General features: G+C 42.2%; 99 protein-coding genes, 4 tRNA genes and 1 riboswitch (1 of these 104 running past the window's edge). Of the genes, 49 read left to right on the top strand and 54 right to left on the bottom strand.

Going from position 1 to position 115,343, the window contains the following annotated elements; all coding sequences use genetic code 11:
* From thiC to V7K62_RS11720, 7 genes are all read right to left on the bottom strand, one after another.
* On the bottom strand, positions 1 to 1,192 hold the 5' portion of the coding sequence (gene thiC / locus V7K62_RS11745) for a phosphomethylpyrimidine synthase (RefSeq protein WP_334864096.1). The gene continues 182 nt to the left of window position 1, outside the view; 1,192 of the gene's 1,374 nt are visible here — the first part of the coding sequence; its start codon is at positions 1,190 to 1,192; the stop codon falls past the left edge of the window.
* Between the two features lie 7 nt (positions 1,193 to 1,199).
* A riboswitch (TPP riboswitch) is annotated at positions 1,200 to 1,296 on the bottom strand.
* A 134-nt stretch (positions 1,297 to 1,430) separates the two neighbouring features.
* Entirely contained in the window at positions 1,431 to 1,586 is a 156-nt protein-coding gene (locus tag V7K62_RS11740) for a DUF6887 family protein (RefSeq protein ID WP_334864095.1), read from the bottom strand.
* Positions 1,587 to 1,867: 281 nt separating this feature from the next.
* Entirely contained in the window at positions 1,868 to 1,999 is a 132-nt protein-coding gene (locus V7K62_RS31520; protein WP_442937259.1) for a DUF6888 family protein, read from the bottom strand.
* A 149-nt stretch (positions 2,000 to 2,148) separates the two neighbouring features.
* A complete protein-coding gene (locus tag V7K62_RS11735) occupies positions 2,149 to 2,625 on the bottom strand; it encodes a DUF2726 domain-containing protein (protein WP_334864094.1) in 477 nt (158 codons plus the stop codon).
* Positions 2,625 to 3,335, bottom strand: a complete 711-nt coding sequence (locus V7K62_RS11730) for a hypothetical protein (protein WP_334864093.1) — start codon at positions 3,333 to 3,335, stop codon at positions 2,625 to 2,627. The genes V7K62_RS11735 and V7K62_RS11730 overlap by 1 nt, the downstream gene beginning before the upstream one ends.
* A gap of 179 nt (positions 3,336 to 3,514) precedes the next feature.
* Entirely contained in the window at positions 3,515 to 4,018 is a 504-nt protein-coding gene (locus tag V7K62_RS11725) for a GNAT family N-acetyltransferase (RefSeq protein WP_334864092.1), read from the bottom strand.
* A gap of 26 nt (positions 4,019 to 4,044) precedes the next feature.
* Entirely contained in the window at positions 4,045 to 4,338 is a 294-nt protein-coding gene (locus V7K62_RS11720) for a type II toxin-antitoxin system TacA family antitoxin (protein ID WP_334864091.1), read from the bottom strand.
* Between the two features lie 153 nt (positions 4,339 to 4,491).
* Here V7K62_RS11720 and V7K62_RS11715 point away from each other — a divergent pair, with 153 nt between their 5' ends.
* Positions 4,492 to 5,112: an rRNA large subunit pseudouridine synthase E gene (locus tag V7K62_RS11715; RefSeq protein WP_334864090.1), complete on the top strand. Its 621-nt coding sequence runs from the start codon at positions 4,492 to 4,494 to the stop codon at positions 5,110 to 5,112.
* Between the two features lie 135 nt (positions 5,113 to 5,247).
* Here V7K62_RS11715 and V7K62_RS11710 read toward each other — a convergent pair whose 3' ends face one another.
* Positions 5,248 to 5,799: a DUF2231 domain-containing protein gene (locus V7K62_RS11710; protein WP_334864089.1), complete on the bottom strand. Its 552-nt coding sequence runs from the start codon at positions 5,797 to 5,799 to the stop codon at positions 5,248 to 5,250.
* Positions 5,800 to 6,235: 436 nt separating this feature from the next.
* Here V7K62_RS11710 and V7K62_RS11705 point away from each other — a divergent pair, with 436 nt between their 5' ends.
* The 4 genes from V7K62_RS11705 (at position 6,236) to V7K62_RS11690 (ending at position 9,371) form a co-directional block, all read left to right on the top strand.
* Complete coding sequence (locus V7K62_RS11705; RefSeq protein ID WP_334864088.1) at positions 6,236 to 6,802, top strand: HD domain-containing protein; 567 nt, start codon at positions 6,236 to 6,238, stop codon at positions 6,800 to 6,802.
* A 185-nt stretch (positions 6,803 to 6,987) separates the two neighbouring features.
* Positions 6,988 to 7,524, top strand: coding sequence for a hypothetical protein (locus V7K62_RS11700; protein ID WP_334864087.1), 537 nt, complete (start codon positions 6,988 to 6,990; stop codon positions 7,522 to 7,524).
* A 21-nt stretch (positions 7,525 to 7,545) separates the two neighbouring features.
* The gene (locus tag V7K62_RS11695) at positions 7,546 to 8,382 is read left to right on the top strand and encodes a CheR family methyltransferase (RefSeq protein WP_334864126.1); all 837 of its coding nucleotides are present in this window, start codon (positions 7,546 to 7,548) and stop codon (positions 8,380 to 8,382) included.
* A gap of 209 nt (positions 8,383 to 8,591) precedes the next feature.
* Positions 8,592 to 9,371, top strand: a complete 780-nt coding sequence (locus V7K62_RS11690; RefSeq protein WP_334864086.1) for a hypothetical protein — start codon at positions 8,592 to 8,594, stop codon at positions 9,369 to 9,371.
* Between the two features lie 291 nt (positions 9,372 to 9,662).
* Here V7K62_RS11690 and V7K62_RS11685 read toward each other — a convergent pair whose 3' ends face one another.
* Positions 9,663 to 10,403 carry a class I SAM-dependent methyltransferase gene (locus V7K62_RS11685; RefSeq protein ID WP_334864085.1) on the bottom strand — a complete coding sequence of 247 codons (741 nt, stop codon included), beginning with the start codon at positions 10,401 to 10,403 and terminating at the stop codon, positions 9,663 to 9,665.
* 240 nt (positions 10,404 to 10,643) lie between these two features.
* Here V7K62_RS11685 and V7K62_RS11680 point away from each other — a divergent pair, with 240 nt between their 5' ends.
* Positions 10,644 to 12,164, top strand: coding sequence for an ABC transporter permease subunit (locus tag V7K62_RS11680; protein ID WP_334864084.1), 1,521 nt, complete (start codon positions 10,644 to 10,646; stop codon positions 12,162 to 12,164).
* Between the two features lie 3 nt (positions 12,165 to 12,167).
* Here the strand turns inward: V7K62_RS11680 and truB are convergent, their stop codons facing one another.
* On the bottom strand, positions 12,168 to 13,052 hold the full coding sequence (gene truB / locus V7K62_RS11675) for a tRNA pseudouridine(55) synthase TruB (protein ID WP_334864083.1): 885 nt from the start codon (positions 13,050 to 13,052) through the stop codon (positions 12,168 to 12,170).
* A gap of 315 nt (positions 13,053 to 13,367) precedes the next feature.
* Between truB and V7K62_RS11670 the strand changes: the two genes are divergently transcribed.
* Complete coding sequence (locus V7K62_RS11670; protein WP_334864082.1) at positions 13,368 to 13,898, top strand: hypothetical protein; 531 nt, start codon at positions 13,368 to 13,370, stop codon at positions 13,896 to 13,898.
* Positions 13,899 to 13,927: 29 nt separating this feature from the next.
* Here the strand turns inward: V7K62_RS11670 and V7K62_RS11665 are convergent, their stop codons facing one another.
* The 3 genes from V7K62_RS11665 to V7K62_RS11655 all read right to left on the bottom strand — a co-directional run bounded on the left by V7K62_RS11665 (position 13,928) and on the right by V7K62_RS11655 (position 18,737).
* A complete protein-coding gene (locus V7K62_RS11665; RefSeq protein WP_334864081.1) occupies positions 13,928 to 15,646 on the bottom strand; it encodes an ATP-binding protein in 1,719 nt (572 codons plus the stop codon).
* Positions 15,647 to 15,937: 291 nt separating this feature from the next.
* The gene (locus V7K62_RS11660) at positions 15,938 to 16,411 is read right to left on the bottom strand and encodes a response regulator (RefSeq protein WP_334864080.1); all 474 of its coding nucleotides are present in this window, start codon (positions 16,409 to 16,411) and stop codon (positions 15,938 to 15,940) included.
* A gap of 52 nt (positions 16,412 to 16,463) precedes the next feature.
* On the bottom strand, positions 16,464 to 18,737 hold the full coding sequence (locus V7K62_RS11655) for an ATP-binding protein (protein WP_334864078.1): 2,274 nt from the start codon (positions 18,735 to 18,737) through the stop codon (positions 16,464 to 16,466).
* A gap of 239 nt (positions 18,738 to 18,976) precedes the next feature.
* On the opposite strand from V7K62_RS11655, the gene V7K62_RS11650 reads away from it, so the two are divergent.
* Positions 18,977 to 19,168: a type II toxin-antitoxin system PemK/MazF family toxin gene (locus V7K62_RS11650; protein WP_334864125.1), complete on the top strand. Its 192-nt coding sequence runs from the start codon at positions 18,977 to 18,979 to the stop codon at positions 19,166 to 19,168.
* 82 nt (positions 19,169 to 19,250) lie between these two features.
* Here V7K62_RS11650 and V7K62_RS11645 read toward each other — a convergent pair whose 3' ends face one another.
* Positions 19,251 to 20,960, bottom strand: coding sequence for an alpha/beta hydrolase (locus V7K62_RS11645; RefSeq protein WP_334864077.1), 1,710 nt, complete (start codon positions 20,958 to 20,960; stop codon positions 19,251 to 19,253).
* A gap of 509 nt (positions 20,961 to 21,469) precedes the next feature.
* Complete coding sequence (locus V7K62_RS11640) at positions 21,470 to 22,393, bottom strand: DMT family transporter (RefSeq protein ID WP_334864076.1); 924 nt, start codon at positions 22,391 to 22,393, stop codon at positions 21,470 to 21,472.
* Positions 22,394 to 22,682: 289 nt separating this feature from the next.
* Between V7K62_RS11640 and V7K62_RS11635 the strand changes: the two genes are divergently transcribed.
* On the top strand, positions 22,683 to 24,833 hold the full coding sequence (locus V7K62_RS11635; protein WP_334864075.1) for a cytochrome-c peroxidase: 2,151 nt from the start codon (positions 22,683 to 22,685) through the stop codon (positions 24,831 to 24,833).
* A gap of 104 nt (positions 24,834 to 24,937) precedes the next feature.
* On the opposite strand, the gene V7K62_RS11630 is transcribed toward V7K62_RS11635, so the two are convergent.
* Both V7K62_RS11630 and V7K62_RS11625 read right to left on the bottom strand, forming a co-directional pair.
* Positions 24,938 to 26,260, bottom strand: coding sequence for a serine hydrolase (locus tag V7K62_RS11630; protein WP_334864074.1), 1,323 nt, complete (start codon positions 26,258 to 26,260; stop codon positions 24,938 to 24,940).
* A gap of 933 nt (positions 26,261 to 27,193) precedes the next feature.
* Positions 27,194 to 28,372, bottom strand: a complete 1,179-nt coding sequence (locus V7K62_RS11625; protein WP_334864072.1) for a GNAT family N-acetyltransferase — start codon at positions 28,370 to 28,372, stop codon at positions 27,194 to 27,196.
* Positions 28,373 to 28,521: 149 nt separating this feature from the next.
* On the opposite strand from V7K62_RS11625, the gene V7K62_RS11620 reads away from it, so the two are divergent.
* Positions 28,522 to 28,842, top strand: a complete 321-nt coding sequence (locus V7K62_RS11620) for a DMT family transporter (protein ID WP_334864071.1) — start codon at positions 28,522 to 28,524, stop codon at positions 28,840 to 28,842.
* A gap of 228 nt (positions 28,843 to 29,070) precedes the next feature.
* Here V7K62_RS11620 and V7K62_RS11615 read toward each other — a convergent pair whose 3' ends face one another.
* Positions 29,071 to 30,108 carry a FecCD family ABC transporter permease gene (locus V7K62_RS11615; RefSeq protein ID WP_334864070.1) on the bottom strand — a complete coding sequence of 346 codons (1,038 nt, stop codon included), beginning with the start codon at positions 30,106 to 30,108 and terminating at the stop codon, positions 29,071 to 29,073.
* A 295-nt stretch (positions 30,109 to 30,403) separates the two neighbouring features.
* Positions 30,404 to 31,027: a 4Fe-4S single cluster domain-containing protein gene (locus tag V7K62_RS11610; protein ID WP_334864069.1), complete on the bottom strand. Its 624-nt coding sequence runs from the start codon at positions 31,025 to 31,027 to the stop codon at positions 30,404 to 30,406.
* Between the two features lie 200 nt (positions 31,028 to 31,227).
* Between V7K62_RS11610 and V7K62_RS11605 the strand changes: the two genes are divergently transcribed.
* The 4 genes from V7K62_RS11605 (at position 31,228) to V7K62_RS11590 (ending at position 36,813) form a co-directional block, all read left to right on the top strand.
* A complete protein-coding gene (locus V7K62_RS11605) occupies positions 31,228 to 32,421 on the top strand; it encodes an NAD(P)/FAD-dependent oxidoreductase (protein ID WP_334864068.1) in 1,194 nt (397 codons plus the stop codon).
* Between the two features lie 252 nt (positions 32,422 to 32,673).
* Positions 32,674 to 33,321: an HAD-IA family hydrolase gene (locus V7K62_RS11600; protein ID WP_334864067.1), complete on the top strand. Its 648-nt coding sequence runs from the start codon at positions 32,674 to 32,676 to the stop codon at positions 33,319 to 33,321.
* Positions 33,322 to 33,668: 347 nt separating this feature from the next.
* The gene (locus V7K62_RS11595) at positions 33,669 to 35,402 is read left to right on the top strand and encodes an ABC transporter permease (RefSeq protein WP_334864066.1); all 1,734 of its coding nucleotides are present in this window, start codon (positions 33,669 to 33,671) and stop codon (positions 35,400 to 35,402) included.
* 25 nt (positions 35,403 to 35,427) lie between these two features.
* A complete protein-coding gene (locus V7K62_RS11590; RefSeq protein ID WP_334864065.1) occupies positions 35,428 to 36,813 on the top strand; it encodes an ABC transporter ATP-binding protein in 1,386 nt (461 codons plus the stop codon).
* Between the two features lie 277 nt (positions 36,814 to 37,090).
* Here V7K62_RS11590 and V7K62_RS11585 read toward each other — a convergent pair whose 3' ends face one another.
* Positions 37,091 to 39,076 carry a zinc metalloprotease HtpX gene (locus tag V7K62_RS11585; RefSeq protein ID WP_334864064.1) on the bottom strand — a complete coding sequence of 662 codons (1,986 nt, stop codon included), beginning with the start codon at positions 39,074 to 39,076 and terminating at the stop codon, positions 37,091 to 37,093.
* Positions 39,077 to 39,484: 408 nt separating this feature from the next.
* Between V7K62_RS11585 and V7K62_RS11580 the strand changes: the two genes are divergently transcribed.
* On the top strand, positions 39,485 to 40,792 hold the full coding sequence (locus V7K62_RS11580) for a glutamate-5-semialdehyde dehydrogenase (RefSeq protein WP_334864063.1): 1,308 nt from the start codon (positions 39,485 to 39,487) through the stop codon (positions 40,790 to 40,792).
* A 354-nt stretch (positions 40,793 to 41,146) separates the two neighbouring features.
* Here V7K62_RS11580 and V7K62_RS11575 read toward each other — a convergent pair whose 3' ends face one another.
* From V7K62_RS11575 to V7K62_RS11565, 3 genes are read right to left on the bottom strand one after another with little or no spacing between them, the layout of a single operon-like run.
* A complete protein-coding gene (locus tag V7K62_RS11575; RefSeq protein WP_334864062.1) occupies positions 41,147 to 41,482 on the bottom strand; it encodes a XisI protein in 336 nt (111 codons plus the stop codon).
* The gene (locus V7K62_RS11570; RefSeq protein ID WP_292808931.1) at positions 41,470 to 41,886 is read right to left on the bottom strand and encodes an element excision factor XisH family protein; all 417 of its coding nucleotides are present in this window, start codon (positions 41,884 to 41,886) and stop codon (positions 41,470 to 41,472) included. Before V7K62_RS11570 ends, V7K62_RS11575 begins: the two co-directional genes overlap by 13 nt.
* 19 nt (positions 41,887 to 41,905) lie before the next feature.
* A complete protein-coding gene (locus tag V7K62_RS11565; protein ID WP_334864061.1) occupies positions 41,906 to 43,321 on the bottom strand; it encodes an isochorismate synthase in 1,416 nt (471 codons plus the stop codon).
* Positions 43,322 to 43,632: 311 nt separating this feature from the next.
* Between V7K62_RS11565 and menA the strand changes: the two genes are divergently transcribed.
* From menA to V7K62_RS11550, 3 genes are read left to right on the top strand one after another with little or no spacing between them, the layout of a single operon-like run.
* A complete protein-coding gene (menA, locus tag V7K62_RS11560; protein WP_334864060.1) occupies positions 43,633 to 44,529 on the top strand; it encodes a 2-carboxy-1,4-naphthoquinone phytyltransferase in 897 nt (298 codons plus the stop codon).
* Positions 44,530 to 44,542: 13 nt separating this feature from the next.
* Positions 44,543 to 45,511 carry an o-succinylbenzoate synthase gene (locus V7K62_RS11555; protein ID WP_334864059.1) on the top strand — a complete coding sequence of 323 codons (969 nt, stop codon included), beginning with the start codon at positions 44,543 to 44,545 and terminating at the stop codon, positions 45,509 to 45,511.
* Positions 45,496 to 46,881, top strand: a complete 1,386-nt coding sequence (locus V7K62_RS11550) for a 2-succinylbenzoate--CoA ligase (protein ID WP_334864058.1) — start codon at positions 45,496 to 45,498, stop codon at positions 46,879 to 46,881. The genes V7K62_RS11555 and V7K62_RS11550 overlap by 16 nt, the downstream gene beginning before the upstream one ends.
* Here V7K62_RS11550 and V7K62_RS11545 read toward each other — a convergent pair.
* From V7K62_RS11545 to V7K62_RS11530, 4 genes are all read right to left on the bottom strand, one after another.
* Positions 46,874 to 47,320: an acyl-CoA thioesterase gene (locus V7K62_RS11545; RefSeq protein ID WP_334864057.1), complete on the bottom strand. Its 447-nt coding sequence runs from the start codon at positions 47,318 to 47,320 to the stop codon at positions 46,874 to 46,876. The two genes, V7K62_RS11550 and V7K62_RS11545, sit on opposite strands and share 8 nt — an antisense overlap.
* Before the next feature lie 35 nt (positions 47,321 to 47,355).
* Entirely contained in the window at positions 47,356 to 47,814 is a 459-nt protein-coding gene (locus V7K62_RS11540) for a type II toxin-antitoxin system VapC family toxin (protein WP_334864056.1), read from the bottom strand.
* Positions 47,811 to 48,077, bottom strand: a complete 267-nt coding sequence (locus V7K62_RS11535; protein ID WP_334864055.1) for a FitA-like ribbon-helix-helix domain-containing protein — start codon at positions 48,075 to 48,077, stop codon at positions 47,811 to 47,813. The genes V7K62_RS11540 and V7K62_RS11535 overlap by 4 nt, the downstream gene beginning before the upstream one ends.
* Positions 48,078 to 48,235: 158 nt before the next feature.
* Entirely contained in the window at positions 48,236 to 48,676 is a 441-nt protein-coding gene (locus V7K62_RS11530; RefSeq protein ID WP_334864054.1) for a helix-turn-helix domain-containing protein, read from the bottom strand.
* A 473-nt stretch (positions 48,677 to 49,149) separates the two neighbouring features.
* On the opposite strand from V7K62_RS11530, the gene V7K62_RS11525 reads away from it, so the two are divergent.
* Together V7K62_RS11525 and V7K62_RS11520 are read left to right on the top strand one after the other, a co-directional pair.
* A complete protein-coding gene (locus V7K62_RS11525) occupies positions 49,150 to 49,575 on the top strand; it encodes a hypothetical protein (protein WP_334864053.1) in 426 nt (141 codons plus the stop codon).
* A 102-nt stretch (positions 49,576 to 49,677) separates the two neighbouring features.
* The gene (locus V7K62_RS11520) at positions 49,678 to 49,860 is read left to right on the top strand and encodes a hypothetical protein (protein WP_334864127.1); all 183 of its coding nucleotides are present in this window, start codon (positions 49,678 to 49,680) and stop codon (positions 49,858 to 49,860) included.
* Between the two features lie 191 nt (positions 49,861 to 50,051).
* Here the strand turns inward: V7K62_RS11520 and V7K62_RS11515 are convergent.
* A tRNA-Ser gene (locus V7K62_RS11515) sits at positions 50,052 to 50,136 on the bottom strand.
* Positions 50,137 to 50,236: 100 nt separating this feature from the next.
* Positions 50,237 to 51,166 (bottom strand): TIGR04168 family protein, encoded by a 930-nt coding sequence (locus V7K62_RS11510; protein WP_334864052.1) that lies wholly within the window; start codon positions 51,164 to 51,166, stop codon positions 50,237 to 50,239.
* A 149-nt stretch (positions 51,167 to 51,315) separates the two neighbouring features.
* On the opposite strand from V7K62_RS11510, the gene nadA reads away from it, so the two are divergent.
* The 4 genes from nadA to V7K62_RS11490 all read left to right on the top strand — a co-directional run bounded on the left by nadA (position 51,316) and on the right by V7K62_RS11490 (position 54,050).
* Positions 51,316 to 52,290: a quinolinate synthase NadA gene (gene nadA, locus V7K62_RS11505; protein WP_334864051.1), complete on the top strand. Its 975-nt coding sequence runs from the start codon at positions 51,316 to 51,318 to the stop codon at positions 52,288 to 52,290.
* 123 nt (positions 52,291 to 52,413) lie between these two features.
* Positions 52,414 to 52,499, top strand: a tRNA-Tyr gene (locus tag V7K62_RS11500).
* 87 nt (positions 52,500 to 52,586) lie between these two features.
* Positions 52,587 to 52,658, top strand: a tRNA-Thr gene (locus tag V7K62_RS11495).
* 225 nt (positions 52,659 to 52,883) lie between these two features.
* Positions 52,884 to 54,050: a tyrosine-type recombinase/integrase gene (locus V7K62_RS11490; protein WP_334864050.1), complete on the top strand. Its 1,167-nt coding sequence runs from the start codon at positions 52,884 to 52,886 to the stop codon at positions 54,048 to 54,050.
* Positions 54,051 to 54,065: 15 nt separating this feature from the next.
* Here the strand turns inward: V7K62_RS11490 and V7K62_RS11485 are convergent, their stop codons facing one another.
* Entirely contained in the window at positions 54,066 to 54,809 is a 744-nt protein-coding gene (locus tag V7K62_RS11485; protein WP_334864124.1) for a group I intron-associated PD-(D/E)XK endonuclease, read from the bottom strand.
* Positions 54,810 to 54,851: 42 nt separating this feature from the next.
* Positions 54,852 to 54,924, bottom strand: a tRNA-Arg gene (locus V7K62_RS11480).
* Positions 54,925 to 55,282: 358 nt separating this feature from the next.
* On the opposite strand from V7K62_RS11480, the gene V7K62_RS11475 reads away from it, so the two are divergent.
* The 4 genes from V7K62_RS11475 (at position 55,283) to cutA (ending at position 58,296) form a co-directional block, all read left to right on the top strand.
* Positions 55,283 to 55,942, top strand: a complete 660-nt coding sequence (locus V7K62_RS11475) for an Npun_F0813 family protein (RefSeq protein WP_334864049.1) — start codon at positions 55,283 to 55,285, stop codon at positions 55,940 to 55,942.
* A gap of 141 nt (positions 55,943 to 56,083) precedes the next feature.
* The gene (locus tag V7K62_RS11470) at positions 56,084 to 56,935 is read left to right on the top strand and encodes a hypothetical protein (protein ID WP_334864048.1); all 852 of its coding nucleotides are present in this window, start codon (positions 56,084 to 56,086) and stop codon (positions 56,933 to 56,935) included.
* Positions 56,936 to 56,956: 21 nt separating this feature from the next.
* A complete protein-coding gene (locus V7K62_RS11465) occupies positions 56,957 to 57,958 on the top strand; it encodes a transposase (RefSeq protein ID WP_334864047.1) in 1,002 nt (333 codons plus the stop codon).
* Between the two features lie 5 nt (positions 57,959 to 57,963).
* Complete coding sequence (gene cutA, locus V7K62_RS11460) at positions 57,964 to 58,296, top strand: divalent-cation tolerance protein CutA (protein ID WP_334864046.1); 333 nt, start codon at positions 57,964 to 57,966, stop codon at positions 58,294 to 58,296.
* Between the two features lie 218 nt (positions 58,297 to 58,514).
* On the opposite strand, the gene V7K62_RS11455 is transcribed toward cutA, so the two are convergent.
* Positions 58,515 to 59,456 carry an ADP-ribosylglycohydrolase family protein gene (locus V7K62_RS11455; protein WP_334864045.1) on the bottom strand — a complete coding sequence of 314 codons (942 nt, stop codon included), beginning with the start codon at positions 59,454 to 59,456 and terminating at the stop codon, positions 58,515 to 58,517.
* An 87-nt stretch (positions 59,457 to 59,543) separates the two neighbouring features.
* Complete coding sequence (locus tag V7K62_RS11450) at positions 59,544 to 60,485, bottom strand: ADP-ribosylglycohydrolase family protein (RefSeq protein ID WP_334864044.1); 942 nt, start codon at positions 60,483 to 60,485, stop codon at positions 59,544 to 59,546.
* A gap of 394 nt (positions 60,486 to 60,879) precedes the next feature.
* On the opposite strand from V7K62_RS11450, the gene V7K62_RS11445 reads away from it, so the two are divergent.
* From V7K62_RS11445 to V7K62_RS11425, 5 genes are all read left to right on the top strand, one after another.
* Positions 60,880 to 61,419 carry a hypothetical protein gene (locus V7K62_RS11445; RefSeq protein WP_334864043.1) on the top strand — a complete coding sequence of 180 codons (540 nt, stop codon included), beginning with the start codon at positions 60,880 to 60,882 and terminating at the stop codon, positions 61,417 to 61,419.
* Between the two features lie 263 nt (positions 61,420 to 61,682).
* A complete protein-coding gene (sir, locus tag V7K62_RS11440; protein ID WP_334864041.1) occupies positions 61,683 to 63,620 on the top strand; it encodes a sulfite reductase, ferredoxin dependent in 1,938 nt (645 codons plus the stop codon).
* Positions 63,621 to 63,708: 88 nt separating this feature from the next.
* Positions 63,709 to 64,416: a 16S rRNA (uracil(1498)-N(3))-methyltransferase gene (locus V7K62_RS11435; protein ID WP_334864123.1), complete on the top strand. Its 708-nt coding sequence runs from the start codon at positions 63,709 to 63,711 to the stop codon at positions 64,414 to 64,416.
* Positions 64,417 to 64,484: 68 nt separating this feature from the next.
* Positions 64,485 to 65,549, top strand: a complete 1,065-nt coding sequence (locus V7K62_RS11430) for a tetratricopeptide repeat protein (protein WP_334864040.1) — start codon at positions 64,485 to 64,487, stop codon at positions 65,547 to 65,549.
* Positions 65,550 to 65,626: 77 nt separating this feature from the next.
* Positions 65,627 to 67,945: a VIT domain-containing protein gene (locus V7K62_RS11425; RefSeq protein ID WP_334864039.1), complete on the top strand. Its 2,319-nt coding sequence runs from the start codon at positions 65,627 to 65,629 to the stop codon at positions 67,943 to 67,945.
* Between the two features lie 38 nt (positions 67,946 to 67,983).
* Here the strand turns inward: V7K62_RS11425 and V7K62_RS11420 are convergent, their stop codons facing one another.
* Complete coding sequence (locus V7K62_RS11420; RefSeq protein ID WP_334864038.1) at positions 67,984 to 68,550, bottom strand: hypothetical protein; 567 nt, start codon at positions 68,548 to 68,550, stop codon at positions 67,984 to 67,986.
* Between the two features lie 517 nt (positions 68,551 to 69,067).
* Between V7K62_RS11420 and V7K62_RS11415 the strand changes: the two genes are divergently transcribed.
* Positions 69,068 to 69,703, top strand: a complete 636-nt coding sequence (locus V7K62_RS11415) for an esterase/lipase family protein (protein ID WP_334864037.1) — start codon at positions 69,068 to 69,070, stop codon at positions 69,701 to 69,703.
* 49 nt (positions 69,704 to 69,752) lie between these two features.
* On the opposite strand, the gene V7K62_RS11410 is transcribed toward V7K62_RS11415, so the two are convergent.
* Positions 69,753 to 70,184, bottom strand: coding sequence for a VOC family protein (locus V7K62_RS11410; RefSeq protein ID WP_334864036.1), 432 nt, complete (start codon positions 70,182 to 70,184; stop codon positions 69,753 to 69,755).
* Positions 70,185 to 70,711: 527 nt separating this feature from the next.
* Between V7K62_RS11410 and V7K62_RS11405 the strand changes: the two genes are divergently transcribed.
* The 3 genes from V7K62_RS11405 to V7K62_RS11395 all read left to right on the top strand — a co-directional run bounded on the left by V7K62_RS11405 (position 70,712) and on the right by V7K62_RS11395 (position 75,283).
* Complete coding sequence (locus tag V7K62_RS11405; protein ID WP_334864035.1) at positions 70,712 to 71,488, top strand: TIGR00297 family protein; 777 nt, start codon at positions 70,712 to 70,714, stop codon at positions 71,486 to 71,488.
* A gap of 361 nt (positions 71,489 to 71,849) precedes the next feature.
* Positions 71,850 to 72,632: a peptidylprolyl isomerase gene (locus V7K62_RS11400; RefSeq protein ID WP_334864034.1), complete on the top strand. Its 783-nt coding sequence runs from the start codon at positions 71,850 to 71,852 to the stop codon at positions 72,630 to 72,632.
* The gene (locus V7K62_RS11395) at positions 72,581 to 75,283 is read left to right on the top strand and encodes a type I secretion system permease/ATPase (protein ID WP_334864032.1); all 2,703 of its coding nucleotides are present in this window, start codon (positions 72,581 to 72,583) and stop codon (positions 75,281 to 75,283) included. Before V7K62_RS11400 ends, V7K62_RS11395 begins: the two co-directional genes overlap by 52 nt.
* 493 nt (positions 75,284 to 75,776) lie before the next feature.
* On the opposite strand, the gene V7K62_RS11390 is transcribed toward V7K62_RS11395, so the two are convergent.
* Positions 75,777 to 76,550 carry an SDR family oxidoreductase gene (locus tag V7K62_RS11390; protein ID WP_334864031.1) on the bottom strand — a complete coding sequence of 258 codons (774 nt, stop codon included), beginning with the start codon at positions 76,548 to 76,550 and terminating at the stop codon, positions 75,777 to 75,779.
* 793 nt (positions 76,551 to 77,343) lie between these two features.
* On the opposite strand from V7K62_RS11390, the gene V7K62_RS11385 reads away from it, so the two are divergent.
* Complete coding sequence (locus V7K62_RS11385) at positions 77,344 to 78,939, top strand: S8 family peptidase (RefSeq protein ID WP_334864030.1); 1,596 nt, start codon at positions 77,344 to 77,346, stop codon at positions 78,937 to 78,939.
* A 298-nt stretch (positions 78,940 to 79,237) separates the two neighbouring features.
* Here the strand turns inward: V7K62_RS11385 and V7K62_RS11380 are convergent, their stop codons facing one another.
* From V7K62_RS11380 to V7K62_RS11360, 5 genes are all read right to left on the bottom strand, one after another.
* Positions 79,238 to 80,734: an HlyD family efflux transporter periplasmic adaptor subunit gene (locus tag V7K62_RS11380; protein WP_334864029.1), complete on the bottom strand. Its 1,497-nt coding sequence runs from the start codon at positions 80,732 to 80,734 to the stop codon at positions 79,238 to 79,240.
* Between the two features lie 82 nt (positions 80,735 to 80,816).
* Positions 80,817 to 81,692, bottom strand: a complete 876-nt coding sequence (locus tag V7K62_RS11375) for an SDR family oxidoreductase (protein ID WP_334864028.1) — start codon at positions 81,690 to 81,692, stop codon at positions 80,817 to 80,819.
* Positions 81,693 to 82,254: 562 nt separating this feature from the next.
* Positions 82,255 to 83,343 carry a fatty acid desaturase family protein gene (locus V7K62_RS11370; protein ID WP_334864027.1) on the bottom strand — a complete coding sequence of 363 codons (1,089 nt, stop codon included), beginning with the start codon at positions 83,341 to 83,343 and terminating at the stop codon, positions 82,255 to 82,257.
* Positions 83,344 to 83,736: 393 nt separating this feature from the next.
* A complete protein-coding gene (locus V7K62_RS11365; RefSeq protein WP_334864026.1) occupies positions 83,737 to 84,639 on the bottom strand; it encodes a S1 RNA-binding domain-containing protein in 903 nt (300 codons plus the stop codon).
* A gap of 249 nt (positions 84,640 to 84,888) precedes the next feature.
* Positions 84,889 to 85,629 (bottom strand): dienelactone hydrolase family protein, encoded by a 741-nt coding sequence (locus tag V7K62_RS11360; protein ID WP_334864025.1) that lies wholly within the window; start codon positions 85,627 to 85,629, stop codon positions 84,889 to 84,891.
* Between the two features lie 294 nt (positions 85,630 to 85,923).
* Between V7K62_RS11360 and V7K62_RS11355 the strand changes: the two genes are divergently transcribed.
* Entirely contained in the window at positions 85,924 to 86,907 is a 984-nt protein-coding gene (locus V7K62_RS11355) for a GntR family transcriptional regulator (RefSeq protein WP_104905920.1), read from the top strand.
* Positions 86,908 to 87,159: 252 nt separating this feature from the next.
* On the opposite strand, the gene V7K62_RS11350 is transcribed toward V7K62_RS11355, so the two are convergent.
* The 4 genes from V7K62_RS11350 to tig all read right to left on the bottom strand — a co-directional run bounded on the left by V7K62_RS11350 (position 87,160) and on the right by tig (position 92,038).
* Positions 87,160 to 88,080, bottom strand: a complete 921-nt coding sequence (locus V7K62_RS11350; RefSeq protein WP_334864024.1) for an alpha/beta fold hydrolase — start codon at positions 88,078 to 88,080, stop codon at positions 87,160 to 87,162.
* Between the two features lie 104 nt (positions 88,081 to 88,184).
* On the bottom strand, positions 88,185 to 89,525 hold the full coding sequence (clpX, locus tag V7K62_RS11345) for an ATP-dependent protease ATP-binding subunit ClpX (protein ID WP_334864023.1): 1,341 nt from the start codon (positions 89,523 to 89,525) through the stop codon (positions 88,185 to 88,187).
* A gap of 9 nt (positions 89,526 to 89,534) precedes the next feature.
* Complete coding sequence (clpP, locus tag V7K62_RS11340) at positions 89,535 to 90,233, bottom strand: ATP-dependent Clp endopeptidase proteolytic subunit ClpP (protein ID WP_069071412.1); 699 nt, start codon at positions 90,231 to 90,233, stop codon at positions 89,535 to 89,537.
* Between the two features lie 371 nt (positions 90,234 to 90,604).
* Positions 90,605 to 92,038: a trigger factor gene (gene tig / locus V7K62_RS11335; RefSeq protein WP_334864022.1), complete on the bottom strand. Its 1,434-nt coding sequence runs from the start codon at positions 92,036 to 92,038 to the stop codon at positions 90,605 to 90,607.
* A gap of 833 nt (positions 92,039 to 92,871) precedes the next feature.
* Here tig and V7K62_RS11330 point away from each other — a divergent pair.
* The 3 genes from V7K62_RS11330 (at position 92,872) to V7K62_RS11320 (ending at position 96,992) form a co-directional block, all read left to right on the top strand.
* Entirely contained in the window at positions 92,872 to 93,909 is a 1,038-nt protein-coding gene (locus V7K62_RS11330) for an aspartate-semialdehyde dehydrogenase (RefSeq protein ID WP_334864020.1), read from the top strand.
* Between the two features lie 149 nt (positions 93,910 to 94,058).
* Complete coding sequence (dapA, locus tag V7K62_RS11325; RefSeq protein WP_334864019.1) at positions 94,059 to 94,943, top strand: 4-hydroxy-tetrahydrodipicolinate synthase; 885 nt, start codon at positions 94,059 to 94,061, stop codon at positions 94,941 to 94,943.
* Positions 94,944 to 95,219: 276 nt separating this feature from the next.
* Positions 95,220 to 96,992: a ribonuclease J gene (locus tag V7K62_RS11320; protein ID WP_334864018.1), complete on the top strand. Its 1,773-nt coding sequence runs from the start codon at positions 95,220 to 95,222 to the stop codon at positions 96,990 to 96,992.
* Between the two features lie 326 nt (positions 96,993 to 97,318).
* Here the strand turns inward: V7K62_RS11320 and V7K62_RS11315 are convergent, their stop codons facing one another.
* Complete coding sequence (locus tag V7K62_RS11315) at positions 97,319 to 97,945, bottom strand: hypothetical protein (RefSeq protein ID WP_334864016.1); 627 nt, start codon at positions 97,943 to 97,945, stop codon at positions 97,319 to 97,321.
* Between the two features lie 518 nt (positions 97,946 to 98,463).
* Here V7K62_RS11315 and V7K62_RS11310 point away from each other — a divergent pair.
* Positions 98,464 to 98,841 (top strand): Mo-dependent nitrogenase C-terminal domain-containing protein, encoded by a 378-nt coding sequence (locus tag V7K62_RS11310; protein WP_334864015.1) that lies wholly within the window; start codon positions 98,464 to 98,466, stop codon positions 98,839 to 98,841.
* A 115-nt stretch (positions 98,842 to 98,956) separates the two neighbouring features.
* On the opposite strand, the gene V7K62_RS11305 is transcribed toward V7K62_RS11310, so the two are convergent.
* Positions 98,957 to 100,825, bottom strand: coding sequence for a caspase family protein (locus V7K62_RS11305; RefSeq protein ID WP_334864014.1), 1,869 nt, complete (start codon positions 100,823 to 100,825; stop codon positions 98,957 to 98,959).
* 200 nt (positions 100,826 to 101,025) lie between these two features.
* Here V7K62_RS11305 and V7K62_RS11300 point away from each other — a divergent pair, with 200 nt between their 5' ends.
* The 3 genes from V7K62_RS11300 to V7K62_RS11290 all read left to right on the top strand — a co-directional run bounded on the left by V7K62_RS11300 (position 101,026) and on the right by V7K62_RS11290 (position 102,730).
* On the top strand, positions 101,026 to 101,517 hold the full coding sequence (locus V7K62_RS11300; RefSeq protein WP_334864013.1) for a hypothetical protein: 492 nt from the start codon (positions 101,026 to 101,028) through the stop codon (positions 101,515 to 101,517).
* Positions 101,518 to 101,713: 196 nt separating this feature from the next.
* Positions 101,714 to 101,887, top strand: coding sequence for a 50S ribosomal protein L32 (gene rpmF / locus V7K62_RS11295; protein ID WP_012407602.1), 174 nt, complete (start codon positions 101,714 to 101,716; stop codon positions 101,885 to 101,887).
* Between the two features lie 237 nt (positions 101,888 to 102,124).
* Positions 102,125 to 102,730, top strand: a complete 606-nt coding sequence (locus tag V7K62_RS11290) for a sulfite oxidase-like oxidoreductase (RefSeq protein WP_334864012.1) — start codon at positions 102,125 to 102,127, stop codon at positions 102,728 to 102,730.
* A gap of 107 nt (positions 102,731 to 102,837) precedes the next feature.
* On the opposite strand, the gene V7K62_RS11285 is transcribed toward V7K62_RS11290, so the two are convergent.
* The 6 genes from V7K62_RS11285 to V7K62_RS11260 all read right to left on the bottom strand — a co-directional run bounded on the left by V7K62_RS11285 (position 102,838) and on the right by V7K62_RS11260 (position 109,177).
* Positions 102,838 to 104,220: an aldehyde dehydrogenase gene (locus V7K62_RS11285; RefSeq protein WP_334864010.1), complete on the bottom strand. Its 1,383-nt coding sequence runs from the start codon at positions 104,218 to 104,220 to the stop codon at positions 102,838 to 102,840.
* Positions 104,221 to 104,415: 195 nt separating this feature from the next.
* Positions 104,416 to 105,561, bottom strand: a complete 1,146-nt coding sequence (locus V7K62_RS11280) for an ATP-binding response regulator (protein ID WP_334864009.1) — start codon at positions 105,559 to 105,561, stop codon at positions 104,416 to 104,418.
* Positions 105,562 to 105,843: 282 nt separating this feature from the next.
* Positions 105,844 to 107,130 carry a photosystem II assembly protein gene (locus tag V7K62_RS11275; protein WP_334864008.1) on the bottom strand — a complete coding sequence of 429 codons (1,287 nt, stop codon included), beginning with the start codon at positions 107,128 to 107,130 and terminating at the stop codon, positions 105,844 to 105,846.
* On the bottom strand, positions 107,123 to 108,061 hold the full coding sequence (locus tag V7K62_RS11270) for an SPL family radical SAM protein (protein WP_334864007.1): 939 nt from the start codon (positions 108,059 to 108,061) through the stop codon (positions 107,123 to 107,125). Before V7K62_RS11270 ends, V7K62_RS11275 begins: the two co-directional genes overlap by 8 nt.
* Positions 108,062 to 108,127: 66 nt before the next feature.
* The gene (locus V7K62_RS11265; protein WP_334864006.1) at positions 108,128 to 108,907 is read right to left on the bottom strand and encodes a class I SAM-dependent methyltransferase; all 780 of its coding nucleotides are present in this window, start codon (positions 108,905 to 108,907) and stop codon (positions 108,128 to 108,130) included.
* A gap of 6 nt (positions 108,908 to 108,913) precedes the next feature.
* Positions 108,914 to 109,177 (bottom strand): hypothetical protein, encoded by a 264-nt coding sequence (locus V7K62_RS11260; RefSeq protein ID WP_334864005.1) that lies wholly within the window; start codon positions 109,175 to 109,177, stop codon positions 108,914 to 108,916.
* A 358-nt stretch (positions 109,178 to 109,535) separates the two neighbouring features.
* On the opposite strand from V7K62_RS11260, the gene V7K62_RS11255 reads away from it, so the two are divergent.
* Entirely contained in the window at positions 109,536 to 110,780 is a 1,245-nt protein-coding gene (locus V7K62_RS11255) for a serine/threonine-protein kinase (protein ID WP_334864122.1), read from the top strand.
* 314 nt (positions 110,781 to 111,094) lie between these two features.
* On the opposite strand, the gene V7K62_RS11250 is transcribed toward V7K62_RS11255, so the two are convergent.
* Positions 111,095 to 112,015, bottom strand: coding sequence for a Tll0287-like domain-containing protein (locus V7K62_RS11250; protein ID WP_334864004.1), 921 nt, complete (start codon positions 112,013 to 112,015; stop codon positions 111,095 to 111,097).
* A gap of 296 nt (positions 112,016 to 112,311) precedes the next feature.
* On the opposite strand from V7K62_RS11250, the gene V7K62_RS11245 reads away from it, so the two are divergent.
* Together V7K62_RS11245 and V7K62_RS11240 are read left to right on the top strand one after the other, a co-directional pair.
* Positions 112,312 to 114,201: a serine/threonine-protein kinase gene (locus V7K62_RS11245; protein WP_334864003.1), complete on the top strand. Its 1,890-nt coding sequence runs from the start codon at positions 112,312 to 112,314 to the stop codon at positions 114,199 to 114,201.
* Between the two features lie 112 nt (positions 114,202 to 114,313).
* Positions 114,314 to 115,207 (top strand): SDH family Clp fold serine proteinase, encoded by an 894-nt coding sequence (locus V7K62_RS11240; protein ID WP_334864002.1) that lies wholly within the window; start codon positions 114,314 to 114,316, stop codon positions 115,205 to 115,207.
* The last annotated feature ends 136 nt before the right edge of the window (positions 115,208 to 115,343 follow it).

Genomic DNA, 115,343 nt, shown 5'->3' with positions numbered 1-115,343 from the left:
ATAATTCAAACTGACGGTTCCAATCGAAATTGTAACGCGCCTTGGAAAGTTCATCATCTCTATCCCTTGCACCAGGGCGATGTCTAGCAATATCAGCCGCATGAGCCGCTATTTTATAGGCAATCAACCCATTCCTGACATCTTCGGCATTTGGTAGACCCAAATGTTCTTTAGGTGTTACATAGCACAGCATTGCAGTACCGTACCATCCAGCCATTGCAGCACCAATGGCTGAAGTGATGTGGTCATAACCGGGAGCAATATCTGTCACCAATGGCCCCAAAACATAGAAAGGTGCTTCCGAACACTCTTCCATCTGCTTACGCACGTTGAATTCAATTTGATCCATTGGCACGTGTCCAGGCCCTTCCACCATCACCTGTACATCATCTTCCCAGGCTTTGCGAGTTAGCTGTCCGAGGGTTTTCAATTCAGCTAATTGTGCTTCATCTGAGGCATCATGGGTGCAGCCCGGACGTAGGGAATCTCCTAAACTGAAGGAGACATCGTACTTTTTGAAAATCTCAATAATGTCTTGGAAGTGGGTATAAAGTGGGTTTTGTTTGTGGTGATGCAACATCCACCGCGCCAAAATACCGCCACCGCGAGAGACAATACCAGTGAGCCGGTTTCTCACCAAAGGCAAATGCTCAATCAAAATCCCTGCGTGGATAGTTTGATAGTCTACTCCTTGCTGGGCGTGCTTTTCGATGATATGGAGAAAATCATCAGCAGTTAGATTCTCGATTGTGCCGTGGACACTTTCTAAAGCTTGGTAAACGGGTACTGTACCAATGGGAATAGGTGAAGCCTTAATAATAGCGCTGCGAATTTCATCCAAATTACCGCCACCTGTGGATAAGTCCATTAAGGTATCAGCACCATACTTTACCGCCAGATGCAGCTTATCAACTTCTTCCTGAAGATTAGAAGAGTTGGGAGAAGCGCCGATATTAGCATTTACTTTACATTTGGAGGCGATGCCAATAGCCATCGGCTCTAAGTTAGTGTGATTAATATTAGCGGGGATAATCATTCTTCCCCGCGCTACTTCCTCACGAATGAGATCGGCCGGGAGATTTTCCCGTTGGGCGACGTAGTGCATTTCTTCGGTGATAACACCTTGGCGGGCGTAGTGCATTTGAGATACATTAACTTGCCCACGTCGTTTAGCAACCCATTCTGTCCGCATATTGTAATTCCTCAATAAACAGCTTCCCTCCGCTGGTATTACCCAGACTCAGGTGTTAAGGGTGTGATCTCAGCCTGGTTATGTAGGCACCCCTAGCATGGATGTAGTGTACCACCTTGGTTATGTCTGGGAGCAAGGGTGTTAAAAATTTATGCTGTTTTTCGGAGTCTAGCGATGTCTACGACGGGCTGCGCCTACGCTGTTTCTGTTGAATAATGTCTAATATCGCCTTGTGGATTTATTCTGGAGTCATGGATGCGGGATAAGTTGCAGAGGGAGGTTTTGCCGTCAAACGATCCGCAAATGCGTAAAAAGCCTCTTGATCGTCTCGATGTTCATAGACATAGGCGCGTAATTCTGCTTCACTCATAGCATCAAAGTTTGGTTGACTCATAGATATTCCCACTTGCCATCACGATTAATTAAAATTTCTATTTCATTGCCACCTAAGAGGATGTTTGAAAAGTGGTTGGCTGTGATTTTAGGCACTTCTAGATCCCCCCTAACCCCCCTTAAAAAAGGGGGGCAACCTCTCTCAAAGTCGCCCTTCTTTAAGGGAAGCCACTGCGCCCTTGCGGTTTCCCGACTTGTTCGCGCAGCGTCTCCCCTTGGGAGAAGCACGTGGCGGGGATTTAGGGGGATCTCAAAGTATTTGCTACCAAGAAGAGGACTTGTTCATTCATCCTCTAAGATGAATATGTTTCCTGTCCGCTCATCTAGACGAACTATGTAGATAGGCAAGTAAGCTGTGGTCACTGATTGACACAGGTAGACACACTTTAGGGCTTGTGCTGCTGTTGGAAGGATAACCGCTCCTTTGATCTAAAAGCTTATTTATATTTTATGGTAATTTAATCGAGCCAAAGCCATACCATAGTCTGTTAATTTTGCGTAGTTTACAGCCGGAGGCATCGCTGAGATTTATTGATATTGGCGTGCAAACATCTTGTGGTTTATCAAGCTGTAACTCGAACATCAGAAGAAAAAGAGTGTTCGCAATACTTTCTAATTAGGGCTTGGGCATTTTCTCGTCGGTTTCCTGTAAATAAATTGAATATTACTTCTTCATCCTGAGAGTAAAGATGCAAGAATCCAAAGTCTTTAATCCGTGAATAAAGTAAGGGAACCTCTGCAAGAGCGAGTAAAGTTGCTTTTTTGCGATCGCGCTCTCTTGCGTCAGGATAATCATGATATGAAGATTGAAATTCTACCACTAAACAAGGCTCATAGTCATTATTCGTGATTAGAGCGTCTACACTGCTGGAGCTAAATAAAAACTTTTTTAGATCCCAATTAAGGTTGCTATCTAGTTCACAGAATGAGCCTAAGCTTACCTGCGTATGAATTTTATAATTTTTATCTATACAGGTTTGCAAAAATTCCAACATCCTTTGTTCATAAGGATTGACCAGTCTTTTAAGTTTTACAGACATTACTTTTGTTCCATTAGGATTTTTGCGAAGTAACCAATAAATTCTTCTAGAACTTCATTTGAAGTAATACAGACTTGCCACATATAAGGGAAAAGTCTATCTTCACTTAGAATGAGGTAACTACTATTTTCACTTAAGTCTTCAATGCGAAAGCTATTTCTTGGAATAATTTCACTATCAGGAATAATGAAAGAAGGCTCATACTGATCGTATGTGCATTTATTTAAAGCAATTTCGCCTAATGTTTTCTCTTCATGTTGTAATATATCCCAGTATTGGGGAAAAAGTGATGCTAAGAAAATTTCTTTTTTACTAGGTAAAATCCATACTACTCCATATAAACAAAACCCAATTTCTGAAACCGAAATACCTGAATTTTTATCTGTGATAAGTGTCCAATAACCAAGTTTTAGAACTTGTTTCCATAAAATTTTTTGAGGAATAGAAATACAAAGTTCCTCTTTACGTTGAGCTAAAACAAGTTGATAACGTTTAGCTCCTTTTCCAGGATTCTTAAGTCGATATCCTACATATTGGGATGTCCGATTTTCCTCAAACTTGTTATAAAAACCAAGTTTCTCTAGCATACTGGTAGCCAAAGACATTAAATCTTCCCCGCCTTCAATCACCTGGATATTTGTTGAAACCAAACGGGGAACACCGTTTTCTACCTCAAAACGCTGGATGACATCGTATATAATTTTTGACATGAATTAAGCCCCAAAAACCTTGGCTAAGGTTCATGGGAACAGTCTAACGCTTATTCTAAAATAATCCAATAGTCTTAGATAAGATTTTTAGATTTTCTGGGAAGTGCTAATTTTCCCTATAGCTTGATGACTATACTAAAGGCGATCGCACCCCTCACATCCTTCAACCAAAGGCACTATTACAATGGCAGTTCAATACCTAAAGCTGCTTTTGCATCTGCCATTGTTACCATCAGCGTCAACGGGGCGACAGGAGAAGGGGTAAAACCGCACTTTTCGTAGAACTGCTTGGCTTCTTCGGAAATAGCATGAACCAGGATAGCGCGGACGCCGACAATCTTTGCCGCTTGCAATGTGCGAAAAACTGCATCGCGTATCAGAGCATAGCCGATTCCCTTGCCCTGCCATTGCTGATCAACAGCAAGCCGCCCAATTACCATCACCGGAATCGGATCAGGCTTATTGCGGCGGACTTTTCCCGATGCAATGCTACTCAAAACACTGCCGGTTGCCAGACAATAATACGCAATAACTCTTCCTCCAACCAGTACTACATACGTTCGGGAAGCGCCCCCACCTTCGTTTTTCAGCCCGCGCTTTTTCAACCAGTCATCCAATTGAAGGCTACCGGAATGAAAATCTTCTAGGTGATGGGTTGAATTGAGCGGTTGGGGGGCTTGCATTGGCTGATTCTGTTCGCCCGATGCCGTCACTCCCACGGTGCCTTGGTAGTCAGCACTTTGCGAAGGTTTTCATTGCCAGAAGGCGGTGCATCCAGAAGTTCCATAAACTGGTGGAATTTCTCTTCTTCCAGCATAAACAGCCGACGATCCAGCAACACTGTTTCTGCTTCCCGGCACGCTGTTTCCAGCATAAAATCAGAACGGTTCTTGCCCAGCGCCTCAGCAGCACGGTCGATCAGATCCCGTTGCGCTTGCTGCGCCCGGATGTTGATGGTTATATCACGGTTGCGATTAGCTGATTCGGCGAATGGCGGTTGCATCGATCATCTCCTTCACTGCCCTTACCATGACTATACAAGTTTTGTATATACAACGTCAACACAAAATTGCCGATATCAGCATGGCAAGTGAACACTTGTGCTATGAGAAGTGGGGAGTGAGGGAGAATAACATAATGCAATGCCATTCGCTCTATGCCCAATCATTACCGATATATTATTTTCTACAAACCATACAGCGTTCTCAGCCAGTTTACAAAAGACGCCCCCACACATAGCACCCTAAAAGATTATATTGATGTGCCTGATGTCTATCCTGTGGGACGCTTAGACTGGGATAGTGAAGGATTGCTGCTGTTAACGAACGATGGACAATTGCAACATCGCCTCGCTCATCCGCGTTTTGGTCATAAACGCACTTACTGGGTACAGGTAGAGCGAATTCCAGATGCTGATGCGATCAAAAGGTTGCAAACAGGTGTGGAAATTCAAGATTACCGCACTCAACCAGCAGAAGTTAGGCTCCTACCAGAAGAACCACAGCTACCTGAACGCACCCCACCGATTAGGTTTCGCAAAAATGTACCGACAGCTTGGCTGGAAATGACTTTGACAGAGGGAAAAAACCGCCAAGTACGGCGCATGACTGCGGCTGTCGGGTTTCCGACTTTGCGACTGGTCAGGGTCAGCATCGCTCACCTACAATTAGATGACCTACAATTGGGTCAATGGCGCGATCTCACCCCATCTGAACTGCAATTTCTGCCTAATTTCAGTAAATCGAAAAGTTTTCCCCCAAAAGTCAATGTTCCATAATAGGAATTCGACTTTCTACGTTGACTTGCCATTAACTTTGATCTAGAGCAGGTGACGTACCTACACTTCCTGAGTACAGGTCAGATGTAGGACTTCTGCTGATTTAGTTAAATGCCCCGTTTCCCTCTGCCTTCTTTAAGGATATCTTCTGCTACCTGCACCCACTACACCGATTTTGTGGCGATAGGAGAGTTCAGCACCAAACCAACCAGAAAGACTAGTCAATGTACCAACAATCAGGGAGATTAACAGTCCCCAAGGTAGTATTCGGGATTCAGCGTCGCCCAAGCGTAGGAGGAAGTTGACCAGTGATAAAACTAGTATAGAAACGTTAAGTATCAAATGTGCCCAACCAGCTGTGCGCTTGCGGACTCGTTCAATTTTAAAAAAGTCGCTCAGACCGATCGCAGATGCAAGGATGCCTCCAGCTAATCCGAGTCCGATTAACCATAACGAAGCCCTAGCCCAAAAGAAATCACTAGTTAACCAGTAACCGATATCACTTCCCAAGGCGGCGGCTAAAAAGGCTATGGGAAAGATCACACTTAGGGGATGTAGGGGATGTCCGGCGATCGCAACTGTACTAGGTACACCGCTATCAAGATACTCACTGTCGTTACTTTCAATAACTGGTGGAATATTTGGGAAAGGTGTTGAACCTGTTTGCGTTGTTTCTGTAGTTTCCATTATTATTATCCTGAATTTATGAATGTTACATTTTTAAGTTGAAAGAATTTTTTCAACATTAGATTCAGCGTGTAGGATTAGTTTGCCTACTTCTACTTTTAGTTAGTTGACTTAACTAATTTTATGCTGAAATCTAGTGCTACTTTCGCATCACCTGGTAATCGAAAATATGTTCTCCTAATCCAGGATTATCTGACATGATGAAAGTTAACTCCTAGTTTGAATACCACATCCTTGAGTAAATCTAATAAACTAACAGCAGAGTTTTATCTATCTGGCGATGGAATATAGATATAAATATTGTCTATCTAATTTCAAATTTCAATTTTACCTCTGTACCCCTTTGATCCTTTGTTACCTCTGCGCTGGGAGCGATTTGTTATAAAATTGACACAAACCCTTGATTAGGTTAAGTTCTCCTGACTCCTTTTATACAATGCTCTCAGAACGTTTTACCGCAGCCCTTACCTACGCCACCCAATTACACGCCAACCAAGTTCGTAAAGGTTCAGGTGTCCCCTACGTTGCCCATTTATTAGGTGTCGCCAGTATTGCTTTAGAATACGGCGCAAATGAAGATGAAGCGATCGCAGCCCTCTTACACGATGCGATCGAAGATCAAGGTGGCGCCACAACACGAGAAGAAATTCGCCGCCGCTTTGGTGACAATGTAACGGCAATTGTAGATGGTTGTACTGACGCTGATACAACTCCAAAACCCCCTTGGCGACAGCGCAAGGAGGCATACATTGCTCATATTCCTACTGCTTCCCCATCAGTTCTGCTTGTGTCTTCAGCAGATAAACTTTACAACGCCCAGTCTATTCTCAAAGATTATCGCATTTTGGGCGACTCACTTTGGGAACGTTTTCAGGGGCGTAAAGAAGGTACTCTTTGGTATTATCGGGCGCTTGTGGATGCCTTTAAAAAGACTGAAAATACTGTAATCATTGAGGAATTAGAACGGGTGATTTCGCAAATTGAGGTATTAGCATCTAAATAAAAATTTTGATTTACCCAGAAGTAGATAAAAGATTCATAAGAACTAGACCAATAGCCTTTTTACAGACACGATATAGTCATATCTCTCACGAATAAATTTTGGCTTTTAGGTTCTCTCTTTAGATAAAAAATCTTTCTCTCGGTAGATAGGTGTACTTACATTATTATGGCTGCTATGTTACGAATATGACGATAGTAAGACAAAAGACGCTAAATCCAACCGTAAATCCTTCAGTAAGTCCTCCAGAAAACTTGGCAGAAAAGTATATGGAAGCAGAGCGTATGCATGATGTTCTGCTTTTACTGCAAAACTTGATTAACAGTGAAGAAGCCACTGTGAAACTAATTCTGGATTGTCTTTATGATGTTGGTTCAGTCAATCTGATCAATCAAAAGCTTCGCCTAAAACCCTTAAATAGGGTGATGAAATTAATTGCCCGAATGTCCAAACCAGTTTTTAAAACCTTAGCTTTAAATTGGTTTAAAAAGAACTGTCCCCAACTGATTACTAATTGGCTACATACGCAAGTCTCTTTTGAAAATGCCCAAAAGACACCCCAACAAGTAGCTATTGAAGTTGTACAACTAGAACCATATTCTATACCACAGACAGAAAATCTCAGCCAAGAGATTAAAAATCTGCGCTCCCAGGTGAGATGGCTAGCTGGGATTTCAATAATTGCGATCGCTATTTTAGTAGTAAAAGGCACTTGGTTAAACTGAAACTGATGAATGATGAATATTATGCCTCTGCCCAAACCGATCTTGGAGGACATAGAAATACACCTCCTCTTGGAAGGTGTGTATCAGTACTATGGTTATGACTTTCGCGATTATGCTCTTTCCTCACTCAAGCGCCGCATTCAGGGCTTTATGCACTTAGAGGGGTTAGCAAATGTTTCTGCATTGCAAGAGCGGTTACTCCACAACCGTGTCTATTTGGAGCGATTTTTGCTTGCTCTGACGGTGAATGTAACATCAATGTTTCGCGATCCTAGCTTTTATAACACCTTCAGAAATCAAGTTATCCCCTTCTTACAAACTTATCCGTTTATTCGCATTTGGCACGCTGGATGCTCAACTGGCGAAGAAGTCTACTCAATGGCAATTTTACTGCAAGAAGAAGGACTTTATCACCGTTGCCGCATATATGCTACTGATACGAACGAGAAGGTATTACAAAATGCCAAAAGTGGGATTTTCTCCCTGAAACTGATGCAGGAATATACTCAGCTTTATCTAAAAGCAGGGGGCAAGAAGTCTTTTTCAGAATATTATACAGCAGCTTACGATAACGCGATTTTTCGAGCATCCCTCAGAGAAAACGTTGTTTTTGCCCAGCATAATTTAGCAACTGACAGTTCTTTTAATGAGTTTAATGTTATTCTTTGTCGTAATGTCCTCATATATTTCAATCAGATACTTCAAAAGCGGGTACATGAACTGTTTTATAATAGCCTTTGCACCTTTGGCATTTTAGGTTTAGGAAGACAAGAATCTATCAGATTCACCTCTTATGAACAGTACTATGAAGAGTTAATCAAGGGTGAGAAAATATATAAGAAAATAGCAGGTGCTTGAAGAGAATGCTTTGAGTGGAGAACTGAATTATGAATTATGAATTATCCTAAAATAATTAATGCCCAATGCCCAATGTCCGAAAAATTTATGAATAAAATTGCGCTCGTTGTCAAAAGACAGTCTGTCAAACATTTTTTATTGTGTTCAGAAGATAGATTTAGCGATCGCTTAAGGTAAATTACACATTAAAGTCTTAAAGGAGATTGTCGATGCAACTTCTCGAATGTCCTCCTGTTGCAGTCATTGCTGGAGAAAATGCGGTTCATGTTTCTCAACTACCTTCTACATGGCAAGACATTGCTAGAGGAACCACGAGTGTCGGACTTTCCCAACCCCAAAGCTATGTTGAGATGGCACAATTGTTTTTGTATAAATTAGAACATGGTGATGTTGACTTATTTAGCGATCGCCCCCAACTAGCTCACTTGATACCCTCATTTTCCCAGCTATTTGCACAACTGGCATGGGAAACCCTAGAGTTTTTTGGGCAAGACTTTCTCAAACACAGCTATCCGAACTTTGCAGAAATTCTCCGTGATCTGGAGTTAAAAGGGACAGAGTATGCTAATGAAGTAAAAGTAGCTCGCATTGGCATAGATTTGTTCAACGAGTTTGGTTATGAACTACCAGCAAGTTTCTATCATGTGCATCTAGCACCAATTTACCGCGATCATGTTTTTGAAGAACGTGCCTTGCGATTTGATCAGCGCGATATCGAACACAAACGTGCTTGGGATGCCATACTCCATGCAGGTAAGGTGTTTGCTATTCAAATGAAGGTGCAAAGTATTGCTTCTAAATACGGTTTTACTTATCAACACGGCTGTGGTTGTAACTCTCATCTATCTTCCATTGATGTATCTCGTGGGGCGTTTGAATATGAATTGAGTCCCGAAAAGCGTCAGCGATGGATTCGCAGTTTCATCTGGACTGCTTGGTATGAATATGCCTTCTTTGCGATCGTACCTAATACGAGTTATTTGGTTTAACACACCGCGCCCTGATTCGTAATTCGTAATTTTGAGGTTTGAACTCAGGAGAATAAATAATGTTTCTTATTTCCTGATATCATATCTACTTGATTACTTATTAAATCCGAAGAATCCCACACCACAGGCGGGGAGGGGTGCAATGATTCCCGAATCTATCCAGAAAGCCCAAAAATCTCTCTCATCTGCATCTCTGCCCCTCTGCGGTCTTAATGATAAGTATTTTAACCGTACATTATATAACTACTAACTCAGCACGGGCTAAACGCCCCGCTCCGCTAACAGGACTCTTCATTTACTTGCTACCACAATCATTCGGCGGCTATCAAGCGCGAACAATTCACCATCGTAACCATAGCCCTCTACTTCGCTGAAGCCTGTTTGCAACAGCCAATCGCGGATTTCGGGAAAGGTAAAATTGCGAACAAAGTATTGACCACGCCGCACTTGTCCATCACGAATGATAATCCGCTCGGTATGGGTACGATTGGTAAGTGCATCGTAGCGGCTGCGTGCGAGCATATAATTACCCTCACGCTCAGTAATTAACTCAGGCGTAAATTCTTGCAAGATGCGGCTAAAATTTTGAATATCAATTAGCAATTTGCCACCTACTTTTAGAGCGCGATACGCTTCGGTTAAGACCGATCTATTTTCATCGTCATCGAAGTAACCGAAAGCTGTGAAGCAGTTGATGACATAGTTGAAGCGATCGCTAAAGGGTAGAGAACGCATATCGCCTTGAAGGTACTCTACCTTAACCCCGTTGCTAGCCGCATCTTGATTTGCTTTTTCTAAGAAGAAAGCTGTTGCATCAAGTCCAGTCACATCATAGCCACGAGCCGCTAGCTGATTAGCAATCCGTCCATGCCCACAAGCTAAGTCTAAAATACTCATCCCTGCTTTTAAATCTAGCAATCGGCAAATGAGGTCAACTTCGTGTTGAGTACGTTCTGGTGTCAACAACGTTTCATAAAAGTAAAGATAATCTTCCTCGAACACGCTGTTACGATCAAATGTATTTGCAACCATTTTGAATCTGATTTATAAAGTGAATTTTCAATATGGATAGGATGATACTTTTGAAGAGGATTTACTGAAGTCGCGATCGCTAGTTGCCAACCCATCCACAGAAGCCTCTACGGACAACTCTGTGTCCATTGTTCTAGAGAATTTTACTATATATTGCAGCAATTATGCTTGACTGGATTTTTGATTAACGATCGCCAGTCATAGTCTTAGCTTAGGTATTTTTGGAGAAGTCTAAAGAATATGACTCGATTAACTGTTGTTCTTTGGTTACGTCAGCTAGTTTTTGGCTTCAGCTTAAGCTGTCTACTTTTACTTTCAGGTTGTATTACAGATGGTTCCACTGCTGGTAACACACTTACGGTTGCTACAGAACCTACATTTCCGCCTTTCGAGTTTCAATCTGCCAGTGGTGATTTGCAAGGCTTTGACATTGATTTGATGAATGCGATCGCTCAATCTGCTGGCTTGAAAGTTAAATATCAAAATATGCCTTTTGCTGGGATGATTCCAGCATTGCAAGCGCAAACTGTAGATGCCGCAGTTGCAGCAATGACGATTACTGCCGAACGAGCCAAGACAATTTCCTTCTCGCGTCCTTACTTCAAATCAGGGCTAGCGATCGTTACCCGCACAGATAATCAAAACATTACCAATTTCGATCATCTTCAGAACAAAACGATTGGCGTGCAAATTGGGACAACTGGCGCACAGAAGGCTAAAAGTATTCCCGGATCTGAAATTCGCACTTTTAATGATTCACCTTTAACTCTTCAAGCATTAATCAATGGTAATGTCGATGCCGTTCTTAACGATCAGGTGGTGATCTTATATGGCATAAAGAGGGGCAACCTTAACGGACTCAAAGTGGTCAGCACTCTGCTAACAGAAGAATTTTATGGCATTCCTACACCTAAAGGATCGCCCAACTTGCAAGCGATTAACCAAGGTCTAGAAACGGTGCTGAAAAATGGTATTTACGCCAAAATCTACCAAAAGTGGTTTGGTATCCAACCGCCACAACTACCAGAAAAATCACCCATCGAAAACCAGGCTGCCGAAAAAGGCATATCCCAACTATCTACCTCACTAAGCATTATTTTGAAGTCCCTACCCACCTTGCTAAGTGGAGCTTTAGTTACACTTGAACTCACAGCAATCTCAGTCTTGCTGGGTATGATCGGGGGTACACTGATTGGAATTGTTCGCCTTTTCCCCACTCCGCCTTTGCCCTGGATTGCTAGGGCGTATATAGACTTTTTCCGGGGAACGCCGTTGCTGGTGCAGATTTTTATGATTTACTTTGGGTTGCCTGCTTTCGCCCAAAGTTTTGGTTTCACCTTCACTTTAAATCGTTTAGCAGCCGCGGTGATTGCATTGAGTCTCAATAGCGCTGCCTACATTGCTGAAGTTGTCCGGGCAGGTATTCAATCAATTGAGCCTGGACAAGCAGAAGCCTCTCAATCACTGGGTTTAAGCTCAGTGCAAACGATGCGCTATGTCATCTTTCCGCAAGCCCTCCGGCGAATGCTGCCACCTCTGGGCAATGAGTTCATTAGCTTGCTCAAAGACACCAGCTTAGTCGCGATCATCGGGTTTGAAGAGTTGTTCCGCAAAGGACAGCTGATTGTCGCTGACAACTATCGTTCATTTGAGATTTACGCCACTGTCGCCTTGGTTTATTTATTCCTGACTCTGCTTTCTTCTCAAGCCTTTAGTCGCTTGGAGCGATCGCTCAATCCCATTAAGGAAAAGAGCAAATAAGTTTTAAGAAAGCGGTTCAAAAACCATTTGAGGAACTAACACTTCATCTTGTAATTGTCCAACACCCAAAAAGCGAGTCTCTTCTTCATAAACTCGCACTATCCCAGTAACATCAGAATTTAGAGAAACTCGCTGACCCTGACACCATTTTTGAGCAGATATTCTTGGTAAAGTCACAGATAACAAATGTTGTAAAGCGACATCAGGGGCGAGAGGTTGAAATGTCCCGGCTTGCAGTTTAGTTTCTAAGTCGGTCAAAGTGAGACTATCTGTTAAATCGAAACCACTGCTTTGGGTACGGATCAAAGCTGCAAGAGTGCCACCAGTTTCTAAGATTGCACCTAAGTCACGAGCGATCGCTCTAATATATGTACCAGATCCACAGGCGATCGCTACATCCAATTCCGGGAAATCTCCTTCTCTCCAGTCCAAAATTTCTGTATGAAAAATTTCCACTGTCCGCACTGGAACTTCCACTATTTCACCTTTACGTGCTAAGTCGTAGAGACGTTTCCCATCCACTTGAATTGCACTATAATTCGGTGGTATTTGCTCAATCTTGCCTGCAAATTGTGCCAGTGCAGTTTTAACCTCTGCCAAACTCAATCCAGCACAAGCTTGAGAATTAATGATTTCACCTTCTAAATCATCCGTTGTAGTCTGCACACCCAGACGAATCGTAGCCTTGTAAGCTTTGTTTTCTGGCAGATATTGCAATAATCTTGTGGCTTTACCAAGTGCGATCGGTAAGACCCCTGTTGCTGCTGGATCTAAGGTTCCCCCATGTCCTACACGTTTGAGGCGCAACAATTTTCGCACCCGTGCTACGCAGTCGTGGGAAGTCCAGCCAAATGGTTTGTTTAAGTTGAGAAAACCTTGAGATAACACAAAATTAATACTTACAGCTTCTAAATTCTATTAAATACTCATTTAATGCTCAAAGCATTAATATTTAGCAATCAAAGTTTATTTAAGCATTGTTTTATCAGGATCAAGACATTCTCTAAGCACTTTACCGAATAATATACAAAAAGTGCAGATAACACCGAGTATTTTCCGCAAATATCACGATGTCATTTATAACTTTCAACACATAAAACTGTAATAATCAATAAATATCAGAGAAAACTTCATGAAAGTTTTTATTAGAAATGAAAGATTTTACCTGTAGCGCTTTTAGCAAAACAACTATCAATAGTTTTTATGAACATAAATCAAATTAAAAAATCAATCTTCACTACTACATTGCTTTTTTGTTCTATGTTGATTGTGAGTTGTAATAACTCTGGCAATAGTGCTTCTCAACAGAATAAAGTTAATCAAGCAAATACTGCAACAGCTAACCAAGTTAATTCTGAATCTATTTCTGTAAATCAAGTAAAACTAGATAATAACAAAAATAGTAAAAAACCGATTAATTCAGCATCAACTGAAAAAATATCTCTTAAAAACAATCAATCCCAGGTGATTGAAAACGATAACCCAATTGTTGGTACTATCAAAGATATCCAAAACGGAGACTTAAAATGCTACGTTACTGTTGTCGATGAAAATGGAAAATTAGATGAAGGTGTCGGTGCAGTATTTGATGTTTGCGAACCAGAGAAATACGTCAACAAAAAAGTAAAATTGTATTATACTCTAGAGAACGTCAGTGATTGCCAAAGTTCTGAGCCTTGCGGGAAAACAATCAAAGAATGGTTGATTAGCAAGATAGAAATTCAAGATGAATAATTACAAGATGCATTTGAAAATTATATAGTTTAAGTTGATGATGGGGATAGTTGAGCAGTTGGCAATGCCTTCGGTAAGCTGACAGTAACTTGAGTTCCTTGCCCCACTTGACTGGACAAGGTAATATTACCACCATGTAACTCCACACAAGCTTTAGCGATCGCTAGCCCTAAGCCTGTACCAGGGAGCGTATCCACGTTACTTCCGCGACTGAAGGATTGAAACAAATTTTCTTGATCTGCCATCGGGATACCAATTCCCTGATCTTTGATGTAAAAGATTGCTTCTGATTCTTTGCCGATGAGGTGGAATTCTATAGTACCTCCATCTGGAGAGTACTTAATGGCATTGGACATTAAGTTAATAAAAATTTGCTGCAAAAGTCCGCGATCGCCCCAAAATCCCTGATTCTTACCAGTAATTTTCAAAATAAATTCGTGGCGATCGCCTGCTGTTTCTCGCTCCTGTTCTACAAGGTCAGAAAAAAATTGGAGTAAATCGAATAGGATTGGTTTAAATTTGGGTTTTTCCAGTTCCAATTGGTTAACCAGAAGCATATTATCCACGAGTTTGGACATATACCTTGTTTTCTGTTCAATGATTCCCAAGAACCTCTGTTGTTTAGACTCATCCAGTTGGTGGTTATGTTTTACCAAAGTTGATGCAGCAGCCAGAATTGAAGTTAGCGGCGTTCGATACTCATGGGAAACTGTTGCAATTATTTGGGACTTAAATACATTGAGTTGCTTCTCTTTGGCAAGGGCTGCTTGAGTTTGGGCTAACAATTCCGCCTGTTGAATAGCGATCGCTAATTGCACCGACACTTCATTAAGCATTTCCGTATCATTAGTTTGCCAGTGTCGTTCTCCAGAATTATGGTGAGCAATCAATAAACCCCAAAGCTTGGGATTTGGGTTCCCATTGTTGCTCAGATTAATCGGAACCACCAGATTTGCTTTAGTATTAAATTGCTCTTTTAGGCTGACACAATTACACAAGCCAAGCTCATAGATATAAGGGATTGGGTTAGGTGGGGCCCCCTCTGGGGATAAGGGGTAATGGGGATTGGGCATTGGGGATTGGGAAAACTCTTCCCTAGTCATCAGTCCCCAATCGCCAGCCCCAACGCGATCGCACAATGCGACAGTCTGGTATGACTCAACTGATGAGGCAACTATCTTACCATCTGTATCTGGGGCAAACTGATATACCATCACGCGATCGCACTTCAGAAGTTGTTGTACCTCAGCTACAGCTGTATTTAAAATTTGGTCTAGATTAAGAGACTGGCGAATTCGTAAAGCAGTCGTGGCAATTAGGCGCTGTCTCTCCTGAGTTTTCTGGAGTTGGGCTTGCAAGTACGATTGCTTGATGGCGTTGCGGACTGCTAGTTGCAGCACATCCTGTGTCAGGTGTTGCTTGACTAAATAATCTAAAGCACCCCGTTTCATTACTTGCACAGCAACCTCTTCATCGCCACGCCCTGTCAACATAATCACAGGGACAGAAGTCTTAAATATCTCCTGCTGCATCTGATCGAAGAGTTCTAACCCGCTCATATCAGGTAGGCAAAAATCCAGCAGAATCACATCACAGCGTACTTTTCGGCACAAAGTAAGTCCTTCTTCTGCACAGTCTGCCTCTAAAATTTGGTAGGACTGGTGCGGATCTTTCAAAAGATATCGGCGATAGATTTTTCGATCTGCGGCACAATCATCGATGATGAGTAGCGTCCGTGTGTCCAACATAAGGTTATGAGGATCAGGGAGCCATATAGATCCCTTTTATCCAGATTGTGTTTTTATTGCATAATTCTAAAAATAATATAAAATAAGTATGAATAAAATCTCAATTCTTTAGGAATTCTAAAGCAATTCAAGCTGTGGAACGCCGTAGGAAAAACCGGAAGATGGAGAAAACACATCTACCAGAGACAAGCAGACACAGTGACTCAAAGAGGAAAATGTCGCTGTGCCCTCTGAGCCGTCTCTTTTATGATCATTTTGTTCCTACTGCCTCATCCACAGAAAATAAACAGATTAATCCAACACAGGCGGCGTATTGGCTTCAAGCCAGTAGTCCACAAATGCCTGAATCGTCTTTTGTAGTTCCTGAGCATCCATCGGCTTTACCAGATATCCATTTGCGCCCTTTTGGTAGCACAATTCAATATCCTTGGGGTTAGATGATGTGGTAAAAACAACGATGGGGATTCCTTTGAAACTCTTGTCTTGCTTGAGCCGATCTAAAATGTCACGGCCATCAATACCTGGCAAATTCAGATCGAGCAAGATTACAGAGGGTCGTAATGCTACTTTAGAATTGGGTGGGTCTTCGCCTTTAGTGTAGGCATCGTTCCCCAGTTTATAGAGGAACTCTAAAACCTCATCCCCATTCGTACAACGGTGTATGGGATTCTGGACGGACATACGCCGCATCAGACGTTGCAGCATCCGAAAATCTTCATTGCTGTCCTCAACAACGAGCAGCGGTTCATGAAGTTTTTTTGTCATTCGTAGTCTTAAAAGAGCTTAACAAAAATACATATTTAGTCATTATCTTAAACTATTCCAGCGTAAAATAGAACATTGAGCCAACACCTACAGTAGATTTCACCCAAATTTTACCGTTATGAAGCTCAACAATCTTCTTAACAATAGCTAGTCCTGCACCTGCTCCTCCACCGTACTTTTCCTGGGAGTGAAGCCGCTTAAATAATCTAAAGATGGTTTCTAGGTGATGCTGTGGAATTCCAATACCGTTATCGCGTATATAAAAGATTAGGCATGGGGCATGGGGCAATAGTTCATCTTCCCCTGCTTCTTGAGAAAGGTAGCCAATCTCAACCCATTGCTCTGCTTTATCGTTGTATTTGAATGCATTGCCAAGCAGATTACTAAAGACTTCATTAACGAGAACTCGATCGCACAAAACAGTTGGTAAAGGGCGAGGAATGCGAATATCCACAAGTCCAAAATCTTGACGACTAGCACCAAAAACCTCAATCACTTGGTTGAGTAATTCGTTGAGGTTAGTTGTTTGCAAGCGTAGTTGTGCTTGTCCTAGCTGCGAGAGTCGCAGTAGGGCATTAATCAGAGTTTCCATACGTACAGACAAGGAGACTACTGTTTGCAAGCACTCAATTCCGTCATCATCTAATACTTGACTATAGTCTTCTAACAGCACTGTTGAGAAATTATAAATACCCCGCAAAGGTTCCTTGAGGTCATGGGAAGCGGCGTAGGCAAAGGATGCTAGTTCTTGGTTGCTGCGTTCTAATTCCAGGTTGATTTTAGCTAATTCATCCGCTTTCGAGAGTACAATACCAACGATCGCATTTCTCAGAGCGATCGCACTATCAAGTTCACAAGCTTTCCAAGGTAGAGAAGTTAATCTAACCGTTTCTTGCCATTGTTCAAAGGATTTTCGGGGAGATAAGGTCAAGCTACCATCGGCCTGAGCTTGAATGGATTCCTGTGGATTACCTGCCCAGTGTACCGTTTGGAGAACTTCAGGGCGAAACCAAAGGATGTAATAGCGCCGGACTTTAGAAATCCGCAGTAGCAACAAGCCACTGGCAGTATCTTTAAATATCAGCGCCTCTGAGTAAAGCTTCGGCAGAGAATCAGTGGAAAACAGGTTATCACTAACTTGGGTATCCGCCCATTCAATTAGCACCCGAACTTCATGAATATTCGGTGTTGTCCCCACAAGGGTAATTTCATTATCCAGACAAACCGCCGCTCCAGAGGCACTAACAAGATCAAGCAAGCGGATTTCAGGTTTAATTAAGGCATCGATAAAATTGTCTGCTTGGGAAATAGATTCTAGAAACTCAGACTGTAGCGATTTCAGCTTTACCTTATAATCCCATTCCGAGTAACTGATTTTGTGCGCTAACTCTGAAGAGACAATCTGTCCCAAAAATTCGCACATCTTACGGACTTCGTAAGAAATATACTTAGGTGTTTGATGGTGGCAGGATATTAATCCCCAAAGCTTCTGCTCTTGAATCAGTGAAATCACTAAAAGAGCCTTCACTCCCATATTTTGATGATATTCAGTACAACACCAATCAAAACTCCGTAGCAGACAGTAGCTTAAGTCAAGCTGCTGATGCGTTCTTGGATTTTCCGTTGGAACTAGTTTGATCGGTTCGACAGTTAAATCGGGGAGAAATCGGAGAAAGCAGCGCGTGTATAACTCCCTAGCCTGGGCTGGAATGTCTGTAGCGGGATAGTGGAGTCCTAAATAAGGTGATAAATCTTCCCGTTTCACTTCTGCAACAACAGAACCCGCTCCTGACTGGTCAAATTGATAGACCATCACCCGATCAAAACCGATGATTTTTTGGACTTCTTCAGCCACCAAATGCAAAAATTCTCCCAGATTGGATGTGCTTTGCATTTTTGCTATCGCTTCACTCGCCAAAGTATAGAAGCTTAAGAAACTCAGTTCAGATTCCGAGTCCGTCGGTTCTAGCTCCAGAATCACAGCCTCTTCTATACGATGAGCAATAGCATCAAAGTATCGTTCATTATTAAAAGTGTTTATTAATACTTTAAAAGCATTAGCACTGCCAATTTTTTTCACTAAGCACTGCTTGACAATTTCCACTTGCCGAAGGTCAAGTAAATCGCTCAGGGGTTGACCGAGTAAATCTTCTGGCTCTTTGCCCAAATATGCTTGGCTATTCTTGCTAACTTGCAGTATCTCTAGCTGAGTACTGAGTGCCAGTAGAACGCCATGAGCTTGAATAGTGCCAGGTCGGTGAATAGGTTTGCGATCGTAGTTAGTCAGGGCTGTTGCTTGGGCTGTAGTATATTCAGGCTGGCTCATAACTGAACTTATGTAAAGCTGACTTTTACAATAGCGCAATTAAATGTCACATTTCTTTAAAGTATATGCCGAGAAGTAGGAATGCGATCGCATATCATCTGTGCTTGTTACGGTTTTTACCGCAAGTAGACACAAATAATTAGAGATAATTAGAAGATGTTGTAACGTGTGTTGAGGCTTCCGTAACGCACCGAACACCTGAAGCGGAAGTAGTCTATATCTAACTTTTACTTAAGAGACTGGCTGTAAAAAAAAATAAACCTCAAGGGCGTGAGCAGATGCGATATCGCCCTTTTTTAGTTATGTCGCCATTCCAATACAATCGAATGGCTTCCATAGTTCTAATTTGTCCAATTACTAATCAAAAAAAAGGTCTTAACTTTGAACATAATTTTATAAAGATGCAAATAGATTTGTACAAACGTAATTAAATTACACCTGTCGAAAGTCAAATAAAAATCATCACATGCAGCAATGCAACACCAATATCCAACATCCAAAATCCGAAGCTGACTATGGTGTTGGGAACTTTTTTTTTACGGGTTTGGCTGCTTTTATATCCAACAATTGAGCTAATTCGGTTGTATTCAATGACTTGACGAGACTCAACCCAAGCGACTTACTAGAAATGCTTTGAGTGTAGGCGGCGTTCAGGTAGGGCCTGTATTGCGGCCTGACTGCAATGTATGTTTGGAAGAAAGGTAAACTTAAAACATTCATGTAACGACGCGCTTGAGAAGCATCGCCAATCATATCAGCAGGTAATGCTACTTGTTGATTTGCAGGGTTGCCATTGCCAATGGTGGAAAAGTGAGTGCCACCTACAAGCATAACGAGATACTTTTGGGAATTCGCCAACCAGGAGAAAGGTAAAATTTGCTCGGATAAAGCTGGTGCAACTGTATCATCACTACTGCTGACAATCATCACTGGAGTTTTGATTTGACTTAAACCAGCTTTACCGAAAATAGAACTAGTAATGGGATTAACTGCGATCGCAGCTTTCACTCTCTCATCCCGCAGGTTATAATCTTTGCCAGACTTGCTGATGCTCAATTCTAAAGCGCGACACTGGAGCAGTAAAGACATATTCCAGGTTTTTTGCAGTGCTGCTGGTTGACAGTCTTGTTTTAGCTGCTGAAAGTTAATTTTAGCGCCTGCCAGGGCTAAGGCTGTGTAGCCTCCCAAAGATTGACCAAATACTCCGACTTGTTGCAGATTTAACCGACCTTTAAACCGTGAATCAGATTGATTACCTTTTTGCAATTGATTCAGTATATATGTTACATCCAAAGGCCGGTCTTGAAACTCACTTGGTTCTGCTACTTCAATGGCGTGTCCTTTTAGCAGAGAACGCAATTGTTTAGCATCACTACCAGGATGATTGGGAACGACGACGGCAAATCCATAGGAAGCTAGGTGAGTGGCTAAATATTGAAAGTTACTGCTGTCTAAACCCAAGCCGTGAGAAATTACAATTACCGATGCCGGATTCTGAACATTGGGAATGTAAACATCAGTTAATAAAAGCCGATTGCGGGTTGAGTCGAAAAACTTCAGGGTGTATTTTTGCGACTTAAATTTTCCTGGAACCTGCAAATCGGGCAATTGCGATAAATTTGGTTGGGAAATGCTATCAGCTTCTATTTTAGACTTTTGGGAAACGGCTGCGATCGCTCGATGGGTTTGGTTAACAAGTTCCTCTAATTCCGTAGCTATTTCCAAAGTCTCGGCGACATCAAGGCGAATGCTGCTAGTGGGATATTTACGCAACACATTTAAAAGTGTCAAGCCTCCCGATTCACCAGAGGCTGAAATTAGCGCCGAACGCAAAGCACCAAATCCTGGTTCTGGCTGACTGGTTTGAATCACTTGCGCCAACCGATGCAGCAAAAATTCTCCTTGCGGGGTGTAGAGAAGTTGCGAAACTACTACCGGACTAACTTTCACACGATTAAGTAAAATCCGCCGCAATTCTTGAAGCTGTTGTAGAGGCAGATATTGCTGATAGGCTGCCAAATCTTCGTTAATTACACCTGTTTTGGCGTAGTTTTCTAAAGTGGTTACTGAAATGGAAAGCTCTAAAGCTGAATAAGATGCATAAATCCGCTCTGCTGCCAAGACAGAATTACTAATTCCAAATGTTGGCAGCACCATTGAAAGAACCAGCAATAAGGAATTTTTTCTTAGGGTGCTGGCCCAATTACCAAACAAACTATTCATCGCTCAACTGTTTCGGTGGTCTGGTTTTATCAGGTGTTGGCTTTGGTAGTTATTCGGGCGCCCTGCTTGGTTTACTTAAAGTTATTAGCCTCAATTTTATCAAAACAGAATTTAGGGGTCAGAAGTTATAATTACGGGTGGATTATGTATGAATTGCGAATGTAGCTGGCTTCAAATGATCGGTAATGATCGATTTTTAAATTCCTACTAAATCCTAGATTGGGTAATTTTAAAAAAGTAGTGATTCCCAATCCCCTAGTAACTTATTCTGACTCCTGAATTCTGATTTTTGAATTTTTATTCAAGGATTTTTCGGCTATAAAGTCAACAATCGAATACTACAGAGTCACACAGATGGGTAAAGTATCCGGCTGACTCCAGTAGTTTGCCTTCACTATTAAATCATAACAAATAAAAAATAGACTGCCTCAGTATTTATGTTGTAGCTTTGAGTGTGGCACGAATTCAATAGATGAAAAACCCAGTAAAAATCCTGAAAAGTATTACGATTAATCAGCTTTTCCCAGGGCGATCGCTACTGAACCTGTAACTACTAAACCCGCTCCAAATATTGCTATAAGGGTGAAGTGTTCTGGTGGTGTCCAAGCAGGTGCAATAACTGATACAACTGCGACTGATATTAATGTCACAATCGGAGCTAAGGCTAATACTGCACTTACTCGTGAAGCTTCCCAATGTTGTAATGATTCCGAAAAAGCACCGTAAGCGATTAAAGTATTCAAGGCACAAAAAATCAACATTCCTAAATGGAAAGTATCAAGTATAAAAAGTGATTTAACTTTGGCTAGAGGAGTGAATAATAAAGCACAGCCTCCATAAATGATCAACATGATGCTGGTGGAAGGTAACGATTGTAATAACTGCTTTTGTGCCAAAGCATAAATCGCCCAAGCTGTCGCTCCTAGCGCAATTAAAACACTACCTAGTATATATATGCCATGTGCTGTAATTAAATTCGTTAGTTGTTCGTGGAAAAATAAAAGATAACCACAAATCATTACACTAACACCAATCCATTGATATAGCCGATAACGTTCTTTAAAAATTACTAACCCTCCTAAACCTAAGAAAAGGCTAGATAATTGAATGAGAACTTCGGCGTTAGCAGGCGATGTTAATGCTAAACCTTGGGTAAACGAAAAGTAATTAATCCCTAAGAATATTGTCGCGATCGCTAATAATTTCCCAGAAGCAGAGTATAGTTGTTCTAACTTTGGTAATTTACCGCGTATCCCTAAATACACACCAAGCAGTATAAATGATGCCAGAAAGCGAAACCAAATAACGGTATAGACATCAAGTACTTGTAGAGTTACTGTCAGAGCAATAGGTAAAATTCCCCACAATAAAACCGTCAATAGCGATAATCCTAGCCCTAAGCGCCACCGACCAGAACTTTGATGTAATAACATTCAAATATCCTACACAAAGTAGGGCTAATAATAAGTTAAAATATATCTAATTTGCATATCTAAATTTTATCCAACTCTTGTTGAGAAAATATATTAATAGCCTAGTTAATCCAAATTCAATATCAAAATAATTGATTTCCCAGACACAATTTATTTGTAGCCCGAAAAGGGTATTTTTTTTTGTTCACGTAAAATTCGTAAATTGCGTGTTCATTTTACATGAATATTAAATTTCAAACTTGCTGGTAAATGTATACTCTATTTCGGTGTTATTTTTTATAAAACAACTATGGGGATTATACCCATAATCAGCTTAGTAATCTTTACTACTGCTTTATCAAGTTACTTGCTGCTGACCTCAAGAGGTCGATTTTTGCTCAAACCTTTGATGACAAAAATAAAGCGGCAAGAGTGGAGATTCAGATATGGCAAGCCTAACTACTTGAGATCGAGATTTTCAAGAACTATAACAATTGCTGCGATTATTCTGGTAGCAGTAATAGCTGGAAATACTGTATCAGCAGAGGTTACGGGGCCGCCTCCAGTTTCGCTCAAGAGCGTATCGGTTCCAGAACCTGACAATCTTGGGGACTTCGTAAAAGACAAAGTAGCTGCAATCAAGTTAGGAAAGACTCTTTTTTGGGATATGCAGGTTGGGAGCGATGGAAAGACTTCCTGTGCTAGTTGTCACTTCCATGCTGGAGCCGACAATAGATCCAAAAATCAGATTGCTCCTGGGCTTTTGCGGGTCAACGCCGATGGTACAGAGAATCCAGATTCAGTTTTTAATGTCGGCGGGCTACCAAACTATCAGCTAAAACCAGAAGATTTTCCCTTCCACAAGCTGTCAGACCCAAACGATCCTACGACTATTGTATCTGACAGTAACGATGTCAGTTCTTCTCAGGGGATCTTCAATACGAAGTTTGTAGATGTCACACCTGGGAATGCCGAAGACCAAGTTACAAACGAACCAGATCCGGTGTTTAACGTGGGAGGTATCAATGTGCGGCGCGTCGAGCCGCGTAACACGCCAACTGTGATTAATGCCGCATTCAACTTCCGCAACTTCTGGGACGGAAGGGCACAAAACATCTTTAATGGGGTGAATCCCTTCGGTTTAAAAGATCCTAACGCTGCTGTCGTTAAGGCAGCAACCCCAAATAATCTAGAATTTGTGAAAGTCAGCCTGAAGAATTCGTCTTTGGCATCCCAAGCTGTTGGGCCGCCACTCAGTTCTTTTGAGTCGTCCGCAGATGGTCGCACTTTTCAAGAAATTGGTGATAAGTTCGGACGAATTGATAGAAGATCCCTCAGCGTTGGTAAGGGTAAAAAGCTCCTCCGAAAACTTGGGAAAAAGTTATTACCTCTTAGACCGCTAGGTAAACAGCTTGTGCATCCACAAGACAGCGTTTTAGGTCAAGATAGTAGATCGCCTAAACTTGGAATTAAAGATAGAACCTACACTCAGATGATTCAAGATGCCTTTAAGTCGGAGTGGTGGAATTCTAATCGACTCATTCAAGTTGACGCTGAAGGTAGACGGACTTTTGTCAAGAAGCCCGATCGCTCCTTGCAGACTAATGAGTACACATTGGTAGAGTACAACTTCTCACTATTCTTTGGGCTGGCAATTCAGTTATACGAGTCTACGCTCATTGCCAGTGATACACCCTACGATCGCTTTTTAGAAGGAAACACCAGCGCCCTAACCGCCCAGCAGCAGCGAGGGAAAGGACTGTTTGAGGGCAAAGCTCTGTGTATTGGTTGCCACAGTGGATTAGAATTAACAGCTGCTTCAGTGAGTAGCGTGGCTAAAAACGGACGAATCAAACGTGCGCCGTTCGGTCCAAGATCCCCTGAAGACAATGGCTTCTTCAATATCGGTGTCAGACCTGCCACAGACGACCCCGGTTTGGGTGGTCATGACGGTTTGCAGGGTAACGGTCAAGGTAATCCGCTTTCAGAGGCACGATTGGCTCAGTTGGGCAAATTTCAGCTTCTCCTGGGCGAAAACCCTCCAACCCTTACTCCACCGTTGAATTCCAGTGAAACTGTGCTGGCAAACGGAGCCTTCAAAGCACCTGGACTTCGGAATGTGGAACTAACTGCCCCCTACTTTCACAATGGAGGTCAGGCGACTCTAGAACAAGTGATTGATTTTTATAATCGGGGTGGTGATTTTGGAGCGCTTCCGCCGCTAAATCTGTCACCAGAAGAAAAACAGGAATTGGTCGCCTTTTTAAAAGGGCTGACTGATGACCGAGTTCGGTATCAGAAAGCGCCCTTTGATCATCCACAATTGTTTATCCCTGATGGACATGTGGGTAACTCTAATTACGTTGTCAATGATGGTACTGGTAAAGCTAGAGATAACACAGTGGAAATTCCTGCTGTTGGTCAGAATGGTGGTAGTAGTACACCAAATTTCCTGAATTAATTCCATTTCACGAAATATCTGATACAGATAGATGTGTAGGGATGTACAAATGTACGTCCCTATTTTTGCGATTTGGTGCAATTACGGTAGTTACGATCGCTTGACTAACGAGTGCGTAGGCGTAGCCCGCCGGAGGCATCGCCAAATTTGGGTTCTATATTGCTAACTTTGCTTTGGTCTAGGTAATTATAAACTCTTCTCGAAACTTCACGGACAAAATCTCCAGCTTTGGGATCGTAGTTTGGTCTTTGCACCAAAACACCTGCTAAATAGCTTTTGCCGTTGGGCATTTGAATAATACCCGCATCACCAATGATAAATCTCAACGTACCAGTTTTGTGAGCGATGGTAGCTCCTTGACCGATACCTGCTGGTAGTAAACTATTCGTTTTGACATGGCGCATAATGCCTAAAACTTGATTGCGGCTAGTTGGGGATAACAAACGATTATTAGAAACTAACGCCGCCAATCTGACCAAATCTTTAGAACTAGTTGTATTTGTGCCAGCGATGTCTGGAAGTAGATTCCGAAGCGCTGTATTTTGCAATCCCCAGCTACGAAAACGTTGGCTAACTTTTGCTGCACCACCCAAGCGATCGAGAACCAGATTTGTGGCGGTATTATCGCTGATTGTCATCATCAAGGTAGCAGTTTCCAGGACACTAAATTTAGTTCCGATGGGTTTGTATTGCATAATTCCAGATTCACCAACCTTTAAATCGCGCCGCATCACTAATTTATCAGTGAGTTTAATTCTACCTGCGTCTATTTCTTGGAAAAGAGCCACTAATAAAGGAAATTTGATTGTACTGGCAGCAGCAAATCTTTTTTCGCCATTAATATCTATATAGTTTCCTGTATCTAAATCTAAGAAAAATATTCCCGAATTCAATGTTTTATAACTTGCTAACAAACTGCGAATCTCAGAAGTGATACCAACCATCTCTTGACCCAGATTCACAACTCCGGCAAATGTCGATGCATCTGTAGATTTGATGGCAATATCTTCTCTGTTTTCTCCCACAATGGGATTACTTTGGCGGTTAAATGAATTGAATTTGAAAATCCAATGAGAACGGGAATCTCCTTTAATTGATATATTTTGAGAAGTAACATCATAACCAGGAGCTAATTCGACGACAAAACGAGTGGTTTGAGAGTCTGGTTTGCCGAGGCGAATTTCTTTCACCGCCTTACCAAAACTTTGTTTGACAGTATCGGAATTAAAATTAGTTCCGGGTAAGTCAATCACCAATCGATTAGGATTATCTAATAAAAAGGCTTTTGGTTCTATTCCCGAAGTGGTAGTTAGGTCTAATTGGTTTTGGCTAGAATCATAGTACCAAGACTGTAATTGTGAGGCTTTCGCTTGTCCTGCAACTAGAAGCAAACTGGTTAAACCAATCGCCAGTAGATGTAATTTCATATTGTGATTGTGGGTGTGCAAGTAAGGAGCAACTAATCAGGTTTACTTAGATTGTTTTCTGATGACTGTGCTGAACTTCCGGAGAAAAAGTCATAAATCCCGTTGAGTTATTTTTTGAGATGAGATTTGGGATTAGATAAGCACAATAAATCATCATTACTTATTAAAAGTAAATTGCTAACAGTTTTATTTGTGGTGTGAGTTGACAACAACAGAAATTGTTAATCTAGCGTCAGGACGAGCGAAGGATTAATTATGTTTCCCACTTATGTTTTGTACAGAGAGAAAGTAAAACTCATTCACTAAAACCCTAATACATATAGATTTCGCGTCGGGGCACGGCATTGCCCATTGGTGTCAACTTAAAGTGAAAGCCAGCCTAGAACCAGCTTTTAGATATTGTCTCGTTGTCTCGTTCCCAGTCGGAGACTGGGAATGCCGTCCTAGAGGCTCCGCCTCCCTTACCTACGGTGTACACACAAGTCAGTCTCTTGACCTGCACCTTTGATGCATTGACCTGCACCTTTGATATCATGTCCGGCTGATTAGTTGTCATTGCGAACGAAGTGTTCGCGGAGCGTCTCCAAGAGTTGCAATCTCCGAACCCTTGTGATTGCTTCGTTCCACTTCGTTGCACTCGCAACGACTATCGTAAGTTATTAAGCGGACATGATATGATATATCGACCTACACCTTTGATGCATCGACCTGCAAAAATTAACCTTCTCTAAGTTACACAACAACTCTAAAAGACTTGTGTGTATACGGTAGGCCTCCCTTGCTGGCGGCAGAGCCGCCAGGAGCAGCATTTCCAGCCAGAGGCTGGAAACGAGGGTTAGGGTGGGATAAAACTGAGGCGAAAAGCCACGTGAGTAAACTATTTCAGACTTGAACTTTAGTTCAACGCAGAGAGAGGTTCCTTGACATCTCAGGTTAAAAAAAATCAGCCATCCAAGGAGAACTACCTGCAAATATTTGCGTAGCTGCTGAAATAGCGGTTTCTGTCCCATGCAGTTTTCCGGCTATTTGCAAATCGTAGGGAGAGAACAAACTTGTATATAGTGGTGCTAGTTCTCGGATATCTAGCTGCAACTCACCCTTTCCACCTTTTGTAACTTCACCGCGTCCATTGGCAACAGAAAGAATGAATTTACCATTGTTTGCATCTAGCAAATTATCTTGAATATCTAAATGCAATTCAGCTTGAATTCCCGATGGATAACCCCGCATTTCCAGCGCCTTGACTACATCTACTACCCGCAGCATCCAACGCATCGTATGTTTGAGCTTGGCAGTTTGCTCTGGTAGCAGCAATGTCAAAGAATCGCTCACAGAACTCCTCCATTGTACCTGGTCAATTTGGGAGCGATGACTGGCAAGAAAAGACCAGAATGATTGTGCAGCTGCCGCCGTGAGAATTACCCAATCTTTGATTCGCAGGATTGCGCCATCCTCTGCTGAATGTTGACTGAAGAGGATGTAGCCTTGGGGTTTCTCTTTAGTACCAATAAAATATGTGTACAATGTTTCCTTCTTATCTGGTTGGATTAAGCGCTCCCAGATTGCGGGATGTCGGTCTAAATATCCATGCGTTTGTCTCGCTTGCTGCTGATATAGTTGATGAAATACTTGATGATTGATACTCACTATTGATTGCAAAGGTAGGGGTTGCTCCCGCACTTGAATACTTTTAGTAGCAACTTCCCAATTACACCAGCTACCCCCTTGCTCATACCCGACTTTTCGATACAAAGTTTGCACAGCTGGATAAAGAGCAGAGAGTGGTATACCTCTAGCATAAAGTTCTTTGAGGGTGTGTTCCATGAGAGCGATCGCAGCTCCCGAACCGCGATACTCTGGAGCAATGCCCACTGCGGCGATTCCTGTCATTGGTACACGCTCACCACCCCACCACTGACCCATATCCAGAGTTGCCAATCCACCAACTAACTGTTCTGAAGAGCGAATAATGCGGAAATTTTCTACCCCAACCAGGTTGATATAAGCTTCCTCGCTAAGAAGTGCGCTGATAAAACACTGCTCCAAGATAGTCCCAAGCTGCTTAATATCCTGTGGATGGGCAAGAGTGCTGTATTCAAATTGAGCCGTCATCTCTCATACCATTAGTAAGACAAAACCACAATCATCCTACAGCAGGCCTTGTCCCAATGCTTCACTAATCTCATAGCCGTAAAGCCCCGGAATCAGGCTAAACTATACTACTGCACGTTTGGTTTTAACTGTCGGAACACTTGTATCGTATGTCAACAAGTTGGATTTACCTTATATTAGCAATCCTCTTTGAGGTTTCAGGCACAACTTGCATGAAATTATCGGAGGGATTTACCAAAATAGTTCCTTCAGTATTAATATTTGTCTTCTATGGATTTTGTTTTACTTTTTTGACCTTGGCTCTCAAGAGACTTGAAGTGAGTGTGGCTTATTCTGTCTGGGCTGGATTAGGAACTATTCTAATTGCTCTTATTGGTATTATTTGGTTTCGGGAATCTGCCACATTGATCAAACTTGTGTCGATCGCCTTAATAATAATTGGGGTAATTGGCATAAACGCCAGTCAATGAAGAAGAATTCAGGAGTCAGAATCAAAACGCTCTCTGCTAGACGCCCTTGCTAGCTTGCCTTTGGGCGGTAGTACGCAGACTCACTAAGGCGTTCTTATGCTATGTATGGGAATGCCTGATTAGGGCTGCCTCCAGTCAGATATTGAGTCTCTGACTGAATATATGCATTCCCAGGTGGCAGCCTGGGAACGAGGAAATGAGGACTAAAGTCCTGACTCCGAAGTAAGCTCAAAATTTATTAAACCCAGCAGAACGACGATAAAGTAACCAGATAAACAGCGGTGAACCCAGCAAGGCAGTGACGGAACCTACTGGTAGTTCTACTGCTCCTAGTCTAGAGAGTAAATCTGCAAAAGTCAGTAACCATGCTCCGGCAAGGGCGGAAAGTGGTAAAACAAAGCGATGATCTGTGCCAACGATGAGGCGGACACCGTGAGGGACAACAAGACCAACAAATCCAATCAAGCCGCTGATGCTGACTGCACCTGCGGCTAATAGAGTGGCGACACCACCAATTAACAGGCGCGATCGCGTCAACGAAACCCCCAAACTCACAGTCAAATCATCTCCCAAAGCCAGCACATTTACCGATCGCGCCAGCAAGCATCCCCCGATCAATGCAACGATGATATAAGGTGCAGGCGTAGCAATTTCTTGCCAACCCCGTCCATTGAGACTACCAACCAGGAAACTGAGCGCGATTTGAATTTGACCGTCTTCAGCTAAAAGCAGCAATGTACTTTGTACAGCACCCAATAAAGAACTCACCGCCACTCCGCCTAAAATCAACCGCTCAACAGAAATACCCGACCCCACACGACCGAGCAAAATAACGATCGCGGAAGTTACAATAGCTCCCATCCATGCTGCTAAAGGAATTGCGATCGGGAATATTTGCCACACAATCATTAGAATTACAATTAATCCTGCACCCGCTGAAATACCCAAAATAAATGGATCGGCAAGACTATTACGTAACATTCCTTGCAGTAATGCTCCTGACATTCCCAAAGCTGCGCCGACAATGAGAGCCGCCGTAATGCGTGGGAGACGCAAATCCCAGAGAATTGTCTGTTTAACCGGATCGCCTTTGTGGAGAATAGCTTGCCAAAATTCTGACATATTTAAAGGTACTGCTCCTTGAGAAAGCGACAGCGCTAGCGTTACCACCAGTGCTGCGCTAAGGAGTAAAACAGCCCAAAATACGCGGTGTTCAGTAAAAATTGTCTGAAATTGTCTAGTCAAATTCTGGTCTAGTATTTTCATTCACTATAATCCGTCCCAAAGAAAGCTGCATTTAAAAATAGCTTCTCTTCGATGAGGGAGCGGGGTTGTAAAAATTTAACCCTCAGAAGGTGAACGTTGAGCCTCAGAAGGTGGAAGTTGAGCCTCATACCATTTCTGTTTGAAGATACGCCTATAGGACTGATGCAAAACTACAGACTGTAGCGGCAATTGATGAATTGCCGCTACGCGAATAAAGTGCGGCCTCACATAGAATTGGTATCAGAAGCTCAACTTTCAAGTTTTAACTCTCTCCTCTCGCCCTGCGCCCTGGCCCTTACGTCAACTCCAGTCCACCTTGATAGCCAGTGACAATGCGGCCACCATCCTTGAGAATGTGGATTTCTATCTGATCGCTAGCCCAAGTAATCTGGTCTTGGAAAGCTGGGTTTAACACCCGAACCCGTTGATTGCTAGAAGAAACTGGAGAATTGGGAGAATTAATTGCTAGAGATTGTACAAAAGGCCCGTCAATCAGAATATCGAGTTGTTCTAACAATGCTTGGGAACCTGGCGGCGCAGATTGGGACTGTAGCTGCTTAAGAGTGAACCCAGTAAAAGACATTACATTTAAACCAGCAGCTTTTACCTTCTGGGCTAAAGATGCTAGTGCAGTTGCTTGCCAAAATGGTTCTCCACCAGAGAACGTTACACCCGTGTTGCGGGGATTGCTGAGAATATTTTCGGCCAGGGTATCAACAGCAATCAATTGGTTAGCCTCAAAAGACCAGGAGTTAGTATTAAAGCAGCCAGGACACTCACGCAGACAACCTTGTACCCAGATGACTGCACGACAACCAGGGCCATTAACTTCTGATTGATCGACGTAACCCATAATATTGAGATAGCCTGGGGGAATTTCCATGAGTGCTAGCGATGGGTCAGTTGGTTTAATTTCCATCTCTTTAACTCCTTTTAACCGTTAACTGTTAAATATAGCGAATCTCTAGTTATATAACCGTGACAATGGTTATATAACTAGAGATTTAATTCATGATTAATCTCTCAAAAACTTTTGGGGGTTTGGAAAAGTCTGCTTTAACTTACTAGACTGGAAGTTAGTTGCCCAACTAATATTGATTGTTCCATAGCATAGAATAGATGACTGAACAAACTTCTAGAATTTGTATCCTTGGCGGAGGCTTTGGTGGTCTATACACAGCCCTGCGGTTAAGCCAATTACCTTGGGAATCTACGCAAAAACCGGAAATTGTTCTGGTAGATCAAAGCGATCGCTTCCTATTCTCTCCTTTACTTTACGAATTACTCACTGGCGAACTGCAAACCTGGGAAATTGCCCCACCCTTTGAAGAACTTTTACAAGGCACAGGGGTGCGTTTTTATCAAGGGGTTGTATCGGGAATTGACATTGACCAGCAACGGGTAAATATACAAGAAGGGCCGGAAATTCCTTACGATCGATTAGTGCTAGCGCTAGGAGGAGAGACACCGCTAGATTTAGTACCTGGTGCAACAGCCTACGCCTACACATTTCGCACAATCTCTGATGCCTATCGTTTAGAAGAACGCCTACGATTTTTAGAAGAATCGGATGCTGATAAAATTCGGGTAGCGATCGTTGGGGCTGGCTATAGTGGCGTAGAGTTAGCCTGTAAGTTAGCTGACAGACTAGGGGAAAAAGGACGCTTTCGGATAATTGAAATCGCTGACCAAATCTTGCGAACTTCCCCAGAGTTTAATCGGGAAGCAGCAAAAAAAGCAATAGATGCCCGTGGTGTGTTTCTTGATTTAGAAACCAAAGTAGAATCAATTGAGCAAAATAGCATTTCCTTAGAATACAAAAACCAGTTAGATACGATTCCCGTAGATTTGGTAATTTGGACTGTGGGAACTAGAGTCGCGCCCGTAGTTAAATCTCTTTCTCTCAAGCAGAATCAGCGTGGTCAAATCACCACTACATCCAATCTGCAAGTTCTCGATCATCCAGAAATCTTTGCTTTGGGAGATTTAGCAGACTGTCATGATGCTGAAGGACAGCAAGTTCCCGCTACCGCACAAGCGGCTTTTCAACAAGCTGATTATACTGCTTGGAATATCTGGGCAACTCTGACTAATCGCCCTCTCCTTCCCTTCCATTACCAACAGGTAGGAGAAATGATGGCACTAGGAATAGACAACGCCACTCTCACCGGTTTGGGAATTAAACTAGATGGGCCCTTGGCATACGTCGCCCGCCGTGTTGCTTATTTATATAGGCTGCCAACTTTAGACCATCAGCTTAAAGTTGGTTTTAATTGGCTAGTCCGTCCGATCATAGAAACACTTTCTCGGTAACTTCAGGTTGGGCATTGAGCAAAACAGTTCCTCTTTTCCGAGTCCTGAGTAAATGAGATTCCCAACTCAGCACGGGCTAAACCCTAGCTATCGGCTAACAGCACTCCTGAAGGGCGTTGGTAAAGAACCAACACATTTACGATGATTTGCTTGACTTTCGCCAACTTACTTAGTAGATGGTAGACTCTACCCACAGAAGCTCTTTAAATAAGTCAAAATCTAACATTCAACATTCAAAATTTTCAAACTTTGATGGAACAACCGAAAGTTATTTTTTTAGATGCTGTGGGTACACTCTTTGATGTCAAAGGTAGTGTGGGCGAAGTTTATAGTCAGATAGCCCAGGAATTTGGTGTTACAGTTTCAGCCGAAACATTAAATACAGCCTTCATCCAAAGCTTTAAAGCAGCGCCGCCGCCGATATTTCCAGATGCAGAACTGCAAGATATTCCCCAGCGCGAATTTGATTGGTGGCGGATAATTGCTCTGAACACTTTTGAAAGTGCAGGTGTTCTCAAGGAATTTTCTGACTTTTCGGCTTTTTTTAGCGAACTTTACATTCACTTTGGGACTGGCGAACCGTGGTTTGTCTATCCCGATGTCTTACCAGCTTTAATCAACTGGCGGCGATTGGGAGTTACTTTAGGGGTGCTGTCCAATTTCGATTCCCGAATTTACTCAGTATTGCAAAGTTTGGAATTGAGAGAGTTTTTTACCTCCGTCACCATTTCTACGCAGGTACGTGCAGCTAAACCCGATCCTCAAATTTTTGCTATTGCCTTAGACAAACATAAATGTTCCCCAGAGGCGGCATGGCATATTGGCGATAGCATCATAGAAGACTACCACGCAGCTAAAGCAGCTGGACTCAGAGGCGTTTGGATCAACCGTGGGAAATGAGGGTTCTTGACACTCCCCACGCATAAATGCGGGGGATTCCAGCGTCAGGGTGAAGTCCAAATGTCAATTTAATGCATAGAGAACTGGGCAATTTAAACTGTAATATAGCGATCGCAGTAGAGTTGATTGACGAATAGAGTTAATCGAAAAGCTTGGTAAGGCTTCTGGGAATCTTTTCGACCTACTGATTGTTACTCGCACGCTTACCAACACGGAAAGATACCACTTTCAAGGATTTTATGATGGTAATCTGACCAGAGGCTATCTAGATCATTTCCCGTTGTATACGGAGGGCAGTAATGTATTATTAGCTCAAAAAGGTATGCCAGCCCTGTAATTATCGTTAAATGCTCAAGCAAACTTTTCCTTCCCCGGAAGCACTTCGACGGTTCCCTTTTGGTCTGGCTGATATTGCTCTCATTCTTGCTACATTGGTGCTGCTGGCGCTGATTGCGCGTGTTGGTGCTGGAACATTGGTGAGCTTTGTACCACCAGATGTAGTACCGGGTATCAGCCTCGACCCGCGTAATCTACCGTATTACGCTGGGCGCTCAACCCTGCGAATGTTTATTGCCCTGTTTTACTCAACCCTGTTCACCTTAATTTATGGTTACGTTGCCGCCAAAAGCCGCCGCGCTGAAAGAGTTTTGATCCCACTGCTCGATATCTTGCAGTCGGTTCCGGTACTAGGCTTTTTATCGATCACGGTTACAGGTTTCATTGCCCTGTTTCCCGGAAGCCTATTAGGACTGGAAGCAGCATCGATTTTTGCGATTTTCACCAGCCAGGTCTGGAATATGACCTTTTCGTTCTACCACTCACTGAGAACACTGCCACCGGAACTAGATGAGGCAGTAAGGCTCTATCGGTTGTCAGGATGGCAGCGGTTCACCAAACTGGAATTGCCTACGGCGATGATTGGGCTGCTTTGGAATGCAATGATGAGTTTTGGGGGCGGCTGGTTTTTTGTAGCTGCGAGTGAAGCTATCAGCGTGCTGAAGCAGGACTACACACTACCAGGAATTGGCTCTTATGTAGCCGCCGCCGTTGCAGCTCAGAATTTACCTGCCTTGGGTTGGGCGCTATTGACGATCGCTGTGGTAATTGTCTTGGTAAATCAACTATTTTGGCGACCGTTAATCGCCTGGGCAGATAAGTTCCGGTTGGAACAAAGTGCAGCAACACTAGCACCCGAATCCTGGGTCTACGATCTGCTTTTAGCAGCCCGAATTCCTCGTCTGCTAGGGCGGGCGTTAGCTCCTTTAGGTGAAGCTCTCAACCGCATTCTCTCATTGCTAACGCCACCGCGAACTCCCTCTGCTGTGCAGACTGGTGGGCAGGAAATGGGCAATCGCCTCTACAACTTGATCCTGCTGGCTGTAATTGGTGGGCTGTTGGTTGTCGGGTTACACTTCATTTTCACAACTGTGGGACTGGGTGAAGTTTTCAAAACCTTTGGACTGGGATTACTCACTCTACTACGTGTACTGGTATTGCTGGTATTTTCAACTTTAGTTTGGACTCCTATTGGAGTAGCAATTGGGTTTAATCCCCGACTGGCAAGTTTGTTGCAGCCCTTGGTGCAATTCCTGGCCTCGTTTCCAGCAAACTTTATCTTTCCCTTCGCTACGCTCTTTTTTATCCGTTCCCATATCAGCATTGATTGGGGTAGTATTCTGTTGATGTCCTTGGGCGCACAGTGGTACATCCTCTTCAACTCCATTGCTGGAGCGATGAGTATCCCAACGGATTTGCGCGAGATGGCAACCAGCCTCGGTTTGCGTGGTTGGCGGCTATGGCGCAAGTTAATCATTCCCGGCATCTTCTCCGCCTGGGTAACAGGTGGCGTCACTGCCACCGGTGGCGCATGGAACGCCAGCATTGTCTCTGAGGTTGTCGCTTGGGGTCAAACTACCCTGACTGCCAGCGGATTGGGAGCATATATTGCTCACGCAACAGGAGCAGGTGACTGGCCTCGCATTACACTGGGGATTGGAATGATGAGCCTATTCGTTGTTGGGCTTAATAGGGTTTTTTGGCGACGACTATATGAGCTAGCGGAAACCAAGTACCATCTCTAAACCATCGCTCGCTAGAGGAGCAAGCATGACATCTACGCAAGTTACAAATAACGTCCTAATCGCTGTCGAACAGGTCAATAAAAGCTTTCCCCTGCCAGAAGGCAAAGGGGAATTTAAGGTTCTCCGCAACATCAATCTGACGGTAGGTGCAGGTGAAGTAGTAGCGTTGCTGGGGCGCAGTGGGAGTGGCAAAAGTACGTTACTGCGGATTATGGCAGGCTTAATTCCACCAAGTGAAGGCAGGGTGATCAGCAATGGTAAACACCTGCAAGGTGCTAACCCTGGTGTAGCAATGGTATTTCAAAGCTTTGCACTGCTGCCCTGGCTGACAGTACAGGAAAATGTCGAGTTAGGGCTAGACGCCCAGGGTGTTGGTCGGAATGAGCGACGACAACGAGGGCTTAAAGCCATTGACTTGGTGGGCTTGGATGGTTTTGAGAGTGCCTATCCCAAAGAGTTGTCTGGGGGAATGAGGCAGCGGGTTGGCTTTGCCAGGGCATTTGTGCTGGAGCCGCAAGTACTATTTATGGATGAGCCATTCAGCGCATTAGATGTGTTGACGGCTGAGAACCTGCGGGGTGAAATTGATGATTTATGGAATGCTGGCACATTTCCGTCCAAAAGTATTTTGATTGTCACCCACAACATCGAAGAAGCGCTGTTTCTGGCAGATCGGGTAATTATCTTGGGATCAAATCCGGGGCATATTCGCGGTGAGGTGGTGATTGATTTGCCACGGCCTCATGACCGTACCAGTATCCGCTTCAAATCGCTGATCGACTATATCTATACGGTGATGACTAACCCAGAAGTGGAAGTGACTGGGGCAGTTGCAGCAGCCACATCAGTTATAGAAGTATCGCGATCGCCTGGGGCAATCCAAGAATCGCCTTATGCAAAACTCCTGCCTCATGTCAGAGTCGGCGGTATTAGCGGTCTGCTGGAGTTAATTGTAGATCAACCAGAGGGCAAAGATGATATTCCCCGTTTAGCAGAACGAATCCGGCTAACCGTGGATGATCTCCTACCGATGCTTGATGCAACAGTGATGCTGGGCTTTGCTGAGGTTGCACAAGGGGATGTCTTCCTTACCGAGATTGGGCAAGATTTCGCAACCACAACTATTCTCCGCAGTAAAGACCTGTTCCGGCAGCAAGTGTTGTCTAATGTGCCAATTGTAGTCAGCATGGTGCAGACATTGCGGGAAAAACGGAATCGGTCAATGCGAGCGGATTTCTTTATCGATTTACTTAATGAATACTATCCCCATGAAGAAGCCGAGCGGCAATTTGCCACAGCCGTAGATTGGGGGCGTTATGCCGAACTATTTGAGTATGACGCTAGTGAAGATAGACTGTACCTGCCAGAGCTAGCAGCAACGCAAAGTAGTAAATCTGAGTCGATGGAATGAACAGCCAAAGCAGGGGGTTTTTAGCAGACTGACAAAAATTTTCCCTAAATTCGTTGTACAAACAGTACAAATGCTGGCTAATCATAACTTAAATGTTGGCAAAACTAGCGATCGCCTGATAAATTCCCCAGTCATCGTAAAACCTACCACTCCAAAATCTAAAATCCAAAATGATATGAGTTGCATTAAAAAAAAAGGAGGCAGTTACTAACTACCTCCTGACAAATTAAAGCTTGGATGGACTGAGAAATGCTTTGACAGCAGGTTAGAAACTCAGCTATCTGCTGCTCAAAAACATAGTCAAGACCACTCCCAGGATAATCGATCCACTGCCAAGGATGAATGACCAGAAGCGATGGTAACTGTTGACAATGGTGCCATTTTCACTCTGGAGTTGAATCAGATCCATCCAAGGTGCAACACCGCGACGAAACCAACCCACCGCCCCAACTTGTTCACCAATCAAGCTTTGGACTCGCTTCATCCCAAACAGGAAATTGCCGATGGGGCCAAAGCGTGAGGCGTAATGCAGATAAAGCATCCCGCTACGATCCTGAATTTTTAAATCGGAACCAAACTTATAACCAGCGTCGCCACGACCAATGAGTTGACCTTCAAGTTTTGCAGGTTGTCCACGTAAGGGACTGGCGTAAGGGTCTGACATCAGGGTGAGAATATCGGTTTCTGCTGCTTGCTTGTAGTCGGGGAACATCGCCAAGGCTTTGACCAGAATTCCGATTCCTAAGCCAATTAGTGGCGCACCCAATACTAAACCTGTGTTTGGGGAACTTGACCACAGAATCACACCCATTACCAAGCCAATGAAGAAACCAATTGTTTCAGCGCCGTACAGCACAACATCTAAAAAGAAATTGCCGTAAAGCCGACTTTTATTAAGACTTTTACCTTCTCCAATAACTCGCCCCATATCAAACTCAGTCGGTAAACCCAATTGTTCGGCATAGTTGCTTAACGCACGAACTCGTTTACCTGTCAATGGGTGAGTTGAATTTAATTCCATCCACCAGCCCCAAGGGTTAAACATATCCCACAGAAAGACGCGACCAATTTTTTGCGGATCGGATGCAATGCGGTAGGCGGTTCCTGTGGAAGCGGCGGCTTTATGGTCATAGATACCCAAGGCGCGAGTTCCTTCAATTAGACGGCTGGGTTCTTGTGTCCGCGAACCTTCTTCTAATATCCCATAAGCAATCTTCACCAAAGCGCGGGATAATGCATTGGGATTACCTGTACTTTCGGCTGCAAAGTGGTCAGCAAAGTATTCCCTGGTGCGGGAGAGGTACAGCAGTAGATAAGTACCGAAGACATAAAACACGTAGGCAACTAGGGCAGCAGTTTGCATCGCATCTTTGATTTTGCTATCGCCACCACGCCCAAATCTTCTGGCTGTGCTGTAAATCAGGTAACAAATTTGCACTAAGGTAGAAGCTACTGTCATCACTGCAAAGTCCCAATGGACTATGTGACCTAATTCGTGGGCGTAGACGGTAGCAATTTCATCGTCATCCAGGTATGTAAAAAGTCCCTGACTGACGACTAAACGGGCGCTATTCGGCAATGAGCCATAAGTAAAAGCCGTAGGGTTTTGGTCGTTAATGATTCCCAAACGAGGCATTTTCAGCTTTTTCTGCTCACAGATTTGGCGAATAACTTTAGCTGTCTCTGGAGTGAGGGTTTCAACTTCTGCCAACTCTACCCAGCGAGTTTGGTAAAGCCAGCCTTGAGTTAAATCCATAATGAATGGAGATATGAAAAAGGCGGCGATATTAAAAACTAGGGTAATACCAATAGCGATCGCTAACCCTTGGAGTGGATCGTCGCTACCCACAATAAATACTAAGCTCAAACCTAAAGCCAACACCATACCAAACAGCAAGGTCATGGTGACACCAGAAGCTAACGCCAAACTACCACCCACACCCCCCATTGCTAATTTCATCCCAGTGGTAGCGGCGCGACCAGCTTTTTGGCTAGCGTTAGTTGGCGTTTGACGGAAGGATTGACTAGCTTGTTCTGCCCAACTGCGAGCCTGTGGGTTTTCACTGATGATTAACTTTTGACAGAGAATCTTGGCTTTTTCGATTTCGCCTGTGGCTTGATAGGCTTTCATCAGCCACATCTGTGCTGAAAGATAATCTGAGGAATCGTGTTCAAGACAATTGCGGCAGAATTGTTCGAGTAATTCAACCGCTTCTTGATAACGTTTTTCTTTTAAGGCATCTAATGCCGATTGCAATGACATAGGATCTCCCTACTAAAGGAGTGGTATTTGATCTATCAATACTCAATAGCTCCAGCGATCGTCACTGCAATTTCGTAAAAATTTAATTAATGACAGTATAAAATATCTACTTAAGTAAAAGACTAGAGAAATATATATTACTATATCTCTCTAGCCTGGGGAACGCATAAATCATGTTTAAGATTTTCAAATAAAACCTGTAATAATACTTAATATATTTTTAATGCTGTAAACTTAGTACCTCTTTGCCCGTGTTTGATATTTAGAGAATAAATGTTTTAAACCCAGTCTTGCTTCACCCGATCAGAGTAATTATTGATTACCCAAATGGTTCACCCGATTGGAGGAAGACGATTGATGAACATAACCTGAGATTGATAAGATGAAGAAAAGGTAAAGATTTGTGCTATGACTATTCTTGACATTGCTTCTCCCCTAATTACGATCGCCGGACAAACCCGCCAAGCTGCAAGTAAACTAGCGATTCTCTCCACTGAGGCAAAAAATCAGGCACTTGTTGCGATCGCGCAAGCTTTAGAATCAGCTAGAGATGAAATTTTACAAGCAAATGTTGCTGATTGTAAAGCTGCTAGTGCCGAAGGAATTCCCCAACCACTTTATAAGCGCTTGCAGTTAGATGAACATAAATTAAGAGATGCGATCGCTGGGGTACGAGATGTTGGTAAGCTAGCTGATCCTATCGGTAAAGTACAGATTCACCGCGAACTTGATACTGGTTTGATTCTCAAGCGGATTACTTGTCCTTTAGGGGTTTTGGGGATTATTTTTGAAGCCCGGCCAGAGGCGGCGATTCAAATTGTTTCCTTAGCGATAAAATCGGGAAATGGTGTCATCCTCAAAGGTGGAAAGGAAGCGGTACGTTCTTGTGAAGCAATAGTTAAGGCAATTAAGCAGGGATTATCTCAAACTGCTGTTAACCCAGATGCGGTACAGTTACTCACAACTAGAGAAGAAACTTTAGAACTTTTGAAATTAGATAAATATGTAGATTTAATTATTCCTAGAGGTTCTAATTCTTTTGTCCGGTTTGTACAGGAAAATACTCGCATTCCGGTGCTAGGTCATGCTGATGGGATTTGTCATCTTTATATAGATAAAGCTGCCGATATTTATAAAGCAGTTCCGATTACCGTTGATGCTAAAGCGCAATATCCTGCTGTTTGTAATGCAATTGAAACTTTGCTAGTTCACTCGTCGATTGCTACAGAATTTTTACCAAAAGTTGCTGAGGCTTTGCAAGAACGCCATGTAGAATTAAGAGGCGATAAACGCACCTTGAAAATTTTACCTAACATTGCAACTGCAACAGAGATAGACTGGGAAACAGAATACAGCGATTTTATTTTGTCCATTAAGATTGTAGACTCTATAGAAGATGCGATCGCTCATATTAACGAATATGGTTCTCGTCATACTGATGCGATTATTACTGAAGATTCAGCATCTGTGGAAACTTTCTTTGGACTGGTAAATTCAGCCAATATATTCCACAATTGTTCTACCCGATTTGCTGATGGTTTCCGCTATGGTTTCGGCGCAGAAGTAGGGATTAGTACGCAACAAATGCCTCCTCGCGGCCCCGTTGGTTTAGAAGGATTGGTGACATACAAATATCAAATGACTGGCGATGGTCATATCGTTGCTACTTACACTGGGGTAAATGCTAAAGCTTTTACTCATCATGATTTAGTGTAAAATATCCTCAAAATTATATGCTCTAGTAATGCTAGAAATACACCGATTTATCCGGTGTATTTTTTATGTTATAGCGGTTCTCGGTTCAGTGAGGTACAATAACCCCACCCCCAACCCCCTCCCCGCAAGCGATGAGGGGGCTATGATGTACCTCATCTGGTTAGGAAACGCTATAACAGTTTATCTGAGTTGTCAAAAGTTTTAATTAGGCCATGCCATCGGTGATCATTTAAGAAAAACTAATGTTTTAAGTAAAGCCTAAAGTTTTAAGCTGCACCTCAGCAAACTCCTTGTTAGGATCGGAACCGGCCACGATACCAGCATACAATCTCGCGCGATCGCTAGATTTAAAATTTATGTAACAGCAAAATCAGTATACTTTCTTACTTCGGTAGGTTGAAAGGCTAGAACGATACGATCTTTAGGAATGCCAACACTGACGAATTCGTTAGCAATACCATCTTCGGTACCATCTCTTTGAATCCAAATTTTATCGTTGATAATATCAATGTGGATAAGGCATCCATGTACCCGTTGTTTGTTTTCCCAGCCAAGTGTAAGTAGCAGATAATGGTTTGCATTTTCGTCAATAATTAGCTGTCTTTCTAATTCTCCATGAGCGTAGGGAAGTTGGGCATATTCGGCTAATATTTTTTCAATTATTTTGCGATAATTATCTAAGGTATCCATTCTAGAATCACCTCAAGTTCTGAATCGAAAACTAGTAAACAAAGACGCTGATTTTCTATTAATATCTTACCAATTGGTTCTTGGAACAATTCTGAGTATGTTTGTTGACGAATAGCAAGATACAAGCGGCGGTCTGGTTCTAAGCGACTGAGAATATCGTAGTATAAAATATATTGTCCCAGAGCCTTTTCTAAATCGGTTACTGGAGAAGCACCGATAAAGCTTTTAACTTCTACTGCTATTTTATGTCCGCTTTTCTCTGCTGCTATTAGCTTTTGGGCACCTAAATCAATATATAAATCTCTTGCACCCCATCTTAAGATAAATGGATCGTTGGTAATATGCCAACTCTCTTTTTCAAGGGCGTTTCTAACAGAATTGTGATAAATATCTTTAGCTGGCATACAAGATTAGTAATTAACTTTAAACTAATGCTTTGAGTAACGCCTGAAGTTTAAGTTGCACCTCTGCAAACTCTTTGTCAGGATCAGATCCCGCAACGATACCAGCACCAGCATACAATCTCGCGCGATCGCCATCAATTAATGCTGAACGAATTCCCACAATAAACTCGCAGTTTCCCTGAGAATCTATCCAACCCAGAGGCGCAGCATATAAACCTCTCTCAAAGCTTTCATAACGACGAATTTCGGCACAAGCAACATCTCGTGCTGCACCAGCGACGGCTGGCGTAGGATGCAATTGTCCGACAATCTTTAATGGGTGGATGTTAGCAGGAACTCTAGCACTTATTGGTGTCCATAAATGCTGGATGTTAGATAATTGTCGCAAGCGTGGTGCTAATATTTGAGGTAATAAACCTAGCTGGCATAAGCGTTGTGTAATGAAATCAATTACCAGCAAATGTTCGTGCTTTTCTTTTTCACTATTTAGTAAGCGATTGGCATTGGCTGCATCTTCAGCAGGGGTTTTACCTCGTGGTGCAGAACCAGCTAAAGCATCCGTAATTAACTGTTGATTGTTAATACTAATTAATCGTTCTGGACTTGCACCAATAAAGTTTTGTCCTTTGCCATTACTTGTAGAAAAAATATAACAATTAGGATGAATTTGCCTAAGATTATTTAATGATTTAACTAAGTCAAAGTTGTTAGTTGATTTTACATCTAAGATATCTGCTAATACAATTTTGCTTAAGTGACTAGAACGAATTTTTTCCAATACAGATACTACTGAACTTTTAAAATGAGCAGCATTCGTGACAGATTTTTTATATAAGGTTGTAGGGAAATAATCAATATTAGCAGAGTAATTTTCTAAAGATTGGATAAATTCAATTTTATTTTGCACATTCTCCAACAATCTTTCAATATTTACATTTGCATTGATAATTATATTTGTTACTAATATACAACGCTGATTTTTTACAGCTACTTGCCAACGTGGAAGAAAGATGGTAGCAGATGGAAATGGATAATCTACTTGGGCATTTTTATCAAAAAAGCTGAAATAACAAAAAAAGTGAGGACCAGAAAAAGGTTGATTAGCGTTACCAAAATTAATTATATTTGTTAGACAAGATTTGATAAAATATTCTGCTTGACTAAAACGGTCTGCGCCATCAATCTGTAATTTTGCTACCGCATCAATTGCCGCGATCGCTTCTGCTTTACCTCTGTTCTCAAAGTAAAAATTTATTTCATTTGCTTGTGTAAGTTTATCTAATACAAGTAAAGGATCAACTAAATCGATCTCTTGAGAGACACTGACAATTTGCTTGCCATTATTTTGGAGGCACTTTTCTTGGACTGATAACAGAAATTGATATAAATCTTTGCGCTCTACAAACAAGTTGCTACGACATGGTGAAACTGTCATGGATTTAACGATAGTAAATTTTTTTTAAGTTAACTTCCTAAAGTGTAATTAACCGTGGTCGTATTTCTACAGGTAACATATTAAGTTGTCATTTTACCAGCGTAGGATTTGCCTTGATCGTGGTGTTCCTAGACCCTGACAAGCCAGTTCCAGCCTTGGACTGCGACGTGAGGGTGGAGTATTAACAAGACAAGGTTAACCACCCACAGTAAAAGTGGCAGTTATTTTTAGCTCATGAATATCTAGCGTCTCTTTAAATCATAAAATCTCAAGTGTGAGTAATATTCCGGCAATTTAATCAATCACAACTGATGACTACCAAGCAGATTTTACGTCCCAACACTAAGTTATGGATGGCAGCGATTAAACCGCCAATGTACAGCGTTGCCATTATGCCCATTTGGGTAGGAACAGCAGTAGCATTTGCCGAAACTAAAATTTTCAACGGTGTAGTATTTTCTACTTTTGTAACTGCGGCAATCTTAATTCTTGCCTGGGAAAATATCACTAATGATGTCTTTGATTCCGAAACAGGTATTGATCAAAATAAGCACCATTCTTTGGTGAACTTAACAGGCAATAAGCCATTAATATTTTGGATAGGAAATTTGTGTTTAAGTTTGGGGTTGCTGGGCATAGTAGCGATCGCCTTTTGGCAACAAGACCTAACTGTTATCGGTATAATTTTACTGTGCTGCGGTCTAGGCTATATGTACCAAGGACCTCCCTTTCGCTTAGGATATCAGGGTTTAGGCGAGATTCTTTGCTTTTTTGCCTTCGGCCCTTTAGCAGTGGAGGCAGCCTACTACAGCCAAACCCAAACTTGGTCAATAACGAGTTTAGCAGCTTCAGTGATTGTTGGGATTGCCACAACCTTAATTTTATTTTGCTCACACTTTCACCAAGTTAAAGATGACATAGCGGCAGGGAAGCGATCGCCTATCGTCCGTCTAGGAACCCAAAAAGGCGCTCAACTCCTCGTTTGGTTCACTGCTAGCATTTATCCCCTCACCTTGCTGTTTGTGCTGTGGGGAATTTCTCCAGCTTGGACATTGCTGAGTTGGGTAAGTTTACCCTTTGCCTTTAAATTATGCCGCCACGTCCAAGAAAATCACAACCAGCCGGACAAAGTTAGTAACTGTAAATTCATCGCCGTAGCCGTGCATTTCTGGGCTTGCTTGTTGTTTGGATTGGGATTTATGATTTAGTAATTACTAATTGATGCGTTATCAATTTAAATTTCGTCCTTATCAGCGAAGATTTGTGCGATCGCTTACCACAAATCATGGTAATTGGGATATTCGTGAGGGCATTATCCTCCGTCTCACCGATGAATCAGGTAAAGTCGGCTGGGGAGAAATCGCCCCCATTAGCTGGTTTGGTTCCGAAACCCTAGAACAAGCGTTAGATTTTTGTCGCCAACTTCCACGAGAAATCACAGACGAGATGATTTTTTCCATCCCAGATGAGTTACCTGCTTGTCAATTTGGCTTTGAGTCAGCGCCAGAGTGGAGAAGTGAATTCTTTTCAATGCCCCATACCCAATCTTTCAGTGCCTTACTACCATCTGGGGAAGCGGCTTTAAATCAATGGGAAACGTTGTGGCAGCAGGGATATCGCACGTTTAAATGGAAAATTGGTGTGTATGCGATCGCTGATGAACTAAAAATTTTTGAGTCACTGATACACAGCTTACCAGCCTCTACCAAACTGCGATTAGATGCCAACGGTGGACTCAGCTATGAAGAAGCTAACTTATGGCTGTGGACTTGCGACAATTTCAAAGCAAATCCAGAACTAGCCCTAGAAATTGAATTTATCGAACAACCGCTACCTGTTGAGCAATTTCAGGGGATGTTGGAATTGAGTAGGAGTTATGAAACTGCGATCGCTTTAGATGAATCTGTCGCCACACTTAGGCAACTCGCCGCCTGTCATCAACAAGGTTGGCGAGGGATTTTTGTGATCAAGCCTGGGATAGTCGGATCACCATCTCGTCTGAGAAAGTTTTGCCACCAGCATCAAATTGATACTGTATTTTCATCAGTATTTGAAACTGCGATCGCTAGACTTGCAGCACTCCAACTAGCAGCCGAATTATCCCGAAACAACAGAGCAATTGGTTTTGGCATCGACCATTTTTTTGAACAAGAAGATACGTGGCTTCAAAGTTTATGGAACGACCTTTAGACTGTCTTAATAACCTAGCTCAAAATGATTGGCTTATCGGTTACAACAGCCATCAAATTAATCAAATAGCTCAAGAATTGTATTTAGAACTAACACAGTTATCGGCGTGTGGAACACCACCAAAAATTATCTTAGCCGAACGCGAACCAGTACGGTTTCTAGCAAGTTTTATTGCCGCTTGTGCAGCTAATTGTCCAGTCTTTCTTTGTAACCCCGACTGGGGAACACAAGAATGGCAACAAGTCTTTGATTTAGTAAAACCAGATATTATTTGGGGAGAACTTCCCTACACTCCCACTCCCCCACTCCCCCACTCCCCACTCCCTACTCCCTACTCCCCACTCATAATGATTTCCACAGGTGGTTCATCGGGACAAATTAAATTTGCCATCCACACTTGGGAAACTCTCACAGCATCTGTACAAGGATTTATAGAATACTTTCAACTAAAGCGAGTTAATTCCTTTTGTGTATTGCCGCTACATCACGTTAGCGGTTTAATGCAATTTATGCGCTCTTTCACCACAGGAGGTAAACTGGCTATTCTACCATTTAAAGCAGTAGAAACAGGACAATTATTGAATCTTAAACAATCAGAATTTTTCGTATCTTTAGTACCAACGCAGTTACAACGACTCCTAGAAAATCCAGAATTAACTGAATGGTTATCTCAATTTAATACTGTACTTTTGGGAGGTGCGCCAGCGTGGAACGAACTACTAGAAAAAGCCAGATTTCATCGCATTCGGTTAGCACTTACCTATGGCATGACAGAAACCGCCTCTCAAATTGCTACCCTAAAACCAGATGATTTTCTGAGCGGTAAAATTAGCAGTGGTCAAATTCTTCCCCATGCAAAAGTAACTATTCGCAATCAGCAAGGCGAGATTTTAAATTCCAATCAAATAGGAAATATCAACATTCATGCTCAATCTTTAGCCCTTGGCTACTATCCTAAAACTATAAAAAATCAAGCGGATTTCCAAGTAGATGATTTAGGTTTTTTAGACGCTCAAGGTCATTTAAATATTATCGGACGTAACAGCGACAAAATTATTACAGGTGGAGAAAATATTTACCCAGCAGAGATTGAATCAGCTATACAAGCAACTCAAATGGTTGCCGATATTTGTGTCATCGGCATTCCCGATAAACACTGGGGACAAGTATTAACAGCAATTTACATTCCCAAAAAATCAGATACCTCTGCCTTAAAAATCCAAACCCTACTCAAAGACAAACTCAGTAAATTTAAAATTCCAAAATATTGGATTCCCCAGCAAAACTTACCCCGTAACTCCCAAGGTAAAATTAACCGTCAACAGTTACAGCAAATAGCCACAGAATTCCTCCAAAATCCCATCACATAATCTCTCTCGACTTTCTTCTCTTTGCGCCCTCCGCGTCTGGGCGGTTCGTTTCCAACCATTGGACTATCTCTTCAGGTAATTCCTGCTTACTTCTACTACTTGCATCAATACAAACATGGCGAGTAATAGCCTTAGCAACTATCACCTCAACCACTGTAATTTCGTAACTAATTTCAAACTTATCAACACCTATTTTTTCAGGTATTAAACTAATTAGCAACTTGTCCCCTACAAACACAGGGCGCAAAAAATCGACACTAGTATGAACAATAGGAAACGCCACAGATGGATTAGTAAAAAAATCTTTGAGATTAATACTTGATGTTTCTAAAGATTCTTCATAAGCTTCATGACAAATACCCAAAATATTAGCAAAATAAACTACCCCAGCAGCATCAGTATCTTGAAAGCGAACCGTGCGGTTATAAGTAAAAGGCATTTTTGACAATTGAATTACGAATTACGAATTAGTAATTATGTTGACTCCAACGCCGGAACCTCGAAGTCATTAAACGAGGAAACATTGTAAGACGAAGCGGCTAAAGCTTTCACCAGCTTACCGTCGAGAGTCAGCAAAGTAGCACTTACCTGCTGTGAAAGTGCAACATAAGAGCCATCGTAGGCGGAGATTCCATAATTTAATGCGATCGCAACTGCATCCGCCATCAAGTCAGCTGTGGAGACAACACGCAAAGGGAAAGCTTTGAGACTAGCTAAATTCCCTTGAATCAGAGAAACATTGTAACTACCTGCACGAGCATACTTCCATAAAACGTTTGCACACTCAATATAAAATAAGTCAGGTACAAAGATTTCTGTCTGGGGATAGGCAAGGTGAGCAAACAGTTGATTAACCTTGGCTGTTAGCGGATCAGGAATAAATTGCTTAATGGACACACTGGCATCCACGACGCACCTAAGAGGAATTGTCATCTGTCCCGATCTTCTCTAATCATGGCAGTGCTGTCAGGCCATTCGATATCAGTTGGTAGCTGTTCACGGCGAAGACGAATTTCCTCTAGAAGTTTTGGGACATTTTTTCGCTTTTCGTCTTCCGTTTGCTGCGCTTCAGTCTTCAAAGCTTCTTCTAACAGAGTTATAACTTGGGCGTTAATTGAACGGTGCTGAGATGCCGCTAACTCTTGCAGTTTTGCATACAAATCATCGGGTAAATTTCTTACATAAAGGGTAGCCATCACTTTACCTCAAAGTAGAATTGATTATTATGCTAGCACGATGCAAGCATAAGGGGGGAGCGATCGCACGACGCAATGAAAGATCAGTTTTATATCGAAGCAATACTCATAAAATTGGTTTTGACAAAATTATATATATGTGCATCACAGTAGAATACCTAAGACTCAATTGTTTCAGTCTCAGCTTCTATTTCTGAACCAACTGATGTTTTTGTAGAATTTCCTGCAATAGCTTTACGGATTTCGTCTAGCTCTTCTTTAGGAACCCAATCACTAACAGGTGTAACTCTATACTCATCTGTGCGCCCTGTACGCTTAGTTTGGGTAACAAAATTAGCCTTGATTAGGACTTTGATACCCTGTTGAGCCTTGCGTGTACTCATTTTGCAAATCTCTGCTGTTTTTCGGAGACTTGCAAAGCAAACACCTTCAGGTTTGCCTCCAGTTCTGCGAACTATATGAGCGTACAGTCGAAACTCATAAGGGTCTAATCCATACTCATCAAGGAAATTATGGACAAAAGCCACCGAAGAGGGGAGAGAGTTCTCAGCAGCAGGTGATTTAGATTGTTTGGATGAAAGCCCTTCTTTCGTTGACATACTACAATACTGCACCTGGACATAACTAGACGTAAGCTACCCATGCATGAGAAGGATATAGCTCTGTTATATATTATAGTTATTATTTATTGTAATTTTTAAAGGTATTAACTTGCACCCCAGTCAAAAAATAAAAAAGTTGTCATAACACCTGTTGTTAGACTATTCATGACAATATAGTTTATTTGTACTAATCAAAAATTTGTCTTATCCCAGGCACCATTTTCCAGACTTGTATAGTATTATGGGTAAAGTAGGTTGTCTGATCTATTACCTTAGAAAAGAAGCCTTAAAAAAAAATAACCCGGACTACCTGAGCTAGGACACCAGATTCTCTCAGATGTCAAAGCTCTTAGGGTCGCCGAGCTAGTTAATTTATTTCTATATTCTTAGTTTATCATAATCTGAGAATTTGGTGTGTTGGCTGGGTACGACGGGTTCAGTTATCCAATTAAATAATTGAAAAAAACAAAATGCCAAGTATCCACCAGTTTGACGAAGCTGATCGCGGTTTAAACCAAGAAAACTCACACTTTTTTGCTACTGAGGAACCTGTAGAAGAAGAGATAGTTTATCGAGAACATAACGACAGCAGTCTAGTTCTAAGATTCGATTTAGACAGTGAAGACTTGCAGCTTGCTAACAGACTGAAATCGAGCGAAGAAACGCAAATCGAGTACCCAGAACAAAGCAACAATAATAGATTACCAATACTTAAACAAAATTGGTTAGAGCAATGGATGAAGCCGATTCTCCCATTCTTAAAACCAGGAGGTAAAACTGTTGCCTTGATTTTGGCACTGGGTATTGTTTCCATTCCACTTCTGATGATAAGCGGTAGTGTCTGGGTAGCTACCATCCTTGCCGTCGGATGTACAACTGTTGCTATTTTTAAATAGTTCTATCCCATTAACCACCCTGTAAACTTTAGCTTAGGGTGGTTTTTTTTAACAAACAAGGCATTTTTTTAGTCTGATTTGTGATAATGTGCTGGCGATTGCATGACCCGACAACCACACGACCAATTTGCTAAACAATATTTAGAAGAGTTACTTTCCCCTTCTGGAAAGGTAGAAGTAAATCCGGATGTGACAGATGAAGTTCGCCAAGTAGATATCTTGTTTTCTCCTACACCTTGTGGCAACTTACTGAAAAAGGTCAAAAATGCGGTCGAGTTTATTTAGTTACCAATGCTAATGGTAATTGGAGTAGGAATCAAATTAAGTGGAGTGAAGAAGTCATTAATCTTCTGCAAAAATAACCCCCTTGGTTGACTGCTTAAAGCAATCGCCAGATCAAGTTTTGGTAATATCACAGGCAATAAATATTTTGCCTGTGATTTTTACCAGCAACTAGCAGATATTTAGTTATTCAACGGAGAGGGGGAGATTCGAACTCCCGGAGGTTTTAGCCTCATCCGATTTCAAGTCGGACGCAATCGACCACTCTGCCACCTCTCCAGTAAATCTGTCAAACTGGTGTATACCCTACTTTCAGACGCTATTCAGGCGCTTTTGTTGGTTAGCACTAAACTTGACAGATAATACTATACCCTATTATCTACGCAGATTGCACTACTGGATTTGATCGCTCATACAAAATTTCCTCCTTAGCCACCTGGAAGTCATTCCCCACCCAAGTTAGGGAAACTTGCGAAACCACACCCGCCTCTAGGGAGACAATGGAAAAATTACGCAACTTCTCGCCACCATCTTCCACAATCCTGGGGACACTAGCCGCATTCAAGTAAATTGTTCCCTCTGGACTTCTAAAGACAGGTTTGCGCTGCACCTTCTTGGTATGGCGTAAATCTCGGTGCATGTGACCAAATGTCACCAGGGGAATGGTTTTACCAGCAGTCAAGGCTTGAGAAATCGCCTCGCCAAAATCTGGATCGCCAAAGTCGCCGCCAATTGGGTGCCAGTCTTTGCCGCAGGGGTCTTCGGGGCGATCGCCTAACCCACTAGGCCCATTGTGACCCAAAAATATAATCGTCTCGTAAGCGGCACTTTTCACCGCTTTCACGATGCGATCGGCAGATTCTTCCAAACTCGTCACACCGTAACGTTCTTTACAGATTTCCGCGAATTTCCACTCTGGGCCACCCCAGGTAAAGGGACGACCCCCCACTACAGTTAAATTCCAAGCGGGAAAATCCAACTTACCGTAACCGACATGGGACGCGCCTAATAAATCGAGTTGTTCCTGTACCCAGTCTTCCTTAGAGCGGTCATAAGGAGCCTTTTTACGTCCCCATTCGGTGGCGGTGTACCAAGCATCGTGGTTGCCCATTACGGCTGCTTTGGGAATATCGAGAGAGGCGATCGCTCTCACCACTTCCACCGATTCATTGCCAAAATCCCCGACAAACAGCGCTAAGTCAACACCCAGATGCTTGAGTGCAATACCATCTTCCACTTCCCATTGGTCGTGAACATCTCCAATTACAGCAACTTTGAGGTTTATCGATTGAGTTTTCTGACTGGTCATGCCACTTTCCTTGCCGTCTATCTCCAGGATATGAAACTCAGCCCGATTTGGACACAACCCCAAAATATCAACCGTCCACTATTTTTGGTAAAAACTACTATAATTGATTCCACAGGACATAAATTTGCAACTTAAAGCACCCCATAACTGTGTTTACCACTGCACTAGCTCAACGAGAAAAAACCCAACTGGGTGAACTACCACTAGATTTGTTTGCCGCCATTGAGAGTCTCAAAAAAGACCTCAACGCAGTTATCCTGGCACATTATTATCAAGAGCCAGATATTCAGGATATTGCCGACTTTATTGGGGATTCATTACAACTGGCGAAAGCCGCCGAAAAAACCAATGCGGATGTGATCGTCTTTGCTGGTGTTCACTTCATGGCAGAAACAGCAAAGATACTTAATCCCGATAAATTAGTGCTTTTACCAGATTTGAATGCTGGTTGTTCTTTAGCAGACAGTTGTCCACCAGAAGCGTTTGCAGCTTTTAAAGCAGCGCATCCCGATCATCTAGTGGTGTCTTACATCAACTGCTCTGCTGATATTAAGGCGATGAGCGATATTATTTGTACTAGTTCCAACGCTGTCAAAATTGTCCAGCAGATACCAAAGGAACAGCCGATTATTTTTGCCCCAGATCGGAATTTGGGTCGGTATGTCATGGAACAGACTGGACGAGATTTGGTGCTATGGCAAGGTAGCTGTGTTGTCCATGAAACCTTTTCGGAAAAGAAAATTGTCCAGTTAAAAATTGCCCATCCAGAAGCAGAGGCGATCGCACACCCAGAATGTGAAAGTAGTGTATTGCGCCACGCCAGCTTTATTGGCTCCACAGCCGCTTTACTCAAGTATTGTCAAAATAGCCCCACTAAACAATTTATCGTTGCTACGGAGCCGGGAATCATTCACCAAATGCAAAAACTAGCTCCTGACAAGCACTTCATCCCTGCCCCGCCGATGAATAACTGTGCTTGTAACGAATGTCCGTTTATGCGGTTAAACACCCTAGAAAAGCTCTACTGGGCAATGAAAAATCGTACTCCCGAAATTACCATGTCAGAGGATATTCGTCTGGCTGCACTGCGACCAATGCAACGAATGCTTGAAATGAGCCTGTAACTAGTATTTTTTATACGTATGGTAGAGACGCAACTAAACTACGTCTCTACCCATAAGTTATTTTTTCTAAACACTTGCTATTTATAAAACATGGTGCTAATATCATTAATCGTGAGACAAATCGGGTCGGTGTCCGAGTGGTTAATGGAGACGGACTGTAAATCCGTTGGCTAGCGCCTACGCTGGTTCAAATCCAGCCCGGCCCACCACTTACGAAGTTATAGGTTATAATGGCTGGGTAAAGAGCAAAGCTCCCAGCATTGTAACTTACAACTGAAAAATCAAAGTTATATTTTGCCCGTGTGGCTCAGTGGTAGAGCACACCCTTGGTAAGGGTGAGGTCACGAGTTCAATCCTCGTCACGGGCTTTTTAAAATGATAAAATAATCTACGTAAAATCAAGGGTTTCAGCCTTATTAAGAGATTTAGATGTTCAAAAGCTAAGTCTCTTACCTCCACTGGTGGCTATTCTGACTATGATTTTGACTATGATTTGGCTATCAGGACAGAATTTTGGGTATCAGCTTGTTTTTTGGCTATGATTTGGCTATGATTTTGTAGAGTATATTATCTTCATAGCTAAAATTTCGAGCATGAACACTACACAGAAAGCCTCTAAGGGATCAGTAGGCGTTGAATATTTCCAAGAGAGATTACGCCTGAGACTACCAAGGCAAGTATGTGCTAGTAACAAAAGGTATATATCGCTGAATTTAGCTGATACACCAGAAAATCGTCAGCTAGCAGAAGAGAAAGCACATCAGATAGAGTTAGACATTGCATCTGGTAGCTTCGATGAAACACTAGTTAAATACAAGCCACAGAGACATTTATCTATAGTTACTCCTGGCGAACAACAGAAGGTATTAACAATTTCAGACCTATGGGATAGGTACATTGATTACAAACGTCAATCTCTAAAACCTAGAACACTGGATAAATTGGCTGTATTAGAAAAACATATTAAACGCTGTCCATATCAAGATTTGGATGAGGGTATAAAAATCAGACTTGCATTGTTGCAACAAACAACTAACTCACAAGCTAAAGATGTACTCATGTATCTTTCAGCAGCTTGTAAATGGGGAATGAAACATGGTTTAGTAACTTTCAATCCTTTTCAAGGGATGTACAATGAGCTTCCCAAGCATAAGTGGCAGGATAATTCACAACCTAACGCCTTCAGTGAAGAAGAGAAGGAAAAAATAATTCAGGCTTTTAAAAATCACAAACCATCTAAAGGTATAGGCTACAGTCATTACTCATCATTTGTGGAGTTTTTGTTTTTAACAGGATGCCGACCATCAGAAGCTATCGGTTTGCAATGGAAGCATATTACGCCTGATTGTTCTCAAATTACTTTTGAAGGCGCATTAGTTCAAGTAGGAAATGGTGAAAGGGTAAGGGTTAATGGCTCTAAGAACAATAAAAAGCGTGTTTTTAACTGTAACCAACGACTACAAGAATTAATTTTAAAAATCAAACCAGAACATCTTGAGCCGGAATCTTTAATGTTTCCATCACCAGAAGGAGTATCAATACATTACAGAAACTTTTCACGTCGAGCTTGGGATAAAATTGTAGACCCATTAGTAGAACGTCAAACCACACCATATTCGTGTCGTGATACTTTCATATCTGAGCAAATTGCCAAAGGTGTTCCTACTGCCGTAGTTGCAAAATGGTGTGATAATTCGGTAGATGTTATAGAACAAAAATATCTTTATACTAAACTTTTAGAGCAACTTAAACCGCTTTAGTATATTCAATGTTCATCAACTCATATCCTTACTCAAGATATTACCACGAGTTAAATCTTCGTCATCGATTGTTAACTGTCTTTCTACTTTTCCATAAGCTTTCTTCACCCAATACCCTCTAGGTGGCTTTTCTACCCCATAAGCCTTACACCACTTTTCTACAGCCTTATCAGACACGCCAAAATCTCTCCCAATTTGCGCTGTTGGTTTTTCCCAAACTAGTTTTCCTAGTTCTTCTTTTGATGGCCTTTCAACTTTCCTAGTATGAATCCTAGAGTCTGGATTAACCTTTCTGGTTGTTAAATCAACGCCAAACTCCTTGTAAGTTCGCTTAGATGCTGCTTCAGTTAAGTCTGTAAAATCCTCCCACCAATAAAAGGGTGTAGCTGAATTAGGTATCTGGGTAGTTATGTAGCAACCCTTAAAGTTAATTGATGGATAAACAACTTTATCTATATCAGGCAGATAAACAGCATAAAAGTCAAAATCATTTACTTTATACTTTTTCTGATGAGTACCATTCTTATCTACCCAAATAGTTTTATTGACTACTCTATTATCTCCCGCGTATTTAGCTTGTATTTTATAAAATTTATCGTCTTTGTACGCAACGAAATCAAAAGGTAAATGCTCACAAACGACTGGCGTGAAAATCAAGTATCCTTTGAAAGTTAAATCAGCGATCGCTTTCGTAGCAGCAATATCGCCCTTGTTCTTGGTATCATGCAGCAACAACGAACCCTCAAATGTGAAAATCATCATATCACTTCACAGTGCTTGAGGGTTCGTATTAAGTTAAAACGAGCGCGGCAGGGTTCGAACCTGCGACCGATTGCTTAGAAGGCAATTGCTCTATCCACTGAGCTACGCGCCCAAAACAAAATAATGGCTCCTGAAGGAGTCACCTACACTATTATATCGTCTTCACCTACCAAGAAGCAATCAAAAATTGCAGATTTACCACTAGCAAGGCTAAGATGCTAGTCGCTAGTTAGTGCAATCTACACCGAAAACAAAACAGATGGGGTATTGGTTTAGATATATTGTGTTGTCAAGGGGTTATTTGCCCGTTAGCGCTAACGTCCTCTGGGCGGCTACCTTCGGGAAGGATTTGGCGATCGCTAGGCTCATTTCCACAGTATGCTAGGTAATTTCAGCCTTGGCGATGCTGCCAAATGCCATTATATATTCCATATTAAGAGTGCCCCTGTGAGGAGTTATTTGCTAGTGCCATGTTTATTCTCAAACGGCAGGATGTTGAAATATCAAGCATTCAGCACCCAAAAAAGGATCAGCAGGTGCCGATCCTCAATTATCAAGGGCAGACTTTTCGCTTGATTAGTGTCTTCAAAGCTAGTCAAGAGGAAGAAGCTAGAGCCTTATGGAGAGAATTAACGGATAACCGGGGTAAAGCCTGTGTTTTGTTGGAGGAACCGGAACGCTTTAGCGTTTGGGGTAAAATCCGTTTAGAGCAGCTAGATAGTGACACAGGTGGTCATGGCAAAACGGCGATTTTAATCCAAGCCAGTATTTTGCTGTTGCAGGGTGTTTCTATCGACATTGAAGAGTTTTTAGGTGCTAGGCAAGGTGCATTATTTGAAAAAGATATTGCCGAAGTATTACAGCAGAAGCAATTTCCCCAAGCATCCTCCTTAGAAGCGGTTAAATATTTGGTATCTACTAATCCTTTGCCGAGTGCCAAAATACCTGATTGGCAAGAAAATCATGTAGTTATTCTGTTACAAGAACTGCATCGATTAGGAAAAGCTTATTTTGGCAACGCTAATTTTACCAAACAAGTGATTTATAAGCTAGAAGATATGCCAGAAGCCGAGCGATCGCTGTTTATCACTTGGCTAAATCAATCGCCACTGGGTAAACTGTGGCAGTAGCATGGAAATTATTTCACAAAATTCCTGCCACTGGCACTTGCTTTTGGTGTCCGATTGTGTATTGTTTAGCAGACACACTACTAGATATACAGTCATTTAACTCAAAATACTGCCAGAGTGCATCTACATAAGTCTTGCTCTATGAATAACTCTTACGAGAATTCGTTCCTTTCTAAATCAATTTTCACTACTCAGAACATTGTCTTAGCTAATATTGGCTGGGCCGTACTGGCACTGCTATACTTTTTGTTATTTAGTGCCAAAGTTCCCGGAGCCGATGGCATAGAAAGCCGGGCCGAGTGGTATGTGATTGGCACAAATATTTTTGAAGCTTTAGCTTATTTGGCTGCCAGTATCTTATGCTTGAGGAACTGGCTGAGTCCGCAAATCGTCAGTGGCCGGAATGTTTGGCTCTTAATTGGCTTAGGTATGCTTTCCTATTTCGTTGGGGGGATAATTTTTGGCTATACCGAAATAGTTTTAAAAGATGAACCGGATGTGTCTTTAGGGGATATATTTTTTGTACTGACTTATCTATTACTTGGCGCAGGCATGATTTTAGCTGTGGCTTCCAGGCGAATCAACCTGGAAAAATGGCAGTGGCTAATTGTATTAGCAATTGCAGTGTTCGGTAGTTTGTTGGCATGGTGGATTTCTATGCAACAGGAAATACCCTCAGAACTGCTAGTCGCTATTTTGAATTGGTTTTACGTAGTTAGCGACGTGGTTTTGTTAATTATTGCTACTACTCTGCTACTAGCCTTTTGGGGGGGAAGAGTTTCCCAGTCTTGGCGAATGATTGCAGCGGCGGCCTTTTCGCTCTACATTGCAGATATGTGGTTTAAATACGCCCAAGGCCCCAATTATCAAAGTGGGGAGATATTAGAAGTGTTTTGGGTGTTTAGTGGAGTGTTATTTGGCATGGGCGCTGTCTTAGAATATGACGCATCACTAAGACGAACGCGGCGTACCAGCGGACGGAAACGAGCTTAGTAAAGATTTTTGGTATCTACCGTGAGAAAATTAACAGACTCTGACAAGCAAGAAATTCTGAAGTTATATCGAGAGACTGCCGAAACAACCTCAACTTTGGCAGACCGCTATGGTGTGAGTAACTCGACAATTAGTCGTCTGCTCAAAAGCACTTTGCCAGAGGATGAGTATGAATACTTAGTCTCTTTAAAGCGGGCTGCGAGAACTCCTGAAGGAAGGGCACAGGTAAGCTATGAGCAGTTACCGCTGCTGATTCAACCAGAGCCAGAGATAGAAGTTCCACCCAGCGAAAGCCCACCATTGGAAGTGCCAAAGGTTGAGCCACTACCGCGTCGGGTCATTCATGTAGAGCAGGAACTTTACTCAGAGGAAACGGCGGAGTCAATTGCTGCTAGTAGACGAGTGCGGCGACGCCCCTCGGCGTCGGAAAAACCGAAGCTTCGAGTCACAGAGAAATTAGAAACTCCAGAGCCAAAGCCGCCAGAAATAGTCAGCATTCCTATCCCACCGCTAAAGAATGAACATCCAGGAGCAGCTGTCATCGCGCAGATGCTGGGCGAAGATTTGCTAGACGAATCGGAGGATTTGGATGATTTAGAAGATGATGATTTAGAAGATGACGACTTTGAGGAAGAAGACTTTGATGATGATGACCTGGATGAGCAAAGACCCTTAGTCACAAAAAGAAAACCAGGTGAAGCATCAGTTCAAGTTTTACCTCTGTCGGTAGCCAATTTGCCCAAAACTTGCTATTTGGTTATTGACCGTTCCTCGGAATTAATTACCCGACCTCTGAAGGACTTTGGTGACTTGGGGCAAATTCCCAGCCTGGAAACCCAGCAAAGAACTCTGCCGGTGTTTGATAACCATCGCGTCGCCAAGCGTTTTTCTACGAAGCGCGATCGCGTTATTAAAGTTCCTGATAGTAAAATGCTCCATAAGGCTCGGATTCATTTGCAAGCTAAGGGCATCACACGATTGCTAATTGATGGTCAGGTCTATTCCTTGTCTACGACGGTTTAGAAGTCATGGAGACACCTGCTGGCTATGGTGTGGTATTGGTGACAGCTGGCAACATCCAGGAGGCAGAAGCAATTGCAAATGCCCTTGTGGAAGCTAAACTCGCTGCTTGTGTGAGTCTGTTACCAATCCACTCAATTTACATTTGGCAAGGGGAACTGCATAAAGAGCAAGAATGGCAATTACTGATTAAAACTGATTTGGCGCAATTTCCGGCAATGGAGGCCAAAATTAAGGAACTGCATTCCTATGAAGTGCCAGAAATTATTGCTTTACCAATTGTTGCTAGTTCCCAAGCCTACTTGCAGTGGATTTCTCAGCAAGTTAAAAGTAAAGAGTGAAGATTTAGGATTTTCATAAGTCCTCACTCTTTACTCTCAACTACTAACTCTAAGGGATTTCTAAGAAATAAATTAAACGAACCACTCCAGACACAGAGAAGCCAGTGCGCCCTTGCGGTTAAGAGACTTGTTCGCGCAGCGTCTCCGACAGGAGAAGCAACTGGCGCGACACAGAGGAATGAGGAAGAGAGAGTTTTTTGTCAGTTTTTTGGATATTCCTAAGCGTAAACAGCTGCTTCAAAACGAGTTGCCAAGTTAATAATGTCTTGTTTACGAGCAATTTGGTTGAACCATTGTTGAGGAATATTTTCCACCCCATAGTAAATTCCCGCTAACCCACCGGTGACGGCGGCGGTAGTATCGGTATCTCCACCTAAGTTGACAGCTTTCAGTACCGCCTCAGAATAAGACGAGCTATTTAATAAACACCACAGGGACGACTCTAAGGTATCAATCACATAGCCACCAGAATTAATCTCTTCTACTGGTAACTTGGCAATCTCACCACTGAAAATTCTGCCAAAATGCGGCTTCTCTAACAAAAATTCTCGGACAGAATAAATTGTTTGGATGTCTTGTAATGCTTGTAGATAAGCTGTTTCGAGGTCAGCCCCTTCCAAGAGCGCCACTGCAATACTAATATAAATGCCACAGGCCATTTGCGATCGCGCATGAGCATGGGTAATCGCTGAAACATCATGCACCCGCTCTAGTAATTCATCCAGAGTTAAACTTTTGTGACAATAAGCCAGTGGCAATATTCTCATCAAAGAACCATTGCCATTACTATTCTCACTACTACCACCTGCTTTCACGGGTGGAGTTCCTTGTTTCCAGTTCACAATTGCTAAAAATGTGGTGTTACCGATATCAAATACTTCGCCTTGAGCAGTCCAGTAACTTTCGTGATACCAGCGCCAGAAGGAATTAGCAATCGCATCCAGTGAAAATCCCTCACAAAGACATTCTGCCAAACAAAAGGTCAGCGAACTGTCATCTGACCACGTACCAGCAGGAACATCCCAAGTTCCATAACCCAGCATAGACGTGACTGGAGATTTTACTCGTTCAGCGCGGCTGGTGAACTCCACTGGTACACCCAAGGCATCACCAACACATAAACCCATCAAACCAGACAACGTTTTTGCAGCGGTTAGCATTGTTCAACCAGCATGAAACTTTTCTACAACTGATTTTACTTGCAAAAAGCCGCTTATCAAACGCTTGGTATAATTTCTAATTCCAAACTAGCTATAGACAGCCCTTGTAAAACGCTCTGCTAAGTAAATAATGTCTTGTCTACGAGCAATTTGGTTCATCCATTTTTGAGGAATATTTTCCACCCCATAGTAAATTCCCGCTAACCCACCAGTGACGGCGGCGGTAGTATCCGTATCTCCGCCTAAGTTGACAGCCTTCAGTACCGCCTCAGAATAAGACGAGCTATTTAATAAACACCACAGGGACGACTCTAAGGTATCAATCACATAGCCACCAGAATTAATCTCTTCTACTGGTAACTTGGCAATCTCACCACTGAAAATTCTGCCAAAATGCGGCTTCTCTAACAAAAATTCTCGGACAGAATAAATTGTTTGGATGTCTTGTAATGCTTGTAGATAAGCTGTTTCGAGGTCAGCCCCTTCCAAGAGCGCCACTGCAATACTAATATAAATGCCGCAGGCCATTTGCGATCGCGCATGAGCATGGGTAATCGCTGAAACATCATGCACCCGCGCCAGCAATTCACCCAAAGTTAAGCTTCTGTGACAATAAGCCATCGGCAAGATTCTCATCAACGAACCATTGCCATTACTATTTTCAACCTTACCACCCGCCTGATGAGGAACAACTCCCTGTTTCAGGCGCATAATTGCTGTATGGGTAGTTTGACCAATATCAAAGACATCGCCACGGGGAGTCCAGTAAGCCTCCTTGTACCAGCGCCAGAAGGAATTGGCTATAGCATCCAAAGAATACCCCCTACAAAGGCATTCTGCCAAGCAAAAGCTTAACGAACTGTCATCTGACCAAGTTCCTGGTGGTTGATTCCATGTGCCATAACCCTGCATTGTTGTCACTGGAGATTTTACTCGTTCAGCGCGGCTAGTAAACTCCACCGGCACACCCAACGCATCACCGACACATAAACCCATCAAACCAGACAACGTTTTTGCAGCGGTTAGCATTATTCAATCTCCACAAAAATTGCTCAAAATTAACTTTATAGATTCCCTCGATAGCTTGTTGCAACAGATGTTACAGCCTACTTTTTCATCCTCTGTGAAAAGCTCGGCAAAAAATTCTTATTCGGGTATTTTATTTACCATATCCCGACTTAGTTTTAGTTCCAAATATTGTGCCAGTTTTAAAAGCGTCTATTTTTGGAACAAAGAACTCAGATGAGAAGACATTGAATGTAATTATAACAGCTTATTTATTATTCTCAGGGATAATTAACCTGCAAGTATTATGCATTAATAGCAACATTCATTTAATAAAATCTAGAAATTATTTGGAACATTATCAGACGATTTTCGACTGGGAATATACAAGTAAAAAATACAAAATTTGGTAAAAATTATGAAACGCTTACTCAAGTCTTTCATGACAATTTCTGCATTGTCTTCCTTAATAATTGCTCCTCTTGTTCTATCAGCTGGTCAAGCTTCTGCTGAAACCAAAAAGGGTACTGATGCTAGCTATGTTGGTGCTGGCGTTGCAGCTGGCGTTACCAGCGGCGGACAAGGTATCAACGATGATGCCACTTTTGGTGGTAATGTCACCGGCCGCGTCAAGTTGGGAAATACGCCGTTTTCTGCACGCGGTAATGTCCTTTGGAGTGATAAGACAAGTGCCATTATCCCAGAACTTTCTGTGGATGTGCCCATCGCTAATAAAACTAATGCCTATTTAACTGGTGGTTATTCTTTTGTAGAGAAAGATGGCTCACCAACTCCTATAGGTAATCGGGATTCAGTAGTGGTAGGTGCTGGTGTTGAATCGGAAGTTGCTAACAACTTCCTCGTCTACACTAATGCCAAAGTCGGACTTGGTGCCTACCAAAATAGCGATGCTTCTGCTGTTAGCATCAATGGTGGTATTGGCTATCGCTTCAAATAAAAGATTATTGAGTCCTCTGTCGCTCTATACTTTACTTAAGTACTCAGGACGGGCTAAACCATAGCTATCCGCTAACAGCACTCAAAACTCACTACTCTAAAAAGCTGGTTTTGTTAAGTGTTAGATCACTGATAAAGCCGGCTTTTGCCGTGGTAAAATTAAAATATTCCTCATTATTCCGGCCGGATTACCGGGGATCAAGTAGCCGAAGGGTACTGATTCGGCGTCTACTAATGCTTTATTGAGAATACTATACAAGTCTAATGGTTAAATCTGCCCCTTCCCCCATCGCTAGCCGTAAGCCTTCCAAAGTAGAAGGGATCAAGGAAAATAGTAATTTTTTGCGTGAACCTGTAGCAACTGAGATCCTTCAAGACACTACCCATTTTACTGAAAATGCGGTACAGCTTTTGAAGTTTCACGGTTCTTACCAGCAGGATAACCGCGACAACCGCACCAAGGGACAGGAAAAAGATTACCAGTTTATGCTGCGGACAAAAAATCCGGGTGGTTTGGTACCGCCGCAGCTGTATCTGGCTTTAGATAAAATAGCTGATGAGTATGGCAACCACACGTTACGAGCAACTACCCGTCAAGGTTTCCAACTGCACGGTATTTTAAAGAAGAATCTTAAATCAGCAATTGCCACGATTGTCAAGAACCTGGGTTCGACTTTGGGAGCTTGCGGTGATATCAACCGCAACGTGATGGCACCACCAGCCCCTTTTAAGAATCGCCCAGAGTATCAGTATGCTTGGGAGTATGCCCAGAATATTGCTGATTTGTTGTCAGCACAAACGGGTGCTTATTACGAAATTTGGTTAGATGGCGAAAAAGCAATTAGTGCTGTTCGCGCAGCGTCTCGAAGAGAAGAAGACCCAGAGGTGAAGGCAGCACGACAGCGCAACGGGAATGGCACAATCATCCATGACAACGAAGAACCGATTTATGGCACGTACTATATGCCGCGCAAGTTCAAAATTTGCGTGACTGTGCCAGGGGATAATTCGGTAGATTTGTATTCCCAAGACCTGACGTTGGTAGTAATTACCAATAAAAAGAAACAACTGGAAGGATTTAATATTTTTGCTGGTGGTGGTTTAGGTAGAACCCACGGTAAAGAAGAAACTTTCGCTAGGTTAGCAGATCCCATTGGTTATGTGGCGAAGGATGACGTTTACGACATAGTGAAAGCGATTGTTGCTACTCAGAGAGATTATGGCGATCGCACCGATCGTCGTCATGCCAGATTAAAATATCTAATCAACGATTGGGGTGTAGATAAATTCCGTACCCAAGTTGAAGAATATTTCGGTAAACCAGTCGAAGCCTTCAAACCACTACCAGACTTTAAATATCACGACTTCCTCGGCTGGAATGAACAAGGTGATGGCAAGCTATTCTTAGGAATTTCCATTGACAATGGTCGAATCAAGGATGAAGGTTCGTTTCAACTGAAAACCGCCTTGCGGGAAATTGTCGAGCAGTTTAACTTACCCATCCGCCTGACATCCAACCATAACGTGATTTTTTACGATATCGAACCAGATAGCAAAGAAGGCATTCAAGACATTCTCAGCCGTCACGGTGTCGGAGACGACCCTACTAAAATCGAACCTTTAGTGCGGTATGCAATGGCTTGTCCGGCTTTACCCACTTGCGGTTTAGCAATCACGGAATCAGAACGGGCAATACCAGGCATTTTGGAGCGGATTCGCGCTCTGCTAGATAAATTAGGTTTACAAAAAGAGCATTTTGTGGTAAGGATGACAGGATGCCCCAATGGTTGCGCTCGTCCCTACTTAGCAGAATTGGCCTTTGTTGGTAGCGCTCCAGAATCTTACCAATTATGGTTAGGGGGTTCGCCAAATCAGACTCGACTGGCGCAACCTTACACAGAAAAGCTGCACCATAATGACTTGGAAAGCTTCTTAGAGCCGATTTTTGTTTACTTTAAGAAATCTCGGAAATCGAAGGAAAGCTTTGGTGATTTTTGCGATCGCGTTGGTTTTGATGCCATCCGCGAATTTGTTAGCACTTACGAACCCCAAACAGCCAATGGTGCAAACAAATCGCGCCATCGGGTCAATTTGAAAGAAGAGGTTTATAGCAAGTTGAAGGAAGTAGCAGAAAGTCAAGGTAAGCCGATGACTCAGTTGGTAACTGAAGCGCTAGAGGCTTACTTCCAGAATCTTTCGTAAGCTGAATAAATAATTAAACCGTGAATGGACACAGATGGATTTATCTGTGTCCATCTTTGATTTGATATTCTTGAAATTCCAAAATCCCATGTCTCAACTGCAAAGAATTGCGATCGCACCTGACCAACTCCAGCAAGGTCAAATTTTACTCACAAAAGAACAACAGCATTATTTAGGGCGGGTGTTGCGCTTGCGTGAAGGCGATCGCTTTATTGCAATGGATGGTATGGGGAAATGGTGGTTAGCGCAGCTTGCAGGGGGACAAGCCCAGGTTTTAGAACCGCTTTTAGTAGAAACTGAATTACCTGTATCGATTACGCTGATGGTGGCGTTGCCTAAAGGCAATGGATTTGATGAAGTGGTGCGGTGTTGTACAGAGTTGGGAGTAAGTTGTATTGCACCAGTGTTGAGCGATCGCACTTTGCTTTATCCTAGTCCTCAAAAACTCGAACGCTGGCGGCGCATCGCTGCGGAAGCCGCCGAGCAATCAGAGCGCTCATTCGTGCCGACAATTTTAGAACCTGTTGCTTTTAATACTGCTGTCACCGCTAATCAGACAAGTCACCGTTACATTTGTGAGGCTCGTGGAGAGTATCCCCATTTAAACAAAGTGCTGAATAGCATCTCTAAGGAGATTGTCATTGCTACTGGGCCAGAAGGGGGATGGACAACAGCAGAAATTGAGAATGCGAAGTCAGTTGGATTTCAACCTGTTTCCCTTGGTCGCCGCATTCTGAGAGCAGTTACAGCCCCAGTAGTAGCATTATCCTTGATTACCGCAAGTTGTGAAGTATAAATGATTTATAGCTCACGCAAAATAACTTTTGCGTGAGACATCACTCCAGCGTGTATTGAAAGTAAGTGATGATTGAGCAAGTTGCGATCGCTTTTGAGCATAAAGACTATCAAACAGCTGCTAAATTACTCAAACAGCTACAAAAAGAATCGCCCGAAAATCCTTGGGTACAATATTATGTTGGTCGGTTACATGAAGTATCTGAAAAGCGCCAAGATGCAGAAAAAATTTATCGGCAACTGCTGCGAGATACAAGAAGTACCAAAATAGTGACGCTCGCACGTCAAGGTTTACGACGCCTACAAGAAATGGAGCTAGAAGAAAGACAAAGAGCTATTTCCCAAGCAACGGCCCAACCGAATAACACCGAACTTGGCGTACTAGTTTTAGAGCCACTCAGTAACGAACTGAAAACAGAAGCGTCTCGAAAATTCGCCCAGATTATGCAGCTAGACCCCTATACTGCAAGGCTGATACTCCCAAGTCGTGGCTGGAGGTTGTACCGCACTGGCCAAGTAGGAGAACTAAAATTTTATGGCAAACAGCTACAGCAGGCTGGTATTCCTTGCTTTTGGGCAACAATAGTTCAAATTCAGCAAATTCAAGTTTATCAAGTCAAATATTTCCAAGCATCTACCCCACAAGCTACTATTGTTTGTCGTAACCAGGTAAATCAACTAGGTTCTCTCACCTTTGACTGGTCAGAAGTCACAGCAAGAGTAGTGGGACTTTTGCCCATTTTTGAAAAAGTTGTAGATGTTGATGCCCGCCGTAAACTTGAATGGAAAACTCAAACACAAGACTATGCTCAGTTTTGTGATTTACACATACCTGGTAGACGTTGCATTCTCCGATTTTATGATAACGGCTATGAATTCCGGCAAGGTTTAGAAATTATTACCCAAGCTAGCCAAAATACAATCAGAATTAATTGGAATAGTTTATCGAGTTGGATTGACCAGCAACTGCCTCAAGTCAAAATCTGGTCAGATTTCACGTCTTTTGCAGATACAACATTAGATCAAACAGAAATGCTAAGTCATATCAAGTCTCACATTGATTTGTTTCGTAGGGAACAGACTAATTGGGACTCAGCTTTTCATTTATATAGTGGACTGGTGTTTGTTAAATAATTCATATTTAATTTTTGAAAAAATCTCAGCATCTTTAGTCTAGGTTGATATTCCACACAAAGCAAGCTATCAAATCTATGAATACAGTAAGTGCTAAAAACCAACAGCTAGGGGGTTTGTACGTCCAATCCCCTCAAGGAGAACAACTAGTTTTTCCGCTCAAGCATACGGAAGTTATCGCAAAAATTGCAGGTAACTTGTCACGAGTTGAGGTGATCCAAAGCTTTGAAAATCCCTTTACGCAGCCTTTAGAAGCAGTCTATATCTTTCCATTACCTGATGAGGCGGCGGTGGATGACATGGAAATCAAAATAGGCGATCGCATTATCAAAGGGAATATTAAAAAACGTGAAGAAGCGCAACAAATCTATGAAAAAGCAAAACAAGAAGGACGCACCGCCGCACTTCTAGAACAGCAACGAGACAACATTTTTACCCAATCTCTGGCTAACATCAAACCTGGTGAACAAATTGATGTCACAATTCGTTACACCGAAAGTTTAAAATTTGAGGCGGGAAACTACGAATTTGTTTTCCCAATGGTTGTAGGGCCAAGATATATTCCGGGAACGCCAATAGATGGTAGCGGTGACACAGACAGAGTTCCTGATGCTTCTCGCATTACACCGCCTGTAGTGTTGGAGGGAACGCGATCGCGTCACAATATTAATGTCACAGTCGAAATTGATGCAGGTTTGCCAATTTCTGAAGTGCGTTCTCCTTCTCATCAATTAAAAATTGAACACTCAGGTCAAATTGTGCGGATTCAATTAGCCGGAGAAGATACAATTCCCAACAAAGATTTAATTCTCCGCTATCAAGTTTCTGGTAAAGAAACTCAATCCACAGTATTAACCCAAGCCGACGATCGCGGCGGACATTTTGCAATATACCTGATTCCAGCTTTGGAATATTCCACTGATGAGATTGTCCCCAAAGATGTCGTATTTTTGGTGGATACTTCCGGTTCCCAATCTGGCGATCCGTTGCAAAAGTGTCAGGAATTGATGCGGCGATTTATCAATGCGTTGAATCCCAACGATACTTTCACAATTATCGATTTTTCCGATAGAGTCAGACAGTTATCGCCAACACCTCTGCCGAATACATCAGAAAATCGTGCCCAAGCGATCGCTTATATTAATAATTTACGAGCTGATGGCAGTACAGAAATGCTCAGTGGCATTCGTACAGCCATAAATTTCCCCACACCAACCGGAAGATTACGCAGCGTTGTACTCTTAACCGATGGCTATATCGGCAACGAAAATGAGATTTTGGCAGAGGTACAACAGCACCTACAACCAGGAAATCGCCTTTACAGTTTCGGTGCTGGTAGTTCAGTTAACCGTTTTTTACTGAATCGCATCGCCGAAATTGGCCGGGGAATATCCAAAATTATTCGTCATGATGAACCCACAGAAGAAGTTGCCGAAAAGTTTTACAGGCAAATCAACAATCCCGTCCTCACAAATATTCAAATCTCTTGGCATGGTGACACAGAATCGCCTGTGATTTACCCAGCCATAGCGCCTGATTTATTCACCGCACAACCATTAGTTTTATTTGGTCGCAAACAGGATAGAGTCGGCGGTAATCTGCAAATCTCCGGCATTGCTGCGGGCGGTAAACACTACGAAAAAACGTTTAACCTCATATTTGAGGAAACAGGAAATCTTGCTGTAGCGCAGTTATGGGGACGTGCTTGCATCAAAGATTTGATGAATCAAATGGTGAGCTTTGAAACAAAAGCTGGTGTAGAAGCAGTTACAGAAACCGCCTTAACTTATCAACTGCTTTCTCAATACACCGCTTTTGTTGCTGTCAGCGATGACGTGCGAGTTGAACCAGGAAGCGAATACTTGTCTATGCAAGTGCCAGTGGAAATGCCTGAAGCAGTTAGTTACCAAGGAGTGTTTGGCAATGCTCCGGCTGGTGGTTTTGCGCCTCAAATGAAATTATCAAAGTTATCAGCGCCAGCCTCAGAAAACGTTCCAGATTTTCTCCGGCAAAGGCGATCGCCACAATCTCCAGTAGCCAAAGAAGTCGAGATATCTTTGAGCTTTGATTCCGAGTCGATGCAAGAAGGTGAAATATTAGACGCAGCCATCAACCATCAGTTAGAGGTGATCAGCGCTACTGGCTTGGATGAAACAGAAATTGCTGACTTAACCCAACACCTTCAACAACTAAACTTTCCTTCCGGCTTCAATGGTGAAATCGTCTTTGAGTTCACCGTCAACAAAGGTCGGGTAGAACGGGTAGTTTTGGATGAGGAAACCTCAACCCTAAAAGATGCAGTTGTAGTGGAGAAAATTAAGCGATCGCTCCTACTTTGGAGAGTTCCCCCATCTACAACTGGCAAAGTTATCTTAACCTTGCATCTTCAGGCTTAACTTGTAGAGACCGTAAATTTACGGTCTCTACAAATTAATTAATTCTTAGGGGTTTTAATCTGACGTGCCATATCTAGATAAGCACTCATATTCGCTCCTGGACGGCGACGACCATTAGAGCTAGTAGTCGAAGGAGCAAGATATTTTGGCGCAAAGGTTGTTTCAGTTGGCTGCTCTTTGAGTACTTTGGCTGCTGCGGCTTTTGCATTTTTGCCCGGTTCAACTCTAAGACCCTCAGCAGTCTGGACTAGTTGAACGTCGGCTGGTTTGGGATTTTTACCTGATTTTTCCTTAGCCTTAGCCTTAGCAGCAGCGGTTTTTGTTCCATTCAACGAATCTGATTTAGATGGAGTTGGTGCTTCTGATGTAATTGTCTGTGCTACTTTCTTAGCATTCGATGCAACTGTCGATGTAACTGTCTCTGCTACTTTCTTCGCGTTCGATGCTACCTCTTTAGCAGCATCTTTAGCAGCATCTTTGGCTTCGTCCAATTCTAAGAAGTAGCCGTTGCTTTTCTTCTTCCCTGGTAACAGTCCGGTAACAAAACCTAGAATACCGCCAAGAAAACCCTGAATACCCGAAATTAACTTTTTGATAAAATCCATTACAATTACTCCTGCCTTTTACCTTTTATATTTGAAACTCGACCGTAATTGTTAAAAATTACGTCAAAATGTTACATTTTCTGCTTTGCGCCACCCCATTCTGGTGACAACCCTTATAGGTTTGTGCTTAATTAACATTGTAGTAAAACTACAGGACAAATGTTCTATTGCAAGCATTTGCAACCTGAATACACCGAGAACTAATTATTAAATTTTACTGTAACTAAGAGCAAGATTCTGAAAGCAAGCTTTATAATAATTAACATTTCTTTGTTTAGTAAATATTTAATTGAAATTAAGCAAGCAGTTTACTCTCAACCAGTGGGAGTAGTGTCATAGCCTATTGGCAGATAACGAGATTAATTAGTTAAATTTTATACAAACTATTTTTGGAAGCATTTCCGTTTTGTTTGCAAAAATATCTTTTAAAGAATCTGAAAAGCAATAACTTCAGTTTGTAGAGCAGTATGTACCTACAAAAGTGAAATACATCCTTTAATTCAGCCAGATTTTGTAAATGAACATTGAAAATCAACAACGCAATCCCGTTTTGTTAATACACGGCATTGACGACACAGAGGCAGTTTTCCATAGAATGAGGGCATACCTCATACAACAGGGTTGGTCTGTATATAGCCTGAATCTAGTTCCTAATAATGGTGATGTGGGTCTTGATGAATTGGCAAAACAAGTAGCCGATTATGTTACAGCCACCTTTGCACCAGAACAACGCCTAGATTTAATCGGCTTTAGCATGGGAGGAATTGTCAGCCGTTACTATGTTCAGCGATTGGGAGGAATTAACCGCGTGCAGCGGTTTATCACGATCTCTTCGCCCCATTATGGAACTGTGGTTGCTTATGGTTCCTGGCGTCCTGGTTGCCTACAAATGCGCCCTGACAACATTTTTCTCAAGGATTTAAATTCAGATGTTGTAATGTTGGGGCAGCTAGATTTTACGTCTATCTGGACACCTTATGATTTAATGATTGTCCCAGCGAATAGTTCACAAATGGCCGTAGGAAGCCAAGTAATAGTACCAGTTGCTCTACACCCTTGGATGCTGACAGACCCCAGGAGTTTAACGGTAGTCACAGCAGCTTTAGCAAAGCCTATTAAGCTACCCTTGCTGAATAAAAAATCCAGTCAGTAACCAGGATGCTTCTTACGCTTGCATTACTTGATTTTTAATTTTTAATTTTTTAAGTTCTATCCCCAATTTGTGTATGTTCGTAACTCCCAAAAATCGCCTCTGGGTGACGATAATACTTGAACTCCATGAGGTTATAAAAAGGATCTTCTAAAAAGAAAGTGCGATGCTCAAGAGGAGAACCTACAAAGCGATTTTTGGTTCCTTCCCGAAAAAGTAGTTGTTGCTGTTGTGCCCTTTCTAGTAAGTCTTGCCAGTCACGTTCTTGGGTAAAAATTAGCCCAAAGTGTCTGGGATAGATAGTGTGTTGCGGTGTCAAGAGTTCTTTGGTGACGTGAGCCACTAGTTGATGACCGTAGAGATTGAGAATCAGGGCATGGTGGTTTTCACGACCAGGAATGCAGCCCAAGCCATCTACGTAATACGCTTTTGTTTGGGCAATGTCAGTCACAGGGAAAGCCAGATGGAATAAAGTTTGGCTCATAGCTTGTGTGAAAAAGACTAGTAGTTGATGCTATCTACAATTTATGCTGTTAAGTTTTGATTGTGGTTAACTTAAACACAGTTTTTATTGACATTAACTTATATCCTTTATCGGAAGAGTCCACCCAACTAAACAGAAGTTTTGCATTTTGTTTAATCCACCTTCTTTAGTCAATATTGCAGTGTATATCTAAGAGGATGTTTGTAGTTTTATACTCAGCTTTCAGGGCGATGCCTAAGAGGATGTTTGAAAAGTATTTGGCTGTGATTTTAGGCACTTTGATCCCCCCTAACCCCCCTTAAAAAGGGGGGCAACCTCTCTCAAAGTCCCCCAATTTCTCGGGGGATTTAGGGGGATCTAAAATGTTTTGATACCGACAAGAGGACTTTTCAAACAACCTCTAAGCTATTCATTTAATAATACAAACATATTACTTGAATTGGAGAAATTTCAGAAATAAAGCACTAAGCATGACAAATTCGTTATTCTGTTGATATTCAGACAAAATTACTCATGATTAATTGCTGATGTCATCCTTAATTGATTCTGTAAATCCCTGGTTAGTAGCAGTAGGATTAAACACAATTTTATTGGGTTTAGCTTGGATTGCACCGAAAAAGCTACTTACCCCTGCTGGATTATTCCATGCCTGGTTCCTGGCCATCTTAATTTGGGTAACTCTAGGCTGGCAAGGATATGCAGTAGTAATGTTCTATTTTTTGGTTGGTTCTGGCGTTACCCGCATCGGTATGGCGCAGAAGGAAGCAGAAGGAATTGCCGAAAAGCGTTCTGGTGCAAGAGGCCCAGAAAATGTTTGGGGTTCGGCTTTAACTGGGGCGCTGTGTGCCTTGGGAGTAGGAATCATAAATTCGGGATTCCTTGTACCTATTCCCCAGTCCCTATTATTGTTAGCCTATGTAGCGAGTTTCAGTACCAAGTTGGCTGACACCACTGCCAGCGAAGTCGGTAAAGCTTATGGTAAAAGCACCTTTTTGATTACCACATTCCAACCAGTGCCACGGGGTACAGAAGGGGCGGTAAGCTTGGAGGGAACTTTAGCTGGGATTGTGGCTTCTGTTGCGATCGCATTTGTTGGTTGGGGAGTTGGTTTAATTGATCTATTAGGAGTCGCTTGGTGTGTGCTGGCAGCATTTATTGCCACCAACTTAGAAAGTGTGATTGGGGCAACACTGCAATCTAAGTATACCTGGCTGACCAATGAAGTGGTAAACATTTTTAATACATTAATCGGTGCGATCGCATCTGTGCTACTTGCCTGGACATGGATAAGTTTCATTAAGTAGACTGATGAGAATAAACAATTACTCATTTAAGTGGGGCATTGAGCAAAACAATTGGGCTAACAGCACGGGCTAAACCCTAGCTATCCGCTAACACCACTCCTGAAGGGCATTAAGAGAAAATAAGCAATCTGCCTTACTACTGCACTACCGCTGATATTTTCAATCCTGTTTTGTCCCCACTAGACTGTAAAAGTGATTATGGCAAATTATATTATTTACTAGCTATATAATTTTTTGACCATTTAGATGTAATTAATTCATGGAATCTTTATCATATTTATCCATCAACAACCAGATGATTTCTATATGATTTAATTTAAAAGTCCTAATAAGTGTTTAACCATTTTCACATAATTAGTTCATGGAATCTTTATCATTTTTGACAATTGATGACCAAATAATCTCTATTGAGTCAGCAGTAAAATACCTGCAAGCCTCTGGAAAATTGGGACAGTTCATTGGGGATATTCTCCGCCAGTACGTAATTGAGGCGGAAATCCAAAACCGAGACGATATTGAAATTGGCACCGCAATAACTGAACAGTCAATTATTGACTTTCGGCTGAAAAATCAACTGACTGATCCCCAAAGTTTTCAAGAATGGTTAAAGACAAATAACACAGATTACGCGACCTTTCACACATCGGTTACTTTTGGTTACAAGTTAGAAAAACTGAAAGCTGTAGTGACGGAAACAAAACTCCAAGAATATTTTATTGAGCGCAAACTTTTTTTGGATCGGGTAGTACTTTCCCGGATTGTTGTTGATAATCGAGAATTGGCAGATGAACTCCAAACCCAAATAGAAGAAGGAGGTAGTTTTGAGCAACTAGCTAAAGAGTATTCACTTTCAGATGACCGAATTGTGAACGGCATGATGGGAATCGTCAGCCGAGGCACTATGCCGGATATATTACGGGCAGCTATTGATGTGGCTAGTCCCGGACAATTGGTAGGACCAATAGAAATCGTTGGCAAAGACTCTCCCCAGGGAGAAGGACCTTATGGTTTGTTTCGAGTAGAACAATTTCTGCCAGCGTCTTTAGAAGATACTCAACTACAGCAAGCACTACAAAATGAGTTGTTTGAGAAATGGCTAGCAGAGAAAATTCAAAAACTGACAGTCAAGTTACAAGTGAGTTAAAAATTCTGGATAATGAATCTTTACGATTAAAAGTGCTAGCTTCTTTGCCTTGGAATCAACCACCACTATGCTGGTTGACTCCCGAACAACAATCCCGATTGGAAAATGAGTGCCAAACCCGTCAGTATCGTCTTGGAGAAAAAATCTGGTCAAACGATGTCGGCGGTTATCAATTCTTAATTGTGGCTGGGAAAGTCCGCTTGCGAGAAGAAGGGATTGGCAAACCAATAGCAGCCCTAGATGCGGGGGATTGGTTTGGCGACTTCCAAAAGCTGTCTGCGGATTTTAAAGCTGTAGCTGCTAGTAAAGAAGTGGTAGTAGTTTGTTGGGATACTGCACTGTGGAAAGAATTTTCTCACCCACAAATTCAGGAATTTTGGCAAGTGTTACCAGTGGATATGGAGGAACAAAGGGAGACATTTTCCTTCTCTGCCAGTCCTTCAGTAACATCAGCCTCAGACGGGACTTCCAGCCCCCACAGCCTCCAACCCCAAAGAGGACTCCCAGCCGCCAATCTAATCATTTCAAATTATCCGTTTGTTGCCAGCTGGAACACTGCTGCTGCCTGTTTAACAATGGTGGCGCAACAGTTAGAAAATTCTGTGCAACTGGAATGGGTGCAGCGCCAACTCCGAGGACAACGCCCAAAACAGGTTGTAGAAGCAGCAGAAAAGTTAGGGTTAGTGTTGCGGCGGTTACGAGTGAGTTGGGGTGAATTGCGACAGCTGTCATTTCCAGCTTTATTGCTGTGGAATTCTGACTCACCCCAGAGTCCATCCTGGGTGGTGGCTTATGGAGTTAAAGGCGATCGCTTAATTATCGCTAACCCTCTCAATCCCGAACGGAGTTGTGAAACCTTGCCGCAGTCGATAGTTGAGGCATCTTGGGATGGACAACTATGGCAAGTAGAACTCATATCCCAGCAAGAAAAATTTAACCTCAGTTGGTTTACCCCAGCGGTTTGGAAGTATAAGGGATTGCTCACAGAAGTATTGTTAGCATCTTTTACCTTGCAGCTTTTGGGGTTAACAACACCGCTAATTACGCAAGTCGTCATTGATAAAGTGATGGTGCAGGGGAGTTTGCCGACTCTTGATGTCATGGCGATCGCACTTTTATGCGTAGCCATATTTGAGTCCATACTAGGCATTCTGCGCCTATTCATCTTTACCCATACAGCTCGTCGTCTGGATTTAAGTTTATCAGCACAGCTATTTCGCCATCTGATGCGTCTGCCATTAGCTTATTTTGAGTCGCGGCGCGTTGGAGACACAATCGCACGAGTCCAAGAACTCGAACAAATTCGTCAGTTTCTCACAGGTACAGCATTAACTGTAATTCTAGATAGCATCTTTGCTGTGGTTTACCTGGCATTGATGTTTTACTATAATGTCCCACTCACCTTTGTCGCCTTAGCAGTACTGCCGCTATTTGCCACATTGACGATAGTTGCAACCCCAATTCTGCGTAACTGGCTCAACGAAACTTTTAATCGGAGTGCCGATAGTCAATCGTTTTTAGTCGAGACAATTACAGGAATTCACTCCGTTAAAGCCCATGCAGCCGAACCAGTAGCCCGCGATCGCTGGGAAGGCTTATTTGCTCGCTTCATTCGCACAGGTTTTAAAGCTTCTACCACCTCCAATATCAGCAGCAACATCGGTGACTTTCTCACCAATTTGTCCACCATGCTGATTCTCTGGTTTGGTGCCAAGTTAGTCATCGACCAAAAGCTCACAATCGGGCAGCTAGTTGCATTTCAAATGCTGTCTGGTAGAGTCACAGGCCCGCTTTTGCGCTTAGTACAGTTGTGGCAAAACCTTCAACAAGTGCTACTTTCTGTAGATCGCATTGGTGATATTCTCAACGTCTCCCCAGAAGCTGAACTAGGAACTGGTTTAGTTTTACCACCGCTTAAAGGACAAGTCACCTTCGAGCAAGTATTTTTCCGCTACCGGCCAAACTTTGAAGCAATTCTGCGGGGAATCTCTTTTAATGCCGAACCAGGGCAATTTGTTGGCATTGTCGGACGCAGTGGTTCTGGTAAAAGTACCCTGTCTAAACTATTGCAACGCCTTTATCAAATTGAATCAGGACGCATTCTTATTGATGGTTTTGATATAAAAAGTGCAGATTTAGCCTCACTGCGGCAACAAGTTAGTGTAGTTCTCCAAGAAGACTTTTTATTTAACGGTTCTATTTTGGAAAATATCACTCTCGGTACTCCCGACATTACCGCAGAGCAAGTAGTAGAGGCGGCAAGACTAGCAGTAGCACACGACTTCATCAGTCAATTACCTTACGGTTACGAAACCAATGTTGGTGAACGCGGTACAGCTTTATCTGGTGGACAGAGACAACGTATCGCCCTAGCAAGGCTATTTCTTTCCCAAGCGCCGATTTTAGTTTTGGATGAAGCTACCAGCGCTTTGGATAGTGAAACTGAACAACAAGTATTGCAAAACCTGCAAAAAATTTCTGCTAACCGTACCGTCTTCTTGATTGCTCACCGCTTTGCTCCTCTTAAACGTGCTGATTTGATTTTGGTATTGGAGCAAGGTGTGATTGCCGAACGTGGTACTCACTCAGAGTTGTTGCAACAAAAGGGTTTGTATTGGTCACTATATCAACGGCAGCAAGCAAACATTTAATAGATTTAACTAGCTTTTAGCTTGTGCCTACTTGATATCTGGAGAGTGGCTTAAGAATAGTCTTTGGCGAATGGAGTCATACACCATTCGTCATTTGAATTTGGTTACAAACTTGTCATGCAACAGGATGATAACAATTCAAAATTATTGCATTAAAGACATTTTCAGACGGGGATTTAAACCCCGACTGTAGCAAGATCCCGCAGGGGTAACTTCGCAAAGGCGGAGTGGCTCCGACTCCGCGCTACCTGTATTGTTGGGGTCTTAAACCCTTTGATTTATGATAAATTTTGCGATCGCAATGTTTTGGAATCAGGTATTTGTCGTCTTTTTCTTGCACCACTCGAACTGTACTAGTACCGCTACGCAAAAATCAAAAGGCTTTTATGTTGCGCTTTCCGGCTCTTTTGAATGGTAGCTTTATTTCCGCCGTCATCTACTGGGAATAATTATTTTTAACGTCAGGATTCAGGTTGTTAAGCGCGTAATTGACTCAGGTCGCTAATAAACCGCCATCCACAACCAAAGACTGTCCCGTTATGTAAGCAGCTGCGTCAGAACACAGGAACAATACTGTAGACGCAATTTCTTCTGAACTGCCCATGCGTCCCATTGGAACAGAATTTATTAGTTGTTGCGTGGCAGCATCGGCATCTTCTCCTAAGTTAGCTGAGAAACGCTCAACCATAGCAGTAGTAATGAAGCCAGGATTGACGGCATTAATCCGAATCCCCTGTTTAGCGTAATCCAGCGCCGCAGATTTGGTTAAGCCCATGACAGCATGTTTACTAGCATGGTACGGAGCAATACCCGGAAAAGCTATCAGTCCGGCGATGGATGAGGTGTTGACGATTACGCCACTTCCTTGTTGAAGCATTTGAATGATTTCGTACTTCATTGAGAGAAACACGCCGCGAACGTTGATTGCCATCAGTTGATCAAATTTATCAAGCGATTGCTCGTGCAGTGGAGTTACCGGTGACTCAATTCCTGCATTGTTAAAAGCGTAATCGAGTCTTCCATAAGTCTCAATTGTCTTTTCAATAGTTAGCTTAATATCCTCTTCCTGCGAGACATCGGCTCGGAAAAAAGTTGCTTCACCGCCTGTTTGTTTAATAATGTCAACGACCTTTTGTCCTTCTTCCTCTCGGCGACCTGTCAAGACTACCTTTGCGCTTTCGTTAGCAAAGGCGATCGCAGTAGCCCGACCAATGCCTGAAGTCCCACCTGTTACAAGTGACACTTGGCCATCAAATTTACCTGCCATAATTTCCTCTCAGTAAAGTTTTTATAGTATTAGGTTGAGCTAACAACTGATGCTCTCCCATGATGTTACTTCTGTCAACTACCACCGACCTCAATCCTTACTTTTTAACGTATAAAAATAGGTGCGTTACACTCCGTTAACGCACCCTATTGCTGTGACACATCTTAGAGGATGTTTTAAAAGTATTGTTGTTAACAGCAAAACCTCCCAAATCTAACCCCCTTAGGGCGTGTTTTCAAACTATAACCACAATATATATAATGGAGGCGATCGCAATCATAGCTGTATAATTTACAGCCAGTTTTTAATACTCAGTATCAATACGCCGAAATTGCTTGAGCCGGTTGATAGCGCGTTCGACAACGTTGGGTTGACGGTAGATTTCAAAGGCTTCGCTCTAGCCCTCCTTCCCTATGAGGTAATGGGGGTTTTAAAGCCTCTTAGAAGTGGGAGATAGGGGTTTATAGTATACTTTGCGACTTTTAAAACATCCTCTAAGGTAATGTTAAAAACCTATGGAAATTCTAAGTTTAGAAGCATAACGTAATTAATTTTTATTCTACCAATTTATACTTAGATTACTAAAAACTTAATATTTATTTTATCAATTATTGTGTTAATAAGAATTCCACTATTTATTCTGATTTTTAGTAGTAAAATTAGCATTTTGTTATGAATTTTCATAGTAATTGTTGAGAATGGAGCTTATTCACACCTTAAAATCTTTTTGTTGTAAAGGTTTTAACGCTTCAAACTGTCAAAAAACGATTGATATCTTTGAGAAAAAATACTTATGCTCCGTGATGATGTTAATCACAATCTGTTGTCAAATAAACAGCTAAATGTCTCTTCAATCTCTTCATTAGATACCTTTAATACGAAGAATGACTATAGCCTCAACCTCAACGGACGTAGTAGCTACAACTCAGCCGATTCTGATGTGCAGTTGCAAAATAGCAGTAACACTACTGCTAATGCTTTTAGCACTGGGAATTATAATTCCACCAATGGCTATGGCTTAATTAATGGAGCAGCAGCAGTGGCTAGAGCTGCTGGCCAAAATACCTTTGCTGATGTTCCCGATCTTGGGGGCAATAATTGGGGAGCAGACCTGGTTAAAGCACCGGAAGTTTGGGCACATGGATACACAGGTAAGGGCGTTGTTGTCGCTGTTGTAGATACTGGAGTTGACCATAACCATGAAGATTTAACAAATAATATCTGGACGAATACCAAGGAAATTGCGGGTAACGGTATAGATGATGATGGTAATGGCTATATTGATGATAATTACGGCTGGAACTTCGCTGATAAAAACAACAACACCCTAGATGACAACGGTCATGGTACTCATGTTTCCGGCACGATCGCAGGAGAAAATAATAACTACGGTGTCACTGGTATTGCTTATGATGCCAAGATTATGCCTGTCAAAGCTTTAGATAGCTCTGGCTCTGGTTCCTATAGTTCCATATCTAAAGGTATTCGCTACGCTGTGGATAATGGAGCTAATGTGATTAACCTCAGTTTAGGAGGCGGATCTTCTAATCGTACTTTAGAGTCAGCCATTGACTATGCCAGCAGCAAAGGAGTCATTGTCGTCATGGCAGCAGGTAATGATGGTGACTCATCACCAGACTATCCCGCCCGCTATGCATCCAAGTCGGGAATTGCGGTAGGGGCAGTAGATAAAAATAATAATATGCCCGACTTCTCTAATCGCTCTGGAACGAATCAAATCGCTTACGTCACAGCCCCAGGAGTCAAGGTTTATTCATCAGTTCCGAATAATCAGTATGACACTTATAGCGGCACATCTATGGCTGCTCCCCACGTTGCTGGTATCGTTGCCCTGATGCTTAGTGCTAACTCCAAGCTGACTGATGCCCAAGTCCGTCAGATTGTCACAGAAACCGCCGGAAATAGTACACAAACTACAAGCTCTAGTTTGAATCTTTCTAATGTCAGTTCTCTAGCAAGTCAGGTGATTGCAGACACAGCAGTAAATAAGACACAAGCTACAAGCTCTAGTTTTAATAGTTCCAATTTTAGTTCTCTAATCGGTCAGGCAATTACAGAAACAGCAAAATCTCTAACACCAGAAACTATCGCTAGTTGGAATAATTCTGATTTTAGCCCTGCGATCGGTCAAACAACCTCTGAGACGGGCTACGCCTACGCAGAAACTACAAAATATCTGACATCAGCCGAAGGTAATAATGGATTAACAAATCCAGAATTATGGTCGCAATTCCAAAACTATGAGAATATTCTGGGCAGCACCAATATGGATAGCAATGAGGATGAGAATAATCTTGATTTTGGCAAACAACTAGAGGGAAGGCAAAAACAAATAGATCAGTATAGAAAATTATCGGGTATGGCTTGAAACTTATAGTGATTAGCAGTTGAGTCCAATACTGCTCGGTTAAAAAAATCAACCAACCCGCTCATCTCTGGTGAATGAATGTAGGGGTTTAGCAATGCTCGTTGGTGTCAACTTAAGCCAAAACCCTTTTAAAAATCTCGTTTCCAGCCTCTGGCTGGAAATGCTGCTCATTATAGCCCCTCTTCGCTTGCTCTTAGGGGGTTGGGGGTGGGGTTCAGTACCTACTAAACCGAGAACCGCTATAACCAAACCCAGGTATCGCTTTTGAACTGGAATCAAAACAGCAGAGGCTACAAACTTACCTAACGGAAAATGCCTCATTGAACCGCCGTGTCACAGGCTCAGTGATGAATGTCAAAATTGACTTTTTACGAGTGACAATTTCACCTGTAGCAGCCATTCCTGGTGTAAATTCTACTTCTTGACCCCGCACATTCACTGCGTGTTTATTTAGCTTAATTCTCGTCGGAAAAACTAAACCCAATTCTTTATCAATAATTGCATTCGGACTGACTTGCATGACTTCACCATCCACAATGCCAAATTCTTGGAAGGGGAAAGTCGCCATTTTCACTTTTGCCTTCATTCCTTGACGAATAAACCCAATATCGCGGTTGAGAACTTTCACCTCTAGGAGCATTTCTTCTCCTTCTGGCAAAATTGACAGCAATTCTTCACCCGATTGTACTGGCCCCTTGGTGGCTTTGACTCTATAAATCGTACCGGCAACGGGAGCCTCAATTGTTTCTAAAGCTTGCTGTTTTCTCGCTTGCTCTAATTGACCTTGAACAGTTGTTAGTTCTTCTTTACGCTTATTAAACTGGGTCAAAATTTCGCTTTGCCGTTCTGATGCGACACGCTGGGACTGACTGCGTGCAGCGTTGTAAGCTTGTTCTGCTTGGCGAATTTCCTGGACTTGAGCCGCAATATCTTTTTCTAATGATGTGGCTTTATCTTGAGCCTCTGTGATTCTATTCTGGGCGTTGGTAACTTCATCTTGTGCTTTGGTGATTTCTGTCTTTGCACGAGTTAATCGTTCTTGGGCATCCAGATAATCAACACGAGGTATAGCGCCAGGAGTAATTAGGGTGCGTAGACTTTTTTCCCTTTCTTCAGCAATGGCTAAATTACTTTCAATTTTAATTCGGATGCTATCTGCATTGGCAAGGTTAGTTTGAGAATTCGCAAAGCTGCTTTTAGCATTAACTAAGTTGTCTTGCAATCGAGTCAAGCGGACTTTGGCTTGATCGATGAGTGCTATTTGGCGATTTGCTTCTGCTTCCGCCGCTGCTTGACGCGCTTGGTAGTCTTGCAGACGGGAGTTTAAAAGTTCATCTTGCAGTTTTGTCCCAGTAGTTTTACCTCCAGTGCGTTCTGCATCCAAACGTTGCAAATCGTCTTGAATCAATCTGGTAGATTTAGCTAGGCGGGAAACATCGGTTATTTGCAAGTCTGGATCTTTTTGAATCAGAACTTCACCTTTAGTAACGCGATCGCCTTCTTGCACTTTAACAGCGACAATTGACCCTCCACCCAAGGATGTCACCGGTCTTACCTGTGCGGAAGCAATTAATTCCCCTGGTGCTGTTGCTACTTCATCTATTTGCGAGAAGTATGCCCAGGCGATCGCTCCAAATACGATGGCGCTCATCGTTCCCGCTAATAATCTAGTGTACAGGGGCGGCAATTCCTGTACTGCCTTCCCTAACTCATAAGTGAGTTGTTCCTCTGGTTGGGCGAATCGCTGTTTTGTCTGACGTGCTTGAGCAGCATTTGCAGCTAGGGAAGATTTCATAGAATTTTAGATTTTAGATTTTGGATTTTAGATTATCGGTAATTGGGTATTGGGAAAACTCTTCCCAGTCCCCAGTCCCCAGTCAAACTGCTAGATAGCGCCGCAAAAAATTTTCTAATGTCTCCAATTGGAAGTCAAAAATCGCCTCTAAATTGGCAATTTCATCTTTTGTACAGAAAAATTCATTTGCTAGCAATGTGCGATAAGTTCCCAAAGCTTTTTGGATTTGGGGATTAAATAAACCCAATGCACCCTGCAACCCATCAATGACAAATAGTGGTGAGTTAATTATTACTGGTTCTTTGGTGAAAATCCGACCAAAAATCCGGGGAATATCTTCTCGTAATAAAATCTCCGGCCCTCCGACGGGGAAAATCTGGTTGCGAGCGCCTTCAACTGTCACAGAATCCACAACTATCCTTGCCAAATCATCAGTACTGACAATTGAGGTACGATTTTTGCGATCGCCAATGAGCAGATACAATCCTGTTTCCCGAAATCGTTCTACTAGTGGCAGCAAGTTAGATGCTAATCCAGATGGGCGCAAAATAGTGTAATTTAAGCCACTAGCTGCCAAATATCGCTCTACTGCTCGTTTGGCTTTGAAAACAGGAGCATCTTCATAACCGCGATCGGCTCCCAGTACGGAAATGAAGACAAAATGCTCTACGCCATTGGCTTTCGCCTGGTCAATAAGTTCAATATTGGCACGGTAATCTAAAGATAGGGCATCGCTATCAGAACCGTGGGCGCTGATAATATACTTGACACCCCCACTAGCTTTCTGGATATCTTTTTCATCTAGCAAGTCACCGATGAAGATTTCTGCACCCCGGTGTTCTAACTCGCTGTAGCGCGAATTAAGGCGGACAAATACCCGCACAGACTGTTCTCGTTGTCGTAGGAGTCGCACAACTCTGCGACCAATTCCTCCCGTTGCTCCAGTTACCAGAAACATATAAATACCTAAATTGAATAGTTACAGCGTTTATAGTTGTCAAAATGCTCGATATATGCTCAAAATCCATTGAGCAATACTTAAATAGAGATATGAGCATATTTTATACTTTGTTACCATGCTCAAGATATTCTCATGCCAATAAATCACACCTTATTCATTTTAATACTCTAAAAATTATTCCCCATATCTTTGTAGATGCAGGGGATAGAGTGATGGGATTAGTTTTACTGACTCAACAAGTTAATCGCTTGTTCAAGCGACATCTTAGCCTTGTGCAAGTTCAGCCTAGCAGCGCATTCATCAGACTGTTGGCGAATTCATGTAAACCGCAATTTCTGGGGTGAGACGCTACGACATCTTAAGCTTTTGAGGATAGCGATCGCAATTCGCCAACAGAGTCATTCATTTGCAAGAGTCCTTTTTAACTGACTTTTCACGTTATGTGGAAAAGCCCACGAAAAATCTAACCCCTTTCCCCTTGGGAAGAATTCTAAATCTCTCTCCTTCCAGGAGAGAGATTTAGAGAGAGGTTTTCCAGATACCTTGAAAAGTCAGCTTTTTAATTGTCGCTTGTAGGACAGGGAACAGACTTTTTCCCTGACCAATCTGTAAGAGTATTTTCATCTTTATAATGCCGGGGAGTTTTCAGCAGCAAATCCCAAGCCTCTCCAGCATCCAATAAATTAAAGTTTTCAGAATAGTGAGTTTCTAGCAAGTCCCTAACCATCACATAATAGTCAGAGTTCATTCCTGGAAAAATATGATGTTCAGTGTGGTGAGAAAAATTTAAATGCAACAGATCAAATATTTTATAAACCCGGAGAGACATACTATTAATCAGTGGATCGTTAACACTGGTCATTCTACAAAGTAAATGATTTGTATAAATATAAAACATTACTCCAGTATAACCAATTGCAATCGGTAAAAAGTAACCAAGTATGAGCTTTATGGGTTCAAATTGGAGATAGATTAGGATACTCAGATGAATCATGCTCATGATCAATAACTCCCCTGCGATCGCTCCACGATCTTTAGGACTGACTGTAAATGCAGCCGGAACATAATCGACGGATTCATGATTGAAAAATAGCACAGATGTCAGATTACGAAAAGCATATACTCCCCAAGCAGAAGTCATTCCCACTATGAACCATAAAGGATTGACTTCAGTTGAAGGTACAAATAAATCTTGAATCCATTTTCCCCAGGTTGAAGATTGTTCATATAAGTAATTACGATCCGGGTCGCCCAAATCATTAGTGTGATTATGATGTACTCGGTTATGAACTGCTTTCCATAACGTTGGTGGCATCCACAATATTGTTAGCCCTATAAAGCTAATAATATAGGTTAATCGGGGGTTTTTAATTACGCTACCATGCATCAAATCGTGGGTGCTAAATAGTAAGACAACCACGCTATTGCCCATAATTATGCTTAAAGGTAGATAAAGCCATAAAAGGTATGGCGACCAACAATCTAACCGCGCCGCTATCATCCAGCCTAGTATCAAAATTGCCAGATTAATAAACAAGATAATTAACTTACTTGGATCGGGGATAAATGCTTCAGGTGGCATCAGAGAACGTAATTCTTTCGCATATATTTTCTGATGAATTAATTTTGGCTCGGTACTAACATTCATAAATAATTGTCACGTAGAGAATTTAGCTGAGTGAAGTTTTGCGGTAAATCGTAGCGTTTTTAAAATCGAACGATTCAATTCACAATAGGTAAAAGTCTAAATATACCACACAATATTTTTACAACAGACCTATTGCAGAATTTTGGCATTGCCCACACGTCCGCCTCAGAATATAAATTATTGTTATAACCGCATTTCCAGCCAGAGGCAAGAAAAGAGTCGTAAAAAATTTGATTAATTTGCAATCCCCCCACATCTTTGTAGATGCAGAGGGATAAGATAACCCACTATTTGGATTATTGATCAATTTTGGGGTGATTTTCACCGATGAATCTTACTTACCGCAGGTGCGATTGCACTATTTATACTTTGTGTAAGCAGCCCACCTCAAAACTATTCAGATGCTTTGTTGTTAGCTCTATTGGCACGCGCCTCAGCTGAAGCCATCACCTCATCCATATTTTCTAAGACTTCGCCAGGGAAGTTTTCCAATACTCTGGTAGAAAGAGCAACCCGCCCTTTACCCTCATCCAAGTCAATAATTACAGCTTTAATTGGCTGACCAACTTGAAATACTTTTTCGAGAGATTCAATGAATTTTTGGCTTACCTGCTTGATATGAAGTAAGGCGCTCATCCCACTTAAATCGACAAACACACCAAAAGGTTTGATGCCAGTAACTTTGCCTTCCACCAGTTGCCCTAGTTCTAATAAGCTGAAGTTGCTAGAACGAGTTGCTAAACGCTGGGAAAGGATGAGTTTGTTAGTGTTGCGATTAATTTCCAAAAAACCCACAGTCAGATTTTGACCTTTGAGTGCTTCTAAATTATCACGCTCGGCCAGGTGCGATCGCGGAATAAATCCCCGCAAAGAAAGAATATCTACGGTGACACCACCTTTATTCACACCCATAACCCGTACTTGCACAGTCTGAGCATTTTCCTGCATTTCAGTCAGTCTTTCCCAGATGTGCTGAATTTCCAACTGCTTTCGAGAAAGGGTGACTTGACCTTCTGCATCCTGATCTCGGATAATCAAAAACTGCATTTCCTCTTGCAATGGCAGCACCTCCGATAAATCGGTAACTGCTCTCAAAGAAGCCTCATCGCGCGGCAGAAAAGCTGACGACTTGCCACCAATATCGACATAAGCTCCATCATGGTCAAGTTGGAACACTTTGCCATGTACAACCTGTCCCTTTTGAAACTGGTAGTCGTGTTTTTCTAGTGCTTTGGCAAAATCGTCCATTGTAAAGGGCGAATTGGCTGTTTGAGAAAGTTTCGATTCGGAATTCATGACTTTTGAAGATTAATTGTTATTTGATATGGTGCAACTGAAGTTTAAATTGTTATTTGTCCTTTGTCTGTAGTTACGCAATGTAAAACTTAATATTCTGACCTCACTTCTAAAAGGAGAGAGGCTGTGAGTTTTCCCCATTCCCTACTATAGAAGGGGTCTGGGGATTAGATTTGAGTAAAAGTTGTACACAGTGTTGTGGTTATTACTAATGACAAATGACAAATAACTAACTTGGCTGTGTATGCTTCAGTTCAGTTGACTAAAGAGTTGTTTCACTTGCTCCCAAGCATCAGCCGCAGCTTTAGGATTATAACTGGCACGATGGTCACAGAAAAATCCGTGATCAGCTCCATCGTAGCGAAACACACGATGAGGAATTTTATATTTTTCTAACTCTGCTTCAATTTCATCTACTTGTTCGCCTGGGATGCTAGCATCTTCTGTACCAAAGAAGGTATAGAGACTACCTGTTATTTCTCTGGTACGGGTGACAGTAGGAGCGCCACCTCCTGGTGTGCGGGTAGTAACTCCAGCACCGTAGAAGGAAGCCGTAGCTTTAATATCTGGCAAGGTGGCTGCAAGATATGCGACATGACCGCCAAAGCAGAAGCCAATACAGCCAAAGCCATCTTTTTTCACTTGAGGTAGATTTTTGAGGTAGTCAATTGCTAGTTGAACATCGCTCAATAACTCTGAGGCTTGAGTTTGCATAGCGTAGTTTCTGCCCGTTTCAATATCTTCGGGTGTGTATCCGGTTTCAAAACCAGGAGCAATACGTTGAAAAAGTGCAGGTGCAATCGCTACATACCCAAGTTTGGCAATCCGTTCTGTAACTTCCCGAATGTGAACGTTGACACCAAAAATCTCTTGTAATACTACGACTCCTGGGTAAGCTCCAGATTCTTTTGGTTCTGCAAGATTTGCCGACACTTGAATATTATCTTGCAAAAGATTAACCGTTGTGGTAATTGTTGCTTGCTCTGTCATAATAATTTTTACCAGTGCTGTGTGATTAGCTGTGTGTTTATTTGATATAACTATGCCAGTATGTCCAGCTTTTTTCTAATTAAATTATCAATTACCAATAGTGAGCGCATTAGAAATTTGTATCAGAAAAATTTTATATGTAAATAACATATTTGAGATGTAGCAAATGCAGCAGGTCACAAAAAGAGGGCTGAGTTAAAAGTGCTGAGTATAAAAGCAACACTTAATACTCAAACCTCAGCACTCAAAACTCAGCACTCAGCACTCAGCACTTAGTATTCAGGAGGTTTGGTGATGATTCAATTCCGTATTCAGCCAGACAGCGAAATTCCCGCATCAACCCAGCTGTTTAATCAAATCCGATTTGCGATCGCTTCTCGGCAATATCCCCCTGCTTACAAATTACCAAGCACAAGGGCGCTGGCAATGCAAACAGGGTTACACCGTAATACCATAAGTAAGGTTTACCGTCAACTGGAAGAAGACGGATTTGTTGAAAGTATGGCTGGTTCGGGTATTTATGTTCGTGCCCAAGGTCATGAGGGCGGTAGCAGGCTACAATCACCAATTCTCAAACAAAATCCTGATGCATATCAAGTTGTCCAGCAAGCACTTGACGAGTTGCTCTCCCAAGGATGCTCACTGAATCAAGCTAGAGAGCTATTTTTAGCGGAAATTGACTGGCGCTTGCGTTGTAGTGCGCGGGTACTGGTTGCAGTTCCATCTTATGACATGGGTGCTGGTGAGTTGATGGTGTATGAATTAGAACGATCGCTAAAAATCCCAGTCCAGTTGGTAGCAATGGAAGAATTAACAGCTGTCTTAGATAAAACTACCTCTGCGACAGTAGTCACCAGTCGGTATTTTATCAGTAATGTGGAAGCGATCGCAGCTCCAAAAGCTGCACGAGTAATTCCTCTCGATATCTACGACTACAGCAAAGAACTCAGCCTCTTAAAAACCTTACCAAAAGAAAACTGTGTTGGCATAGTTAGCCTCAGTTCCGGGATTGCACGAGCCGCAGAAGTCATTCTCCACGGTCTGCGAGGGGATGAGCTACTAGTGATGACTTCGCAACCAAAAGATGCTTATAAACTCCAGGCTATGGTTAAACGGGCTGAGGTAATCATAAGCGATCAAGCTAGTTTTGCGGCAGTGCAAGCAGCCGTGCAAGCATCTGATGAAGATATTATTCGTCCACCAAAGCTGATTAAGGTTGAAAATTATATCGGCGCTAACTCGATTAACTTGCTAAAACGAGAACTGGGTTTGAGTTAATCCAAAGGGTACTGAAGAGAGTTGACACTCCCCCCTTTTCTAAAGGGGGGATTCTTGGGTCAAAAGGGAGCTACTGCTTAACCCCTCTCCCAAAGGGAGACGCGAAACGCGAACGCCAAGCATCTTCACCGTATGCCCTACGGCTGCAAGTCCACGTTGCATCACCACCATAGCGGCGGCAACATCGCGGTCTAACCATGACGCAAAAGCAGGTAACGAGTATCTCAATCAAAAACTCAAACTTACAACACGCTACCCCACCTGTGGTTTTGGCGTGTTAATTTGCAAAAACTCTTGTACCCGTTGCAGATAAGTTGGTACATCTTCCAACATTGGGAAATGCGCTGTGTTGGGAATCATCACAAATTCTACTTTATCACTCAGTGCCGCTGCTTGACGACCCATCTCAGCTGGAATAATCTTGTCATACTCCCCCGCCACGAGTAGAGTCGGCACTGTCAGCTTGGCAAACTCTTGCGGCATCACTTCAGCTTGAGCCTTGCTAACTGAAGTAAAAATTGTCCCTATAGCTGCATCGTAATCTGCTTCGAGAAAATCTTCTAAAAAAGCTTGCCGCTCAGAATGTGGTATGGAACTATATAAAAATCTAGCCATAAACATCCGGTCAACAAATGGAATTTTGCTTAACCATTTGGGACGAAATTTAACTACATAGCCACCAAATTTATGAAAGGCACTAAAGGATTTTTCGTCGTACTCGAAAATGCCGCTACAAGTTAAAATTCCTCGTTCAACTCGTTGGGGGTAGCGGTTAAAAAATAAAGTGGCAACAGATGCGCCCATTGAGTGAGCATGGATATAAACACGCTGAATACGCAACCCATCTAGCAAAGCTGCCAAATCATCAGCGTATTCCTCTAATTCATAGGTTAACTCTCTGATTGCCTCTGATTCTTCCTGTGGGGACTCAGATTCAGCAACAGCTTCACTTGCTTGGGCTATAGTTGGCTTCCCACGAGAACGGCCAAATCCTCGCAAATCGTAGAGTAAACAATCAAATTGTTCTGATAAAGCATCAGCAGTATTTTGCCAATACCTAGCCGAACCAGCCCAACCGTGCATGAAAACCATCACTGGTTTTGCCAGAGAACCGGATGATTTTTTCACCCATTCGTAGTAATGCTCAACGCCACGAACATTAATATAAGGCATTAGTCATTTATCCTTTGTCAGTTGTCATTAGTCATTTGTCCCTGGTACATGGTTATTATTCCTTAGTTTTTGAGCAATTACCAATGACTAATGACTAATGACTATTAAGCAGATTCTGGCTTGGGTAGTGAAGATGGATGTATTATCAGTTCGGCAGTTGATCGCTTCTCGACCATTTCCCTTGTAACTGTACAGCGTGTCACATCCTTACGGGACGGTAACTCATACATTACATCCAACATCAGTTCTTCGACAATACCACGTAATGCTCTAGCACCAGTTTTACGACGGTAAGCTTCTTGAGCGATCGCTCGCAAAGCATCTGCTTTAAAATCTAACTGGACATTATCCATCTTCAGCAGCTTTTGGTACTGCTTCACTAGGGCGCTGCGTGGTTGGGTGAGAATCGCCATGAGCGCTTCTTCATCTAGCGGATCTACTACTGCTACCATTGGCACGCGCCCAATAAATTCTGGAATCATGCCAAATTTTACTAAATCATCCGGTTCTAGATGGCGAAGAGTATCTGCTGCTCGTTTCTCCTTCGATTGGCCTTCTCCCGGTTGCACAAAACCTATTGCTTTTTTGCCAACTCTCTGATCTACAATCTTTTCTAAGCCCACGAAGGCACCACCACAGACGAACAAAATATTACTTGTATCAATCTGGATGCAGTCTTGATAGGGATGCTTCCGCCCTCCTTGGGGTGGTACATTGGCGATCGTTCCCTCTAACATTTTCAGCAAAGCTTGCTGCACGCCTTCGCCAGAAACATCGCGGGTAATTGACGTGTTCTCACTCTTACGAGCAATTTTGTCAATTTCGTCAATGTAAATAATTCCCCGTTGCGCTTCCTCTATATCCAAATCTGCCACCTGCAACAGTCGCAGCAAAATATTTTCTACATCTTCTCCCACATACCCCGCTTCTGTCAGCGTCGTCGCATCGGCGACGGCAAAGGGTACATCCAAGATTTTTGCTAGGGTTTGCGCTAAGAGAGTTTTGCCGCAACCAGTCGGGCCAATTAACAAGATGTTGGACTTTTGCAGTTCTATTGCATCATCCGCTCCAGGTTTGCCACTGGCTTTAGACTGAATGACTGCCAGCCGCTTGTAGTGATTATAAACAGCTACTGACAGCACTTTCTTCGCTTCGTCTTGACCAATGACGTGTTCGTCTAAATACTTTTTAATCTCTGTTGGCTTGGGTATTTGATTAAATGAAATACTAGAAGAGTGGGTACGCCGTTTTTGAGGTGGCTCTGCTCTTGGTGCTGGTTGTGCTGCCGCACCATTAGTATCGAGTAACTCCTCGTCTAGTATTTCATTACACAAGTCAACGCATTCATCGCAGATGTAGACTCCCGGCCCTGCGATTAATTTACGCACCTGCTCTTGAGACTTGCCACAAAATGAACATTTTAAATGGGAGTCGTACTTAGACATACCAGCCTCTTATTTCAGAATGGTGACGTTTTCCCCTGCTACGGGAAGATTTTGCCTGGAAATGACCTGATCAATCAAACCGTAGTTTTTCGCTTCTTCTGCCGACATAAAAAAGTCGCGCTCAGTATCTGCTTCAAGTCTTTCTAAGGGTTGACCAGTATGGTGAGCCATTAACTGATTCAACTTAGCCTTAACATAAAGAATTTCTCTGGCTTGAATTTCAATGTCAATGGCTTGACCTTGAGCGCCACCAAGTGGTTGGTGAATCATAATCCGAGAGTCGGGCAGAGACATTCGCTTACCGGCAGCCCCTGCTGTCAACAAAAATGCCCCCATACTCGCGGCTAATCCAAAACAGATGGTAACAACATCAGGGCGAATTTGCTGTATTGTATCATAGATTGCCATCCCTGCGTACACCGAACCGCCAGGAGAATTAACATACAGTTGGATGTCTTTTTCTGAGTCTTCGGCGTCTAGGAATAACAATTGAGCCACAATTGAGTTGGCTACGGCATCGTCTATTGGCGTTCCTAAAAAGATAATCCGCTCTCGCAGCAGGCGGGAGTAGATGTCGAAAGCCCTTTCTCCCATACCAGATTGCTCTATCACCATCGGCACGATGTTGCTAGGGCTGCTCAACTGGGAGTTAATGTTTATTCGACTTAAGTTGCTGATAGGGGAATTTCCCGACTGCGATTCAAGCATACAAGCTTTCTTTGACGATAATTTAGGACAAATGTTTCAGCAGCAGATGCTGCCTTTTCAAGGAATGGAATTTTTATAAGCTACGTGTTAACCATTATGCCTCATATAATTTCCTCTCGTGTAACACAGTATCAAGCTCAGGCAATAACAGGTGTCACTATTTGCCAAAAATTCATTAATTCTTTAATTATTTTGACTTCATCCCTGAGTTTCAGGAGTTAAGAGGTATGGGGCATTGGGCATCGGGGATTGATCATTGGTTATTTATCCCCCTGCTCCCTGCTCCCCTCGTTTCCTCATCTCCTTTACCTTACCCATTTCACCAGTACTTTAACTCAGAACTGGTGAACTCATGGTTGTAGGATTTTTTATTATCCTTCTGTGACTTCTGTAGAAGTTTCGCTGTTTCCTTCCTCAGTCTGAGGTGCATCAGCATTTGATTCTGCGTCTTCCGTTTCCTCTGCGGGACTCAAGGAACCTTCGGGTACAAGTTCAACTGAGGAGTGATCTAAGAGCCAATCGATGATTTTTTCGGTTAACAGTTCGTTTTCCACGATTGAACGCAGTTTATCTTCATCAACCTCTTGTTCCTCCGGGTATTGCTGCAAAAGTTCTGTGACTCTGGCTGCGATTTCTTCTGGTGTTACCTCGATAGATTCGCGTTTGCCGATTTCCCGCAAGGACAAGGAGCGTTTGATGCGTTCAATTGCTTCAGTACGCGATCGCTCCCGCAATTGAGGAATAATATCTTGAGTAAACAACTTCCTCACATCTAATCCTTGCTGAGACAGCCGCATTGCTGTTTGCGTTAGCATTGCGTCCACTTCTTGCTCAATCAATGTTGCTGGTAAGTCAACTTCTACGTGCTTGAGCAGTTCCGTTAACAAGGCTTCCTGCTTATTTGTTTTTGTTTTGTCGTCCGCCTCTTTTTGATATCGCTCTACCAAAGAAGCGCGTAACTCCTCTAAGGTTTCAAAATCGCTGATTTCTTGAGCGAAATCGTCATTTACTTCTGGTAGCTCCTTTTCCTTCAGTTCTTTAAGTGTCACGGTGAACGTTGCCGCTTTTCCAGCTAATTCTTCATTAGCATACGGATCTGGGAACTGCGCCGCAATTTCTTTGGTTTCTTCCGGATTCATCCCCACTATTCCCGAAATAAAGCCTGGAATAAACTTATCTTCCTGCAACTCAACTTGAAAATCAGTTGCTTCGGCTCCGGGAATCGGTTCTAGTTCAGCTGTTTCGTCCTCGCCCTCAACTCTGGCGAATGAACCTTTAAAATCGACTACGGCAATATCGCCGATTTGGGCTGAACGTCCTTCCACAGGAATCAATGTCGCCAATTCTTGACGTTCCTTATCCAGCGTGTTCTCTACTCGCTCTGAATCGAACTTAACTTCTTCGGCCTTAGCTTGCAAATCAGTGTATTGCACTAGATTCACTTCTGGTTCTACATCGACAGCAGCCGAAATCGTCAGAGGTTTTCCCGGTTCATAATTCTTAATCAAATCCTCAAAGTCAGAGCGCAATTGCGGCTGGCCGATTGCTGTAATCGCTTCTTGTTTGACTGCTTGCTCAATGCCATCTTGAATTAGTTCTTCCAGCGCTGCTGCCTTGATTCGAGTTGTACCCAACCGTTGTAGTAATATCGGTCGAGGCACCTTGCCTTTACGAAACCCAGGAATATTGGCAGTACTCGCTAAGTTTTTAATTACCTTTTCGTAAGTTTGCTTGGTAATTTCCGGTGTAATCTCTATTTCCAGGCCAATTTGGCTGGCGGGAAGTTTTTCCTGGGTGACTTTCATGCTTCGTCTCTAGTTTTCTGGTATTTTATACTCCGAGTACACACAAGACGCAATAAAATAATTGTTTGCATTTATGGCTTGATGTCTCTTAGGGGCAATGGGAGTTTGCCAAAAGGTCTGATGACATCCAAGGATGGATGTTTGTCCTGGGGCAAAGATCCAGTTTACTGCCAATGACCAAAGACTTGACATTTTACCTTCATAACAATTTGCGGATTGGGCATTGGGCATTGGGCATTGGAAAACTCTTCTCCAGTATCGAGTCCCCACTCCCCCTAAAACTTAGGAATTAATTATTCAGTGGGCTAACGTCGTGATATCCTGGTTCTCAACGAGTGGTTAGTACCCCAAGTTAAAGTTATAGTATTGAGTCTAACTATTATTAAGTTGTGGTACGAGAGCGCATCTGCTACCTAAGCGCATAGCTCAGTTTTATGATGTGCTGGTTTTATGCATTTCGATCTTAGTATATTCCTCATCTTGGTAAGCAACTTTGCAATCAAGACGTTTGTTGCCCTATATGTAGGATGGCTGTTAAACGTCTAAGTGCAGATATCTCCATTTTTCTGGTAAATGGCGGTTTGTTGTATAATAATATATAGTTAAACATCGATGAAAAAATTGGATAGCCATTATTGTAAAATGCAACATCACTTAACTTATTAAAGAACCAAGAAAATAAATGTATTAGATATATAAATATCAACTAAATTAGAGAAAAATCTAAATCTATTCAAAATGTATTTCAAAACTGCGATCGCTATTTATATATTAAGTAAATTGTCAAGTGTTCCAAGAAATTGCAGATAAGTCTCTTAAAGGAGGAAGCAAATTTGTCGAAATCCTATCGTTTAGCCATTTTGGGAGCGACTGGTGCAGTCGGCACAGAGTTGCTGGAATTATTAGAAAGTCGTAATTTTCCGGTTGGTGACTTGAAATTATTGGCATCAGAGCGGAGTGTGGGGCGATCGCTACGGTTTAAGGGTGAAAATATACCAGTAGAGCCAGTGAGCGATCGCGCCTTTGAAAATGTCGATATAGTACTCGCTAGTGCAGGGGGTTCCACATCCAAAACTTGGGCAGCAATTGCCGTCAAAAAGGGCGCAGTGGTAATTGACAACTCCAGTGCCTTTCGGATGAACCCGGAAGTCCCCTTAATAGTCCCAGAGGTGAATCCACTAGCCGCAGCTAATCACCAAGGCATTATTGCTAACCCCAACTGCACAACAATTTTAATGGCTGTGGCAGTCTGGCCATTGCATAAAGTTAAACCAGTGCAACGCATCGTCGCTGCAACCTACCAATCTGCTAGTGGTGCTGGTGCTAGAGCAATGGCAGAAGTCAAAACCCAAACAAGCGCTATACTACAAGGACAGCCACCGATTGCCGAAATATTGCCTTACCCATTGGCATTTAATTTATTCCCGCATAACTCCCCATTAAACAATTTGGGTTATTGTGAGGAAGAAATGAAAATGGTTAACGAAACCCGAAAAATATTTGGCACGCAGCAAATCAGAATCACTGCAACCTGTATACGGGTTCCCGTACTCCGCGCCCACTCAGAAGCCATTAATTTAGAATTTGAGACTCCCTTTAGTGCAAAGGAAGCCAGAGATATTTTAAATTCCTCCCCTGGAGTAAAATTGGTAGAAGATTGGGGAACGAATCATTTTCCGATGCCAATTGAAGCAACAGGTCGAGATGAAGTTTTAGTGGGAAGAATTCGTCAGGATATTTCTCATCCTTGTGGCTTGGAATTATGGTTATGTGGCGACCAAATTCGCAAAGGCGCAGCATTGAATGCAGTACAAATCGCCGAGTTGTTGGTAGAGAAAAATCTACTCAAACCATTAGCTATTAGTCATTAGTCATTAGTCATTGGTCATTGGTCATTGGTAAAGTGACAAAGGACAAATGACAAAGGAAAAATGACACTTGAAAGCAATTTGCAGATAGGTTATTACAATAGAGAACCACCAAAGATATAAAAAAATGGGTAATCAGGAGTGAAAAAAGGGTGGGAGATTTTGGCAATGTTTTAACCGCTATGATTACGCCATTTAAAGCAGATGGTGGTGTCAACTATGATGTAGCGGCAGAACTGGCGGCGCATCTAGCTAACAACGGTACAGATACACTGGTGATGTGCGGCACAACAGGAGAATCTCCGACACTAAGTTGGGATGAAGAATACCAGTTGTTTGTCGAGGTATTGCAGTCCGTGGCAGGAAAAGCCAAGGTAATCGCAGGTTGTGGATCAAATTCTACCAAAGAAGCGATCGCAGCCACCCAAAAAGCATCTAAAATAGGAGTACATGGTTCCTTACAAGTTGTTCCTTATTACAACAAACCGCCACAAGCGGGATTGGAAGCGCACTTTAAGGCGATAGCACAAGCCTGTCCCGACCTACCATTGTTGTTATATAATGTTCCTGGTCGTACCGGACAAAACCTTCAGCCAGAAACAGTTGCCCGGTTAGCTGAGGTTAGCAATATTGTCGGGATTAAAGAATCCACTGGTAATATAGATCAAGCAAGCGAAATTCGTCGCTTGACACCAAAAGAATTCCACATCTATTCTGGTGATGATTACATGACTTTGCCCTTGTTAGCGATCGGGGCAAAGGGTGTGGTAAGTGTGGCTTCTCATCTGGTAGGAAACCAACTACAGCAGATGATCCAAGCTTTTAATGCGGGAAAAATTGAAGTAGCCAGCGAGATTCATCTCCAACTGTTCCCGTTGTTTAAAGCTTTATTTCTCACTTCAAATCCCATTCCAGTGAAAAAAGCACTAAAACTTCAAGGTTGGGAGGTTGGTTCAACTCGTCCGCCGCTATGTGAAGCTGATTTAGAAGTCACTCAAAAGTTAGAAGCGGTTCTGAAAGAACTTAGTTTAATCTAGCCACCAGCTAGTTAAGCCTTGGTAATCTACTCCTTACCAAAGATACATATAAACAACGATCATAATTGTTCATAAGTTGCAATTTAAAAACCTGTGCTAGGACTGATAGACATACTATGAATCCTTGAGCGTAGAGTCGATTTTATTGAATAAAAAATTGAAATCTTCAATTAAAACTTGATTGCTTTCAGACTGACTTAACAGACAGATGATGTCTTAAATGCAAGTTCGTTAACTATCAACTTAATTAACCACAAGTAACAATCTAAGGAGAAAATGGCTAAAAACGAAGCTAATAATTCCGCCTTGAAAATTATTCCTTTGGGCGGTTTGCATGAAATTGGGAAAAATACCTGTCTTTTCGAGTATGACGATGAAATTATCCTGTTAGATGCAGGATTGGCTTTTCCTACAGAGGCGATGCATGGAGTCAATATTGTTCTGCCAGATACGACCTATCTGCGGGAAAATCGCCACAAAATTAAAGGGATGATTGTTACTCACGGTCATGAAGACCATATCGGCGGGATTGCTTTTCATCTCAAGCAATTTGATATCCCGGTGATTTATGGGCCAAGACTAGCAATGGCAATGCTAGAAGGTAAATTGGAAGAAGCAGGAGTCCGCGATCGCACAGAAATCAGAACAGTTTTACCACGTGATGTGGTGCGGATTGGCAAAAACTTTTTAGTTGAATATATCCGCAACACCCACTCCATCGCTGATAGCTTTACTGTTGCCATTCATACTCCGCTGGGTGTAGTCATTCACACAGGGGATTTTAAAATTGACCATACCCCAGTGGATGGGGAAAAGTTTGATTTGCAACGCCTAGCAGAACATGGGGAAAAAGGCGTTCTTTGCTTGCTAAGTGATTCCACTAACGCCGAGATACCAGGATTTACGCCTTCAGAACGTTCAGTTTATCCCAATCTTGAGAGAGTATTTAGTCAAGCCACTGGGCGATTATTTGTCACTACCTTTGCTTCTAGCGTCCATCGCATCAATATGATTTTGGATATCGCCAAGAAGCAAAACCGTGTAGTGACGGTTGTGGGGCGTTCGATGCTGAATTTGATTGCTCATGCCCGCAATTTAGGTTACATCAAGTGTGACGATAATCTGCTGCAACCATTGCACGCAGTCCGCAATCTACCCGATGAAAGAGTACTGGTTTTAACTACAGGTTCTCAAGGGGAATTGATGGCAGCAATGACCCGCATTGCCAACAAAGAACATCCTCACATTAAAATCCGCCAAGGAGATACGGTAGTATTCTCTGCTAACCCAATTCCCGGAAATACGATCGCTGTAGTCAACACCATCGATAAGTTGATGATTCAGGGGGCGAAAGTGATCTACGGTCGGGATAAAGGGATTCACGTCTCCGGTCACGGCTGTCAGGAAGAACAAAAACTGATGATTGCCTTAACTCGACCCAAATTCTTTGTGCCATTTCACGGCGAACATCGGATGCTAGTGAAGCACGCAGAAACGGCTCAGAGTATGGGCATTCCCGCAGAAAACATGATCATTATCCAGAATGGTGATGTTGTGGAATTGACTGAAGATGCCATTCGCGTCGCTGGGAAAGTGCCATCTGGTATCGAATTGGTGGATACTACTAGTTCGGGTATGGTCAGTGCCAAAGTTTTACAAGAACGGCAACGCATGGCTTCAGAAGGCATTATCACGATCGCAGCTGCCATTGATTGGAATGGTAAACTGTTGGCAAAACCAGAAACTCACCTCCGGGGTGTAGTGACAAGTGTAGAGAGATCGCTGTTACAAACCTGGGTAAAACAACGCATTGAAGAAATCCTCACTGTGCGCTGGACAGAATTTGCTCCTAGCGAAGGTGAAGCAGCAGATATAGACTGGGGTGGATTGCAAGGTACTTTAGAACGAGAATTGCAACGTTCCATCCGTCGAGAATTGCAATGTCAGCCATCTGTGACTTTGTTGATGCAAATTCCTGATGAGCCACCTGTGAAAGTTGCTGATGGGAGAAGACGGCGGACTCGGACTGCTGCTCAGGTAGCATCCTAAAGAATTGTAAGAGAAAAATCTCATACAGAGAGAAGTTTGAGCGGCGGCTTTCACCACTCAAATTTCGATTGGCGCAAAGACACAGAATTTTTCTGAACGTCTTTGCGCTTTCTTTTATCATGGGTATAGAACTTGCCTATAGTTCAATACGCTTGGGTTAGCGGCAAAAACCTTAAACTGTGTAGGTTGGGTTAAGCAAAGCGCAACCCAACAAAGCAATTTTTCACAAAGCCAAGCGGATTGGCCTATAGTTCTTGGAGGCGATCGCCTAAATCTTGCAATGTTAAACTCGGCAGAGCGATCTAACTTGTGAGGTTGCTGTCGCCTCAAGCAACTCCAAGCAATATCTCCTCATTTTTCTCGGCTGCTGAAAGATACAAATTTCTCCACCGCTCTAAGTGGTTAAGACACCATCCTTCCCAACCTTCATCTCTTGCAAACAGTGTTTCAGGATCTAAGTGTCCCAAAATGCTGGCTCCTTCACTGACTAGCTCACGGGATATAAGTCCCAATGACTCCTCTGTTGACAACAGAGTTGGAGCAAGGGTTTGATCTCCAAACATCAGCTTTTCAACAATCTCATCGGCATTCGCAAACCTTCTTCTTGATAGCTCTTGCGACAAACGTTCCCCGATCTCAGCAGATGATTTTTCTAGTGATACTCTTCTATCTTCAATCCCCGGATAGGCTTGACGAGCAAGCCTTAACTCAGACCGCAATTCAGCGATTACCCGATCTGCTTCTAGCTCAGATCCAAAAGTCTCTTGGTGTGTTTCGATCACATCTTCAAGGATTTCATTAATCTCTTCAGGCTCAATCTCAAAAAAGCGGAAAATACCGCAACCATAGGGGAAAAGAGAAACTACAAGGATGCTGAGTGCCTTTTCACGTTGAAGGCGTGCGTACAGCGTACTGCAAGGAGGAATTGCGCTGTAGAGTACAGAAACACCCATAAGCAAGCTCATCTGATTTAACGTTTCAGACTATATCATTCTCAAATCGCCACTGCCAACCTAAGTTTTGTCAAATGCAATCGATTTTACTCGCTCAAAATCAGTGCTTCTACGGCATTCAGCCAGCAATAAACAGGACGTACTTACGTGGGGAAGTGGGAATACGGAAAGGAAAAACCCCTGCTAGGCTATTACCAATATTTATACTTAGCAAAAATACTTTTAGGAAGACCTTGTATTAAGGTTTGTAAATGTTACACTAAAACCTATCCAATGACAGATGTCTTTACTAAAATCTTAAGTGTGTCAAGTTATGAACAAGATCGTAATATTACACTACCGATCCCCAGAAAATTGCGATTAACTTGACATAGTAATAAATTAAGTTCTGACTTAAGTGGCCATTCAGGTATTGTATTATATCGCAGTCAGGACGCGATTCTTCCGGTAAAGGTCGTAGCCACGTTGTATATATTCATCAAAAAGGTGAATAGCCTCAATTACGCAGAGGATTAACCATGAAGGTATTCGACATTACCACAAAAAAGATTTTTCTGGCAAGCTGGGTATCAATCAATCAAGCAGAGACTAGTGACCAGAAAGTAACCCAGCTAAACCATTCTGCTTCCAAGCCTTACTGGGATATTCTCCAACCCCTACGGCAACGGGTAGAAAACATTCAAGTCCGCGATCGCCAACTAGCTCACCGTTTGTGCAAACTGATTCCATCTCAGTGCCCCTTTGAGCGCGATGTCAAATTATTTGGGAAAACCTTGTTTCACATTCCACCCATGTGCAAGCTTAACCCCTTATATGAAGAAGTGGTTGGTTTACGTTTCCGAGCGATGTGCTATCTAGCCGACGAATGTGGTGAAGATGTGTCGCAATATTGCTGAGTACTGTTAGCGATAGCGGGGCGTTTAGCCCGTGCTGAGGGACAAGTGAGGAGTGAGAAGTGATGAGTGAAGAATTAAAACTTCTAACTCCTAACTTCTAACTTCTAACTCCTAATTATTTTTTTACTATATTTTTTTGCCATTTTTGGATGGCATCCTGAGCATCTTCGTAAGCGCCTGTCTCCTCTGGCACTAAAGCAGCGGTCGCAATTGCGGCATTACGTTCTCCTTCGGTGGCGCGACGCTTGGCCAGGTCTAAAATTTTCTCACTCCATTTATTGATCGATTTTTGGGCAGTATCGAAGCCTGGTTGACCGACTGGTACTTTCTTGGCAACTTCGATCGCCCGATTGTAGGTAGATGCCTGTTCAGACTTAATTAAGGCATTCGCTGCATCTAAAAGAGTTTTGTTACTCACATACTGCTTACCCTCTAACCGCCACAGGTTAATTGCTGCTTGTGCTTTCGCGTAGGGGGCTTCATCTTTGGTGATTAATCGAGCGGCAGCAATAGCGCTTGCATACTGTCTTTGTTTAGCACGACCCTCTGCTAAATCTAAAATCATCTGGCTCCAAATCTTAATATTCTCCTGAGCTTGTTCGTACAGTGGTTCACCGGGTTGAATTTTCCGGGCTGTAGCGATCGCCATGCTCAAATCACTCGCCTGAGTTTGTCTGAGCGACATTTTCGCCAGGTCTAATACTGCTTGATTCCGCTTTTTTGACTCGTAACTAGAGACTATTTGGGCGTTAGATTGGTTTTTAAGTCTAACTGGTGGAGTGCGAGCGCTTGGTAAACTCTCGACAACCTGGCGATCGCTAACAGTAGCATTAGGTGATGTACTTGATATTTGCTTAATTCTAAAAGTTTCTTGATTACGGAGAAAAACTACGGCGATTAAACCTGCTACCAGCAAGCTGCCTCCGCCCCATAAGATAAACTGTTTCCAAAAAGGGATGCTTGGCTGATTGGCTGGCAATCGAGATACGTAACCTTTAGAGGAATTGGGGATAAATCTTCCTCTGGTATTCACTCCCAAGGAAGTTTCCGGCATTGGCTGCGAAACTAAGCCACTACCTGACTCCTGGACTTTTTGAACCTTCATCTGTTGGGAGGAGTTCATACTAGCTTCTCCCCGTCTGCCCCGATCTGCTGAAGTTCTAGAGGAATCGTCAAGGGGAGGAGCCGCAAGGGCAACAGCAAAAGATTCTTCGGGATAAATCATCGGTTCTAGTTGAAAGTCGTTTTCCACTGCCAATTTTGGCAAGATTACTTGCTGCCTTGATGGGATGATAGTGGCAGGGTTTTGGACAGGACGCCAGTGGTGATGACATAATTTTGGCATGATCAAGCTTAGGTAGCTTTCTAAATCTGCCAAGTTGCTGCCATTACCAGAACGCAAAGCTTCTAACAAAGCTGCTGTAAAGAATCCGTGACCTAGTTCGCTACTCTCATGAGAAAATTGCTCTGGTTGGCAAGACAGAATTGTCGCGAGTTGTAGTTCTTGGGCTAATTCTATTGTTTCTTCACCAACGGGAGCATCTGCTTGAGTGCCAAAAGCGCGGTTGATATCGAGTAGTAGCAATACATTTAGATCAGCAAGTTGCAGACTTTGCATTAGCGATCGCAATTCTATGCCAGTCTCTTGCACCAGTTCGGGGTTGCCCTCTGCTGGCATTAAGTAATCTTTGCCCTTGTAGTTGACTCCATAACCGCTAAAGAATAACCACAGATAGTCTTCCGGTTGCCAACTTGTTGCTGCCAAATTCTCAAGTAGCAGCAAAATATTCTGCTTCGTTGGGTAAGTTGATTTATCCCCAATCGGCGGTGAAGTATCTGTCATAACTAGACAGTGTTTAGGGAGAAAATCTGCCTCTGTCACCAAAAAATCTTCTAGTGCCTCAGCATCTGCTTGGGCACAACTTAAAGGTTGAAATAACTGATATTGATTGATGCCAATCGCGATCGCCCAGTAATTTGCCATCCCGCTCTTTGTCAGTTATTGTTTGCTGGTCTTAAAATTGCGGTTGGCTTTGCCCAAAAAACAAAGCTAACCTATGTCTGATACTCTAGGTGATTCTGGTCGAATCTTAAGTTAGAATGTAGTTTTTATTACGTTATTTACTCGGAAAATACCTTTTACCTAATTTCCATAACAGATCATCAATAAGGAGATAGAAGGTCATGAGCAAGATTTCTGCTCACCTACCATCATCGATCACTCCCTTTTCAGTTATTAGCCAAATTGCCAGAAGAATCCGGATAATTCCTTTAGTAGTTTTGCTCATATCTACTGTTCCTGCGTGGTTTTTGATGGAAGCGATCGCACCCCAGGTTGTGCGAGCTTACACCGCTAGAGTTGATCTAGCTATTGACCGCCTGCCAGATGAAAACTATGAAACCGTTCTCAGGAGAGCAGAAGCGGCCGCTAGGGCATCTGCTCAACGGAGCTTTGACCAAGATATCTTGGTGACAGATGTTTCAATCATTGTGTCCGTACAAAATTATGGAGCGATCGCACCAGTTCTGACATTAGATGTCAGTCGTCCTCAATGGCGATCGCGTCCCGATGCTCAAATTTGGGCTACTTACTTCAAAACTGCGCGATCTTTACTTTTCTTTGAAAATAACTCTAATAAAGTTCCAACAGCTAGCGCTGTGTCAACACCAAAATGACGAGTTGAGCTAGAAGTCCGAGCCAAAGCTTTCTTGGCTCGGAACCTTGGGGGGTTTAAAGAAAGTCATTGTTTCTGTCCCCGCCTCCTTGCGTCAGTCTTAACCCAACTTACTTATTGCTGACTCAACTGTTGTCCTTGGGGTCAGTGGATGGCCTAGAATAAGAAGGTTGTCAAGAATCGCGATATCTGCTGACATGGCTGTTCCTAAGAAGAAAACTTCAAAATCAAAACGAGATAAACGTCGAGCTACCTGGAGGCACAAAGCCGTCGTCGAAGCTCAGAAAGCCCTCTCTCTAGGCAAATCAATTTTGACTGGACGTTCTACATTTGTTTATCCAACTGCTGAAGAAGAAGAAGAAGAATCTTAACAATTCAAAATTCAAAATGAAAGACATTTTCAGACGGGGATTTAAACCCCGACTGAAACTCACAAGCTCATTAGATCGAAAAAATTGGTAGTGAGTAATTGGAAACATCCATTACCCATTACCGATCATTCATGAGTCACGATCAAGTAATCATATAAAGAGCAAAACATCTGATGCTGTTGGTAATTCAGCAAAAAAGCTTGTAAATATTTTGAGAAAACTTATTTTTCTCCAACTATGCTAGGAAAATTTTTTCATAAACCAGGGAAGGAAGAGGGCGAACGCGTCCCTCCTGGTCAACACTTAGCTAAAGGTTTCCCCGTCTTAACTTACGGCGAAACTCCCCAAGTCAGCACTGAGGAATGGGAGTTTCGAGTTTGGGGTTTAGCAAAATCTGCTACCTTTAGTTGGTCAGACTTTATGGCGCTACCTCAACACGAATTCACAGCTGACTTCCACTGTGTAACGCGCTGGTCTAAACTCGATGTCAAATGGACTGGCATTAAAGTTACAGAGTTCATGGGTCTGATTGAACTAGACCCCAAGGTAGCCCACATTATGGAACACTGCTATGGCGGCTACACCACCAATATTTCTATAGAAGATTTTATGCGCGAAGAAAACTTCTTTGCTTTTAAAGTCTTTGGTGAAGACCTTCCATCTGAACACGGTGGCCCAATGCGGCTAGTTGTACCCCACCTCTACGCTTGGAAAAGTGCTAAGTGGATCAATGGTTTGCAATTTTTAGCTGCTGAAGAACTTGGTTTTTGGGAGCGCAATGGCTACCATCGCCGTGGTGAACCTTGGGCTGAGGAGCGTTACAGCAACGCTTTTGGGATTTAATAGTTAGAAGTTATTCAATTTTGGATTGAAGAAAAAATCTAAAATTGGCAGGGTTAAGAGTTATAGATTTTTATTTCTTACTTATAACTCCTAACTCATAACTTTTTTTAACCTAGAAGTTTCTTTATGAAGGGCAATTTACTCTGATATGGAGCGTATCGCCATTTTAAATCCAGCCAGAAAGAGTTTTGCAATACACTTTTTTCATGGGAAAAGGTGTCAAAACTAGCTTTGCCGTGATAGTTGCCGATACCGCTATCTCCCACTCCACCAAAGGGTAAAGATGAGACACCAACCTGCATAACTGTGTCGTTAATACAGACTCCACCAGATGAAGTTTCCTGTAAAACTCGCTTTTGCAGGTTTTTGTTTTGAGAAAATAAATATAACGCCAAGGGTTTGGGTCTAGAGTTAATCAAGGCGATCGCTTCTGCAATGTCAGTATATTCAATGATGGGTAAAATTGGCCCAAAAATTTCTTCCTGCATTACAGAATCATCTAAGGAAACATTATCAATCAGTGTTGGGGCGATATAACGCTCTGAAGCTTGGGTTTCACCACCAATGATAACTTCACCATCTTTGAGAAAGTTAACCAACCTATCAAAGTGTTTTTCACTGATAATCCTGGCATAATCAGGACTGTTTACGGGATTCTCGCCATAAAATTCTTTTAAGGATTTTTCCAACCCATCTATTAAATCTTTTTTGATTTTTTTATTAACTAAAAGATAGTCGGGGGCGATGCAAGTTTGTCCAGCATTAATAAATTTGCCCCAAGTGATTCGTCTGACACTGTGTTCAAGATTAATGTCAGTATCTACGATACAAGGACTTTTACCACCCAATTCTAAAGTCACTGGTGTGAGATATTTTGCCGCTGCTGCCATGATGATTTTGCCGACGGCTGTGCCACCAGTAAAAAAGATATGGTCAAACTTTTCTGCAAGTAGTTTTTGACTTGCTTCCACGCCTCCTTCAATCACTGCAATATAAGCGGGGTCAAAAATTTTGGCGACAATTTCAGTGATGATCCGGGAGGTATGAGAAGCAATTTCTGAAGGTTTGATAATTGCACAATTGCCGGCTGCGATCGCACCTATTAAAGGTGAGATAATTAACTGAAATGGATAGTTCCAAGGGCCAATAATTAAAACAACCCCTAACGGTTCTGGATAAATTCTCGCTGAGTAGGAAAAAAAATCCCAGGAAACCGCTGCTTTTTTGGGCTTAGTCCAGTTTTTCAGATGTTTTATGGCATAATCGATATCCTTAATTACGCTGATTTCTGTAAGGTAAGTTTCCACTTCTGGTTTATGTAAATCCGCTTGTAATGCTTCGACTATTGACTGTTCATGCTCAATGATTGCTTGCTTAAGCTTTTTCAGTTGTTCAATGCGAAAAGTTACATCTTTAGTTTTGCCAGTTTGAAAAAACTCTCGCTGATTCTGGATAATATCGCCAATCTTAGATAATTCAGTGGTAATCATTATTGTGTCCTATCAAAAACTATTTATTTAATGCTAATGCTGTTATCTCAGCATATTTGATTCGTCAATTTTTAATGTTTGATTTTCCAAGTGGAAGATTTGCTTTAAATTATCGGTAGATAGTAGTAAGGTTATAAATTATGAATTATCAGGATAAAAAACTCTATAATTCATAATTTATAATTACTAATTTTCTCATGTTTTCGTGGGTAGAAGCACAATAAATAGACTACCTTTGCCCAACTCGGAATTAAGTAGAATAATGCCTTGATGTGCCTCGGCAATTCGACGAGCAAGGTACAGTCCTAAGCCACTACCAGAACTCTTGTGGCTGCCTTGGCGAAATCGTTCAAATATGGTGGCTTGTTCTTCAGGGGGAATACCTGGGCCAGTATCCGCTATCTCAATTCTAATATAGTCAACGGAATTGGATTTTTCAGAGAACTTAGATTGATTACTTTTGTCGAACTGGGGTTGAGAAGTAAAACGAATAGTAACAGACCCAGAGTCGGTAAATTTGATCGCATTGCCTATGAGGTTGGTGAATAGACGATGCAGTTCCAAGCGATCGCCCATCACTGTGTTTGTGCTAGACTCCTCAGTAATGTCCAAATTTAGGGACAGTGTTTTGTCTTGAGCTAGAGGTGCCAATTCTCCAGTCACTTCATCTAGCAATCGGTTCAGATTAACTGGTTGAAATGCCAAACTTTTGCGACCCGCTTCAAAACGATAAACTTCCAATAAGGTATTGACCATAGAAAGCAGGTTGATATTGCTACGAGCCATGATGGTGATTACTTCCTGCATTTGCGCTGATAATGTTCCCAACGCACCTTGCTGAAATAGCATTAACATGCGATCGGCGGCTACCAAGGGAGTGCGTAAGTCGTGGGTGAGGCGGGAGACAAAATCTTCTCGCTGGCGGGCAATTTCATCACGTTCGTCCATACTATGCTTCAAACGCAGGAGCGATCGCACTCGTGCCAGCAATTCATCTACTGTTACAGGTTTGCGGATAAAATCATCAGCACCCAAGTCTAAACCGTGGGCGACATTGGGCGCATCGTGGGCAGTGATCAGCAATATGGGGATATATTGCGGCAATTTCATCTCTCTACGAATGTGCTTAGTGACTTCGTAACCATCCATACCTGGCATCATCAGATCCAGCAGAACCAAATCACAAGGAGAAGCTTTCAATTCTGCCAAGGCCGAAATCCCGTTTTCTGCGGTGCTAATCGTGTAACCTTCTTCCTCCAAAATAGTTTTGATCAAAAACACATTATCAGGAGAGTCATCGACAACCAGAATTTTGTCTGCGGGAGAAGATTGTGAAGTCATATAGATGCAAGGTACGGGGTAAAAGTAAATTTTTATAAGACTAGCTGTATTTATAACAATTTGTCTGCCAATTTTTTTAGTAATCCTCCCTACCTAAGAAGTATTTTTTACTAGTAATTTTGTATTTACTGAAGTTGAGCATTTTCTTCTAAGTTTAACTGGGCTGGTTTTTTTGCCAAAAGTTATTTATTTGACTTGTAGTGATTTAGATTGACTTGTCTTTACATATCTTTACTAGCCGCCAATCTCTGCAAATGCAAGCTAGGGTTTACCTACAATTTATCATGATTTTTTCGCCAAAATTACATAATCATCTAATGTATAGTGTGACAGATGCTTTTGACCAAAATACTGTTGGAGTATTGGACTCATATACAGTTGTTTTGGTAATTTTTCTCGAGCAAATTTACCAAAGTTAGCACCGGACAAAGCTGTTCTTGAACCTGTTGAAGTTAGATATTTATACCAGACTAACTCTAATCCCAGTTCTGCCAGAAATTTATGTACTACATTTTTTTCCTGCTCTTGGTTTTCAACTTGATGAACATCGTAAACTTTGAATAATTTTTTGTCTTGCACAATTAGCAAAACATAACCTGAATTTTTTAAGCTAGTGGCAAATATTTGCTTATAAGTATTATTAGCTTCAAGCCTCTTAGCTGGATCTGCGAAGAAGCAGTGCGAAATTACGATAAAGTCGAAAAAGTCTTTGGGTAGATTATTCGATTGAGTTTTCCAAGTAAAAATATCAGTCGTAACAAAGCGGAAGAAAGTATTCACTGGCGTTAGACGCGACTCTATATATCGTCGCCAAAACTGAAGTCCACGGAACTGGAAGGCATCTTGTTTTTCTAAAGAGTAGTAAGATATGTGCATTTGCGGGATATGAAAAAAACCGCTACTACTTTGCATAAATAAAGCTAAACCATAAGCAACTGTTCCTGGCCCTGCTGCAATATCAAGGATATTAACCTTATTTGGTAGTAAAGCATCTTGGTAAATGAGAAACCAAGCTAAATATGTGCAATATACATTTTCTAAAAAATACTTCATAAAGTACACATGAGGAGTTAGACTAAAACGGTAGTCTGGGTCTTGTCCAATTTTTAAGTTATTAATATCCTCAATAGCATCTTGTAACTTAATAAATAACTGTTTCTCAGGAATCTTACTAAATTCTTCTTTGAGATATTCAACTAGCCTTGATTCAAAATCATCAAATATCCGTTCATCAATACCAGTAGATTGCAGTTTATATTCATCGTGCTGGATTAAATTAAAAACTTTATAGATATATCTAACAAATTCCTCATCCGGCATTAATATGAGATTAGCCTTTTCCTGGGATGCTTCTGTTAGTTGTTTAGTTAAAGTTTCTGTTTGTCGTTTGTATTCTTGGGAATAACGTTCAAGTTGAAGTTTATCCCTAAATAGTTTTTCTAACCATGAGAATGTTGCACCTGATTTTTGAATCTCTTGCAAGAGTTGGACTGCACGTCGGATATCGCCGCGTTTTAAAGATAATTTTAAGTGCTGACTTCGCCACCAATTTACAATAGGATTATTCATAACCAAATCCCTCTTTACCTTCCATAATTTCTACACCTGGGAGCCGATAAACTAACTTTTCCTTAAATTTCACATAGCTTAATTTCTCATCCTCATACCACCAAGCGTATTTTTGCTTAATTTCTTCAGCTTCTTGGCGAGTTGATGCTATAAGAGAACGACTCTGGTTAGGATGAAAAGCTTGAATTACAACCCTATCGGCGATAGTTAATTTGTCAATAAAAGCAACTTCATCAGTTGGCAAAGTAGGAAGTAGAGGGGTAATAGTGATAGAAAATTTAGGAATAAAACCTTTGAAATAATCAATACTTTGTTTAATTTTAGTGATCGCATTTAGTCTGGCTTTAATACTTGGCGATCGCGGTTCAAAATCTTTTCTCACTAATTCACTACCAGTCGGAATACTCATATTAATTCGCAATCGCTTAAATCGTTGTAAATAATCAATATCTCTAGTAATAATTGGGCTACGAGTTTGAATCACCAAAGTTGGAGTTGGATAACCGTCAGCACTTACATCTAGCATTACCTCTAACAACCGACGAGTCAGTTGATGTTTAGACTCAAGTGGTTGATAAGGATCAGTAACGCTACTCATGTATATACTAGGAGGAGTCTGGGGATTTTTTTCATACCATTTTTTTAATTCTTTCGCTAAAATCTCAGCAGCATTTTCCTTAAAAATTACCCATTTGCCCCAGTCTTGGCGCATTTGAGCATTAGGGCTAAATGCAGCAGCATAGCAATAACTACAACCGTATTGACATCCCCTATAAGGATTTAGAGTAAAATCATAATCACCAATAAAACCAGTAGCTTTTGTTAAGAGTGATTTTGCATTTTGTGCATAAACATTAACATCTCCAAACTTTTCTCTGACTAATTGGGTAGGAGTGCATTCGCAATAACCTTCATATTTTAGTTGTGCCATGTGAATCCTGATATTTATAGAGAGTGAATTAACGCACCCTACTTCTTATGATTCCCATTTTTATTTTTAAATTACTTCGCCAAGGTGTACGCTAGTGCGATAGACCATATACACAAAACCACTTTCATCACGAAAGCGCTGATATAATTCTTGAAATCTATCAATAAGCTGTTCATATCCCAAGCCTTCACGCGGGAGGTAAGAAACACTCATTGCTCGTCCAATAAGCCCAGTTAAATCTAACTGTTGCCTATAATTAAAATTATATTCACGGATGTTAATAAAATGGGGAGTTACTAACAGTGGCTCTACCGACTGCATTCGAGATTCTGCTGGGTGATTATTAGATCCTTCGCGGACTAGTCGGCTATATTCTGTAGTTAACGCATCTTCTTGATCTCGATTATTCCACACGACAGCCAAGCGTGCTGATGGTTTTAAAATGCGGTGAAATTCCAATAAAGTTGGTTCGGGATTGAACCAGTGGAAAGCTTGAAAACAAGTAACTAAATCAACTGAATTATCAGGTAGTTGGGTAAATTCTGCTGTTCCATCACGAAACTCTATCAAAGGATGTGCTTGGGCAGCTTCTCGCATCGCTGCGTTTGGTTCTATCGCTATGACATTAACCCCCTGTTCAGCTAACAATATTGAAGCAATTCCTGTACCTGCACCAATATCTGCTGCTACGAGTTGTGAATTTTCACCTAATCCTTCCAAGATAATATCAATTGCATCTGCGGGATAACTTGGTCGATATTTTACATAATCCTCTGCTCTGTCAGAAAATCGGTTGAGTGGGTTTAAGGTGTGTAAGGGGGTTGTTTCAGGATTAATTTGGTTCATGGGTTTTTATGTATCTTGCATCCAGAGACTTTTAGCCAGATGACAGAAGTAGTGCAATAAGCCTAACGGCATAGCTTCTTCTGCTTTTGAGGAATCACCTGTACTGAAAACTTTCATAGCCGATGCCGAAGCAGCTATCTCATAACGATATTGGCTCTCAGAAAGATTAATTTTTGAGAGCGATCGCATATTCAGCACTTGAAATACATATAATGTTTCTTTCAGCAAGTCTATAGCAATCCCAGTTTTTCTGAAAAACCATGATGCCATGCTATATCCTTACTGTTCCTCAACTCGGTTTCAATTGGGTTACTAAGGGTGAGATAAGGTTCAGCAGCAAATCTAAAAGGCGATGCCCTGAACATTTGCAGATATTACCGCAGACACTGATTATGTTGCGGCGGTTAAAATACTTAAGTATGAGTAGTATGATCAAACTACCCAGGTAAAAATTGTCTACTTGGTAACACAAGACCATCAGAAAATTGTAGAAAAGTGTATTTCCTTGTCTCGATAGTGGTGCTAACCTCAATTTAAAGAATGTTATCAGCCTTTATCTGCTAGAGTTTCTGACTTTCAGCAAATTAGATAATTTCTTAACAATAAAATCGCTAGGAGTGCGATGATGATGTCACAGTCCCATATCACAAGGCCAGAAATAGCTGCTGGAACTCTAATCGATAACCGCTATATTATCCAAAAACTTCTAGGACAGGGAGGATTGGGACGGACTTACTTGGCATTTGACACTCGTCGGTTTAATGAAGCCTGTGTTCTCAAAGAATTTGCACCCATTGGCACAGGGGAAAGTGGACTGGAACAATATCGTAACTTATTTAAAAGAGAGGCAAAAATTCTTCATCAATTGCAACATCCTCAAATTCCCAAGTTTTTGGCTTGCTTTGAAGGAGATGGTCGGTTATTCCTAGTACAAGAGTATGTTGACGGTAAAACATATTCGAGACTGCTAGGAGAACTTCAACGTCAAGGAAGAAATTTTTCTGAAGACGAAGTTATACAGTGGCTAAAGAATCTGCTACCTGTTTTGGAATATGTCCACCAGCACAACATCATCCATCGAGATATTTCTCCTGATAACATCATGTTACCCGATGGCAAGGATCTGCCAGTGCTGATTGACTTCGGTGTAGGCAAGCAAATTGCTGACATGAACGAGGGGAGAAGTTCCAATCACCAGGTAACGTTTGTTGGCAAAATGTCCCTTGTAGGCAAAGTGGGATATGCTCCCCGCGAACAGATTAGTTTGGGTTTATGTTCACCCTCTAGTGACCTTTATGCTTTGGGTGTAACCGCTATTGTATTACTCACAGGTAGAGATCCATCTTTACTAATGGATCAATACTCACTTGAATGGAACTGGCGTTATTATACATATATTACTGATGGCTTTGCTCAAGTACTTGATTGCATGTTGGCAGATAGACCTAACAAGCGATACCAAACAGCCAGCGAAGTTCTTAGAGATTTAGAGCGGATTGGAGAACCAGAAGTGGCAATGTCTTCTGCAATCATGGTTGATGATTTGCCAGCCACGGTATTTAACCCTGAATTTCAGGCTATGTCAGCCATATCGGAGTCATATAACCAATCTGAACAAACAATTTTTAGTTCACCTACTAGTCCACAAACTGGGCGACGAGTTGAACAACAGCAATCTTCACTCCAACCAGCATTTATCAAACATTGTCAGCAAGAGTTAGCCTACCACATCGGCCCAATGGCAAATCTGATTATAGAAGAAATACTAGATCAAAATCCTTATATTTCACCTGACCAATTTATTGAACTCGTAACTAAGGAAATTCCTAACTTTCAAGCAGCTTTTGAATTCAAAAAAAGCTTATTCTCATAGAGATTTAGACATCACGAATTGAAAATGATTTTTAATTTTTTAACCAATTAATTCTGTGGGTTGAAGTCAAGAGAGCTAATAAAAGTAGCAAGGTTTTTTAGCAGGGTCTAAATACCCGTTACAAAAATTAATTGCGTTAGCATGACGCAAAGCGAGTCTGCATACTTCTACAGAAAAGCAAGCTACATAAAACGTCTTGTACAGAGCGTTATTACGTTAGCGTCACGCAAAGCGAGTCCGCGTACTCTGTAAGAGTTGCAAGCTAGCAAGAGCGTCTGTTTGCGACAGGCTGTTCGCGTTCGTAGAGAGCGTCATTACGAATTATTGTAATCGCCTGTACCTCCTTGAGTACGTTTGATTCTTTTCATCGCCATTTCTAAACTTAACTGCATCCGTTTAAAGGCTTTAGCTAAATTACCGATTTCATCATTAGACATCTGCTCAAATTCAACTTCCATATGTCCTGTACTAACTTCTTCGGCTATGCGAGTCATGCGTTTGAGAGGCATCACAACTTGTCGATTCAAGAACAAGTTAACTAACAGGATAGTCGCTATAAATATAGCTGATACAATTAAGATAATTAGTAAAGAAGACTGATTTGCTTTGCTGATGACATTCTTTGCAGGTACTGATATAATCTGAGCGCCGACAATTTCATTAAGCTTCCACCCAAATCCATTAGCAGCACCATAAAGACTAATCATACTTTGAGGTGCAGCTTCAGGTACACTATGACAGACCAGACAACTTTGTTCAGAAACTGCTAAGGGACGAGCAATATAAAAGATATCCCCACCAGGAATTGAGCGAAATCCACTAACTTCTTTAAGGTCTGATTTATTTCTGAACTGTTCTACAATTTCCGTCTCAAAACCGTCAGCCTTATCCCGAAGATTTGTCGGATTAAGAGTTGCTTCTTTATAAAAGAAATCACGGTAGTCTGTTGTTTTCCGTAAAATCTCAAATACCTCCCGTGCTGAATATCCAGGCACAGTTTGCGGCAAAAACTCAGTAGCCAATTTATCAACTAGCTCTGGATTCACTTGAGTACTGGTATATTTACGAACAGAACTCATTGTTTGGATGAGCATGAGACCAGTTGAGCTAATATCTTGTTTAGCATTCTCCCTCAGTAGAGAAGAAAGAGTAAATCCACTCAAGCTCAGACCAAATGTCAAAATTACCAGTAGCAGAATTGTAAATTTTTGTTTCAAATTTAGATTTTTTAGCATAATTTTAGATTACCTACAAGTCAAATTATTATGAACAAATATGGCTAAAGTTACTGTTTACTCTAACATGAGCAATCAACTTTCATATTTTGGTGTAAAGGCATAGTTTAGATAAAACTATGAGGGTATATCCAAACTTTATACTATTAGTAATTATTGAGGTTAATGAAAATGTTCTCTAAGTAACTAAATTCCAAAAAGCTACAACAGCAATTCAAATGGAATTCCCAAAAATTCGTGTTGGCTGAACTGAATACCGTGCCAAAATAAATACCAGCAATTGTCAAATATTACTAATGGTGTGGAATGCAGGAAAGTCTTTATTCGGGGGACGCTACATTATTGAAAGCCAACTAGGTGAAGGCGGAATTGGCATTACTTATCTTGCCAGAAATCAACGAAATCAACAGCGAGTGATTAAAACCCTCAAAGAAGAAATCCTGAATCACCCCGCTTGGATACTGCACCGAAACAAGTTACGGCAAGACTTTCGTGATGAAGCAGTTCGGCTGGCTGTCTGCCACCATCCTCATATAGTACAGATAGAAACCATCTTTGATGAGGGGAATTTGCCCTGTATGGTGATGGATTACATCGAGGGGGAAGACTTAGGACAACGCTTAAGACGAATAGGGGTGCTATCAGAGGCAGAAGCGCTACTCTACATCCGGCAAATTGGCGATGCTTTGACCCTAATCCATTCTAAAGGACTGTTGCATCGGGATCTCAAACCACGCAACATCATGATCCGCATTGATAAATTAGAAGCAGTGCTAATAGACTTTGGCATCGCTAGAGAATTTGTTCCTAATATGATCCAAAGGCATACAGTGTATCGTACTCCTGGTTTTGCGCCACCTGAACAGTATGAATCAGAAGCGCCGCGAGGAGAATACATTGACATCTACGCCCTAGCCGCTACTTTGTATAATTTGCTTACCGCAGTTGTACCAACAAGTGCAGATGATAGACGTCACAATATTAATTTAGAACCACCACAATATTTTAATCCCAACATCAGCAACAGAGTAAATCAGGCTATTATGTGCGGCATGGATCTGGAGTCAACCTATCGTCCCCAGTCTGTGCAGGAGTGGTTAGATTTATTGGGTTCTGATACTGGGCAAAATGTAACCAAAATATCATCTACCTTAGTGATAACGCCTAGACTGCAAGTACCTCCACCTGTTGTATTAGATCGGCAGAACTGGCAATGTGTACAGACCCTCAAAGGTCATTCTAGTATGGTTCATGCGATCGCCATTAGCCCAAATGGGCAATTTATTGCTAGTGGCAGTAATGACAAGACTATCAAACTTTGGCAAGTTGCTACTGGCAAGCTAGTGCGTCAGCTGGGTCGTTGGTCTTCTAGTCATTCCAGTATGGTTCATTCCGTCGCCTTTAGCCCAATCGCTCCAAACCGTTCTTATCAAGGGGAGTCCGGCAAATCTGCGGGAGTTGCAGACCTGAACCGGGGAATCTTAGCTAGTGGGAGTTGGGATAATACAATCAAATTGTGGCATGTCAACACAGGTAAAGAGATTCGTACTCTTACTGGTCATGCTAATTGGGTGAATTCCGTTGCTTTTAGTCCAGATGGCAAGTTTCTGGCTAGTGGCAGTGCTGACTGCACAATCAAAGTCTGGCAGGTACACACAGGCATAGAAGTCCAAACTCTCACAGGTCATTCCGACCCAGTTTCGTCAGTTGCCTACTCTCCGAGAACGCCTGCAACCAATAGCCAGGATAGACAGCTGGTGGCTAGTGGTAGTAATGATTACACCATTAAAATGTGGCAAGTATACACAGGCAGAAACATCTACACACTCACAGGTCATTCCTTCTTCGTCAACTGTATCGCCTTCAGCAAGGATGGAGAAATTATCGCCAGTGGCAGTGCTGACAACACGATTAAACTGTGGCATGTAAATACAGGCAGAGAAATTTGTACTCTGATTGGTCATTCTGATTCAGTTTGGTCAGTCGCCTTTAGCCAGGATGGACAATTTATCGCTAGTGGTAGTTGGGACAACACTATCAAACTGTGGCACATACACACTGGTAGAGAAATCAGCACACTTGCAGGGCATTCCAACTATGTTAGATGCGTCGCCTTCAGTCCCGATGGCCAAACCCTAGTTAGTGGTGGTGATGACGACACTATCAAAATTTGGCGAAGGGGGTAGTAAATAATTCGTAATTCATCATTTTTCTATAAACCTACAGATAGAACTGCGATCGCCCCAAATTTGTGACAATAATGACGGCAACCGTTATTTTTGAACAATAAAAAATTATATGGGCTTTGGTATTGGTGATTTATTCTGGATTTTCCTCCTTCTGACTTCTTTGCAACCCCTTTGGCAAAAACGTCAAATAGAATATCGGCGCTTGCGTGCTTTACAAGAATTCCAGCAGGAACGCAAAAGTCGGGTGATTTTACTGATTCACCGCCAAGAGTCCATTAGCTTTTTGGGAATTCCCATATCTCGCTACATTACTATCGAAGACTCAGAACAAATATTGCGAGCAATTCGCCTCACACCCCCAGATGTACCGATTGACTTAATTTTGCACACTCCTGGTGGTTTGGTTTTGGCTACAGAACAAATCGCCAGAGCATTAATTCGCCACCAAGCAAAAGTCACAGTCTTTGTACCCCACTACGCCATGAGTGGCGGTACAATGCTTGCGATCGCCTCTGATGAAATTATTATGGATGCTAACGCTGTCTTAGGACCGGTTGATCCCCAATTGGGTAATTACCCCGCAGCCAGTATTCTAAAAGTAGTTGAAGATAAACCCATCAGTGAGATTGATGACCAAACCCTAATTATGGCCGATCTCTCACGCAAAGCAATTCAGCAGGTACAGCGGTTTGTGCGAACTTTGCTAAAAGACAGTATACCTAAACAAAAAGTTCTGCCAGAAAATATCGAACCGATTATCGAAGCCTTGACAACTGGGCGTGTCACCCACGACTATCCCATCACTATTGAAGAAGCAACAGAAATGGGGCTGCCCGTAACCGTCGGACTGCCCCATTCTATTTATGATCTCATGGATCTTTACCCACAGTCACAAGGAGGGCGACCCAGCGTACAGTACATTCCTATGCCTTACAATGACCGCCGTCCAATTCTACCTACACCCAAGGGCAGACCCTTAGAAGAACCAAATCAGATGACTTGAGGGGCTTTGGGGTAGGAGTTTTTCGTGGCGACTAGGGTGTAGCTGTCGGTGTAGCCATCGGTGTCGCTGTCGGTGTAGCCATCGGTGTCGCTGTCGGTGTAGCCATCGGTGTCGCTGTCGGTGTAGCCATCGGTGT

This window comes from Nostoc sp., assembly GCF_036917935.1.
GTDB lineage: Bacteria > Cyanobacteriota > Cyanobacteriia > Cyanobacteriales > Nostocaceae > Nostoc.
Note: the sequence above shows the minus strand (reverse complement) of the source record. Positions and strands in the feature narration are given on the sequence as shown.

Coding starts and splice junctions, on each gene's coding strand:
- V7K62_RS11275 (WP_334864008.1), bottom strand. CDS start 107,130: ATGAATAATCCTATTGTAAATTGGTGGCGAAGTCAGCACTTAAAATTA.
- V7K62_RS11635 (WP_334864075.1), top strand. CDS start 22,683: ATGGGGATTATACCCATAATCAGCTTAGTAATCTTTACTACTGCTTTA.
- sir (WP_334864041.1), top strand. CDS start 61,683: ATGGTTAAATCTGCCCCTTCCCCCATCGCTAGCCGTAAGCCTTCCAAA.
- cutA (WP_334864046.1), top strand. CDS start 57,964: ATGGAGACACCTGCTGGCTATGGTGTGGTATTGGTGACAGCTGGCAAC.
- V7K62_RS11705 (WP_334864088.1), top strand. CDS start 6,236: ATGCTCTCAGAACGTTTTACCGCAGCCCTTACCTACGCCACCCAATTA.
- V7K62_RS11455 (WP_334864045.1), bottom strand. CDS start 59,456: ATGCTAACCGCTGCAAAAACGTTGTCTGGTTTGATGGGTTTATGTGTT.
- clpX (WP_334864023.1), bottom strand. CDS start 89,525: ATGTCTAAGTACGACTCCCATTTAAAATGTTCATTTTGTGGCAAGTCT.
- V7K62_RS11730 (WP_334864093.1), bottom strand. CDS start 3,335: ATGTCAAAAATTATATACGATGTCATCCAGCGTTTTGAGGTAGAAAAC.
- V7K62_RS11415 (WP_334864037.1), top strand. CDS start 69,068: ATGAACATTGAAAATCAACAACGCAATCCCGTTTTGTTAATACACGGC.
- V7K62_RS11685 (WP_334864085.1), bottom strand. CDS start 10,403: ATGGTTGCAAATACATTTGATCGTAACAGCGTGTTCGAGGAAGATTAT.
- V7K62_RS11520 (WP_334864127.1), top strand. CDS start 49,678: ATGACCCGACAACCACACGACCAATTTGCTAAACAATATTTAGAAGAG.
- V7K62_RS11365 (WP_334864026.1), bottom strand. CDS start 84,639: ATGAATTCCGAATCGAAACTTTCTCAAACAGCCAATTCGCCCTTTACA.
- V7K62_RS11385 (WP_334864030.1), top strand. CDS start 77,344: ATGCTCCGTGATGATGTTAATCACAATCTGTTGTCAAATAAACAGCTA.
- V7K62_RS11655 (WP_334864078.1), bottom strand. CDS start 18,737: ATGAGCCAGCCTGAATATACTACAGCCCAAGCAACAGCCCTGACTAAC.
- V7K62_RS11660 (WP_334864080.1), bottom strand. CDS start 16,411: ATGACAAAAAAACTTCATGAACCGCTGCTCGTTGTTGAGGACAGCAAT.
- V7K62_RS11530 (WP_334864054.1), bottom strand. CDS start 48,676: ATGTCAACGAAAGAAGGGCTTTCATCCAAACAATCTAAATCACCTGCT.
- tig (WP_334864022.1), bottom strand. CDS start 92,038: ATGAAAGTCACCCAGGAAAAACTTCCCGCCAGCCAAATTGGCCTGGAA.
- V7K62_RS11265 (WP_334864006.1), bottom strand. CDS start 108,907: ATGAACCAAATTAATCCTGAAACAACCCCCTTACACACCTTAAACCCA.
- V7K62_RS11410 (WP_334864036.1), bottom strand. CDS start 70,184: ATGAGCCAAACTTTATTCCATCTGGCTTTCCCTGTGACTGACATTGCC.
- V7K62_RS11445 (WP_334864043.1), top strand. CDS start 60,880: ATGAAACGCTTACTCAAGTCTTTCATGACAATTTCTGCATTGTCTTCC.
- V7K62_RS11630 (WP_334864074.1), bottom strand. CDS start 26,260: ATGAAATTACATCTACTGGCGATTGGTTTAACCAGTTTGCTTCTAGTT.
- V7K62_RS11605 (WP_334864068.1), top strand. CDS start 31,228: ATGACTGAACAAACTTCTAGAATTTGTATCCTTGGCGGAGGCTTTGGT.
- V7K62_RS11435 (WP_334864123.1), top strand. CDS start 63,709: ATGTCTCAACTGCAAAGAATTGCGATCGCACCTGACCAACTCCAGCAA.
- V7K62_RS11360 (WP_334864025.1), bottom strand. CDS start 85,629: ATGACAGAGCAAGCAACAATTACCACAACGGTTAATCTTTTGCAAGAT.
- V7K62_RS11260 (WP_334864005.1), bottom strand. CDS start 109,177: ATGGCATCATGGTTTTTCAGAAAAACTGGGATTGCTATAGACTTGCTG.
- V7K62_RS11405 (WP_334864035.1), top strand. CDS start 70,712: ATGTCATCCTTAATTGATTCTGTAAATCCCTGGTTAGTAGCAGTAGGA.
- V7K62_RS11595 (WP_334864066.1), top strand. CDS start 33,669: ATGCTCAAGCAAACTTTTCCTTCCCCGGAAGCACTTCGACGGTTCCCT.
- clpP (WP_069071412.1), bottom strand. CDS start 90,233: ATGCTTGAATCGCAGTCGGGAAATTCCCCTATCAGCAACTTAAGTCGA.
- V7K62_RS11400 (WP_334864034.1), top strand. CDS start 71,850: ATGGAATCTTTATCATTTTTGACAATTGATGACCAAATAATCTCTATT.
- V7K62_RS11315 (WP_334864016.1), bottom strand. CDS start 97,945: ATGGGTGTTTCTGTACTCTACAGCGCAATTCCTCCTTGCAGTACGCTG.
- V7K62_RS11420 (WP_334864038.1), bottom strand. CDS start 68,550: ATGGATTTTATCAAAAAGTTAATTTCGGGTATTCAGGGTTTTCTTGGC.
- V7K62_RS11370 (WP_334864027.1), bottom strand. CDS start 83,343: ATGAATGTTAGTACCGAGCCAAAATTAATTCATCAGAAAATATATGCG.
- V7K62_RS11255 (WP_334864122.1), top strand. CDS start 109,536: ATGTCACAGTCCCATATCACAAGGCCAGAAATAGCTGCTGGAACTCTA.
- V7K62_RS11395 (WP_334864032.1), top strand. CDS start 72,581: ATGGCTAGCAGAGAAAATTCAAAAACTGACAGTCAAGTTACAAGTGAG.
- V7K62_RS11535 (WP_334864055.1), bottom strand. CDS start 48,077: ATGGCTACCCTTTATGTAAGAAATTTACCCGATGATTTGTATGCAAAA.
- V7K62_RS11580 (WP_334864063.1), top strand. CDS start 39,485: ATGACTATTCTTGACATTGCTTCTCCCCTAATTACGATCGCCGGACAA.
- V7K62_RS11740 (WP_334864095.1), bottom strand. CDS start 1,586: ATGAGTCAACCAAACTTTGATGCTATGAGTGAAGCAGAATTACGCGCC.
- V7K62_RS11250 (WP_334864004.1), bottom strand. CDS start 112,015: ATGCTAAAAAATCTAAATTTGAAACAAAAATTTACAATTCTGCTACTG.
- V7K62_RS11545 (WP_334864057.1), bottom strand. CDS start 47,320: ATGCCTTTTACTTATAACCGCACGGTTCGCTTTCAAGATACTGATGCT.
- V7K62_RS11285 (WP_334864010.1), bottom strand. CDS start 104,220: ATGATTACCACTGAATTATCTAAGATTGGCGATATTATCCAGAATCAG.
- V7K62_RS11600 (WP_334864067.1), top strand. CDS start 32,674: ATGGAACAACCGAAAGTTATTTTTTTAGATGCTGTGGGTACACTCTTT.
- V7K62_RS11320 (WP_334864018.1), top strand. CDS start 95,220: ATGGCTAAAAACGAAGCTAATAATTCCGCCTTGAAAATTATTCCTTTG.
- V7K62_RS11695 (WP_334864126.1), top strand. CDS start 7,546: ATGCCTCTGCCCAAACCGATCTTGGAGGACATAGAAATACACCTCCTC.
- V7K62_RS11290 (WP_334864012.1), top strand. CDS start 102,125: ATGCTAGGAAAATTTTTTCATAAACCAGGGAAGGAAGAGGGCGAACGC.
- V7K62_RS11490 (WP_334864050.1), top strand. CDS start 52,884: ATGAACACTACACAGAAAGCCTCTAAGGGATCAGTAGGCGTTGAATAT.
- V7K62_RS11430 (WP_334864040.1), top strand. CDS start 64,485: ATGATTGAGCAAGTTGCGATCGCTTTTGAGCATAAAGACTATCAAACA.
- V7K62_RS11645 (WP_334864077.1), bottom strand. CDS start 20,960: ATGAATAGTTTGTTTGGTAATTGGGCCAGCACCCTAAGAAAAAATTCC.
- V7K62_RS11565 (WP_334864061.1), bottom strand. CDS start 43,321: ATGACAGTTTCACCATGTCGTAGCAACTTGTTTGTAGAGCGCAAAGAT.
- V7K62_RS11620 (WP_334864071.1), top strand. CDS start 28,522: ATGTCAACAAGTTGGATTTACCTTATATTAGCAATCCTCTTTGAGGTT.
- V7K62_RS11390 (WP_334864031.1), bottom strand. CDS start 76,550: ATGGCAGGTAAATTTGATGGCCAAGTGTCACTTGTAACAGGTGGGACT.
- V7K62_RS11725 (WP_334864092.1), bottom strand. CDS start 4,018: ATGCAAGCCCCCCAACCGCTCAATTCAACCCATCACCTAGAAGATTTT.
- V7K62_RS11590 (WP_334864065.1), top strand. CDS start 35,428: ATGACATCTACGCAAGTTACAAATAACGTCCTAATCGCTGTCGAACAG.
- V7K62_RS11585 (WP_334864064.1), bottom strand. CDS start 39,076: ATGTCATTGCAATCGGCATTAGATGCCTTAAAAGAAAAACGTTATCAA.
- V7K62_RS11470 (WP_334864048.1), top strand. CDS start 56,084: ATGAATAACTCTTACGAGAATTCGTTCCTTTCTAAATCAATTTTCACT.
- V7K62_RS11540 (WP_334864056.1), bottom strand. CDS start 47,814: ATGACAATTCCTCTTAGGTGCGTCGTGGATGCCAGTGTGTCCATTAAG.
- V7K62_RS11680 (WP_334864084.1), top strand. CDS start 10,644: ATGACTCGATTAACTGTTGTTCTTTGGTTACGTCAGCTAGTTTTTGGC.
- V7K62_RS11640 (WP_334864076.1), bottom strand. CDS start 22,393: ATGTTATTACATCAAAGTTCTGGTCGGTGGCGCTTAGGGCTAGGATTA.
- V7K62_RS11625 (WP_334864072.1), bottom strand. CDS start 28,372: ATGACGGCTCAATTTGAATACAGCACTCTTGCCCATCCACAGGATATT.
- V7K62_RS11485 (WP_334864124.1), bottom strand. CDS start 54,809: ATGATTTTCACATTTGAGGGTTCGTTGTTGCTGCATGATACCAAGAAC.
- V7K62_RS11300 (WP_334864013.1), top strand. CDS start 101,026: ATGAGCAAGATTTCTGCTCACCTACCATCATCGATCACTCCCTTTTCA.
- V7K62_RS11240 (WP_334864002.1), top strand. CDS start 114,314: ATGGGCTTTGGTATTGGTGATTTATTCTGGATTTTCCTCCTTCTGACT.
- V7K62_RS11610 (WP_334864069.1), bottom strand. CDS start 31,027: ATGGAAATTAAACCAACTGACCCATCGCTAGCACTCATGGAAATTCCC.
- V7K62_RS11555 (WP_334864059.1), top strand. CDS start 44,543: ATGCGTTATCAATTTAAATTTCGTCCTTATCAGCGAAGATTTGTGCGA.
- V7K62_RS11735 (WP_334864094.1), bottom strand. CDS start 2,625: ATGTCTGTAAAACTTAAAAGACTGGTCAATCCTTATGAACAAAGGATG.
- V7K62_RS11305 (WP_334864014.1), bottom strand. CDS start 100,825: ATGGCAAATTACTGGGCGATCGCGATTGGCATCAATCAATATCAGTTA.
- V7K62_RS11715 (WP_334864090.1), top strand. CDS start 4,492: ATGCCCAATCATTACCGATATATTATTTTCTACAAACCATACAGCGTT.
- menA (WP_334864060.1), top strand. CDS start 43,633: ATGACTACCAAGCAGATTTTACGTCCCAACACTAAGTTATGGATGGCA.
- V7K62_RS11310 (WP_334864015.1), top strand. CDS start 98,464: ATGAAGGTATTCGACATTACCACAAAAAAGATTTTTCTGGCAAGCTGG.
- V7K62_RS11475 (WP_334864049.1), top strand. CDS start 55,283: ATGTTTATTCTCAAACGGCAGGATGTTGAAATATCAAGCATTCAGCAC.
- V7K62_RS11570 (WP_292808931.1), bottom strand. CDS start 41,886: ATGCCAGCTAAAGATATTTATCACAATTCTGTTAGAAACGCCCTTGAA.
- V7K62_RS11615 (WP_334864070.1), bottom strand. CDS start 30,108: ATGAAAATACTAGACCAGAATTTGACTAGACAATTTCAGACAATTTTT.
- V7K62_RS11690 (WP_334864086.1), top strand. CDS start 8,592: ATGCAACTTCTCGAATGTCCTCCTGTTGCAGTCATTGCTGGAGAAAAT.
- V7K62_RS11380 (WP_334864029.1), bottom strand. CDS start 80,734: ATGAAATCTTCCCTAGCTGCAAATGCTGCTCAAGCACGTCAGACAAAA.
- V7K62_RS11575 (WP_334864062.1), bottom strand. CDS start 41,482: ATGGATACCTTAGATAATTATCGCAAAATAATTGAAAAAATATTAGCC.
- V7K62_RS11280 (WP_334864009.1), bottom strand. CDS start 105,561: ATGACTTCACAATCTTCTCCCGCAGACAAAATTCTGGTTGTCGATGAC.
- V7K62_RS11710 (WP_334864089.1), bottom strand. CDS start 5,799: ATGGAAACTACAGAAACAACGCAAACAGGTTCAACACCTTTCCCAAAT.
- V7K62_RS11670 (WP_334864082.1), top strand. CDS start 13,368: ATGAACATAAATCAAATTAAAAAATCAATCTTCACTACTACATTGCTT.
- V7K62_RS11525 (WP_334864053.1), top strand. CDS start 49,150: ATGCCAAGTATCCACCAGTTTGACGAAGCTGATCGCGGTTTAAACCAA.
- V7K62_RS11270 (WP_334864007.1), bottom strand. CDS start 108,061: ATGGCACAACTAAAATATGAAGGTTATTGCGAATGCACTCCTACCCAA.
- V7K62_RS11550 (WP_334864058.1), top strand. CDS start 45,496: ATGGAACGACCTTTAGACTGTCTTAATAACCTAGCTCAAAATGATTGG.
- V7K62_RS11665 (WP_334864081.1), bottom strand. CDS start 15,646: ATGTTGGACACACGGACGCTACTCATCATCGATGATTGTGCCGCAGAT.
- V7K62_RS11425 (WP_334864039.1), top strand. CDS start 65,627: ATGAATACAGTAAGTGCTAAAAACCAACAGCTAGGGGGTTTGTACGTC.
- V7K62_RS11700 (WP_334864087.1), top strand. CDS start 6,988: ATGACGATAGTAAGACAAAAGACGCTAAATCCAACCGTAAATCCTTCA.
- V7K62_RS11355 (WP_104905920.1), top strand. CDS start 85,924: ATGATTCAATTCCGTATTCAGCCAGACAGCGAAATTCCCGCATCAACC.
- V7K62_RS11350 (WP_334864024.1), bottom strand. CDS start 88,080: ATGCCTTATATTAATGTTCGTGGCGTTGAGCATTACTACGAATGGGTG.
- V7K62_RS11375 (WP_334864028.1), bottom strand. CDS start 81,692: ATGTTTCTGGTAACTGGAGCAACGGGAGGAATTGGTCGCAGAGTTGTG.
- V7K62_RS11510 (WP_334864052.1), bottom strand. CDS start 51,166: ATGACCAGTCAGAAAACTCAATCGATAAACCTCAAAGTTGCTGTAATT.
- V7K62_RS11450 (WP_334864044.1), bottom strand. CDS start 60,485: ATGCTAACCGCTGCAAAAACGTTGTCTGGTTTGATGGGTTTATGTGTC.
- V7K62_RS11720 (WP_334864091.1), bottom strand. CDS start 4,338: ATGCAACCGCCATTCGCCGAATCAGCTAATCGCAACCGTGATATAACC.
- rpmF (WP_012407602.1), top strand. CDS start 101,714: ATGGCTGTTCCTAAGAAGAAAACTTCAAAATCAAAACGAGATAAACGT.
- V7K62_RS11245 (WP_334864003.1), top strand. CDS start 112,312: ATGGTGTGGAATGCAGGAAAGTCTTTATTCGGGGGACGCTACATTATT.